The sequence below is a fragment of the Kribbella sp. NPDC104740 genome, assembly GCF_055583505.1.
In genome coordinates this window covers 1-112,075 of sequence record NZ_JBVJNV010000003.1, presented here as the reverse complement: position 1 = coordinate 112,075, position 112,075 = coordinate 1, and the positions used below count along the sequence as shown (strand labels likewise).

The following is a 112,075-nucleotide window of genomic DNA, read 5'->3' as shown; positions in this document are numbered from 1 at the left end:
ACCCGAACCTGGTCAAGAAGCTGTTCGCGCTGGAGGTGCCGGAGATCGCCGACGGCACCGTCGAGATCACCGCGATCGCCCGCGAGGCCGGCCACCGGACCAAGATCGCGGTCCGGACGCTGAACCCGTCGGTGAACGGCAAGGGTGCCTGCATCGGCCCGATGGGCCAGCGGGTGCGCAACATCATGCACGAGCTGCACGGTGAGAAGATCGACATCATCGACCACAGCGACGACCCGGCGACCTTTGTCGGGAATGCGCTCTCTCCGGCGCAGGTTTCGTCGGTGGAGGTCGTGGACGCCGCCGCACGCGCCGCGCGGGTCGTCGTACCGGACTACCAGCTGTCGCTGGCGATCGGCAAGGAGGGGCAGAACGCCCGTCTGGCCGCCCGCCTGACCGGGTGGCGGATCGACATCCGGCCGGATACTGATGTGACTCGTGGGGACGAGAAGGTAGACTGATCTCTCGGTCGGTCGACTGAGTCGCAACCACACCCTGAGGAACTGTGCCAAGAACTGCAGACGCGCGCCCTGAGAAGGTTCGGGAGCGCACCTGTATCGGGTGCCGGAAGCGGGACAGTCCGACCGGTCTGCTGCGGATGACGGTGTCCGGAGGACTTGTCCTCCCGGACCCCGCGCATCGAGCACCCGGCCGTGGGGCGCACTTGCACCCGGTGACCGGGTGCCTCGACCTCGCCGAGCGGCGCAAGGCGTTTCCACGGGCCTTCCGGGTCCCGGGACCGCTTGACCTGACCCTCGTGCGGGCACAGGTCGGGGAGCAGTGAGAAAATGAGCACCACCAAGTGCGGCCGCCCGGCCGCCCACGGCACCAGCTGTGAAGTATCGGTTATTTGGCATGAAGGCGGGTCATCGACTCATGACCACTCGATGAGTGTCGAACGATGAGTGCAATGCGATGAGCACGTACGTCAACTAACGGTCCGCGCCCCAGGCTCGGACCAGAGGGAGAGTAGTGGCAAAGGTCCGGGTCTACGAGCTCGCGAAAGAGCTCGGAGTTACCAGCAAGGTCGTCCTGACCAGGCTGAACGACATGGGAGAGTTCGTCCGATCGGCGTCTTCGACGATCGAGGCACCCGTAGTCCGTAGGTTGGCGGAGGAGTTCGAGAAGAACCCGCCGAAGAAGCGCGCGGCCAAGAAGGCCGCCGCCAGCACGTCCGCTGCGCCGCAGGCGACCGCTCCGGTCACCCCGGCGGAGCCCAGCAACGGGCAGGCCGCACCGGCTGCTCCGGCCGACCGTCCGGCCCCGGCCGCACCGGCCGAGCGTCAGGCGCCTGCCGCCGAGTCACCGGCTGAGCGCACCGCGCCCGCCCCGGCCGCACCGAAGGCTCCCGAGGTCTCCGCCCCCGCGGCGCAGGCTCCGGCCGCTCCGGTCACCGAGGCTCCGGCCCCGGCCGCCGCCCGTGCGGGTGGCGACAGCGCTGCCGCCGCGCCCGCTCCGGGCACGTCGGCTCGCCCCGGTCCTCGTCCGGGCCCGCGGCCCGGTCCGCGGACCGAGAGCGCTCCGGCCGCCGGCCGGGACGACTCCGGCGACGCCGGGCGGGGCAGCTCGGCCGCTCCCGCGTTCGAGGCTCCGGCCGCGAGCGCAGCGCCGGTGGCGGCGACCGAGCAGGCAGCCACCAGCCGGCCGTCGGCCGGTCAGGCGGCTGCCGGGCAGCCGACCCAGGAGTCGGCCGCCGAGGCTCCGGCCGCTCGTGCACCGCGCGACGACTCCCGTCCGGCTCCGCGTCCCGGTACGCCGGGCGCCGGTCCGCGTCCGGGGTCGGCTCCGCGTCCGGGTGGTTCCGACCGTCCGGGCTCGAGCTCCGCGCCGCGTCCCGGTGGTGCCCCCCGTCCGGGAGGCGCTCCGCGTCCCGGTGGCGGGCGTCCGGGTGGACCCGCGGCCGGTGGCCCCGGTGGTCCCCGTCCGGGTGCTCCGCGTCCTGGCAACAACCCGTTCAGCTCGACCCAGGGCATGCAGCGCGGTGGCGCCCGTCCGGGTCAGGGCGGTGGCGGTTCGCAGGCACCGGCGGGCGCGAGCCCGGCCGGTATGCCCCCGCGCCCGCCGCAGGCCCGTAGCGGCGGTAACGACCGCCCGCGTCCGGGCGGCGTACCGGGTGCTCCTCGCCCGAACCCGGCGATGATGCCGAAGTCCTCGGCCGGAACGTTCACCGGTCGCCCGTCCGCTCCGGCGGGTGGCGGCGGCGGTGGCCGTGGCCGCCCCGGTGGCGGCGGCCCGGGTGGACCGGGTGCCGGTCCGCGCGGTGGCGGCGGTGGCGGTGGCGGCGGTTTCCGTCCCGGTGGTGGCCCGAGCGGTCCCCCCGGTGGTGGCGGCGGTCGTCCGGGCCCGGGCAACCGGGGCCGGGGCGGGACGCAGGGTGCCTTCGGGCGTCCGGGCGGTCCGGCCCGTCGTGGTCGCAAGTCCAAGCGCGCGAAGCGCCAGGAGTTCGACAACATGCAGGCTCCGGCCGTCGGCGGCGTTCGCGTCCGGCACGGTAACGGCGAGGTCGTCAAGCTCGCCCGCGGTGCCTCGCTGACGGACTTCGCCGAGAAGGTCGGCGCGGATCCGGCGTCGCTGGTGCAGGTGCTGTTCCACCTCGGTGAGATGGTGACCGCGACCCAGTCGGTCAACGAGGAGACCCTGCAGCTGCTCGGCACCGAGCTCGAGTACGACGTGCAGATCGTGTCCCCGGAGGACGAGGACCGCGAGCTGCTGCAGTCGTTCGACATCGACTTCGGCACCAACGAGGGCGACGAGGGCGACCTGGTCAAGCGGCCGCCGGTGGTGACCGTGATGGGTCACGTCGACCACGGTAAGACCAAGCTGCTGGACGCGGTCCGCGAAGCCAACGTGGTCGCCAAGGAAGCCGGTGGCATCACCCAGCACATCGGTGCCTACCAGGTGACCACCGAGGTCGACGGCGTGCAGCGCGCGATCACCTTCGTCGACACCCCGGGTCACGAGGCGTTCACCGCCATGCGTGCCCGTGGTGCGCAGGCCACCGACATCGTCATCCTGGTGGTCGCGGCCGACGACGGCGTGATGCCGCAGACGATCGAGGCGCTGAACCACGCCCGCGCGGCCGGTGTGCCGATCGTGGTCGCGGTCAACAAGATCGACGTCCCGGCGGCGGACCCGACCAAGGTGCGCGGTCAGCTGACCGAGTACGGCCTGGTCCCCGAGGAGTACGGCGGCGACACGATGTTCGTCGACGTCTCGGCGAAGTCCCGGATCAACATCGACGGGCTGCTCGAGAGTGTCGTGCTGACCGCGGACGCGGCGCTCGACCTGCGGGCCAACCCGAACATGCCGGCCCAGGGCATCGCGATCGAGGCGAACCTCGACAAGGGCCGTGGTCCGGTGGCCACCGTGCTGGTGCAGCGCGGAACGCTGCGGGTCGGCGACTCGATGGTCGCGGGTCCGGCGTACGGACGGGTCCGGGCGATGCTGGACGAGCACGGCGACCCGGTCGAAGAGGCCACGCCGTCGCGTCCGGTCCTGGTCCTCGGTCTGACCGCGGTCCCGGGCGCCGGCGACAAGTTCCTGGTCGTCGACGACGACCGGATGGCTCGCCAGATCGCCGAGAAGCGGGAAGCCCGGGCTCGTGCCGCGGCCAACGCGAAGCGGCGCGCCCGTCGTACCCTCGAGGACTTCATGGCCTCGATGGAGAAGGGCGAGACGCAGGAGCTGCTGCTCATCCTGAAGGGCGACGTGTCCGGTTCGGTCGAGGCGCTGGAAGACGCGCTGGTCCGGATCGAGATCGACGACGAGGTCAACCTCCGGGTGATCGACCGCGGCGTCGGTGCGATCAACGAGAACGACGTCAACCTGGCGATGGCCTCGAACGCGGTCATCATCGGCTTCAACGTGCGGCCGGCGGGCAAGGCCGGCGACGTGGCCGAGCGCGAGGGTGTCGACATCCGGTACTACTCGGTGATCTACTCCGCGATCGACGACATCGAGGCGGCCCTGAAGGGCATGCTGAAGCCGATCTACGAGGAGGTCGTGCTCGGCCAGGCGGAGATCCGCGAGATCTTCCGCTCCTCGAAGGTCGGAAATATCGCCGGTTGCTGGGTGACCAGTGGCCTGGTTCGCCGCAACGCCAAGATGCGGTTGATCCGCGACGGTGCGGTGATCGTCGACAACGGCGAGCTGTCGTCGCTGAAGAGGTTCAAGGACGACGCGTCCGAGGTCCGCGAGGGCTTCGAGTGCGGTCTGACGGTGAACAACTTCAACGACATCAAGATCGGCGACATCGTCGAGTCGTTCGAGCTGCGCGAGAAGCCGCGCAACTGACACTGAGCGGTCCGCCGGGATCCATCGGTCCCGGCGGACGGCTCGCGGAGTAACGTCCGGAGCGGCGGCCACGCGTCGCCGCTCCGGACGTTACGCATGAATGAGGGAGTGAGCCCGGATGGGTGAAGCAAGGGCGAAGCAGCTGGCCGACCGGATCCAGGTCCTGGTCGCGGAACTGCTCGAGCGCCGGGTCAAGGACCCGCGGCTGGGCTTCGTGACCGTGACGGACGCCAAGCTGACCGCCGACCTCGGCGAGGCCAGCGTCTTCTACACGGTGTACGGCGACGAGCAGGAGCGGGCCTCGACGGCGGCCGCGCTGGAGTCGGCCCGCGGGCTGATCCGCAGCGAGGTCGGCAAGGCGCTCGGTCTGCGCCGCGCGCCGAGCGTCGCGTTCTACCTGGACGCCGTCCCCGAGACGGCCGGTCAGATCGAGGAACTGCTGGCCAAGGCCCGCGAGGCCGACGCCGAGGTGGCCAAGGCCGCCGCGGGCGCCAAGCCGGCCGGTGAAGCCGACCCGTACAAGCGCCGCGAGGACGATGACGACGACGAGTGAACCGATCGTTGCCGACGGCATCGTTGTCGTCGACAAGCCGGCCGGGCTGACCTCGCACACCGTGGTCGCCCGGGTCCGGCGGCTGGCCGGCACCCGCAAGGTCGGGCACGCCGGAACGCTCGACCCGATGGCCACCGGCGTTCTGGTGGTCGGGGTGAACCGGGCGACCCGGTTGCTCGGTCACCTGCAGCTCGCCGACAAGTCGTACGACGCGACGATGCTGCTCGGCGCCACCACCACGACCGACGACGCCGAGGGCGAGCTGCTCACGCAGGCCTCGCCCGAGGCGCTCGCGGCGGTGACCGAGGCGGCGATCGAGGCCGAGCTGCCGGCCTTCCGGGGCGAGATCTCGCAGGTGCCGTCGAAGGTGTCGGCGATCAAGGTCGACGGCAAGCGCGCGTACGAACGCGTCCGGGCCGGCGAGGAGATCGAGCTCAAACCGCGCAGCGTGACGATCAGCCGGTACGACGTACTGGCGGTCCGCCGGGGCGGGCAGGGCGTCGAGGTGGACATCTCGGTGGACTGCTCCAGTGGGACCTACATCCGGGCGCTCGCGCGGGACCTCGGCGCTCTGCTGGGCGTCGGCGGACATCTGACGGCGCTGCGGCGGACGCGGGTCGGTGGGTTCGGGCTGACGGCGGCGCACACGCTGGAGGAGCTCGGGGAGCAGTTCGCGCTGCTGCCGATCGCTGATGTGGCGGCGGAGACGTTCCCGCGGTTCGACGCGGATGCGGAGCAAGAGGCGGCGATCCGGACCGGGCGGCCGCTGGCCGGGTTGAAGCTGTCGGCGGGGGAGACGGCGATGTTCGCGCCGGACGGGACGTTCCTGGCGCTGTACACCGCGCAGGGGCCGCTGGCCAAGCCCAGCGCCGTGTTCGTCGGCTAGCCGACTGTCGTGGTCTTGGTCGGCTAGCTGACTGTCGCGGTGCTCGTCGGGCGACTGACCGTTCCGGCCGTGCCGTCGACGGTGGTTCGTTCGCCGTCGGTGAGCTCGGTCGTCGCGTCGGCGACGCCGAGTACCGCGGGGATGTGCTGCTCGCGGGCGACGATCGCAGCGTGCGAGAGGCGGCCGCCGACCTCGGTGACCACCGCGGCGACAACGCTGAACAGCGGGGTCCAGGCCGGGTCGGTGAAGCGGCAGACCAGCACGTCGCCGCGGCGGACGCGGTGGAAGTCGCCGGGGCCGTGGACGATCCGGGCCGGGCCGGTCGCCGTACCGGCGCTGCCCGGGGTACCTCTCAGCATGGGCATCCTTTCAACAGAATGTTGACAACGATCTGTTGATGATGGACTGTTCGGGGGTGCAAAGCAACGATCACGAGCAGGCCGGGCGGGAGACGCTGGCCCGGCAGACGCTGCTCGACAAGGGTGCGGACGGGCTCGACCGGCGGCCGTGGCAGCCTGCGCCGATTCCGCCGTCGGCGGTCGACCTGATCCAGTTCTTCCTGTGGAAGGGCGACGAGAAGGAGGCGGCGCTGGCCGCGCTGCAGCTGCTGCCGGCGGCGCGGGCGGAGATCGATCAGCTGGAGACCGGGCTGCTGTTCGCGGCACGGGGGCTGGGGCTGACGTGGGCGCAGATGGCGCAGGCGCTCGGGTTGAACTCGCCGCAGGCGTCGCAGCAGCGGCTGGACCGGCTGCTGAGCCGCACGGACAAGCCGGCGGAGGAGACGGAATGAACCGCGTCTCTTCGCCCGAGTTGTTGGTGCTGCACGCCGTACGGCTGAAAGGGATGGCCGACGACCAGACCGTGGCGGCTCGGTTTCTGCTCGACCAGGCGGTGGCCAGCGAGCTGCTGCTGGACTACCAGGCGTACGGCTGGGTGTCGTGGAGCGAGTTCGCCGGGACGCGTGGCTGGTCGCTCAGCCCCGCCGGGCGGGCGGAGAACGAGCGGCAGCTCGCCGCCGAGCGCGGCGACGCGAGTGTGCTGCGCGAGGTCTACCAGGAGTTCCTGCCGCTCAACGCGCGCCTCCAGCAGGCCTGTACGGAGTGGCAGCTGCGGCCGTCCGACGACGACCCGATGGCGTTCAACGACCACACCGACCCGGCGTGGGACGCGCGCGTGGTGAAGGCGCTGACGGCGCTCAGCCTGCGGCTCGACGAGCTGGTGCAGCGGTTGTCCGGCGTACTGGATCGGATGGGTGGGTACGACCTGCGCTTCGCGGCGGCGCTCGGCAAGGTCCCGCGCGACCACTCCTGGGTCGACGGCAGCGGCAAGGACTCCTGCCACACGGTCTGGTTCGAGCTGCACGAGGACCTGATCGCGACCCTCGGGGTCGAACGCGGTCAGTAGGCTGGAGGTGTGCGCTCCCGACCTACGTTGAGCTGGACTCCCGGTCCTGAGGTGCTCGCGCTTGCCCCCGGTACGGCGGACCTCGCGCCGGTGATCGACGCGGTCGCCGCCGGGGGAGTCGTCGTCCTGTCCGGCGCGGGGATCTCGACCGAGTCGGGCATCCCCGACTACCGGGGAGCGACCGGGAGCCTGCGGACGCACACCCCGATGACGTACGGCGACTTCGTCGGCAGCGAAGCGGGTCGTCAGCGGTACTGGGCGCGCAGTCACCTGGGCTGGCGGACCATCGCGCGCGCCGACCCGAACGCCGGGCACCAGGCGGTCGCCACCCTGCAGGCGCGCGGGTACGTGAGCGGCGTGATCACCCAGAACGTCGACGGCCTGCACCAGGCCGCCGGCGCCCGCGACGTGATCGAGCTGCACGGGAACCTGGACCGCGTGATCTGCCTGGACTGCGGCGACACCAGCCCGCGTGAGGAGCTGGACCGCCGGTTCCGGGCGGCGAACCCGGACTTCGAGGGCGAGGCGCTGCGGATCAACCCCGACGGTGACGTCGACCTGCCGGAGGAGACGGTCCGCGAGTTCCGGCTGGTGCCGTGCCGCAACTGCGGATCGGCGCTGCTCAAGCCGGACGTGGTGTTCTTCGGGGAGAACGTGCCGAAGCCGCGGGTCGACCGCTGCTACCGGCTGATCGACGCGGCCGAGTCGATGCTGGTGCTCGGCTCGTCGTTGACCGTGATGTCGGGCTTCCGCTTCGTCCGGTACGCCGCCAAGGCGGGCAAGCCGGTGCTGATCGTGAACCACGGCATCACCCGGGGAGACCCGCTGGCCACCCACCGGATCGATCTGCCGCTGGGTGCCGCGTTGACCGATCTCGCCAACGCGTTGGGCTGAAACAAAGCGCCGGGCCGGCTCACGCGTGAAGTGAGCCGGCCCGGCGTCCGCCGTACGGATTGGAAAGGGTCAGCGTTGCGCGCCGGTCCGTAGGCGGTTCAGGTGGGCCTGGTAGCCCTCCGGCAGGCTGGTCTTCGCGGCCTTGCTGCTCAGCTCGCGCGCCTGCCGCGCGAACCCGGCCTGTTCGTCCGCGCTCACCGTCTCCGGTGCGCCGGACAGCTTCTTGTAGGTCAGCGACGCGACGCCGGCCTGACCCTCGAACCGCGGGTGGTAGTTGAAGGCGCGGAGCAGGTTCACGTCCTTGCCCTGGATCCAGGCCTGGCCGTCGGGAGCGCAGGCGTCGTGCCCGGTGGACGGCCCGAAGGTGTCCAGGTACTGCGCGCCGGCCGCCTTGGCCGCGTTCGCGACCGCCTTGTTCAGCTCCTGCTCGATCGCGTACAGGTAGCCGTAGTCGCCGTCGGCGAACGGCAGGATGTCGGGGCAGGTGCCCTTCTCCGGCGCGATCTTCGGGTACCCGATCAGTACCACGGTGGCCTTCGGTGACTTCACCTTGATCGCCTTGGCGACCTCGGTGATCCGGCCCTGGGTCTTGGCGATGTCGGCCTTCAGGGTGTCGACGCCGTCGACGGTGAAGTGGGCCTTGCAGGGCGCGCCCTTGCTGTCGCTGTCGCGCAACTTCGGGCAGGTGTCGATGATCCGGCCGAAGACGCCGAAGTCGTTGCCGCCGATCCCGAGCGTGACCAGGTCGGTGTCCTTGGTCAGCGCGTTGAACTGCGGGGCCGCGACGCCGAGCGGGGTGCTCTGCGACTGGGTCATGTTGGTGGTGTCGGCGCCGCCGCAGCTGACGTCGGTGACGTTCCAGATGTGCAGCATCCCGGCGAGCAGCTTCGGGTAGTTGCTGGTCGAGCGCAGGCAGCCCAGCGAGAGCAGCTCCGGCAGCGGGACCAGGGGAGCGGAGGTGTAGGAGTCACCGAGCGCGACGTACTTGGTGTACGCCGCCTTCGGCGGGGCCGGCGGCCGGTCCGGTGCGGCGGCCTCGGCGGGTCCGGTGACGGACAGCGCGCCGAGGGTGGCCAGCGCGGTGAACGCGGCGACTGCACGGAAATGCTTCACATGACCTCCGGGACTCTGCTTCCGGGGAAGGGGCAGTGCGGCCCACAGTAAGTTGAGTGACGGGGCGATTACAAGGGGTGACCGGGGACCTGGTGCAACGGCCCGCGGGGATTCGTGGAATCCTTGCGCCTATGCGTGTCTGGCACGGTTTGGACGAGGTGGGCCCTGACTACGGTCCGTCGGTCGTCACCATCGGCAACTTCGACGGCGTGCACCGCGGCCACCAGGAGGTGCTGGCGCACGCGCGAGCGCGGGCCGAGCGGCTCGGTGGGCTGCCGGTGGTCGCCCTGACCTTCAACCCGCACCCGATGGCGGTGCTGCGGCCCGACAAGGCGCCCGCGACGATCAGCGACCCCGAGGAGCGGGCCAAGCTGCTCGGCGCCGCGGGTGCCGACGCGGTGCTGATCCTGCCGTTCGACAAGGAGACGTCGAACTGGTCGCCGCAGGAATTCATCGACCGGGTCCTGGTCGGGACGCTGCACGTGAAGGCGGTGGTGGTCGGCGAGAACTTCCGCTTCGGCCACAAGGCCGCCGGGCACGTCGACACCCTGGTCGAGGCCGGCGCGACCGCCGGGTTCGAGGTCGAGGGGCTGCAGCTGCGCGGCGACGAGCAGCCGTGGTCGTCGACGTACATCCGCGGGCTGATCGCGGCCGGTGACGTCGAGCAGGCCGCGGTCGCGCTCGGCCGCCCGCTGCGCGTCACCGGCACCGTGGTCGAGGGCGACAAGCGCGGCCGCGAGCTCGGCTACCCGACGGCGAACATCCCGGCCGAGGCCGGCTACGCGATCCCGCTCGACGGCGTGTACGCCGGGTGGCTGCGGGTGCTCGAGCCGGCGCCCGGCGCCCCGGCGTACGAGCAGCCCTTTCCGGCCGCGATCAGCGTCGGCAGCAACCCGACCTTCGACGGGATCGACCGGCGGGTGGAGTCCTACGTGCTCGACCGCGACGACCTGGAGCTGTACGGGTCCCGGATCGCGGTCGACTTCGTGGCCCGGCTGCGCGGCTCGCAGATCCGCTTCGACACCATCGAGGCGCTGCTGGTCCAGATGAAGACCGACGTCGACCAGGCCCGGCAGCTGCTCAGCGGTGACACCCCGGAGCAGGGCTGATTCGCACCCGTTGTCCACAGGCTGATACTCTGGGCGCTGCCGTCTGAACGGCCGCGGATCGAGAGTGCCCGGGTGACAAAAGCCCCGGTGCGCCGCGCAACGGACATCGAGAGGATCAATAGTGTCGTCTGCCAATCCTGAGGCGAAGAAGAAGATCATCGGCGAGTACGCCCTGACCGAGGGCGACACCGGTTCCCCCGAGGTCCAGGTCGCGCTGCTCACGCACCGCATCGCCGACCTGACCGAGCACCTGAAGGAGCACAAGCACGACCACCACAGCCGTCGTGGTCTGCTCCTCCTGGTCGGTCAGCGCCGCCGGCTGCTGAACTACCTGGCGAAGAAGGACATCAACCGTTACCGCTCCCTGATCGAGCGGCTCGGTCTGCGCCGATGACGTCGTGAGAAGCGGCCACCGCACTCCGGTGGCCGCTTCTCGCGTATCCGTGCCCGGGACCCGGGCCCGGCACAACTGAACAGCTAAACGACAACGAGACGACGCGACCCGCGTACCGGGACGACGACCGGTCCTCGGTAGTGGCCTTCGGGAGCGAAAACCCCCGCGGGCCTCGATCGAAGACCGGCACACCCCCGGAGCCCGCGCCTCACGTCGTCTCAGAGTGAGAGAGGGGTATCCCGTGACGGGATCCACCACCGCGCCCATGGAGGGCGCTCAGTACGCCGAAGCCGTGATCGACAACGGCAGCTTCGGCACCCGCACCATCCGCTTCGAGACGGGCCGCCTGGCCCAGCAGGCCGCCGGCTCGGCCGCCGCCTACCTCGACGGCGACACGATGGTGCTCTCGGCCACCACGGCCAGCAAGAAGCCCAAGGACCAGTTCGACTTCTTCCCGCTGACGGTGGACGTCGAGGAGCGGATGTACGCCGCCGGCCGCATCCCGGGCTCGTTCTTCCGTCGTGAGGGTCGCCCCTCCGAGGAAGCCATCCTGACCTGCCGGCTGATCGACCGCCCGCTGCGGCCGTCGTTCGTCTCCGGCCTGCGCAACGAGATCCAGGTCGTCATCACCGTCCTGGCGCTGAACCCGGACAAGCTGTACGACGTGCTGGCGATCAACGCCGCGTCGATGTCCACCCAGATCGCCGGCCTGCCGTTCTCGGGCCCGATCGGCGCCACCCGCGTCGCGCTGATCGACAAGCAGTGGGTGGCCTTCCCGACCCACACCGAGCTCGAGGACGCCGTCTTCGACATGGTGGTGGCCGGCCGGGTGACCGACTCCGGTGACGTCGCGATCATGATGGTCGAGGCCGAGTCCACCCCGGGCACCTTCGACGCCGTTGCCGCCGGCAAGCAGGCGCCGACCGAGGAGATCGTGGCCGAGGGCCTCGAGGCCTCGAAGGGCTTCATCAAGACCCTGGTCGAGGCGCAGGCCGCGCTGGCCGCCGCCGCGTCCAAGCCGACCGGTGAGTTCCCGGTCTTCCCGGACTACCAGGACGACGCCTTCGCCGCCGTCGAGGCCGCCGCCACCGACGAGCTGTCGCAGGCGCTGACCATCGCCGGCAAGCACGACCGCGAGGAGGCCACCGACGCCGTCAAGGCCGCCGTGGTCGACAAGCTGGCCGCCGACTTCGAGGGCCGCGAGAAGGAGCTGTCCGCGGCCTTCCGCTCGCTGACCAAGAAGCTGGTCCGGCAGCGCGTGCTCAAGGACAAGATCCGGATCGACGGCCGCGGGCTGGCCGACATCCGGCCGCTCAAGGCGCAGGTCAAGGTGCTCCCGCGGGTGCACGGCTCGGCGCTGTTCGAGCGCGGCGAGACCCAGATCATGGGGGTCACCACGCTGAACATGCTCCGGATGGAGCAGCAGCTGGACACGCTCTCCCCGGAGACGCGCAAGCGCTACATGCACAACTACAACTTCCCGCCGTACTCGACCGGTGAGACCGGCCGGGTCGGTTCGCCGAAGCGTCGCGAGATCGGCCACGGTGCGCTCGCCGAGCGCGCGCTGGTTCCGGTGCTGCCGTCGCGCGAGGACTTCCCGTACGCGCTGCGTCAGGTCTCCGAGGCGCTGGGCTCGAACGGCTCCACCTCGATGGGTTCGGTCTGCGCCTCGACGCTGTCGCTGCTGTCGGCCGGTGTGCCGCTGAAGGCGCCGGTCGCGGGCATCGCGATGGGCCTCATCTCCGGTGAGGTCAACGGCGAGACCGAGTACGTCGCGCTGACCGACATCCTGGGCGCGGAGGACGCGTTCGGCGACATGGACTTCAAGGTCGCCGGCACCAAGGACTTCGTCACCGCCCTGCAGCTGGACACCAAGCTGGACGGCATCCCGGCCAGCGTCCTGGCCGGTGCGCTGACCCAGGCCAAGGAAGCCCGCCTGACCATCCTGGACGTGATGTCGAAGGCCATCGACGCTCCGGGTGAGATGAGCGAGTTCGCGCCGCGGGTCATCTCGGTGAAGGTCCCGGTGGACAAGATCGGAGAGGTCATCGGCCCGAAGGGCAAGATGATCAACCAGATCACCGACGAGACCGGTGCCGACATCTCCATCGAGGACGACGGCACGGTGTACATCGGTGCGACGGACGGCCCCTCGGCCGACGCGGCGCGCGCGATGATCAACGCGATCGCCAACCCGACCATGCCGGAGAAGGGCGAGCGCTACCTGGGCACGGTCGTGAAGACGACCAACTTCGGGGCGTTCATCAGCCTGCTGCCGGGCAAGGACGGTCTGCTGCACATCTCGAAGCTGCGGCCGCTGGCCGGTGGCAAGCGGGTCGAGGCCGTCGAGGACATCCTCTCGGTCGGCCAGAAGCTGCAGGTCGAGATCGCCGAGATCGACGACCGGGGCAAGCTGTCGCTGATCCCGGTGATCGAGGGCGAGGACGGCGACAAGGCCGACGAGAAGGCCGATGACGCAGAGGTCGCTCCCGCCGAGTGACACGTGCCATCACCAGCACGCTGCTGAGCCCGGAGGAGGGCGGTCCGGTCAAACGGACCGTCCTGCCCTCCGGGCTCCGCGTGCTCTCCCAGTCCGTACCGGGCTTCCGCTCGGTCACCTTCGGCGTCTGGGTCGGGGTCGGTTCGCGCGACGAACCGGTGCAGCTGTCCGGCGCCACGCACTTCCTCGAGCACCTGCTGTTCAAGGGCACCGAACGCCGCGACGCGCTGGAGATCTCCGCGTCGCTGGACGCCGTCGGCGGGGAGATGAACGCCTTCACCGGCAAGGAGTACACCTGCTACTACGCGCGGGTGCTGGACTCCGACCTCCCGCTGGCCGTCGACGTGATCTGCGACATGATCACCTCGGCGACGCTGACGCCGGAGGACGTGGAGTCCGAGCGTGACGTGATCGACGAGGAGATCGCGATGCACGCCGACGAGACCTCCGACCACATCCACGACCTGTTCGCCGAGCAGCTGTGGGGCCCGACCCCGCTCGGCCGCTCCATCACCGGTACGCCGGAGTCGGTGGCCGGGCTGACCCGCCGTCAGGTGATCGGCTGGTACCGGCGCCGCTACCGCCCGGAGAACATCGTCGTCTCGGTGGCCGGCAACGTGGAGCACGCGGACGTGGTTCGCCTGGTCCGCAAGGCGTTCGAGCGGCACTGGGTCACCGGCGAGGCCGAGCCCGCGCCGGTGCGCAAGGGGTCGGGGCGCCGGCTTCCGACGTACGGGGGAGTGCAGGTGCACCACCGGGACGTCGAGCAGGCGCACCTGGTGCTCGGCATGCCCGGCCTGGTCCGCAACGACGACCGGCGCTACGTCGCCGGTGTCCTGCACGGGATCGTCGGCGGCGGCATGTCGTCGCGGCTGTTCCAGGAGGTCCGCGAGAAGCGCGGCCTGGCGTACTCGGTGTTCACCTTCGGTTCGGCGTACGCCGACTCCGGCATGGTCGGCGTGTACGCCGGCTGCCTGCCGAAGAAGGCGCCCGAGGTCCTGGACGTGATCCGGGGCGAGCTGGAGACGATCGCCGCCGGCGGCATCACGCCCGACGAGCTGCTCCGCGGCAAGGGCCAGATGCGCGGCTCGGTGGTGATGGGCATGGAGGACACCGGCGCCAAGATGACCCGGATCGCGAAGGCCGAGCTCGTCTACGGCGAGCTCCCGACCGTCGACGAGATCCTGGACCGGATCGACGCCGTCACCCTCGACGACGTGCACCAGCTGGCCACCGAGCTGTACGCCGGGACGCCGGCCCTGACCGTGATGGGCCCGTTCGACGAGTCCACCACGGCGTTCGACCTCTGATCAGGTGATCGGCGGCAGGTCTCGCACGACTGCCGCGTACTCCGGGCCCTTCTTGATCAGGCCGCTGTCCAGGTGGAACTTCAGCGCGATGTCGTACGGCCCCCGCTCGACCGCGGGGGACGCCGGCACCTCCTTGGCCAGGATCGGCACCAGTGCGTCGAGCGCGGCCGGGTTGCTGTCCTTGAGGTAGGCGCCGAGCAGCGCCCGGGCTTTCTTCGGGTCGCCGTGGATGTCGTCGAGCGCCCGCTGCATCGCGCGCTGGAACCCGGCCAGCTCGTCGTGCTTGCGGTCGAGCAGCTTCTTGGTGCTGAAGACGACACCGTGCAGCGCGCCGCGCAGACTCGGGACGTCGCCGCGGGCCGGCGAGATGTACACGCTGCCGACCTTGGCCGCGGCCGCCTGCTGCGCGATCGGCTGGAAGAACGCGAGCGCGTCCACCCGGCGCGACTTCAGCGCACCGATCGCCGACGTGGTCGCGCTGCCCAGGTTCACCAGCGTCGAGTCGGTGCTCGCGTTCCGCCCGATGCTGCGGAACAGGTAGGTGACCAGCGCCTCGGTCCCACTCGCCGGTCCGGTGATCCCGATCGACTTGCCGACCAGCGCGGCGATCTTCTGCTCGATCGGCGCGGAGTCGGCCGGGCCGCGGAACCACGGCGGCACCACGATGTCGACGTAGTACTCGGTGACCAGGCTGGAGACGATCCGCATCCCCTCGTCGATCTTGCCCAGGTTGAAGGCGTCGGTGATGACCCCCGCGCCGAGGTCGACGCTGCCGGACTTGAGCGCTGCCGCGACCTTCGCGCCGGTGCCCAGCCGCGGCCGGTCGCCGAGGGTGATGCCCTCCTGGGTGAAGTAGCCGTTCTTCTCGGCGACGAACAGCGGCAGGAACGCGACCGAGTTGCTGATCTGGCCGATGTTCAGCACGCCGGGCGGTGTGGTCGAGTGGCGTTGGGCGCAGCCGCCCGCAGCCAGCACGACCGGTACGGCGGCCAGCCCCTTGAGGACGCTCCGGCGTCCGAGCCGCTCAGTCATCGATCGGCTTCCAGCGGTTGACGCGCTTGCCGACCAGCCCGACCAGGACGTTCAGCACGCCGGCGATGACGCTCAGCACCACCAGCGTCGCGAACACGCCCGCGGTGTCGAACTGCGACGCGGCGTCGTTGATCAGGTAGCCCAGGCCGCGGTTCGACGCGACCAGCTCACCGATCACCGCGCCGATCAGCGCGTACGGGATGGCGACCTTGAGCCCGGTCAGGACCCCGGTCATCGACGACGGCAGGACCACCCGGCGGGCGACGTCCCAGCGGGTGCCGCCCATCAGCCGGACCGCGTCGATCAGGCCGCGGTCGACGTCGCGGACACCGGCCGCGGTGTTCAGGAAGACCAGGAAGAACACGGTCGCCGCGGCCAGCAGCACCTTCATGTGCATCCCGATGCCGAACCAGACGATGAACAGCGGCGCCAGCGCGACCTTCGGGATCGAGTACAGCGCCATCACGAACGGGTCGAGCACCCGGTACACGAAGCTCAGCGGGGCGAGCACGAACCCGGCCAGCGCACCGGCCGCAGCGCCGAGCAGGAAGCCGTAGACGATCTCCTGGATCGTGATCCACGAGTTCGACCAGAGCGTGCCGTCACCGCTCCACTCGCCGAGGCGCTGCACGATGTCGCTCGGCCGGCTGATGAAGGTGATGTCGATCCACCGGTCGGCCGCGAGCTCCCACAGCACGAGCACGGCGACGACGATGGCCACCCGGACGAGCCAGACGGTCGTGGTGATGCCGTGCCGCTGCCACCAGGTCCGCGGGACGGCGATCCGGACCGGGCCGTGGCCCACGTCCTCAACTGGTACGACGCTCATCGCGTCCCCTCCTTCAGCGCCGCGGCCAGCTCGGCGTGCAGCGCGACGAACCGCGGATCGACGCGCACCTCGACGACCGGCCGCGGTCGGTCCAGGTCGACGGGCCGGTCGAGCAGGATGCGGCCGAGGCGACCGAGCACGATCACCCGGTCGCCGAGCAGCAGCGCCTCCTCGATGTCGTGCGTCACGAACACCACCGTCTGGCCGCTGCCCTGCCAGAGCGTGAGCAGCTCCTCCTGCAGCTCGGTCCGGAGCTGCGCGTCGAGCGCGCCGAAGGGCTCGTCGAGCAGCAGCGTCTCGGGTGAACCGGCGAGCATCCGGGCGAGGCTGGCTCGGCGCCGCATGCCGCCGGACAGCTCGCGTGGGTAGTGCTTCTCGAAGCCGGCCAGGCCGACCCGGCGTACGAGCTCGCTCGCGACCTGCTTGCGCTTCGCGGCCGGGACGCCCTGGATCTCCAGCGGCATCTCGACGTTGCGCAGCACGTCGCGCCACGGCATCAACGTGTCGGACTGCGTGAGGTAGCCGATCTCGACGTCCGGCCCGTCGAGCAGCTTGTCGCGGTACCGGACGCCGCCCTGGCTCGGCCGGGTCAGTCCGGCCAGCAGGTTGAGCATCGTCGACTTGCCGCAGCCGCTGCGACCGAGCACGGAGACGAAGCTGCCCGCCTCGATGCTCAGCGAGAAGTCCCGCAGCGCGACGACGGCCTCGTCGTCCTTCTGGAACTGCTTACCCAGCCCGTCTGCCTGCAGTACGGCGGTCATGCCCGCGCCTCGTCCTCGGCACGTAGTCCGTAGGCGTCGTAGCTCAGCTCACCGGCGGCCCAGCGCCGGCGCAGCCCGTCCTCCTTGGCCAGCCGCTCGCGGACCGCCACCAGCAGGCTGTCCACATCAGCTGCCGCGACCACGGTCGCGCCGTCGTCGTCCAGGACGACGATGTCGCCCGGGTTGATGACCGTGCCGCCGATCGGCACCGGTACGTCGATGCTGCCGCGCTCGTTCTTCGTCGCGCCCCGCGACCGCCGCCAGCGCGCCCACACCGGTACGTCGAACGTCGCCAGGTCGGCGCTGTCCCGCACCGACGCGTCAACCAGTACGCCGGCCGCCTGGCGGGCCACCGCCTGCGTCGCCAGCAGGTCGCCGACGAGCGCGACCGGCGCCGCCTCGGGCATCGTCGCGACCAGGATCTCCCCGGCCTGCAGGTGAGCCATCGCCTCGTGCACCGCGCGGTTGTCGTCCTGCCCGCACAGCGCGATCCGCGCCGGACCGGCCGCGCTGCGACCGGGTGCGATCGGGATCCAGTCGACGTCGAGCAACCCGCGCCGCCCGTACGCCTCGTACACGGTGGCCACTCCGGCCTCGGCCAGCTCCTGACAGACCTTGCCGTCGACGCTCACAGCGCCCCCACCACGTTCGGGACCAGGCGCTGGAACGCCTCGGCCTGGCGGATCGCGGAGTTGCCGGTCACCTTGCGGGCGTGGTTCCCGCGGTGCTCGGCGCGCTGCGCGTAGTACTCCTGCAGGTACTGCTGAGCGGCCATGTGCTGCATCGCCTCGACCTTCTGGCCGAAGACGGCCGTGATGTCCACGAAGACGCTGGGGACGAACCCGCACAGCTCCGGCTGGTGCGGCTCGAAGGCCAGGAACTCGGTCGGCGGCGCGGTCTTGAAACCGCTGGCGACGCCGGCGCCCGACGTGAGCAGGCGGGCTCGCGCGACGGCGGCGTGCGCGGCCGGGTGATCGGGGTTGAACGGGTCCTTGTCCGGGTGGGTCAGTACGACGTGCGGCGCGAAGTCGCGGAGCAGCTCGACCAGCCGGTCGTTCGCCTCCGGGCCGACCTCCAGCGGGTAGTCGCCGAGGTCGAGCGCGTGGAAGTCGGCGCCGACCGCGGCGGCGGCCTTGGTGGCCTCCTCGTGCCGGATCCGCTTCACGTTCGCCTCGGTCTGGCCCTCGGTCTTCCACAGCTCACCGGACTCGCCACGTTCGCCGTACGAGAGCGCGACGACCAGCGCCGAACCTCCGGCCGTGGTGTGCGCGGCGACCGCGCCCGCCGAGCGCCAGACGAAGTCCGCGCTGTGCGCGCCGACCACGAGCATCCTTCGTTCGTTCATCCTCGGGAACCTGCCGTCAGGTCGGAGGCCGCCGCACTGGCGGACCTGTGGTGGGAAGGGGCGTCCGGCAACGGTGGCGCGCCGACCAGCCAGCGGCTGTTGTGGACGGCCATCGTGCGGATCTCGTCGTCGCTGAAACCGGCGGCCAGCAGCTTGTCCGCGCAGAGCGCGAGACCGTGCTCGACCGGTGGGTTGAAGGGCTGGCCCAGGTCGCTGGACAGCACGGAGTTCTCCGGGCCGGCGTCGCGGATGTTGCCGAACCACAGGTCCCAGGCGACCTTGCCGGTGTACGGCGTGGTCAGGCAGCGCTCGAGCAGCGCGCCCTTCGCGGCCAGGTCCCGCTGGCGGTCCAGGCCGATTCGCTGCGAGGTGAACTCGGGATGCGTGATGACGATCCGCCGGACCCCCTCCTCGACGGCGGCGTCGACCACCCGGATCGACTCGTCCTGGTGCAGGTGCCCGGTGGCCAGCGCCATGTCGTGCTTCGCGATCAGCCGCAGCACCTGGCGCATCGGCCGGTTGACCGTGCCGTCGGGGTCGAGGACCTCGACGGGTTCGGCGGCCATCCCGGCCGCGCGCAGGTCGTCCTGCAGCTGCGCCCACATCGGGGGAGTGGCGCCCTCGGGCTCGGTCGCCTGGCAGTGCCGCTGGTTCGAGCTGTCCACGGTCGGCAGCCAGACCACCTTCGCGCCGCCGCGGCCGGCGATCTCGACGGCGATCGGGTTCAGACCGCCGACCGACGCGTTCAGCGTGATCGCGCCGACCGCGTCGATCCCGGGGTGCGCCCGGCGGACGACGGCCGCGCGCTCGGTGGTCGGCACGTAGTGGGACTTCAGCACGAACCCGGCCAGTCCCTCGGCGGCGAACCGGTCGGCCAGCGTGACGTCGTCGATCAGCCGGCGCATCACGTCCGGGGCCACGTGGATGTGCACGTCGTACGCGCCGCGGACCAGCAGCCGGGCATGGTCGGACGGACGCGGATGCTCGCTCATGTCGCTCCTTTGCAGCCAGGATCTTCGCCTAAATTGTTAACAATTTTGGCAACAAGCGTCAAGGACTACTTTGAGCTACCGCGATCTCTGAACAAATTGTTGCTTAGGGCAAGGAGTGCGGCCCGGTGCCGGCCTGGTCGACCTCACGCAGGGCGGCGATCACGCTGCGCAGGTGAGCGCGCGCGGCCTCCTCCGCAGCGACCGGGTCGTGCGTGCAGATCCCCTCGATGATCGCCAGGTGCTCCGGCAGCGACACGTTCGGCCTGCCCGGATGCATCGCGAGCTTGAACTGGTGCCGCACGCTCTGTGCCCGCAAGCGCTCGAGGACGTGGAGCGCGGTCTCCTGTCCGCTGAGCTCCCGCACCCGCCGGTGCAGGTTCTGGTTCAGCTGCGAGTACCCGAGCAGGTCCCCGCCGGCGACCGCCTTGCGCATCGCCTTGCCGATCGCCTTCAGTTCCTTGATCTCCTCCGCGGTGACCAGCTCAGCCGCCTTCGCCGCGCACAGCCCTTCGAGCGCCATCCGGACCTCAGAGATCTCGATCGCCTCGTCGAGCGACACCGCGCGAACCCGGGCGCCGCGGTTCTGCACCCGCTCGACCAGGCCCTCGTTGGTCAGCTCGAGAAGCGCCGAACGCACGGCGGCCCGGCTGATCGCGAACTGCTCGGACAAGTCGGCCTCGACCAGCCGCTGGTTCGGCACGAACTGCCCGCCCACGATCGCCGCCCGGATGGCGGCCACCGCCGGTGGTGCGTCACTCCGCTCGCCGCGGCCCACTGTCACGTCCGGCTCCTTCCATCTCACAAACCAAAATTGTCGCCAATATTGGCGGGGTTTTAGTGTAGCGTCCGATCGTCGAGAGGAGACCCGGATGGCGCAGCACGTTCCGGTGACCGTAGCGGTGCTGGGGTTCGGCGAGGCCGGCAGCGCGATCGCGCTCGATCTCGTGGCAGCCGGCGCCGTCGTCCGCGGCTACGACCCAGCCGTTTCCGCACCTCCTGGTGTCGTCGACACCAGCGACGAAGCAGCTGCCGCGACCGGCGCCGACTTGGTGCTCAGCGTGAACAGCTCGAAGGTCGCTCTCGACGCGCTGCGAGTCGGCCTGCCTGGCTGCACAGGGATCTGGGCCGACCTCAACACAGCCTCGCCCGCCCTGAAGCGCGAACTGGCCGCAGTCGCGGGAGAGGCCGGCGTACCGTTCGCCGACGTCTCCATCATGGCTCCCGTACCAGGCCGAGGACTGCGGACCCCCTTGCTGACCAGCGGCGTAGCCGCCGCCCAAGTCGCCGAACTCCTCCGACCCCTCGGCGCGTCCGTCGACGTACTCGAAGGAGAAGCCGGCCTCGCCGCCGAGCGCAAACTCCTCCGCAGCGTCTTCTTCAAAGGCTGGGCCGCCGCCGTCGTCGAGGCCCTCGAAGCCGCCCGCGCCGCCGGCCTGGAGGACTGGCTGCGCGCCAACATCACCGAGGAACTCACCCGCGCCGACGCCGCCACGGTCGACCGCCTGGTCGAAGGAACGCACCAGCACGCCGTACGCCGAGCCGACGAGATGGCCGCGGCCACAGAAATGCTCCGCGAGCTCGGCGTCACCCCCGCGGTGGCCGCAGCCAGCCGAGACCTGCTGACCCGGCTGGCGCAGCGCTCCTCCTAGACCCGGGGCATCGCCGGGGTGCACAAGTCGCTCAGGTGCGGAAGAATCAGCAGCGGCGACACCGCCGTACGTTATCTGCCTCTGGATTCGCTGATCAGAATCACATCGCACTTAGCGGCCCAACGTGTCCCGCCGGTCCACCGGCTGGGACTTCGGCCTGCGATGAAAGAGGACCTGTATGTCCAGCCTGTCGACCCGTGACGCCCTCCGGGACTCCGTTCGTACCGCCACCGAATCGCTGAGCGACGCCGCGCGCTGGGCACGCGGCTGGCTCGCCGTGTCGGCGGTTCTCCTCCTGGTGCAGGCCGCGTTGCCCGCGGCGCAGGTGGTGTTTCTGGAACGACTGGTCGACGGGCTATCGGCCGGTCAGCGCTCGTGGGGCTCGTTGCTCGGCCTGACGGGGGTCGTCGGCGCGATGTACCCGCTCGGGCAGATCGGGCTCGCGGCGACGCAGCGCCTGGGGCTACGGCTCCGGCTGCGGTACCGCGTGGACCTGGCCCACGCCGCCGCCCGGCTGGCGCCGAGCCGGTTGGCCCGGGCCGACGTGACGACCGATCTGGAAGCCGGCCAGGCGGCGACCGCGGTGATGGATGCCGTGGCGGGCAAGACGCTCCAGGTGCTCGGGGCCGGCGTGACCTCGGTGGTGCTGTGTGCCGTGGTGGGGGAGATCAACCCGGTGTCCGGCATCCTGATCCTCGCCGCGCTCGCACCGACGGTGCTCGCGTTCACGGGCATCTCACGGATGGAAGCGCGCGGCTGGCCGGCGGTCGCCGCGGCGGACCGGCGGGCGGCGTACGCGACCGAGCAGCTTGTCCAGCAACGCTCGGGGACCGAACTGGCGGTTCTGGGCACCGGCAGGAAGGTCGCGGAGTTGATCGCCGGTCGACGCGCCGAGGCGGCCAAGGTGCTGGACCGGATGATCGGCACGGCGATGCGGTGGGAGTTCGCGGCCGCACTGGCGACCGCCGCGCTCTTCGGTGGAGCCCTCGTCGCGCTGGTCCAGGGCGACGCCTCCGGGGCCGGTACGGCGGCCGCCGTCGCCGGAACGATCTCGGGGCTGAACGCGATTCGCCTGTGTGGATACGCGTTGGGCACGATCATCACCGCGTCACCGCAGGCGCGGACTTATCGCCGCTTCGTCGCCTCGGTCCCACCCGCCGATCCGCAGGTGGTCGTGCGTTCGGTGCGGTCGGTCGAGCTCGATGCCGTCTCCTACAGCTATCCCGGCGCGGACCGCGCCGCGCTGCACAACGTGTCCATCCGCGCCGAACGCGGCGAGATGATCGCCTTGGTCGGAGTCAACGGTGCCGGAAAGACAACGGCGGTCAACGCCCTCGTCGGCACCCTGACGCCGTCCAGCGGCCGCGTTCTGCTCGACGGCCGCGACGCAGCAGCCCTCACCGAGTCGGAGCGGCTCGGCCACTTCGGCCTGCTGGTCCAGGAGTTCGGCAAGTTCGAGTTCAGCCTGCGCGACGTGGTCGCGCTCGGAGCGCCGGCCCCGGTCACCGACGACGCCGTACGCCGTGCGCTGGTCTCGGCCGAGGCGCAGGCTTTCACCGGCCGGATGCCGTCCGGCCTCGACACCCAGCTCGGGCAGCAGTGGGCCGGAACCGGCGTCTCCGGCGGCCAGTGGCAACGCCTCGCCCTCGCCCGGATCTACCTGCGCGGAGCCGGGGTCTGGATCCTCGACGAGCCGACGTCGGCGATCGACGCCGAAGCGGAGCGGGAGATCTTCTCCGAGCTGCGCCGGACCCGGCACGAGCGGATCACCGTCGTGGTGTCGCACCGGGCCTGGACGCTGCGCGAGATGGACCGGATCTACGTGCTCGACGACGGCGTGGTGGTGCAGGTCGGGCGGTACGGCGAACTGCTCGATCGCCAGGGCGGGCGGTTCGCTCAGCTCTTCGCCGATCAGGCGAAGAGCTGAGCTTTGGTCTGATGACTTCGGCCTGCGGATGGGTTTATGGTCGAGGCGGACGCCTGTGGCTTCTCCAGGTGCTCTGAGGTCTAGGCCTGTTCTTCCTCCGCGTAACTTCCTTGTTACGGCAGGCTTTTTTGTCACTGACAACGTTGACATGCGCAGTAACGACCAGCCACGATGGCGACCACATTCCGCCCGCCCAAGGGAAAGTTGGTTCGACCGTGCGACGTGTGACTGGTCTAGTGGGGATGTCGCTGGGGCTGGCCCTGGTGCTCGGCGCCTGTGGTGACAGCGGCAGTGGCAGCGGTGACGGTAGCTCCGGGAGTGGGGCGAAGAGCGCGGTGATCGCGATCGCCGCCGACCCGCTGGAGTACATCAACCCGCTGAACGAGAACGGCAGCCCGGGGATCCAGATCGCCCAGGCCGTCTTCGCGCCGCTGGTCGCCACCGACCCGAACACCGGGAAGACCGTCAACGTGCTCGCCGACTCGGTGACGCCGGACAAGACCAGCCAGACCTGGACGATCAAGCTCAAGCCGGGCAACACGTTCCAGAACGGCCAGAAGCTGACCGCCAAGGACTACGTCGACAGCTGGAACCTGACCGCGCAGGGCTCGACCGCCTGGAAGAACAACGGGTTCTTCTCCAAGGTCGAGGGCTACGAGGCGCTGAACCCGCCGACGCCGGACGGCGCGACGCCGAAGCCGACCTCGGTCAAGGCGCTCAGCGGGCTGAAGCAGATCGACGACCTGACCTTCTCGATCAAGCTCAAGGTTCCGTTCTCGCAGTTCGGGCTGACCCTTCAGTACCTCGGCCTGGCGCCGCTGCCGGAGGAGGTCCGCAAGGACCCCGACGCCTACAAGCGCAAGCCGATCGGCAACGGCCCGTTCAAGCTCGACGGTGCCTGGAACCCCGGTGACGACATCAAGCTGGTCAAGTGGGACGGCTACAAGGGCCCGAACGCACCCGAGGCGACGGCGCTCACGTACCGGTTCATCCCGAACGCCGACACGGCGTACAACGAGTTCCTGGCCGGCAGCGTCGACTTCGTCGACGTCCCGCCGACCAAGGTGAAGACCTTCAAGACCGACGCGCCCGACGGCTGGGTGACGGCGGAGCCCTCCGGCGCCAACTACCTGACGCTGCCCGCCTGGGACGCCCGGTTCAAGAACCCCAAGCTGCGGCACGCGTTCTCGATGGCGATCGACCGCAAGGCGATGGCCGACCTGGTCGGCCTGTCGAGCCCGGCCACCGGCCTGATCGCGCCGGACATCAACGGCTACCGCGCCGACGCCTGCAAGTACTGCGCCTTCGACGCGACCGCCGCCAAGCAACTGCTCCAGGAGGCCGGCGGCTACTCCGGCCCGCTGAACATCAACTACAGCACCACGTCGGCGACCGGCCAGATCTTCGCCGAGGCGATCGGCAACATGCTCCGCCAGAACCTCGGCCTCGAGGTCAAGTACACCGGCAAGCAGGCCTCGGAGATCACCACGCTGGCCGACACCCGCAAGCTCGACGGCCTGCGGTTCTCCGGCTGGGGCCACGACTACCCGTCGATCGAGGACTACCTGACGCCGATGTTCAAGTCGTCCGGCGACGCGAACTTCGCCGGCTACGCCAACCCCGCACTGGACGCCGTCCTGGCCAAGGGCGACTCCGAGCCCGACCCGGACAAGGCGATCAAGCTCTACCAGCAGGCCGAGGACATCGCGCTCGAGGACATGCCGCTGATCCCGCTCTACACCAAGCAGAACGCCTACCTGCACTCGGCCAAGATCGAGCCGCGGGTGTCGAAGTACACCGGCGTCCAGGCGCTCTACTCCACGTTCAAGTGACCCGCTTCGTTCTCCGCCGGATTCTGACGGCGGTTCCGATCGGGCTGATCGTCACGCTCGGGGTCTTCGCGCTCGTGTTCGCGATGCCCGGGGACCCCCTGCGTGAGTTGGCCGGTGACAAGCCGATCCCGGCTGCGGTGCTGGCTGCCAAGCGGGCGCAGTTCCATCTCGACGAGCCGTTCGTCGTCCAGTACCTGCTGTCGATGAAGGACATCTTCACCGGCCACTTCGGGACGACGTTCGCCGGTGCCGACATCGCCGGTCAGCTCAAGCTGCGGATCCCCGTCACGCTCAAGCTCGCCACGATGAGTCTCGCGCTGCAGTGGATCGCGGGTCTCCTGTTCGGCCTGTACGCCGGCTTCCGGCGCAACGGGCTGGTCGACCGGATGCTGCTGCTGTCCACGCTGGTGGTGCTCGCCGTACCGGGGCTTGTCCTGTACTTCGCGGGGCAGTACGTGTTCGGCGTCGAGCTGAAATGGCTCCCGGTCTCCGGTACGGCGGACGGCTGGCCGCTCGCGTACCTGTTGCCCGCGGTCTGCATCGCGATCAGCGGATTCGCCGGGATGGCGCGGCTGACCCGGACCTCGATCGTCGACACCGCGAACGCCGACTTCGTGAAGACCGCCCGGGCCAAGGGTCTGGGGGAGCAGCGGATCCTGTGGCGGCACGTGATGCCGAACGCGCTGCTGCCGGTCGTCACGCTGATGGGGATCGATTTCGCCGGGATCTTCGCCGGCGCGGTGCTGGCCGAGTCGATCTTCAACCTGCCGGGGCTCGGGCAGTTCATGTTCTCGGCGATCCGGTTCAAGGAGGGTGGTGTGGTGGTGCTGCTGTCCACGCTGGCCTTCGTGATGTTCATCGTGATCAACCTGGTCGTCGACATCGTCTACGGCGCGATCGATCCGAGGGTGCGCAATGTCTGAGGCCCAGCAGGTCTTCGGGACCGAGACGGCCGACCTCGAAGGCCGGACGCTGTCCAACACCGAGCTGCTCCGCGCGCTGCTGCGCAAACCGCAGTTCGTGCTCTGCACGGTGCTGGTGCTGACCTTCTTCGTGATGGCAGCGTTTCCGAAGTTGTTCACGTCGGTGGACCCGCGGTTCTGCGAGCTGGCCAAGACCCAGCACGGCCGCGAGCCCGGGCACCCGTTCGGCTTCGACATCCAGGGCTGCGACTACTTCGCGAACGTCATCTACGGCGCCCGCCCGTCGGTGCTGGTCAGCCTGGTCGCCGGGATCGGCGGGTTCCTGGTGGCCGGGATCCTCGGGTTGCTGGCCGGGTACTTCCCGGGCGCGGTCGACACGGTGATCTCGCGGGTGGCCGACGTACTGTTCGCGCTGCCCGGGCTGATCGCGCTGATCGTGATCCTGAACTCGGTGCCGAACCGGAGCATCTGGATCATCGTCGCGGTCATCCTGCTCACCTGGTGGCCGCAGGGCATGCGGGTGATGCGCTCGACGGTGTTCTCGGTGCGCAACCGCGAGTACGTGCTCGCGGCGCGTTCGGTCGGCGTACCGCCGCTGCGGATCCTGCGCAAGCACGTGTTCCCGAACGCGATGGCGCCGCTGCTCGCGATGACCACGCTCGGCATCGGCGGGCTGGTCGGGCTGGAGGCGGTGCTCACCTTCCTCGGTGTCGGCCTGCAACCGCCGTCGATCTCCTGGGGCTCGCAGTTCGGCGTCGCGGCGGCGTACCGCGACACCCCGCACCTGTTCCTCTGGCCGGCGCTGTTCATCTCGACGATGACGATCTCGTTCATGATCATCGGCGACTCGATCCGCGACGCCCTCGACCCGAAGTTGATGAAATGAACGAAATCTTGTTGCAGGTCGAGGATCTGAGTGTCGAGTTCGACACTCCGCACGGGACCGTACGGGCGGTCGACGGTGTCTCCTGGCAGGTGCGGGCGGGCGAGACGCTCGCGATCCTGGGGGAGTCCGGGTCCGGAAAATCGGTGTCGACGCAGGCGCTGACCGGGATCCTGGAGATGCCGCCAGGACGGATCGTCTCCGGTACGGCGAAGTACCGCGGCGACGACCTGATCGCGATGTCGGTGAAGGAACGCCGGCGGATCGTCGGGGACCGAATCACGATGGTCTTCCAGGACTCGCTGTCGGCGCTGAACCCGGTGCAGTCGGTCGGGAAGCAGATCGCCGAGTGCTACCGGGTGCACCGCGGGATGTCCAAGGCCGACGCGATGAAACGGGCCGCGGAGATGCTCGACCGGGTGCGGATCCCGGCCGCGGCCAAGCGGGTCAACGACTACCCGCACGAGTTCTCCGGCGGGATGCGGCAGCGCGTGATGCTCGCGATGGCGCTCGCCCTCGACCCCGACGTACTGATCGCGGACGAGCCGACGACGGCGCTCGACGTCACCGTGCAGGCGCAGATTTTGGAGCTGATCGCCGAGCTGCAGGCCGAGCGGGACATGGGCGTCGTGCTGATCACCCACGACCTCGGCGTCGTCGCCGACGTCGCCGACAACGTCGTCGTGATGTACGCCGGCCACGTGGTCGAGCGCGCCTCGACCGCGGCCGCGCTGGAGCAGCCGATGCACCCGTACACCGAGGGCCTGCTCGGCTCGATGCCGTCGGCGGACCTGAAGGGTCAGGAGCTGCCGACCATCCCCGGTACGCCGCCGTCGCTGCGGGCGATCCCGTCCGGCTGCGCGTTCCGGACCCGCTGCAAGCTCGCGATCGCCGAGTGCGCCCACGAGGTCCCACCGCTGCTGACCGTCGCGCCCGGCCGCGACGCGGCTTGCATCCGCCGTACAAGTGCTGACCTGAGGGAGGTCGGATGACCGACGAGTTGCTGGTGGCAACGAACCTGGTGAAGCACTACGACATCAGCCCGGCGCTGTCGTTCGGGACCAGGACTCTGGTCCGGGCCGTCGACGGCGTGGATCTCGTCCTGCGCAAGGGTGAGTCGCTCGGGATCGTCGGCGAGTCCGGCTGCGGGAAGTCGACGCTGGTCCGGCTGCTCGCCGCGCTGGAGAAGCCGACCGACGGCTCGCTGCTGTACGACGGTGCCGACGTCGCGAAGCTGAAGGGCCGCGAGCTGCGGCGCTGGCGGCGCAACGTCCAGGTCGTCTTCCAGGACCCGTACTCGAGCCTGAACCCGCGGATGCGCGTCGGCGAGATCGTGGCCGAGCCGCTGGAGGTCCACCCGGACGTCTCGAAGGGCATGGACATCCGGAAGCGGGTCCGTGAGCTGCTGGAGCTGGTCGGCCTGCGCGCCGAGGACGAGACGAAGTTCCCGCACCAGTTCTCCGGTGGCCAGCGGCAACGAATCGGGATCGCGCGGGCCATCGCGCTCAACCCGGACGTGCTGCTCTGCGACGAACCGGTGTCGGCGCTCGACCTCTCCGTCCAGGCCCAGGTGGTCAACCTGCTGATGCGGCTGCAGCGCGAGCTCGGTCTGAGCATCATCTTCGTCGCCCATGACCTGTCGGTGGTCCGGCACGTCTCCGACCGGGTCGCGGTCATGTACCTCGGCAAGGTCGCCGAGCTCGGCCGCCACCACGAGGTGTACGACGTACCGGCGCACCCTTACACCCAAGCGCTGCTGTCCGCCGAGCCCGGACTCGCGCGGGCCGGCGGGCGGCGCCGGATCATCCTCGCGGGCGATCCGCCGTCGCCGGTCTCGCCGCCGTCGGGCTGCCGCTTCCACACCCGTTGCCTGCAGGCCGAGGCGAAGTGTTCGGTCGACGTACCGGAGCTGCGGGTGCTGGAATCCGGGCAGCAGGTGGCCTGTCACTTCGCCGAGAAAGCACAGGCGAGTTACACCACCGGCGTGGCATCCTGACCGCGTGCAGACCCGAGTACTGATCGAGCCGCGGCCCCGGGACGACCTCGGGCTGGTGCTGCTGCTCGACCTGGCACTGAAGGAACTGTTCACCCGCTACCCGGCCACCTCCTCGCACCCGGTGGATCCGGCGACGTCGTTCCTGGTCGCCGATCACCGCGGTGACGCGGTCGGCTGCATCGGCCTGATGCCCGTGGTCGAAGGCGTCGGCGAGATCAAGCGGATGTACGTGCGACCGGACCAGCGTGGGCAGGGGATCGCGCGCCGGCTGATCGGTTCGGCCGAGGCGCTGGCCCGGCACCGCGGTGCGACGTCGCTGCGACTCGCGACGGGGAGCCGGCAGCCCGAGGCGATCGCGCTGTACGAGTCGCTGGACTACCGGCCGGCGCCGCCGTACGGGAAGTACGTCGATCAGCCGGCGGCGCTGTGCTACACCAAGTCGCTGAACTGATCCGGCCCGGCGAATGAGATCCTTGCCCGGGACGACTGGTGTGGAAAGGGTGCGGATGATCAAGGTCGGGGTGTTGGGTGCCAAGGGCAAGATGGGCGCCGAGACGTGTCTGGCGGTCGAGGACGCGGACGGGCTGGAGCTGGTCGCCCGGCTCGACCAGGGCGACGAGCTGGCCGAGCTGGCCAAGGCCGGCGCCCAGGTGGTGGTCGACTTCACCCGGCCCGAGGTCGTGATGGGCAACCTCGCCTGGTGCATCGAGAACGGCGTCAGCGCGGTCGTCGGCACCACCGGTTTCGACGACGAGCGGCTCGACGTGCTGCGCGGGCAGTTGGACAAGAGCCCCGGCACCGGTGTGCTGATCGCCGCGAACTTCTCGATCGGCGCGGTGCTGATGATGCAGTTCGCCGCCCGGGCCGCCAAGTACTACGAGTCGGTCGAGATCATCGAGCTGCACCACCCGGACAAGGTCGACGCGCCGTCGGGGACGGCTCGCCGGACGGCGGAGCTGATCGCCGCGGCCCGGCGCGCGGCGCACTCGGGGCCGATCCCGGACGCGACCACGACCGGCCTGGACGGCGCTCGCGGCGCCGAGTTCGACGGGATCCGCGTGCACGGCATCCGGCTGCGCGGTCTGGTCGCGCACCAGGAGGTGCTGTTCGGCGGTGTCGGCGAGACGCTGACGATCCGGCACGACTCGATGCACCGGGAGTCGTTCATGGCCGGCGTCGTGCTCGGCGTCCGCCGGATCGTGGACACGCCCGGCCTGACCGTCGGCCTCGAGCACTTCCTCGACCTCGACTGAGCCGCCGCCGATGACACCTCGACCGGAGCTGCCGCGATGACCGCCAAGCGCGCGGTGATCGTGATCGCGGTCGTCTTCGTCGCGTACGCCGTCCTGGTCGGCTGGCGCGGCGTCCTCCTGATCGGCACCGGCGACCCGGTCGCCGTCGGCCTCGGCGCCGCCGTCCTGGTGATCCCGCTGGTCGGCCTCTACCTGGTCTGGCGCGAGCTCCAGTTCGGCCGCCGCACCGAAGCCCTCGCCCAGGAGCTCGACCACGAAGGCGGCCTCCCCGTCGACGACCTCCCGCGCCGCCCGTCCGGCCGCATCGACCGCACCGCCGCTGACGCTGCATTTGCGCGGTACCAAGCCGAAGTGGAGGCCGCGCCGGAGGACTGGCGAGCGTGGTTCCGCTTGTCGACGGCGTACGACGCCGCCGGTGATCGCCGCCGGGCCCGAGCGGCGATGCGCACGGCGATCGCCCATCACCATGGGTAATCAACTGAGTGTTTGAACTGGCTGGTACCTGGCAGTTCGCTGGGAACTCCGCGTAGCGGGCGACAACCTGGGGCGGTTGACGATACTTTTTGGGGGTGCGCGGCGACCGCCGCGTACGGGTCGGAGACTGGGTGGAGCCGTCCTGTGCCGTCTGACGGGTCTCGCCGCGGCTCGGACGACGTTCGGACAACGGGTTTCGGTGATCTGCTGCGCCGGCACCGGCGAGAGGCCGGGCTGTCGCAGGAGGGGCTGGCGGAGCTCGCGGGGCTGAGCGTCGATGCGATCGCGGCCCTCGAACGAGGTCGTCGCCGGGCGCCCAGGCCGCACACGCTCAGGCAGCTCGGAGACGCTCTCCAGCTCGGCGCGCCCGATCGCGCTCAGCTCGCGGCGGCCGCCCGCCGCGACGGCGACAGCCCGCGGACCGCGCTGCGGCCCCCGCCGGTCCCGGCGAACCAGCTGATCGGCCGCTCCGACGACCTGACCGAGACCGGCCGCCTGGTCGGCGAGCAGGTCACGCGCCTGCTCACGCTCAGCGGTCCGGGCGGCGTCGGCAAGACGCAGCTCGCGCTCGCGCTGACCGGCGGTATCGGGCGCCGGTTCGAGGACGGCGTCTGCTGGGTGCCGCTGGCGCCGATCGCCGACCCGGCCGCGGTCGCCTCGGCGCTCGCGACGGCGACCGGCCTGCACCCGCTCGACGGCGCGCGCCTGGTCGACGAGATCGCCGAGCAGGTCGGCCGGCGCAAGATCCTGCTGGTGCTGGACAACTGCGAGCACGTGGTCGCGACGGCGGCACAGATCTCCGGCGTACTGCTGGAGTCGTGCCCGAACCTGTCGATCCTGACCACCAGCCGCGAGCTGCTCCGGGTCCCGGGCGAGAGCGTGTACGTCGTACCGCCGCTCGCGCTGCCCGAGCTGGAGCAGCAGCCCGACGCGTCCCCGGCCGTCCGGCTGTTCGTCGACCGCGCGACCGCCCGCGGCAACGCGCCGCGCGAGCAGATCGAGCAGGTCGCCCGCGTGGTCCGTCGCCTGGAGGGCATGCCGCTGGCGATCGAGCTGGCCGCCGCGCGGACGAACGTGCTGACCGTCGAGGAGCTGGCGACGGAGCTGGAGACGTCGTTCGGCATCCTCGCCGGCGGAGCCAGTACGGCGGGCCCGCGGCAGCAGTCACTGGAGGGCGCGATCGGCTGGAGCTACGAGCTGCTGACGGCGCCGGAGCGCGAGCTGTTCGCCGAGCTGTCGGTGTTCGTCGGCGGCTGGACGCTCAACGCGGCCGCCGCCGTCCTGACCGGTTCGACGACGCCCGGTCCACGGGAGCGCGCCGAGACGCTGGACCTGATCGGCCGGCTGGTCGACAAGTCGCTGATCCGGGTCAGCCGCGAGGGCGGGATCGGGCGGTATGACATGCTTGCGGTGATCCGCGAGTTCGCCGCCGACCGGCTCGCGGAGAGCGGCCGGGCCGCGGAGGTCACGCGCAACCACGCGGCGTTCTACCTGAGCCTGGCCGAGGAGGCCGAGACGCATCTGCGCGGCGCGAACCAGGCGTCCTGGCTCGACCGCCTCGAAGGTGAGCTGGACAATCTGCGCGCCGCGATGAACTGGTCGCTGCGCACGGAGGCGAGCGCCGAAGCGATCCGGCTGGCCGGTGGGCTGTGGCTGTTCTGCTACCTGCGCGGGCACTACGCCGAGGGCGGCGACTGGCTCGAGCGGGCGCTCACGCTCGTCGACGGCCGGGCCGATCTGACCGCGGCGAAGGCGAAGGCGCAACTCGGCGCGGGGATGCTCGCGTTCCTCCAGTGCGAGTACGACGTCGCGACCGCGCGGCTGGAGTCGGCGCTCGCGCAGTACAAGGAGCTGGACGACGTCGCCGGGACGGCACTGGTGATGCAGCGGCTCGGCAGTGTCGCGCGGGAGCGCGGGGACTACCGGACGGCCGAGAACCTGCACTGTCAGAGCTACGACCTGTTCGAGAGTCTCGGCGATCGCGCGGGGATGGCGTGGGCGCACAATCAGCTCGGCTTCGTCGCGTGGTTGCGGGGTGATCTGGAGATCGCGACGCGGCGCTGCAAGCGGGCGCGGGATAGCTTCCGGACCGTCGGCGACGGTGAGGGGCTGGCGTGGTCGTTGATCAGCCTCGGCACGATCGCGCAGTACGGCGGGGAGCTGGCCGAGGCGGAGGAGCTGCTGCAGGAGAGCTTGGCGCTGTCGCAGCGGCTCGGGTATCGCGAGGGTGTGGCGTGGTCGCTCAACCAGTTGGGGATCGTCGAGCGGAGGCGCGGGCTGACTGAGCGCGCGGTGCATTTGCTGGACGAGAGCCTGGCGGAGCATCGGGATCTGGGGGACCGGTGGCGGTCGGCGAGCGTGCTGGAGGAGCTGGCGACGGTCGCCCAGCAGCGGAACCGGACGGAGTACGCGGCGTTCCTGCTGGGCGCGGCGGACGGGATCCGCGAGGTGATCGGTGCGCCGATCCCGGAGATCGAGAAGGCGGATCGGGCGCAGACGAGGCGAGCGATCGAGCAGACGCTGGATCGGCGGGCGTTCCGGGCTGCTTGGTCGGCGGGAAGAGCAACCCCGCTGTCAGCGGTCGCCGACGGCTACCCCGGCCCGGCAGCCGCCCCGGATCGTTCTACGCGCCTCTGAAATCTCAAGTAGTTCCACCTGGCGGGAATTTGTTCCCAATCCATCGGTAAGCGCTTGCCAAGGCTCTGTGACTGACCTCAGACTGTGCCTCCTGATCCGCCCATCAGGAAGGTGTTCGATGACGAGACAGTTCAGCCGGCGTACGGTGCTCGGTGCCGGAGGTGCCATCGTCGGGGGAGTGGCCTTGGGGACTCGCAGTGCCGAGGCGACCGGACTCTGGCAGTCCGAGCTGGTCCGGTACGACGCGCGCTACCGCCTCGTCTACCGCGAGGACGCCGAAGGCAATCGGATCCCCGACTTCAGCCACGCCGGGTACCACCACGGCGACCGCCCGATCCCGCACGTCCCGACGGTGAAGACCGTCAGGCCTGTTGAAGGCGACAACACCGCGCACCTGCAGGCCGCCCTGGACGAGGTCGGCGCCCGCCCGGCCGCCCGCCGGGGCGCCGTACTGCTTGCTCCAGGCAACTACGCGGTGGCCGGCACGCTCCGCGTCCGCCAGTCCGGGGTGGTGCTGCGCGGCTCCGGCGACGGCGCCGACCCACGCCGGGACACGATCATCCAGGCGACCGGCAACACGCCCGTCTCCCGCGACGTCGTCGTACTGGGTGCGGACGGCCCGGCGACCAGTTGGCGCGGTGAGGTGCCCGGCACCCGCACCGACATCACCTCCGACTGGGTGAAGGTCGGCGCTCGCTCGTTCGACGTCGCCGACGCGAGCGGCCTGCGGCGCGGCGACAACATCATCATGATCCACCCGTGCACCGAGGCCTGGCTGGCTACGGTCGACCACGGCGGTACGGCGACCGACGCGGGCTGGACGGTCGACAGCCAGCCGATCACCTACAACCGCCGCATCACCGGCATCCGCGGCAACACGGTCACCGTCGACGTACCGGTCTTCGAGCACCTGCGCCGCTCGCTCGCGCAGTCGTACCTGTACGTCTGGGACCGGGCCGGGCTGGTCACCGAGGTCGGTGTCGAGCGGCTGCGGATCGACATCCAGTTCGCCGGCGACCCCGATGTCGACGAGGCGCACGCCTTCGTCGCCGTGAAGGTCCGGCGGGTGGAGGACGCGTGGGTGCGGGACAGCACGTTCCTGCACTTCGCGAAGGCAGGCGTCGAGACGACCGAGGCGACGCGGGTGACCGTCCGGGACTGCAACGCGCTCGATCCGGCGTCGGTGGTGACCGGCGGGCTGCGCTACAACTTCAACTGCGAGGCGTTCTCGCAGCAGGTGCTGTTCGTCGACTGTCACGCGACGAAGGCGCGGCACGCCTTCATCTCCAACGGCGCCAGCAGCGCGTCGGGGATCGTCTTCCTGCGCGGTACGTCGGTCGGCGCGCTCGCCTCGAGCGAGGGGCACCGGCGCTGGAGCCAGGGGCTGCTCTGGGACAACTTCGTCGATCGTGAGCCGAAGGTCGACCTGGTGCTCGGGATCTACAACCGCGGCGACTACGGCACCGGGCACGGCTGGGCGACCTCGCACTCGGTCGGGTGGAACTGCGACACCGGCGCGGCGAAGCTGGTGGTGCAGAAGCCGCCGACGGCGCAGAACTACGCGATCGGGTGCAAGGGCGTGATCACCGGTGACGGGCCGTTCGAGCAGCCGGCCGGGTACATCGAGGGTGCGAACCGGTCGGGGCTGTTCCCGCAGTCGCTGTACCAGGCGCAGTATCTGGATCGACGCCGCTGAGCAGGCCGGCTGTCCGGCGTACCGGGCCCTGGAAAGCACCGGGGCCCGGCTGGTGCGTCCACCAGGGCGCACCACCCGGGCCGGTGGATCGGAGACGACCGCCCCGCCGTCTCCGACACCTGGCCTCGCGAGGCACCACGACCTGGGGGATCGAAGGTACCCCGCGAGGGATCAAAGCCGGGACGGACGTGCGGCGACGGGTCCCGGCCGGCTGTGTCTCTGTCTGACCCCCCAGGCAGTCCCCCCACCCCACAGCCGGCCGAAGCCTCGTCGGCGATGTCCCCCGTCCGTCGAGCCCTCCCGGTCGACGTTCGGTTCTCCCGCGCTGACTCAAGGTTGTCCTGGTCACGCTGCGTCGCACAGGGACGCAACCCTGACATCGCCCTGACAAACCGGAACTGACAACGAAAGACCGGCCCGGATTTCGCGGATTGTGACGGAAACCTGGCGGTCAGTACCGGGAATTACCGCATATTCATCGGCCTGTGATTCAGTGCAGGTACCCGGAAACTTCCCGGGTGAATCCTGCCACCCGGCGCAGCGGCGTACCGTCGCCGTCCTCCGGCGGTGGCGTCATCTCCGGACCGGGCAGGCCCTCACCCTGGCAGGTGGTGTCCTTGGCCGGCGCGCGGCCGGTGCTGAGGAACGCGTCGACGAGCTTGTCGGCGCACTTGTTCACGCCGCCGTAGATGCCGTGGTCGCCCTCGCCGGCGATCGTGATCAGCCGCGAGCCGGCGTACCGGCGGTGGGCGGACTGGGCCAGTGACAGGTTCGTCGCGGGGTCGTGCACGGACTGCACCATCAGGGTCGTCGGCAGCCCGGCGCCGGTCGGCGTCGGCAGCGTGCGCTGCGGGCGATCCCAGGCCAGGCAGGGGTTCTCGTTCATCGCCCAGCCGAGCAGCGGGTAGTGCGGGCCGAGCCGCGCCGACAGCACGTCGCCGTACTCGCGGCCCTGCGGCCAGGCGCTGTCGTTGCAGCTGACCGCGGTGAACGTCGCCTGCTGCGCGTCGTCCGCGAACGGCCGGCCGAGCGGGCTCAGGCCGAGCGCGGGCTTGGTCGCGCGTTGCACGAGCCGGCGCTGCCGGTCGACCGACAGTGCGTCGACCTTGCGCTGCGCGGCCCGCGGGCCACCGGAGCTCTGCGCTTTCGCGAGATCGCGGAGAAATGCGAGATCGGTGGCCAGGCTGAAGAAGTCGGCTTTGGTATACAGATCGCCGACGACAATGTTGTCGAGGGTGTTCTGGTCGTAGCTGATCTTCACCGAACCGTCGAGGTATTCCTCGACCGCCGGGCGTTTCTTCAGGTCCGCGCGCAGCCGCTCGTAGGTGCGGATCACCAGTCGCGGAGTGTTACCGAGCTTCAGCTCGCTGTCGTACTTCGCCGCCCACGGCGCGAAGTCCTCGCGGAAGCGGCGCTCGAAGGCCTGCGGCTGGGCCTCGAAGGTGTCGATCCAGGGCCGGGTGAAGTCGGTGTTCGAGTCGAGCACGAACCGGCCGACGTGCTCGGGGAAGAAGGTCTGGTAGTACGCGCCGAGCCAGGTCCCGGCCGAGTAGCCGACGTAGTCGATCTTGGCGAAGCCGAGCAGGTGCCGGATCAGGTCCATGTCCTGCACGGTCTGCGCGGTGTCGACGTACGGGAGCAGGCCGCGGGACTGGCGGTCGCAGTACGGGTGGTTGAGCTCGTTGGCCTCGGCGATCAGGTCGAGGTTGGCGGGGTCGCGGTCGCGGGCGTCCATCGTGTAGCCGGGGGCGCCCTCGCAGCTGACGTTCGCGCTGTCGCCGGTGCCACGCGGGTCGAAGCCGACCGCCAGGCTCTTGGCGAGCGCGGCGCGGCTCGCGAGGAACGGCGCCATCCCGAGCCCGGCGGCGCCGGGGCCGCCCGGGTTGCCGAAGACGACGCGGCTCGGCTTCCCGGACTTCGGTGCGACCTTGCTGACCGCGAGCTGGATGTCGTCGGCCTTGTCGCCCTGGTGCCACCAGTCCCGCGGCGCGGTGATCTTCGCGCACGACACCCGGAACGACGGGTCGCCGCAGGTCTTCCAGACCGGCTTCTGGTCCAGGTAGCGGTTGGCGACGTACGCCGGTCTCTTCAGCACCGGCGCCGGTTCGACGGCCGCGGTGGCGCCGGAACCGGGAACGACGAGCAGGGCGGGAAGGCTGATACCGAGGCCGACGGCGGCCAGGGTACGGAACTTCATACATCCTCCAGAACGTGACGGGACCGTCGCAATCTGTCACGTCAGCGGTCGCCGGTCGAACACCACCCCCGGGTCGGCGACGGAAGTCCTTCTGCTAGGCGCAGAGCTGCGGTGCGAGGACGTCGTGGGCCCAGGCGGCGAAGCGCTCGGAAGTCCAGCCCCGGTTGGCGACGAGCAGCAGGTAGAGCTCGGTGCTGAGTACGGCGTACAGGATGTCGGTGGCGTCCTCGGCGGTGACGTCCTGGCGGGCGCCGGACTTGCCGAGCAGGCTCTGCGCCGCCTCGGTCTGGACGATGAGCCGCGGGTCGTTGTCCGGCCAGAGCCCGGCGATCGCGGCATCCGCGGCAGCGGCCGCTTCGAGCATCTTCATGATCGGCGCGACCCGGGCGAGCACCTGCGTGGTGCCGGCGACGTGGGCACGGAGCTGCTGCTGGGCGGTCTCGGCGGCGAGGGCTTGGGTGAACCACGGCCGGTCGAGGGTGGCGACCGGCTCGTCGTCGCCGGCGATCGTGCGGTCGACGACCTCCTTCAGCACGGTCTGCTTGTTGCCGAAGCTGTAGTAGATCGTCTGGACGGCGACCCCGGCCGCTGCCGCGATGTCCTGCAGCGCGGTCGCGCCGTACCCGTCGCGGACGAACAGCTCCGCGGCCGCGTCGAGCACCTTGGCCCGGGTGATCCGCGACTTCTCGGCTCTGCCGTCGACCTTCTTGACCTGGCTCATGTTTGTAGTCTATCTCTAGAGTCAATCACTAGAGTTCAACTACAAGGAGTTTGTCATGAGTGTGCTGCGACTGACCCGGCTGACCGTCGACGCCGACCGGACCGACGAGATGCTGGCCCTCCGGGCCGACCTGATCGCGGCTGTCCGGCGGACGACCGACGGCCTGACCGACACCCGGCTGGCCCGGGTCGACGAGGAGACCTGGCTCGACGTGTGGCGCTGGGAGTCCGGCGAGGCCCTCGACCAGGTGTCCGCCGCGGCGCCCGAGCTTCCGGAGGCCAAGGCGGCGTTCGCCGTCGTCCGGGACGCGCAGGTCGAGCGGTACGACCTGGTGGATGAGCGGTAGGCCTGATTGGGTGGTTCGCCATGGCGGATGACTTGGTGGAGCGCGCGCGGCCGGTGGTCGAGGCGTTGGAGCGGGACGACGTCGAGGCGGTCGCCGCCGCGCGCTCCGCGCGGCTGATGGACTGGGAGCCCGGTCCGTGGATGCGCGAGTTCTGGGCGCCGCGGATGGAGGCGGCGGCTGGTTCCGGACGTCGTGTCGTCGAGGGATGGCGGGTGCGGGACGGGATGGCTCGCTTCCGGCTCGAAGGCGACGGTGGCGAGGCGTTCGTGACCGTGCTGATGGCGGCGGGCGGGTTGTACGGGCTGGACGTCGCGGCCGAGGTCCGGGACTGGCGGTTCGCGGTCTGCATCGGGTGCGCCAAGGGGCAGCACGACGAGCTGCGCGCGTTCTGGAAGCGGTTGGTCGACACGCCGCTCAACTTCGGCGACGGGTACGGGCGGGCGCCGCGGTGGCCGGATCCGGCGTACCCGCAGCAGTTGCACCTCGACGTCGTCGTACCGGATCTGGAGGCCGCGGAGGCCGACGTACTGGCTGGTGGCGCGACGAAGCTGCGGGACTCGGGGGCGTTCCGCGTGTACGCCGATCCGGCCGGGCATCCCTTCTGCCTGTACGCCGGCGAGACGCGGGAGCTGGCGCGGGTCGTGATCGACTGCCCGGATCCCGCGGTGCTGGCGGACTTCTGGGGAGGGCTGCTGGAGATGCCGGAGCGGGTCGAGGCGACCGCCGATCGGATCGTGATCGCTCGCTCGGACGGGCGGCTGCCGATGATCGCGCTGCAGCGGGTGGAGGACTACCAAGCGCCGCGGTGGCCGGATCCGGACTATCCGTCGCAGCTGCATCTCGACGTGTTCTCCGACGACCGGGTGGAACGCGAGCAGGTCGCCTTGCAGTTGGGTGCGACGAAGGTGCCGCCGCAGGGCGGCGGATGCCCGGTGTACGCCGATCCGGCGGGGCATCCGTTCTGCCTGTGCTTCACGGGGGAGTAGTTCTGTCGGTGCTGGGCTCTAGGGTCGGCGTATGGGTGAACTGCTGATCGGCCAGCTCGAGTTCTACTGGGATGTCCACTTCCGCCCGCGCCTCGACGGGCTGACGGACGAGGAGTACCTGTGGGAGCCCGCGCAACCGGCCTGGACGGTACGGCGCGCGGCTGACGGGCGGGTGGTTTCCGATCTCGAGAACCCGGCGCCGGAGCCGCCCCCGATCACGACGATCGCCTGGCGCCTGGTCCACATCGGCGTCGGCTGCTTCGCGATCCGCGCCAACACGTTCTTCAACGACGGCACCACACCGGCCGACGCCGACATGTTCGACCCGCGCCAGGAGCCGACGGACCTTCCGCTCACCGCGGCGGACGCGCTGGAGTTCCTCGACCACTGGTACGCCCGCTGGCACGACGGCATCCGCTCCCTCGACGAGGAAGCGCTGGCCCGCCCGCTGGGCCCGAAGGGCGGCCCGTTCGCCGACGACTCGATGCTCGCGCTGATCACCCACATCAACCGCGAAACCATCCACCACGGCGCCGAGATCTCGCTGCTCCGAGACCTCTACCGCGCCCGCACCTGACGCCCGACCTCAGCCGACGTGGACCTGCCCGTGCTGCTCACCCGCGCGTACGCCGTGGGCCGCGGCGACCACCGCCGCTGAGCTCCGCGAGGATCTCCCGCTGCACGGTGTCCGAGGGATCGTGCCCGCCGGCGTACTCGTGGGCCGTCGCGCCGGGGACGTTCGCCAGCAACCAGCGCGTGTGCTCGATCGAGCTGTTGGCGTCATCCGCGCCGTACCAGACCGACACCGGCGCCTGGATCGCGCCGAGGACGAAGCCCCAGGGGCGAACCAGCGCGAGGTAGTCGTCGATCCATCCGTCGATCCCGTCGATCAGGCTCGCCCGCAATCGCACGCCGCGCCCACCGTCGTCTTCGCCGTTGCTGCCGCCCAGCCGGCTGTCTCCGTGCGGCTGTGGGCCGAGCAGTTCGGCGGCTCGGCGGCCGAGGCGCTCGCGTAAGTGCTCCTCGCCCTTCCGGGCGTCCGCCCACCAGTCCAGCTCGAGCGGCCCGATCCCCGCGACCGTGCTGCAGAACGTCACCCGGTCCGGCAGCAGCGCCGCACACGCCAGCGCGTGCGGCGCTCCACCCGAGAAGCCCGTGACGGCGAACCGCTCCCATCCCTCAGCGTCAGCCACCGCCCGTACGTCGTCCGCGACGTCGGCCACCGACCGCCCGGCCCGCCGCGCCGACCCGTAGCCGGGCCGCCCGGGGACGACCACCCGCAGCCCGGCATCGTTGATCGCGGCAACAACATCCGGCCGTTCCCAGCGCGTCCCGGGAGTCCCGTGCAGCGAGACCACCCGCACCGCGTCCTCCTGGGCCCACCCCGCTTCGCCGTACCGGCAGTACTGGACGACACGGTCGCCGACGGCGACCTCATGGGTCTCGGGCGGGCTCCAGGTCACGGCTCCATTGTCAGGCCGGTGTGGGTCTTGATGTGGTCCGGGATCGGCTCGTGCCGGTCGCCGGTGGTCGGGATGCCGGCCGGCTCGATCACGACGATCGACGCGCCGCCGTCGGAGAACGGGCGGTGCTCGACGCCGCGCGGGACGACGAAGACCGAGCCGGGGGAGAGGAGGACGGTGCGCTCGCCGGGGTCGCGGATTCCGATGCCCAGTTCGCCGTCGAGGACCAGGAACAGCTCGTCGGTCGTCTCGTGCAGGTGCCAGATGTACTCGCCGGCCACCTTCGTCACCCGGACGTCGTAGTCGTTCAGGCGGGCGGCGATCCGCGGGCTCCAGAGGTCGTCGAAGGTCTTCAGGACGGCGTGCAGGTCGACTGGTTCGTTCATGTCCCGAGCCTGACCGGTGCGCCGGACGCAGCGTGAGTGCTAGAAATGGCGAGTGCCGAAAGAATCCTCGCACCGGGTCGTGGTGATCGTCGACGCCGGCTCCAACCCGTTCGAGCTCGGCGTCGCGACCGAGCTGTTCGGGCTGCGCCGCCCGGAGCTCGGCGTGCCGTGGTACGAGCTCGCGCTCTGTACGCCGGCGCCCGAGGTGCCGATGCATCTCGGTTTCTTCACGCTGAGCGGCGTCGGCGACCTCAGCGAGGTCGACACCGCCGACACCGTGATCGTCCCGAACCGGCCCGACCCCGAGGAGCCGGTCAGCCCCGCCGTCCTCGACGCCGTACGCCGGGCCGCCGCGCGCGGCGCCCGGCTCGTCAGCTTCTGCACCGGCGCCTTCACCCTGGCCGCGGCCGGTGTCCTGGACGGGCGCCGAGCGACCACGCACTGGCGCTGGGCCGCGGCCTTCGAGCGGATGTTCCCCACGGTGGAGCTCCAGCCCGACGTCCTGTTCATTGCTGACAGCAACATCTACACCGCGGCCGGCAGCGCCGCCGCGCTCGATCTCGGCCTGCACCTGATCCGCACCGACCATGGCGCCGAGATCGCGAACGCGGTCAGCCGCCGCCTGGTTTTCACCGCCCACCGCGAGGGCGGCCAGCGCCAGTTCATCGACCAGCCGCTGCCCGCCGTACCGGACACGTCGCTGGCACCGCTGCTCGACTGGGCCCGCTCCCAACTCGCCGAGCCGCTCACCGTCACCGACCTCGCCGACCACGCAGCAGTCAGCGCCGCGACACTGCACCGCCGCTTCCAGTCCGAACTGGGCACCACACCGCTCGCCTGGCTGACGACCGAACGCGTAGCCCTGGCCTGCCGCCTCCTCGAACGCGGCGAACCCGCCTTGGAGAAGATCGCCCGTCAGTCCGGCCTGGGAACAGCCACCAACCTGAGGCTCCAGCTCAAACGCACAACCGGCCTGACCCCAACGACGTACCGCCGCCGCTTCGCGCTGACCTGATCAGTCGTCGCTGCCCGGCGCCGCGTGCAGCCGGATCTGCTTGATGCGGACCGAGGCGTCGCCGTACAGGTCGAGCTCGCGGTGGGCGCCGTCCGGCGCCCACCCAGACTCGGTGTAGAAGGCGCGCAGGATGTCGTCGGTCGAGTTCACCCAGACCGTCACCCGGGTGAACCCATCGGCGCGAACGGTGTCGACGACCGCGTTCAGCAGGCGCGAGCCGTGGCCGGCGCGGGTCGCTTCGGGGTTGACCGCGAGCTCGGCGATGAGTGCGTCGTGCCGGGGGTCGCCGTCGGGGTCGTCTGACGGCGTGATCGCCGCGAAGCCGACCAGGTCGCGGCCGTCGAGGGCGACCATCACGCGGTTGCGCGCTTCGCCGGGGGACAGCAGCGCGGCGCGCCACTGCGCGGCGAACTGCGCCGGGTTGAGATCGAGCAGTACGTCCGCCGGCAGCAGCCCCTCGTACGCGCGCCGCCAGGCGGCCACCTGCACCTCGCCGATCGCGTTCGCCTCGGCCGGAAGCGCCAACCGCACACTGGTCTCCGCGATCGGGGACTCCCCGTGCATCGCGGCCAGGCTCTCAGGTTCCGGTACGCCGAACTCGTCGCTCATGGCTCCATCCTCGCAAAGCGCATGACAAACGGCCCGGCCGGGGAGGGCCGGGCCGAGCCGTCTGTCGGTTGGAGGGGTCAGCGGTTGTAGACGAGGCGGCGGAGGAGGGTTTCGGCCGGGCCGCGGTAGTTGCGGTGCTGCATGGCGTTGGCAGCGAGGACCGAGACGATCCAGATGGCGATCGCGGCGGCCGCCGCGGTGAAGGCGGTGTTGCCGAGGTCGAGGTTCAGGCCGTACGGCGCCAGCAGGATCGTCCAGGCGACCGACTGGAACAGGTAGCCGCTCAGCGAGCGCTGGCCCAGGGCGGAGATGGCGGTCAGCGGCCGGCCGAGCTGGGGGCGGCGGAGCAGCTTGGCGACGATCAGGCCGAACAGGGCGACGTACCCGGGTCCACCGAACTGCCCGCTGATCTGGGCCAGGAACTCGAACGAGCTGACGGCGTTGGAGTCGACGTGGAGCCAGCCGGCGCCGACCAGGCCGAGCGGCAGGCCGCCCAGGACGGTGATGCTGAGGCAGAGGACGGCGACGCGGGTCAGCAGGGTCTTGTGCTGCGCGGGGTTCTCCAGGATCTGGCGACGCGCGGCCCACATGCCCAGCCAGACGACGACGATCAGACCGAGGACGAAGGCGGTGTGCGCCGGGTACTCGTGCAGCCGGTCGACCAGGCTCTGCCCGTACGACGTGGCCGCCAGCGACGGGTTCGGGCTGTTGGTGATCGTCGCGGCCGGGCCGGTCGAGTTGAGCGCGGCGATCAGCGCCAGCACGCCGGTGCCCACGGCGTACAGGACCTGGAGGGCCCAGATCACGATGATGAGGCGGTGGAACTTGTCGCTGCGGTTGAGCAGCAGCAAGGTGCAGAGCACGCCGATCAGGCCGTAGGCGCCGAGGAAGTCGCCGAAGTACAGCAGGGTCGCGTGGACCAGGCCGAAGCCGATCATCCACAGGTGCCGCTTCAGCAGGATCGAACGCACGGCACCCACCGAGCTGCCGGAGTTCCGCTGCCGCCGGGCGAGCTGGACCAGCCCGTACCCGAACATCAGGCCGAAGACCGGGTAGGCCCGGGCGTCGACCAGGGTCAGCTTGAGCAGGTTGAAGACCCGCTCGAGCCCGTGCGGTGTGCCGTTGACGCCGGGGGCGCCGGCGAAGCCGAAGTTGGCGGCGTTGGCCAGGGCGATCAGCAGCAGCATCGCGCCGCGGATCAGGTCCGGGGCGAGCGCGCGCTCCCGGCGGGTGACGGGGCCGCGGTGCTCGACGGCCGGGGGAGTCGCTGTGTGTGCCACGGCGGTTCGTCCTTCCAGGAAACTGTGCAGGCTTTGAACTGTTACCTGAATCCTGCCGCCGCGCGGCGGGCCCTCCCAGCGGTCTGACACCCCTGCTGGGGTGGTGCTACCACCACCCCGTCCGCTCTTGTGACACCTTTCGCTCGAAGTGGCGATGAAGTGTCACAACTGGGCTATGCTGACGACCATGGACAGCTTCCAGGCCACCATCGACGCCGACGGCCGGATCGAGCCGCGGGACGCGATGCCGGAGGGGTACCGCAAGACCCTGATCCGGCAGATCGCGCAGCACGCGCACTCCGAGATCATCGGCATGCAGCCCGAGGGCAACTGGATCAGCCGCGCGCCCTCGCTGCGCCGCAAGGCGATCCTGATGGCCAAGGTCCAGGACGAGGCCGGCCACGGCCTCTACCTGTACGCCGCCGCCGAGACCCTCGGCGTCGACCGGGCCGAGCTGCTCGACCTGCTGCACAGCGGCCGGCAGAAGTACTCCAGCATCTTCAACTACCCGACGCTGACCTGGGCCGACATCGGCGCGATCGGCTGGCTGGTCGACGGCGCCGCGATCGTCAACCAGGTCCCGCTGTGCCGCTGCTCGTACGGGCCGTACGCGCGAGCGATGGTCCGGGTCTGCAAGGAGGAGTCGTTCCATCAGCGGCAGGGGTTCGAGATCCTGCACACGCTGTGCAACGGGACCGACGGGCAGAAGGCGATGGCGCAGGACGCCCTGGACCGCTGGTGGTGGCCGTCGCTGATGATGTTCGGCCCGCCGGACGCGTCGTCGACGCACTCCGAGCAGTCGATGGCCTGGGGCATCAAGCGGCACAGCAACGACGAGCTGCGGCAGCGGTTCGTCGACATGACGGTGCCGCAGGCCGACGTACTGGGGTTGCGGGTGCCCGACGACGGGCTGCGGCTGAACGAGGAGACCGGGCACTACAGCTTCACCGAGCCCGACTTCGCCGAGCTGTACGAGGTCGTCAAGGGCAACGGCCCGTGCAACCAGCAGCGGCTGGCGCACCGGGTGAAGGCGCACGAGGACGGTGCCTGGGTCCGCGAGGCGGCCTCGGCGTACGCCGCCAAGCAGGCCGACAAGAAGGAGAGCGCGGCATGATCGAGCCGCTGTGGGAGGTCTTCGTCCGGTCGCGCCGCGGCCTGTCGCACACGCACGTCGGCAGCCTGCACGCGCCGGACGCGACGATGGCCCTGCGCAACGCCCGCGACGTCTACACCCGCCGCCAGGAGGGTGTCTCGATCTGGGTCGTGCCGGCCGCCGACATCACCGCGTCCAGCCCGGACGAGAAGGACGAGTTCTTCGACCCGGCCGGCGACAAGGTCTACCGGCACCCGACCTTCTACACCGTCCCGGAAGGCGTCGACCACCTGTGAGCGACCTGTTCAGCTACGCGTTGCGGCTCGGCGACGACGCGCTGATCGCGGCGCAGCGCACCGCCGAGTGGATCGCGGCCGCCCCGCAGCTCGAGGAAGACGTTGCTCTGGGCAACATCGGGCTGGACCAGCTCGGCCAGGCCCGGTCGCTGCTCCAGTACGCCGCCGAGGTCGAGGGTGCCGGCCGCACCGAGGACGACCTCGCCTACTTCCGCGACGAGCGCGACTTCCTGAACGTCCAGCTGTGTGAGCTCCCGAACGGCGACTTCGGCCACGCGATGGCGCGGCTGCTGTACTTCGCGACGTACCAGCATCTCCTGTACGACGTACTGCGCGGCAGTGCCGACGAGACGCTCGCGGGCGTCGCCGGCAAGGCCGTGAAGGAGGTCGCGTACCACGTCGACCACGCGACCCAGTGGGTGCTCCGGCTCGGCGACGGCACCGAGGAGAGCCACCGGCGGATGCAGGCCGGGCTCGACGCGCTGTGGCCGTACACGGCCGAGCTGTTCGCGACCGACTCGCTGGTCCAGCGGCTCGACGTCGCGGTGGACCCGGCCGGGCTCGAGGAGGAGTGGCTGCGCCGCGTCCACGCGGTGATCGACGAGTCGACCTGTGAGCGGCCGGCTTCGGCGTACCAGCACGGTGGTGGTCGCGAGGGCAAGCACACCGAGCACCTGGGCTACCTGCTCGCCGAGCTGCAGCACGTCGCGCGGTCGCACCCGGGGGCGACATGGTGACCGACACCGCGATCTGGGAGGCCGTCGGCGAGGTCGCGGACCCGGAGGTGCCGGTGCTGACGATCGCGGACCTCGGCGTACTGCGGGCGGTCCGGCACGAGGGCGACGAGGTCGTGGTCACCATCACGCCGACGTACTCGGGCTGTCCGGCGATGGACCTGATCCGGCACGAGGTCGAGCTGACGCTGGACTCGCTGCACCTCAAGGGGCGCGTCGAGACCGTGCTGTCGCCGGCCTGGACGACGGAGTGGATGAGCGAGTCGGGCAAGGCGAAGCTGACCGAGTACGGGATCGCGCCGCCGACCGGGACGCGGGCTGTCGGTGGACCGGTGTCTGTGTCGCTGACACTGCGGTGCCCGCTGTGCGGGTCGCCGGACACGAGCGAGCTGAGCCGGTTCGGGTCGACGTCGTGCAAGTCGCTGTGGCGGTGCAATTCCTGCCGCGAACCCTTCGACCATTTCAAGGCGATCTAGATGAGTGTTCTGCCGAAGCGCCGGGCGACCTTTCACGCGCTGACCGTGAAGGCCGTCGACGCGATCACCGATGACTCGGTCGCGATCACGTTCGACGTGCCGGCCGCGCTGGCCGGCGAGTACGAGTTCGCTGCGGGCCAGCATTTGACCGTACGGCGTAGTGGTGAGGACGTGCGGCGGAGCTACTCGATCTGCTCGCCCGCCGGGTCGGGCGTGCTGCGGATCGGGGTGAAGAAGATCCCCGGCGGCGACTTCTCGTCGTACGCCGCGAACGTGCTGAAGCCCGGCGACACCATCGAGGTGATGACGCCGCTCGGCCGGTTCGGGACGACGCTCGACCCGCAGCACGACAAGCACTACGCGTTCGTCGCCGCGGGCAGCGGGATCACGCCGGTGCTGTCGCTGGTCGCGACGATCCTGCAGGTCGAGCCGCTGAGCCGCGTCACGCTGCTCTACGGGAACCGGACCGCGGGGTCGGTGATGTTCGCCGACGAGCTGGCCGATCTGAAGGACCGGTACGCCGAACGACTGCATCTTGTGCACGTGTTGTCGCGGGAGTCGACCGAGGTCGAGCTGTTCAACGGGCGGATCGACAGCGAGCGGCTGCAGCGGATGCTGGGGACGATCCTGCCGGTGAAGACTGTTGACGAGTGGTTCTTGTGCGGGCCTTACGCGATGGTCGTCGGCGCGCAGGAGTTGCTGCTCGGCGAGGGGGTTGCGCGGGAGCAGGTGCATGCCGAGCTGTTCCATGTCGGCGATGAGGCGCCGGTCGCGCGGGTCGAGGAGACGGCGGTCGATGAGGACGCGGCCGAGGTGACGGTGATCCTCGACGGGCGGCGGTCGACGTTTCCGCTGGGGGAGCACGCGAAGGCGGTGCTCGACGCGACGCTGGCTGTGCGGTCGGATGCGCCGTTCGCTTGTAAGGGCGGGGTGTGCGGGACGTGCCGGGCGAAGGTCGTGGACGGGTCGGTCCGGATGGACACGAACTGGGCGCTGGAGCCGGACGAGATCCGCGCTGGGTACGTGCTGACGTGTCAGTCGCACCCGACGTCGGCGAAGGTCACACTCGACTTCGACGCCTAGCCCGGCGCTCAGCACCACCACGTCGGGCTGGAGACCGAGCCGCGCCTCTGCACGGCCGACGGGCCGACCCTGTCCCCCTGGCGGGTAGAGCCCGCGGGTCGGCGGGTTTGTGACGCGGGAGACTGCGTTGCGCTGCTGGGTTCTGTCGGTGGGCGCTGAAACAATCGGCGCTTCACGACAGATGGGGGTGGGGCGCCGTGATGGGGCGTTCGCATGCGTTGTCCGGCTGGTGCGCGGGGCTGGCGGTCGCGCCGTTGGTGGGGCTGACGACGGTCGCCGAAGTGGTGCCGTTCGCGGCCGCGACGGCGGGCTACGCGCTGCTGCCCGACCTCGACCACCCGGGCGCGTCCGCGTCCCGGCTGCTCGGGCCGCTGACGGGCTTCGTCTCGAACGTGATCCGCGCGTTCTCCGCGCTGCTCTACTCCCTGACCAAGGGGCCCCGCGACGAGGACAGCACGGGTCAGCACCGGCACTTCAGCCACACCGTCGTCGCCGCCGTCCTGCTCGGCTTCGCCACCTCGAGCGCCGGCGCGGCCGGCGGCTGGCGGACGGTCCTCGCGATCGCCCTGCTCGGCCTGATCCTCGCGGCCGACGTACTGGGTGACTGGATCCTGCTGGTGGTGATCGCCGCCGGCGGCTGGACGATCATCGGCGGCTGGCTCCCCGGCACGTCGGCGGTCGAAGCCCTCCGCGGCGGCCTCGACGGCATCGGCAGCTGGATCGGCGTGGCCGTTGCCCTCGGCATGTTCGTCCACTGCCTAGGCGACAGCCTCACCCGCTCCGGCTGCCCCTGGCTCTGGCCACTGCCCATCCGCGGCGAGACCTGGTACGAGATCCGCCTCCCCAAGCTGCTCCGCTTCCGCACCAACGGCCCGGTCGAAAACCTCCTGATCGCCCCCGCCCTCATCCTCGGCAGCGTCCTCCTGCTCCCCGGCGCCTTCGCGATCGCGGCCGACCTCGCCACCAGACTCTGGTCCACGACGTCGGTCTGGATCGCCGGCGGATGACCCGCACCCTCAACCTCGGCGCCACGGATCTCACCGAGGTCCCACCGCTGTCAGCCGGCCTGCGTGAGCTCACCAGCTGACGACGCCGCCCGACTCGTACGGCGACCTCGCGTCCCTGCGCGAGCTGCATCTCGACGGGAATCCGCTAGGGAAGATTCCGGAGACGTTCGACCAGCTCACCGAGCTACGCGTGCTGAGCCTGCGTGGGGCGGCGCTGACGGGCTTCCCGGTGGCGGTCGCGAGGTTGCCGCGGTTGCGGCACCTGGATCTGCGGGCCAACCGGATCACCTGGCTGCCTGACCTCGGGCCTGATGCGTTTCCCGCGCTGGAGAAGCTCGATCTGCGCTGGCTGGATCTGCCGGTGGTGCCCGAGTGGGTGCATCAGCTCGAGCGCCGGGGCTGCCTGGTCTACCGGACTGCCGCCTAGTCCTGCGGCCGGGTGAAGTCCTGCGGGCGACCCAGCAGGTACGACGGAACCCCGCGGGCCTCCAATGACGCGGCGAAGCGTTGCTGGTTGCGGCGGGAGGGGAGCACCTCGTACGCGACCAGCGGGATGGCGAGGACGGCACCGACCAGCACGACCCAGTAACTGTTCACCACGAAGGCGATCGGGATCGACAGCAGGAAGACCGCCTCGCAGATCGCGAAGCGGACGAAGGTGGAGGCGGTGAAGCGGCGCCAGGCTTCGGACTCGATGTCGGCGGGGCGGCCGCCGTGCTCGAGGGGGACGGCGCGGAAGCCGATCAATTCGGCGAGTGCGTACGCCGCGGCCGCGGCGGCGACCACGACGGCCGGTGCCCAGAGTGCGGGGAACGGGCCCAGGCCGTCGGTCACCAGTACGAAGTACAGGACGATCGTGATCAGCGGGATCGCCATCAGCATCGTGCGGACGACCAGCGTCAGCGACGCCGCGGCGGCGGGAGGGGCTGCGTTCAGCGGGTTGGACACGGCAGAACGGTAGCGGCTCGTGGTGCCTCCCCGGGGAGGCACGAAGCACGCCGAACGCTGGCGCGGCTCGTGGCGCGTCCTTGGGGTGACGCACCACGAGCCGCCGTACTCGCGGGTGACCGCTCGTGGGGAAAGGGGGTCAGCCACCTGCGAGGGATCAGGCCGCGGCGGGGACCGCCGGGGCGTCGGGGGCGACGAGCGTGGCCAGCGCGGCGTCGAAGCGGCCGATGAAGCTCCAGCTCGGCATGATCTTCTTCTGGTTGCGGGCGTCGGTGGCCAGGTCGGCACCCCACTCGCTGGACCGCAGCCGCTGGTTCGGGGTGCCGTGGTGGCCGGGGGCGTCGAAGCCGCAGTCACCGATGTTGTACGACATCTCGGCGAACAGCTTGAGCTGCTTGCGGTTCAGGTTCGCGCCCTTGGCGTGGGCCAGGAAGTAGCCGCTGAACGCGTCGGCCATCAGCTCGATCCGCCGGGTCGCCTCCGGAGTCGTCAGCGACGACTCGTCCAGGAAGCGCTTGTACTGCACCTGGTGGCCGTACTCGTGGGCCAGCACCGCCTGCGGTGCGACCTTGCCCAGCTGAAGCCAGTCGAAGCCTTGCAGCACCCCGTCGCCCATGATGATCATGTACGGCAGTGCGGCCAGCGCCGGGTTCGGGTCGCCCTTGGGGCTGAAGGCGAACGCGTTCGCGCTGATCAGCGGGATGTTCCGGCCGAACTGCTTGACCAAACCCTCGTACCAGGTCGCGTACGTGTTGGCGAAGCCGGCGGCTTCGGCCGGGGTCCGGCGGCCGATCTGTTCGTACACCTTCACCAGCGCCGCGCGGTCGCCCATGATCGAGCTGTGCATCGGCACCATCTTGATTGCGCTGCCGTTGATGTCCCAGAAACCCTTCAGACCCTGCAGGGTGCTGGTCAGCTTCTTGGTGTACTCACCGTTGATCCCGAACGACGGCCGCGCCGGGACGTTGATCATGGCCGCGAAGCTGGTGATGTTGCTGAGGATCGAGGCGGCCAGGTACAGCTTCTGCTCGTTGGACCAGCCGGTCAGCTGCCCGGCCAGCCAGTTGGTGAACGGCGTCGTACCGCAGACGAACTCACCGGGGTTGATCGCGCCGAGGACCGCGGACTGGTAATGCGTCGTCTCGAGCGCATCGGACGCCTTCAGCATCTCGGGTCCGACAAGTGTTGTGACCGCTTCGAGCGTGACCGGGTTGCCGGCCTGCGGAGCGGCGTCGGCGGGCAGCACCGACACGGTGGCGGCCGCGAGGCCGAGGGTGGCGGCCAGGGCGGGCAGCCTCACAAACTTCTTCATGACACTCCTCAGGAGTACGCCGGGCGGAACCGGCTCCAGCGGGACTGGCCTCAGACTGGCACCCGGTGCGGCCGGGCGTCGTCGGCTCGGCGCTGGCGGAATCCGGCATGGCAGAAAACTGACGCTGACATGGCTGTGCCGTTTCCGGGCCGTTCCCGGTTGCTTTTGGCCCCGAAATCAGCTGCGGAGAGTGAAATCGATCGACGCAGCGTTCCGACAGAAACTTTTTCTGACTTTTTCCCCGAAAGCTGTAACGACTCCTGGGCCGCACCCGATAGGACGAGTGAGCCTGGTGGCTGCCCGGACCCCCGAGCGGACAGCCACCAGGCCTACTCATTTCCTGAGGCGTTCGGAGCGGTAACCTGACCCCCATGTCCTCAAGCCCGACGTCGCCGCCTTTCGGCCGACTCACCACCGCGATGATCACCCCGTTCCGGCCGGACGGCTCGCTCGATGTAGACGCTGCGCAGAAGGTCGCCGGGTACCTGGCCGACCAGGGCAACGACGCACTGATCGTGAACGGCACCACGGGTGAAGCACCGACCACCAGCGACGCCGAGAAGGACCAGCTGGTCCGCGCCGTCGTCGAGGCCGTCGGCGACCGCGCGCAGGTGATCGCCGGCGTCGGCACCAACGACACCGCGCACACCATCGAGCTGGCCAAGGCCGCCGAGGCCGCGGGGGCGCACGGGCTGCTCGTCGTCACTCCGTACTACAACAAGCCGCCGCAGGAAGGGCTGATCGCGCACTTCACCGCGGTCGCCGACGCGACCGGCCTGCCGAACCTGCTGTACGACATCCCCGGCCGCGCCGGGGTCGAGATCAGGACCGAGACGCTGATCGCGCTGGCCGAGCACCCGCGCGTCGTCGCGGTCAAGGACGCCAAGGGTGACATCGCCGCCGCGACCAAGGTGATGGCGAACACCGACCTGGCCTACTACTGCGGCGCCGACGAGCTGAACCTCGCCTGGCTGTCGATCGGTGCCGTCGGCATCGCCAGCGTCGTGGCGCACGCCGCCAGTCCGCAGTACCGGCAGCTGATCGACGCCGCCGTCGCCCAGGACCTGGTCGCCGCGCGCGAGATCGACCGGCGGCTGATCCCGGCCGTCGAGGCGATCATGACCCGGACCCAGGGCGCGATCATGGTGAAGGCCGCGCTGAAGCTGCTCGGGGTGATCGAGCACGCGACGGTCCGGCTCCCGCTGGTCGAGGCGACCACCGCCCAGACCGCCGCACTGACCACAGACCTCAAGACGTCAGGACTGGTTGCATGAGCCATCCCCACCCCGACCTGTCCGCCCCACCACCACTGGCCCCCGGCGCCCTGCGGGTGATCCCGCTCGGCGGCCTCGGCGAGGTCGGTCGCAACATGACCGTCTTCGAGTACGACGGCAAGCTGCTGATCGTCGACTGCGGCGTACTCTTCCCGGACGAGAACCAGCCCGGTGTCGACCTGATCCTCCCGGACTTCGAGCCGATCCGGGAGCGTTTGGACGACATCGTGGCGGTCGTCCTGACGCACGGGCACGAGGACCACATCGGTGGTCTGCCGTACCTGCTGCGCGAGCGCGGCGACATCCCGGTGGTCGGCTCGCAGCTGACGCTGGCGCTGCTCGAGGGCAAGCTGCGCGAGCACCGGCACCGCAACGTGCCGCAGCAGACCGTCGTCGAGGGCGAGACGATCCAGCTCGGCCCGTTCGGCTGCGAGTTCGTCGCGGTCAACCACTCGATCCCGGACGCGCTCGCGGTGGCGATCCGGACCCCGGCCGGCCTGGTGCTGCACACCGGCGACTTCAAGATGGACCAGCTGCCGCTGGACGGCCGGATCACCGACCTGAACGCGTTCGCGCGACTCGGCGACGAGGGCGTGGACCTGTTCTGCGTCGACTCGACCAACTCCGAGGTGCCCGGGTTCACCACCCACGAGCGCGACATCGCGCCGGTGCTGGACCGGGTCTTCACCGCCGCGAAGAGCCAGCGCATCATCGTGGCCTGCTTCGCCAGCCACGTGCACCGCGTCCAGCAGGTGATGGACGCGGCCGTGAAGCACCGCCGCAAGGTCGCGTACGTCGGCCGCTCGATGGTCCGCAACATGGCCGTCGCCCGGGACCTGGGCTTCCTGAAGGTCCCCGGGGACACGCTGATCGACATGCGCGAGCTCGACGACTACCCGCCGGAGCAGGTGGTGCTGGTCTCGACCGGTTCGCAGGGCGAGCCGATGTCGGCGCTGTCGCGGATCGCGGCCAACGACCACCACGTCGTGCACATCCAGCCCGGCGACACCGTCGTACTGGCCTCGTCGCTGATCCCCGGCAACGAGAACTCGGTCTACCGGGTGATCAACGGGCTGACCCGGCACGGCGCGAACGTGATCCACAAGGGCAACGCGCTGGTGCACGTGTCCGGTCACGCGTCGGCCGGCGAGCTGCTCTACTGCTACAACATCGTCAAGCCGCGCAACGTGATGCCGGTGCACGGCGAGATCCGGCACCTGCACGCGAACGCGGAGCTGGCGCGGCAGACCGGCGTACCGGCCGCGAACGTGGTGGTCGTCGAGGACGGTGTGGTGGTCGACCTGGTCGAGGGCCGCGCGGTCGTCGCCGGCAAGGTCGAGTGCGGGTACGTGTTCGTCGACGGCTCCACGGTCGGCGACATCACCGAGACCTCGCTGAAGGACCGGCGGATCCTCGGCGACGAGGGTTTCATCTCGGTGATCGCCGTGATGGACTCCGTGACCGGCAAACTGACGGCCGGGCCGGAGATCCAGGCCCGCGGGTTCGCCGAGGACGACACCGTCTTCGACGACCTGAAGCCGAAGATCGAGGCGGAGATCGAGAAGGCGATCGGGAGCGGGGTGGACGACATGTACCAGTTGCAGCAGGTGATCCGCCGCGTGGTCGGCAAGTGGGTCAGCGACACGCACCGTCGCCGGCCGATGATCATCCCGGTCGTCGTGGAAAGCTAAGGGCTTCTTCTAGGGGAGGGGTGGGCCGTGAGTATCACCGGTGTCAACGGAGCGGGGCAGCGCCGGCCCACCATGAAGGAGGTCGCGGCCCGGGCCGGGGTCGCGCTGAAGACGGTCTCCCGGGTGGTGAACGAGGAGCCGAACGTGAGCCCGGAGCTGACCGCGAAGGTCCAGGCCGCGATCAAGGAGCTGAACTACACGCCGAACGAGTCGGCCCGGATGCTGCGCCGCGGCCGGACCGGCACGATCGCCGTGGTGATCCGCGACATCGGCGACCCGTTCTTCGCCTCGCTGGGCCGCGCGGTCGAGCTGTGGGCGCGCTCCAGCGGCTCGGTGGTGATGATCGGCCTGACCGACGAGGACCCGGAGCGTGAGCGCGACGTCTGCCTGGAGTTCGTGGCCCGGCGGCCGGACGCGCTGATCATGGCGCCGATCGGGGAGACCCAGGAGTACCTGGCCCCGCACGTCGACGCCGGGATGGCCGTCGTCACGATCGACCGGCCGGCGCACGGCATCGAGGCGGACGCCGTACTGGCGGACAATGCCGGCGGTATCGACCAGGCGATCGACCACCTGGTCCGCCAGGGGCACCGCCGGATCGCGTACCTCGGCGACGACGAGCGGATCTTCACCGCGCGCGAACGCGTGGTGGCCTACCGGGCGGCGATGGCGCGGCACCGGATCGAGGTCGACGAGGACCTGGTGCACCTGTCCGAGCCGACCACCGAGGGCATCGGGATCACGCTGTCCGCCGTACTGGACCGGCCGGAGCCGGCCACCGCGCTGCTGTCGGCGAACAACATGACGACCGCGGAGGTGCTGCGCGGGATGGCCGGCCGGCGGGACCAGGTCGCCCTGGTCTCCTTCGACGACCTGGCGCTGGGCGATCTGCTGAGCCCGGGGCTGACCGCTGTGGCGCAGTCGGCCGACGTGATGGCGCGGACGGCGATCCAGCTGATGACCGAGCGGCTGCCCGAGCCGCATCGACCGGGACGCACGGTGCGCGTCCCGGTCAAGCTCACGATCCGTGGCTCAGGGGAGATCCCCCCGGCCTAGGTGGCTGTCCGGTACTGCGCGGTCAGCGGGCACTGGAACGGGTCGCGGGCGCGCAGCCCGACGTTGTTCAGGTAGTCGATGACGATCCCGTAGGACTCGAACAGCCCGACCTCGGTGTACTTCACCTTGTGCTTGGCGCAGTACTCGCGCACGATCGGCTGCACCCGGCGCAGGTTCGGCCGCGGCATGCTCGGGAACAGGTGGTGCTCGACCTGGTAGTTCAGGCCGCCCATCAGGAAGTCGACGACGACGCCGCCGCGGATGTTGCGCGACATCAGCACCTGGCGGCGCAGGAAGTCGATCTTCATCGTCTTGGGGACCAGCGGCATGCCCTTGTGGTTCGGGGCGAACGACGCGCCGAGGAAGACGCCGAACAGTGCGAGCTGCAGGCCGAGGAAGGCCGCGGCCTTGCCGGGCGGGAGCAGCAGGAACAGCACGGTGACGTAGCCGCCGAGGCGGGACACGACGACCGCGGCCTCGATCCGCTCAGCGCGCGAGGCGCCCTTGCGGAGCTGGTGCTGCAGGCTCGACACGTGCAGGCTGATGCCCTCCAGCGTCAGCAGCGGGAAGAACAGCCAGCCCTGGCGGTCGGTGAACCACTTCGCGAAGCCGGTCCGGACCTCGGCGAGCTCCGGGACGTAGGCGAGCACACCGGGGCCGATGTCGGGGTCCTTGGTGACCTGGTTCGGGGCGTTGTGGTGCTTGCTGTGCTTGGTGCGCCACCAGCTGATGCTGACGCCGGCGATGCCGCCGGCGAGGACGCGCGCGGTCCAGTCGTTCCAGGCGGCGGAGTCGAAGATCTGCCGGTGCGCGCTGTCGTGGCTCAGGAACGCGACCTGGGTCAGCACCATGGCCAGCGCGGCGGCCATCAGCAGCTGGTACCAGGAGTTGCCGAGCAGGACGAAGCCGGTGACGATCCCGGCCAGCGACAGCAGGACGAACCCGATCCGGGTCCAGTAGTAGGTGTACCGGCGCCGGAGCAGACCGAGGTCGCGCACGGTGTGCAACAGGTCGCTGTAGAGGCTGGTGTAGCGCTGCTGGGGTGTCTGATCGTCAAGGACGGTCTGTGACAAGGAAAACGCCTCGTTCCCTGGAGTGCATCGGTCGATGCGCTACCGGGGTCCAGGGCAGCGCCACGAGTATGTGGCTTGACGACGACAACCGAACCATGCCGGGACGCGACACGCAACTAGCGAGCCAGCAGGACAGACGTCCTGAGTGATCCTTCCAACACTCCCTGTGCGACCGCGGTCAGGCCCTGGCTGTGGCCGCGGGCGTACGAGCGCATCGCGGTGAAGGCGTCGGACAGGCTCAGGCCGGCGCGTTCGGCGAGCATGCCCTTGGCCTGCTCGATCTGGACCCGGCTGTCGAGCGCGTGCCGCAGCTGGGCGGTCAGTTCGACGTACCCGCGCATCTCGCGCTCGTGCAGGATGCCGATCGTGGCCATGTCGGCCAGCGCCTGGCCGAGCTCGGCGTCGTCGGGGCGTAGCGGCGCGGGGTCGCAGCGGTAGAGGTTCATCACGCCGATCACCTGCCCGCGCAGCCGCAGCGGCAGCGCGTGCGCCGACAGGTAGGCGCCGGAGTTGGCGATCTCGGGCCAGCGGCTGATGTCCGCGTCGAGCACTGGCTGACCGGTCCGGAAGCACTCCAGACAGGGCCCGTCCTCGTGCTGCTGCTCGACCAGCTCGAGGATCTCGGCCTGGTCGTCCGAGGACGCCATCACGTGCAGTACGCCGTGGTCGTCGGCGAGCATCAGCCCGGCCGCGTCGACGGCCAGCAGCTCGACGCTGACCTCGGCGAGCACGCCCAGGAAGTCGACCAGGTCGAACTCGTCGACCAGGGTGTCGGCGAGGAGGACGAAGACCTGCGCGAGGCGGCGTTCCCTGCTCATGCGCTGATCGTCCCTTCCTCGGTCACACCCTCAATCATCGGGCCTGCCACAAGCTCCGGACCAGCGTGGCTGAGTTGTCAGTCAGTTCGCCTCAGGGTCACGCGGCAGTCACTCACGAGGAGCACCTTCGGGACATGAACCTGAGCCGCCGCCAGCTCTTGGCCGCATCCTCCGTGGCGGGCGCTTCGCTCGCCGTACCGGGTGTCGCTTCCGCTGCTGTCCCATCCGTCGTCCGCCGCGACCGCCCGGCCCTCCCGTCGGGCCTGATGAGCGGGGACGTCACCGAGAACTCCGCCGTCGTCTGGTCGCGCACCGACCGCCGCTCGCGGCTGGTCGTCGACCTGACCAGCACCGGCCGCTTCGACCGCGCGATCCGCCTCCGCGGCCCGGTCACCGGTCCCGACGACGACTTCACCGCGCAGCTGCCGCTGAAGGGCCTGCGCCCGGGCCAGCGCTACGACTACCGGGTGTCGTTCGAGGACGCGTACGGCCGCCGCGGTGAGAGCCTCGAGGGCTCGTTCAGCACGCCCGGCCGCAACCGCGGGATCAGCTTCGTCTGGACCGGCGACACCGTCGGCCAGGGCTGGGGGATCAACCCCGACTTCGGCGGCATGGTCGCCTATCGCGCGATGCACCGCACGAACCCGGACTTCTTCCTGCACTCCGGCGACAACATCTACGCCGACGGCCCGATCGAGGCGGCGGTGACGCTGCCCGACGGCACGGTCTGGAAGAACGTGGTGACCGAGGAGGTCGCGAAGGTCGCGGAGACGCTGGCCGAGTACCGCGGCCGGTACAAGTACAACCTGATGGACCACAACGTCCGCGACCTGTACGCCGACGTACCGATCGTCAGCCAGTGGGACGACCACGAGACGCTGAACAACTGGTACCCCGGCGAGATCCTCACCGACGACCGCTACACCGAGAAGCGCGTGAACGTGCTGGCGTCGCGGGCGAAGAAGGCGTTCCTGGAGTACCTGCCGATCGCGCACCAGGGCGGCCGGGAGCGGATCTACCGCAAGGTCAGCTACGGCCCGCTGCTCGACGTGTTCTGCCTCGACATGCGCACCTACCGCGGCGCCAACCCGACGCCGGGCACGGCCGGCCCGGTCGCGATGCTGGGCGCCGAGCAGGCCGCCTGGCTGGTCCGCGAGGTCGCGGCGTCGAAGGCGGCCTGGAAGGTGATCGCCAGCGACATGCCGCTCGGCGTACTGGTGCCGGACGGCGACCTGATCGAGGCCGTCGCGAACGGCGTCGCCGGTGCGCCCGGTGGCCGTGAGCACGAGATCGCCTGGGTGCTCAGCCAGTTCAAGCGGCGCAAGGTGAAGAACACGGTCTGGCTGACCGCGGACGTGCACTACTGCGCCGCGCACCGCTACGACCCGGCGAAGGCGACGTTCACCGACTTCGACCCGTTCTGGGAGATCGTCGCCGGGCCGGTCAACGCCGGGACGTTCGGCCCGAACGCGCTCGACCCGACGTTCGGGCCGCAGCTGGAGTTCGTGAAGGCGGCGGATTACCCGAACCAGCCGCCGAGCGGGGGCAACCAGTTCTTCGGGCACGTCGAGATCGACCCGCGGTCGGAGGTCTTCACGGTCTCGCTGCGGGACCTGTACGGGAAGGTGCTCTGGCGCAAGGATCTGCCGCCGGCGCGTCGCCACTAGAGCCACTCTCTGGGGACGTTCCACCCGGTCCGGGGCCGGCGCCTGTGCGGGATGCCGCCAGCCGGAGGCCCGGGCCGGGTGGGACGGTTGCTGGTCGGTAGGGAAATCCGTCGGCGTTCGGCGCCGGCGTCGGGCTAGGTTTGACCGCATGACCTCCGAGTTCCCCCTGAGCCGCCGTGACGATGTCGTCGACACGCTGCACGGACGTGAGATCGCCGACCCTTACCGCTGGCTGGAGGACCCCGACTCCGACGGCACGAAGGACTGGGTGACGCGGCAGAACGCGTTCACCGAGGCCGAGCTCTCGTCGTACGGCGAACGGGCGTGGTTCCAGGAGACGATGAGCGCGATCCTGGCGCGGCCGCGGGCCGGCGTACCGGTGCGCAAGTCCGGCTGGTACTTCGTCGGCCGCAACGACGGGACCCAGGCGCAGGACGTCGTGTACGTCGCGGAGTCGCTCGACGAGCTGCTCGCCGGCGGCCGGGTGCTGATCGACCCGAACACGCTGTCCGAGGGCGGCACGGACTCGCTCGGCAGCTTCACGGTCAGTCCGGACGGCAAGTACTTCGCGTACGGGATCAACGAGAGCGGCAGCGACTGGATCACGTTCCGGCTGCTCGACATCGCCACCGGGTCGCCGGTGGACGACGTGGTCGGCGAGGCGAAGTTCAGCGAGGCGACGTGGCTGCCGGACTCGTCGGCGTACCTGTACGTGCACTACCCGTCGGGTGGGCGCTCCGAGGGCACGGAGACGCGGGCGCTCGGGGCGGGCGAGCTGAAGCTGCACCGGGTCGGGACGCCGCAGAGCGAGGACGAGCTGGTCCTGCGCCTCCCGAACGAGCGCCTCTACTTCGACGTCACCGTCACCGAGGACGACCGGTACGTCGTACTGCACATCTTCGAGGGCACCGACCCGCGGACCCGGCTGTGGGTGTATCCGCTGGTCGACGGCGGGCTCGGCGAGCCGGTGAAGGTGATCGACGAGTTCGCGTACGAGGCGCTGTTCGTGCGGATGGACGGCGACCGGCTGCTCCTGCGGACCGACCGTGACGCTCCGCGCGGGCGGGTGGTCTCCAGCGATTTGTCCGGGGAATTCGTGGATGTGATCCCAGAGAGCTCGGCGACGCTGCTGGAGGTCCACGGGACCGAGGGCGGCCTGGTGACGGTGTCGCTGGCCGACGCGCAGCCGGTGCTGACGCTGTACGACGTCGACGGTGGCAATGCCCAGGTCGTCCCGGCCGGATCCGGTGGACTGGTCGGGGTGAACTCTTCGATGAAGTCTCCTGAGGTGTTCGTCGGCTTCTCGACGACCGTCGATCCAACCGTCGCCTACGTGATCACCGACGGCACGGCCCGCGCCCTTCCGGAACTGGTTCCGCCACTGACCTCCTACACACCTCCCGGTGTGGTGGTCGAGCGTCGAGTCGACCCCGCTCGTGAGGTGCCGTACTACCTGATCAGCCGGAGTGATCTCGGCTTCGACGTGCCGCGGCCGACGCTGCAGTGGGGGTACGGCGGCTTCCGCATCCCCGTCTTCGCCGACTACCGGCCGGGCTGGCCGGCGTGGCTCGCCGCTGGGGGAGTGCTGGTCGTCACCAACCTGCGGGGCGGCGGTGAGTTCGGGAGCGAGTGGCACGACGCTGGGCGGCTGGCGAACAAGCAGGCTGTGTTCGACGACTTCATCGCGGTGGCCGAGCACCTGGTCGCTACTGGAGTGACGACGCCTGGGCAGCTGGCGATCCATGGGCGCAGCAACGGCGGCCTGCTCGTCGGAGCCGTGATGACGCAGCGGCCTGACCTGTTCGCCGTCGCCCTGCCCGGCGTCGGCGTACTGGACATGCTGCGCTTCCACCTGTTCACCGTGGGCGCGGGCTGGGCGTCGGACTACGGTCTGCCCGACGACCCGGCCCAGTTCGAGGACCTGCTCGCCTACTCGCCGCTGCACAACCTGCACGACGGTACGGCGTACCCGGCGACGCTCGTGGTCACCGGTGACCACGACGACCGGGTGGTGCCGCTGCACAGCCACAAGTTCATCGCCGCGCTGCAGCACGCGCAGGCGGGGGAGGCGCCGGTGCTGGCCAGGATCGAGGTCGACACCGGTCACGGGTTCGGGAAGCCCGCGGCCATGGTCGCTTCGGAGTGGGCCGACCTGCTGGCGTTCGCCGCTCACCACACAGGTCTTTCGGTGCCGTCTTCGCTCTAGCGCTTGCTGCCGCCGGAGCTGCAGCACTCACCAACCTCGCCCTCGGGCGATCTCGCAGGCCTCGCCGAGCGGTGGCTCGGCCTGGTTCAGCAGGTTGGTGAGTGCTGGGTGTTCACCAGATCTGCGGAGCGTCCAGGTCCCGCGGGTCGTCGGCCGGCTGGCAGCCGTGCGCCGACTCCTCGTACTGCCGCGTGAGGCCCTTGGTCGCCAGCGTGCGCACCGCTCCGACCAGCCGGTCGACGTGCTCGCGCGTCGTGCCGAGCCCGAGACTCGCCCGCACCGCCGTACCGGAGTCCTGCAGCAGGTGACCGACCAGCAGGTGCGCGCAGAACTTCCCGTCCCGTACGCCGATCCCGTACTCCGCCGACAGCGCCGCCGACACCAGCGTCGAGTTGAGTCCGTCGATCGTGAAGCAGACCGTCCCCACCCGATCGGCGTCGGCACCGAAGATGTCATAGGTCTCGACACCCTCGATCTGCGCCAGACCGGTCCGCAGCCGCGCGAGCAGGTTGCGCTCGTGCTGCTCGATCGCCTCGCGGTGCTGGGCGATCGCCGCGCACGCGGCGGCCAGGGCGATCGCGCCGATCACGTTGGGGGAGCCGCCCTCATGCCGCGCCGGGCCCTCGTTCCAGACCGTCGTGTCGGTGGTGACAGCGGCGGTCGCGCCGCCGCCGTACAGGTACGGGTCGGCGGCGTTCAGCCAGTCGGAGCGTCCGATCAGCGCGCCGGCGCCGTACGGCGCGTAGAGCTTGTGCCCGGACAGCGCGACCCAGTCGACGTCCAGCTGCTCGATGTCGACCTCGCGATGCGGAGCGAGCTGCGCGGCGTCCAGACAGATCCGCGCACCGTGCGCCCGGGCGACGGCGGCGAGCTCGGCGACGGGGAAGATCTCACCGGTCACGTTGCTCGCGCCGGTCACGACGACCAGCCGCGGGCCCTCGGGCGCCTGACGCAGCGCGTCGGCGACCGCGCTGACCGCCCCTGCGGTGGTGGTCGGCGCAGGGAGCCGGACGGTCCGCTCAGCCGGCCAGGGGAGCAGCGCCGCGTGGTGCTCCGACTCGAACACGATCACCGTCGCGTCGGCCGGCAGCGCCTTGGCGAGCAAGTTCAGTGCGTCGGTGGTCTGCCGAGTGAAGATCACCTGGTCGTCCTCGCGAGCGCCGACGAACGCGTGCACCTCTCGGCGAGCGCGCTCGTACCACTGCGTGGTGATCCGCGACGCGTACCCGTTGCCGCGGTGCACCGACGCGTACGACGGCAGCGCCGCCTCGACAGCCCGGCGTACGGACTCCAGACACGGCGCACTCGCCCCGTGGTCGAAGTTCGCGTAGTCGGTGACCCGGCCGTCGGCCAGCGGCACCAGCAGGTCCGCGCCGACCGTGGCCGGGATGCTGCCGGTGGTGAGCCGGGCGACCGCCTGCCGCGTGCTGGTGGCGTTGGCCGGCTCGAGAATGGAGAGGATGGACATGCTGCTGCTCCCGGAAGTCCGCACTTGCCGAACGGGGTGTCCGCACGGCCTGGTCCTCACCCGGGGCACCCCACCGCGGTGGAGGGTTGCCGTCCAGCTAGCCGGGGCTTGTCGCTGGCTCTCATGACCTGCCGAAGACGTTAGCCGGGGGAGTGGTGGGTGCGCCAGCAGCTATCTCGCTGTGTGAGACCTCGTACCGCATTATGAGATGGGGACCGCGTGCCCACGACCTCGGCCGATCAGCCAGCGGTTGACCGGAACGCGGTGACCAGTGTCATGCCCCGGCGGGGTGCCGGCCCGCTCCCGCCCCCTCTCCTCACCCCCGCCTTGTTCACGGCCCCGACGGGGAACCCGGCGGACGGTTCACAGCATCTGAGTCGGAGAGAGGTGATGACCATGCCGTGGTGGAGCCAACCGAAGTGCCCGGTGCGACCCGAAGAACGAACCTGGATCGAGGAATCCCTCGACTGGTTCGTCACGACCTTCGGCGACGAGCCGCTCCACCGCCCGGTAGTGCTCCCGGCCGCGGAGTTCTTTCCTTCGTCCTACACCGGCGCCGAGGCTGATGTCCGTGCGGTCTTCGCGACCGTCGCCCACCTCGTCGACGTACCGGTGGACCGCATCGACCTCGACCTGGAACCCGACGACGCCTTCGACGACCTCGTCGACGGACTCCCGATGGAGATGAGCTCCCGCGGCGCAGCCGCGCACTGGCGGCGCCGCAACGGTCGCTCGGTGATCACCGTCGAGATGGCGAAAGCTCGCCAGCCGGTCGCACTCGTCGCCGCCATCGCCCACGAGCTAGGCCACGAACGCCTCATCGGCGAAGGCCGCAGCGACCCCGACCGCCGCGACGACGAGCCCCTGACCGACCTCTTCACGGTCTTCTTCGGCTTCGGCGTCTTCACCGCGAACGCCGCCTTCGAATACAGCCGCTCGCAGACCGGCTGGCGCACGAGCCGCCTCGGCTACCTCACGGAGGCGATGTTCGGCTACGCGCTAGCCCGCTACGCCTGGCTCCGCGACGAGCCCGACCCGCTGTGGGCCGCAGCACTCGACACGAACCCGCGCACCTACCTGAAGCAGGGCCTGAAATACCTGAGCGCGAACTGAGCCCCTGCCGGGGGGGATGCGGGAGATGTGGGAGATGTGGGGCTGCGACGCGTTCCTGCCCGGCGGCGACAGCGCGGGCAGCCGCCCGGCGACCGGGGCCGCGGGGATGTAGGGCTGCGGGGACGCGGCGCTGCGAGGACGCGGGATACCGGGATGCGGGCTGAGCCCTCGCCGGGGGAGGATGCCGGGATGACTTGGACCGCCCCCGCCGTCGAGCGCCCGACCGGCTCGCTCGTCGCCCCCGAGCGCGAACTGCTCGCCGGCTACCTGGACTTCTACCGCCAGACCCTGCTCCACAAGTGCGCGGGCCTGACCCCGGAGCAGCTCGCCCAGCGCAGCGCCCCGCCGTCCACCCTGTCGCTGCTCGGCCTGATCCGGCACGCGCGCAAGGTCGAGCGGATCTGGTTCCGGATCCACTTCGCCGACGTACCGGCCGAGCCGGTCTTCGACCCAGCGCTCGGCAAGGACGCGGACTTCGAGCTGATCGACGCGGCCGACGCGCAGGCGTCGTACGAGGCACTGATCGAGGAGTGGAAGCTCTCCGACGAGGCCGTCGTCGGCCGCTCGCTCGATGACCGCTTCACGTTCTCCGGCGAGGAGTCGTCGCTGCGGATGATCTACATCCACCTGATCGGCGAGTACGCCCGCCACAGCGGCCACGCCGACCTCCTCCGCGAACACCTGGACGGCGTCACCGGCGCCTGACGCGGCTCCTTGCCCAACGCAGCCCACGCCCCGGCGCCCGCTTCGTCATCCCCGGTGGCCCGTGCAGTACGCCGCCGGTGCCGTGGTTCTCGTCCCCGCCACGGTCCGTCGCGCCGTTGGCAGCCCTCACCTCTCGTTCTGTTGCTGTGAGCCCCTAATCCCGTACGCTGCGGCGGTGCCTTTCCCGTTGGCCCACCCGGCCGCCGTCCTCCCGCTGATCCGGAAGCCGTTCGTCGCGTCCGCGCTGGTCGCGGGCGCTCTGGCTCCCGATCTGCTGTACGTCGGCCCGCTCTACACGTTCGCGACCCGGTACATCAACGGCAACCTGACGCTGACCCTCACCCACGACTTCACGTCAGCACTCTGGCTCGACCCGCTCCTCGCGCTGCTCGCGTTCCTGGTCTTCCACCTGCTGGTGAAGCGACCCCTGATCGCGTTGGCCCCAGCAGCCCTGGCCGGCCGGCTCCCAGCACCCCAATGCCCGAGCGTGCTCTGGACCGTCGTCTCGCTCTACCTGGGCGGCTTCACCCACGTCCTCTGGGACTCCTTCACCCACGGCGACGGCTACTTCGTCGACCGCTGGTCCTTCCTGACCACCGCGATCACCCCGACCTGGGACGTGAACCGCGTCCTCCAGTACGTCAGCAGCGTCGGCGGCATCGCGCTGATCGCCATCTACCTGTACCTGTGGTGGCGCCGCACCACCCCGACACCGGTCGAGTCCGGCCTCGCCCCGACCACCCGGTACGCCGTACTGGCCGCTGCCGCCGTCCTCGCGATCATCGCGGCCGTGATCGAGGTCCGCCGCGCCGCCCAGGACTCCGAGCTGGTCGGCGAAGCCGCAGTCCGCTTCGCTCTCACCGGCCTGGCCTCAGGAGCCGTAGCCGCGCTGGTCTTCTACGTGGTCGCCTGGCAACTCCTCAGACTCCGCCGCACCTGACCGCGGTCGCACTGACCTCCGCCGCACCGACCTCCGCCGCACCGGACCACGGTCGAGACAACCCACGATCGCTCAGCCCAGAGGATTTCTCAGATCCGAGGGTTTCTCAGACCCGAGCGCCCAGCAACTGCACGTTGTTTCGCCCGTACCGATCCGGTGCCAGCGCGAGCTCACACGTCCCGTCCGCGATGCTGCACCGAATGATCCCCACCGGAGTGTTCTCGCCCGTGTCGACCACCATCAACAAGTGGTCGTCGTCCTCAGCCACAGCCATCACGAACTGAACCCCGACCCACTGCCGCCGAACGTGCCCGGTCACAGCATCCAGCGCCGCAGTGAACCGCTCAGCCCCACCGCCCCGAAAGCCCTCGCTGGCCACAACAGTCCGGTCATCCGGCGTGAACCCGTCCAGCGAGTACTGGCAGGTCGTGAAGTTGCGCTTCCCGCTGGGCAACTCAGCCACCGAACTGCAGAACGTCTGAGCCGCCCCGCTCACGAACTCGGCAACCGCAGTCCCGCCGCTGTTGACCCCCTCGATCGTCCGCACCCCAGTGATCGCATTGACCTGCCCCGACTTCGAGTCCCACCGGTAGTACTTCTCCGGCGCCGGATACCCCTTGCCCTCGGCCCCGAAATACACCACGTCCCCACGCACCGCCAGCACGTTCGTCCGCCCGTACTCGGCCCGCTTCAACGACCGCTGCACCAACTCGGTGTCCCGCGAGTCCGCCCAGTACACGGCGCTCTGATCCTGCACCGCGTACGCCGCCAGGTCCTCCTCCGGCGACGTGACCAGACTCGTCACCCCGGCGACCCGCCCAGCGCTGAACGCTTCCGCGTACGGCTCGACCCTCCTCAGCTCGGTCGTGAAGTCACCCGTCGACACCACCACGAGCACCCCACCCCCGAACCGAACAACCTGCTCGATCGGCTCTTTCCCCGGCACCTCGACCACCGGCCCGGTCCCGCCCCGCACGACCCGATCAACCAGAAACGCCATCTGAGGCCCCTGCCCCACCGGAAGCTTCGCCAGAGCCACCTTCACCTCAACCGGCTTCCCATCAGCCGTCCCCGCCGAAGTCTTCCCACCCGCCCCCGCCAACGGCCCCGCCGCATCCACCCGCTCCCGAGGCACCTGCCGAAACGCCACAGTCCCACCCACCACAGCCGCCGCCACGGTCAGCCCGGCCACCAACACCGTCAACCGAACCCGCAATCCCGTCACCTCGACCCGCCACCTTCACCTCGACCACCCGGTCGGATGCCCCCAACCCCCATTTAGTTGGCCACCCCACCAAACCGTCACAAACCCACCCCCGAAACTACACCCCGTAACCACCCACTCCGCCGCGGCGAAACCCCCGCCCCGCCCGGCCCACCGACCCACACCGCCCCCGCCGCGCCGCATCACCCCGCGCGGCGCGCCGTGCGACGACCCACGCCGCCCCCCGACACCCCCGCGGCACCAACCCCACCGCCCCGCACCGCTTTCCGACCACACCACCCCCGCGCGCCGCGCCGCTCACCAACTCATGCCGGCCACCGCGCGCCGCTCGCCAACCCGCCGCCCCCGCGCCGCTACTCGACCCACACCGCCCGGCGTAGCTCACTAGCTCACCGCCCGGCGCCGTCTTCCGACCCGCCCCCGCGCGCCGCGCGATGACCCACCGCCCCCGCACCGCTCACCAACCGACGCTTTGGGGCCGCTCTCCGACCCATTCCCGGCCCCGCGTGGCTCACCGGCCCGCCGCCCCCACGCCGCTCTCCGACCCACACCGCTCACCACCCCGCCGCCCTCGCACTGCTCACCGACCCACATCACCTCCGCTCCGCGCGCTTCGCGACGACTCACCGCCGCCGCGTGACGAACCCGCCCCCGCCGCTCACCGACCTACTCCGCCACCCCGGCGGCGCCTTGCTGGCTCGGCTGTTTCCCAAGCCCGGCGGACACTCGCCAGGTCGGCGACTTCACACCCGCTCAAGATCCGGCGATCTTCCACCCGCATCAGGTCCGGCGCCTTCGAACAGCGTCAGGTCCGCCGGATCCTGCATCCGCGTCAGGTCCGGCGACCTTCCCGCGCGAGGCCCGGCAACTGTCCGCGCCAAGCCCGGCAGCCTCCCGGACTCGCCAGGCCCTGCGACGTCCCACGCGCGCCAGGCCCGGCGGCCTCCCGGCCTCGCCAGATCCGGCCGCCGACGGATCGCGCAAGCGGCGGTCCTGCGCGATCTCGCTCGCCCTCCGAAGTACGTCGCCCCGCGCAACACGCCGTGTGCGCACCACCAGAACTCGCGCCGCACCCCACCCCGTCTCAGCGCGCAGCGGTGGCCTGTGACGGGACGGATGGGGTGGTGTGATCGGCGTGTGACACGTGTGGCTCGAGTGGTCGGCGGGGTAGCCTGGGCAGCATGGCGACCCGCACGTCTTCCCCGGCGCGGGCGCAGAAGTCGGCAGCAGGTCGCCCGAGTTCGGCGCGATCGGCGGCCGGTGGACGCTCCCGTCCGTCTGGCGCCCAGAAGCGTGGGCAGAGCGCGAAGCGCGGTGGTAGCACCGCCGCGCGGACCAGCACGCCCAAATCCGGCGCGAGCGGGGGAGCGGGACCGTTCGCGGCCGCGATGATCGCGATCGGCCGCGGCCTGGTGAAGCTGTGGCTCGGCTTCGCGCACCTGCTCGGCAGCATCGTCCGCGGCGTCGGCAACGGCGCCCGCGACCTCGACCCTGCGCACCGCCGCGACGGCGCCGGCCTCGGCCTGATCGGGCTGGCCGTGATCGTCGCGGCCGCGATCTGGTGGACGCTGCCCGGCGCGGTCGGCAACGCGATCCGCACCGTGGTCAGCGGCAGTGTCGGCATGCTCGGCTGGGCCGTGCCGCTGATGCTCCTGTTCATCGCGCTGCGCACCCTGCGGCACCCGGACCGCAACGGCCCGGCCGGACGCCAGGTGATCGGCTGGACGTCGATCTCGCTCGGCATCCTCGGACTGGTCCACATCGCGCACGGCATCCCGCGCCCGAGCGAAGCCGGCGACCCGCCGCTGCAGGACGCCGGCGGCGCGATCGGGTACGTCGTCTCCTCGCTCCTGTCCGACCTGCTCACGACGTACGTCGCCTCGCCGCTCTTGGTGCTGCTGACGATCTTCGGCGCGCTGGTCGTCACCGGTACGCCGATCTACGCGATCCCGGTCCGGGTCCGCGCCGCGTTCGACGTACTGCTCGGCCGGACCGAGATCCCCGCGGACGCGCCGTCCGCGCAGCCGAGCACCGACGACACCGTGCGGCTCACCCGCAAGGAGCGTCGCGCCAAGGCAGCGCTCGACGACGACGGCGACCCGACGGTCAGGCCGTACGACTCGCCGGTCCTCGAGGGCCGCGAGATCTCCAAGCGGGGCCGCAAGACCAAGCCGCCGGTCGACGAGGACCCGTACGACGTCGACGGCGACGCCGACACCACCGATCTCGCCGCATCGGGTTCCGGCCCGGCCAGCACGGGCGGCAGCTCGAAGGCTGCCAAGGCCGAGTCCGCCCCGGAGCCGCCGCCGCACACGCCGCTGCCGCAGCGCGTCGAGCAGCTCAGCCTGTCCGGCGACATCACCTACACGCTTCCCGACGGCAACACGCTGAAGCCGGGTTCGGTCCACAAGGCCCGGACGAAGGCTTCGGACGCTGTCGTCGACCGGCTGACCGAGGTGTTCGACCAGTTCGGCATCGACGCTCAGGTCACCGGCTACACCCGTGGCCCGACGGTCACCCGGTACGAGGTCGAGCTCGGTTCGGCGGTGAAGGTCGAGAAGGTGACCGCGCTGTCGAAGAACATCGCGTACGCCGTGGCCTCGGCCGACGTCCGGATCCTGTCCCCGATCCCGGGCAAGTCCGCGATCGGTATCGAGATCCCGAACACCGACAAGGAGATCGTCAGCCTCGGCGACGTGATCCGTTCGGCGACCGCCCGCAACGACCACCACCCGATGGTGGCCGGCCTGGGCAAGGACGTCGAGGGCGGGTTCGTGGTCGCGAACATGGCGAAGATGCCGCACCTGCTGGTCGCGGGTGCGACCGGTTCGGGTAAGTCGTCGTTCGTGAACTCGCTGATCACCTCGATCCTGATGCGGGCCACCCCGGACGAGGTGCGGATGATCCTGGTCGACCCCAAGCGGGTCGAGCTGAACAACTACGAGGGCATTCCGCACCTGATCACCCCGATCATCACGAACGCCAAGAAGGCGGCCGAGGCGCTGCAGTGGGTCGTCCGTGAGATGGACATGCGGTACGACGATCTCGCGGCGTTCGGCTTCCGGCACGTGGACGACTTCAACAAGGCGGTCCGCGGCGGCAAGGTGAAGCCGCCGCCGGGCAGCGAGCGCGTGCTCACGCCGTACCCGTACCTTCTGGTGATCGTCGACGAGCTCGCCGACCTGATGATGGTCGCGCCGCGCGACGTCGAGGACTCGATCGTCCGGATCACGCAGCTGGCCCGTGCGGCCGGTATCCACCTGGTGCTGGCGACCCAGCGGCCGTCGGTGGACGTGGTGACCGGTCTGATCAAGGCCAACGTGCCGTCCCGGCTGGCGTTCGCGACCTCGTCGCTGGCGGACAGCCGGGTCATCCTGGACCAGCCCGGCGCGGAGAAGCTGGTCGGCCAGGGCGACGGCCTGTTCCTGCCGATGGGCGCGAGCAAGCCGATGCGGATCCAGGGCGCCTGGGTCACCGAGAACGAGATCCGCTCGGTCGTCGAGCACTGTAAGGAGCAGCTGCAGCCGACGTATCGCGAGGACGTCACGGCGGCCGCCGGTCCGAGCAAGGATCTCGACGACGAGATCGGCGACGACCTCGACCTGGTCGTCCAGGCCGCGGAATTGATCGTCTCCACCCAGTTCGGTTCCACGTCGATGTTGCAGCGCAAGCTCCGGGTCGGTTTCGCGAAGGCGGGCCGGCTGATGGACATCCTGGAGAGCCGGGGAGTGGTCGGGCCGAGCGAGGGTTCCAAGGCCCGGGACGTCCTGGTCAAACCCGACGACCTAGAGGACTTCGTCGCCACCCTGCGAGGAGAGTGACTGTGCCGGCCCCCACCAAGATCCCCCGTGAGCCGTCCGACCCCACCACCCCCGCCGCCCCGGAATCCACCATGCCGCAGCCCAAGCAGCGCAGCGCCCAGCCCATCCCGCAGGCGCCCGCGCCACGCCCCTCCGCACCCGAAGCGGAGCAGACCGGCCCCTCCGGCCGCGCGCTCCGCCAGACAGCGCCCACCCGCGGCGCGCAACCACTGTCTTCCCCAACCGGCAACCGCCCAGCTCCACAGCCCGCGGCGCCTGATGGCACCCGCGCCGCGGTGCAGTCGCCCCAGAGCGCCCGGCCCGCCGCGCAGCCGTCCCAGGACGCCGACCCGACGCCGCAGACGTCCGAAGACGCCGACCCGGCGCCTCAGGGCGTCCGTCCGGTCCCGCAGACGTCGACGCGTGAGGGCGCTCGTCCGATGCCGCAGACATCGACTTCCCGCGCGCCGCGCGCAACCGCGTCCGAGGGGGCCCACCCGGCGGCCCGTCAGGTTCCGTCGGCTCGGCAGAAGCAACAGTCCGCCGTGCGGAGCATCGCGCAGGAACGCCGCGAGAAGGAGGGGCCCACCAGTTTCCCAGCTGACGTGGCGCCTGGGCTGGCTCTGGTCGGCGCGCAGGCCTCCGTCGGTGCGCAGGTGGGTGGTCCTGTGCGGGTCCGCAACGAGACCCCCGTCGAGGCGCGCAGTGGGGCGTCGACGCGGGACGAACGACTGAACGGTCCGGGCGGCGACGTCCCGGCGTACGAGGGTGAGGCACCGGTGTACGACGCCCAGTTCGACGTCGCGGAGTTCGACGTCGAACCCGACGAGCTGGAGCAGGAGTTCACCGTGCGCTCCTCCCAGAAGGTGCACGGTGCCCTCGCGGTCGGCGCCGGGCTGGTCGCGATCGGTTTCGCGACCTCGGCATCGACCTCGCCGACCGGCGTGCTCCGCTGGTTCGCCGCGGCCGCCTTTGCGACCCTGGCCGTCATCTGCGCACGCGCCCTGACCGTCGGGGACATGCTGGTCGCCGACCGCGTCGGGATCCGGCTGCGGATCAACGACGAGTGGATCGGCACCCGCTGGGAAGAGATCGAGGAGGTCAGCGTCCTGCGCCGCCGGCACCCCCTCGACGACGGCCGGATCGCCGTTCACCTGCTTGACCCAGGACCGGTGCTGGCCACGATGCCGGCCGCGACGCGCAGGACCACGGACGCCAACCGTCGCCTCACCGGAACCTCTCTCGCGGTACCGTTCGGGTTGACGGCACGTCCGTCGAACGGGGAAGTGGTACAGGCTTTGCACATGCTGGCGGACGCGAGATGTCCGGTCAGGGAACAAATCTGACTCTGCCGTGACCCCGCCGGGCCAAGGCCGTTGACTTGATGTCGGCGGATCGGTGAAGCACACGGGTGGTGGAGAGGCGGTGGGATCGTGACCATCGGCAGTGAGCTCACGGCGGCCCGCGAACGGGCGGACCTGTCGATCGAGCAGCTCAGCGCGGCCACCCGGATCAGAACCGGTCTGCTGGTCGCGATGGAGGCCGACGACTTCTCCCGCTGTGGTGGCAACTTCTACGCTCGCGGCCACATCCGCTCGATCGCCCGTGTGGTCAAGGCCGACCCGGCGCCGCTGCTGGCGGCGTTCGACGAGGCGTACCCACCCAGCGAACCCGACCGCGCCCGCCGCGACGAACGCATCGAGCCGCGTAAACCGCGTCTGCACCCGGTTCGCCCGCGGTGGGCGGTTGTCGTCGGCGCGATTCTCGTCGGTCTGATGGGCTGGGGCATGGTTCGCCTGTTCACGCTGCCGAGCGACGTCGAGGCCAACGCGTCTCGTACCGCGAGCCCGACTCCCGCCGTCACGACCCCGGTCAAGCCGACGGCCACCAAGCCAGCGCCGCCGAAGCCGTCCACGCCCGTGAAGCCGAAGCCGCCCTCGAAGGTCGTCGTGGTGCTCAAGTCCACCGGAGAAGGCACCTACGTGACCCTCCGGAACTACTACGGCGAGAAGCTCTTCCAGGGCCTCCTCGGCACCGGTTCCACGCAGACCGTCACGTACCCGGGCTCGATCCGCGTCCAGGTCGGCGCGCTCAAGAACCTCACGATCACCATCAACGGCAAGAAGGCGACGCCCGCCAGCAAGCGTTTCCTCATCACCCCGACCGGCGCGATCCAGAAGACGCCCTGATCTCCCGAGGGGCACGTGGGGGAGGCGGACGCCGTGATGAGTGACTCCCGCAGACCCACTTCCGAAGCCGAGGGAGATTCCGCGGCGTCTCGTAGGCCCACGCCGGCTGATCTCGCACGGGACTACCGCCTGACCGTCTCGGAGTTGGTGGCACACGCCGGCGGGTTCGAGAGCGAAGGCTGGGTTGCCGACGGCACCTGGTTCGTGAAGGTGTGGCGTGTCGGGATCACTCCGGAGCCGAGCTCGCTCGAGGTCCTTCACGAACTGCAGAACCTCGGTCTCCCCGTCGCCGCTCCGATCTCCACCACGTCCGGCGCCGTCCAGGCGACCTGGAACGACCGCTCGTACGCTGTGTTCCCAGCCGTACAAGGCCGTCCGGCAGTAGACAGCGACTGGCGCCAATGGGCGCGCGCCCTCCGGCAGGTCCACGAACGCCCGTCCGATCCCGGCCGCGCTCACAGTCGCCCGTACCGACGATTCGTACGCGCGTCTCCTGCTCGACCGGCTGGACCACCCCTGGATCGCGCCACGCGGCAACGAGTTGGTCGCCGCCATCGACCGCCTCGGCAACGTCGTACACCGCGCGCGTCAGAGCCCAGCCCCTGAAGTGATCTGTCACACGGATCTCATCGCGCAAAACCTGCTCATCGACGGCGACAACCAGATCGCCGCGATCCTCGACTGGGACCAGACAGCGATCGCCCCTCGGGAGCACGACCTCTGGATCGCCGCGGAGACCCGGCACCTGGAGGACTTCCTCACCGAGTACGGCGCCCGCGACCTGAGCCTCGTTCACCTGGAGTACGCGCTCCTTTCGCGGGCCCTCGGCGACCTGACCGCGCGGATCCTGGACGAGGTGGACCGCCCGGGCGTCCAGACCTGGGGCTTCGACCGCCTGGCCAGGCTCGACCAGGACCTGTCCCGGTTCCGGCCGTTCTGCGCTGGCTAGTACTCGTCGCCCGGCACCTGCGTTCCGCCTGGGTGGAGGTGACTGGTTAGGGCCGTTGGGGTCGCAGCAGTCATACTCGGGGTGATGACTACGAACCCCACGACTGTCGCCCTGGTCACGCTGGGCTGTGCTCGTAATGATGTGGACTCCGAGGAACTGGCCGGCCGGCTGGAGGCCGGCGGGTTCCGGTTGGTGGAGGACGCGTCCGAGGCGGACACCGTGGTGGTGAACACCTGCGGATTCGTCGAGGCCGCCAAGAAGGACTCGGTCGACACGTTGCTGGCCGCCTCCGACTACAAGGACTCGGGCCGCACCCAGGCCGTCGTCGCCGTCGGCTGCCTTGCCGAGCGGTACGGCGAGCAGTTGGCCGACGCGCTGCCGGAGACCGACGCGGTGCTCGGCTTCGACGACTACGCGGACATCTCCGACAAGCTGCGCTCGATCCTGGCCGGGACCAAGCACCAGTCGCACGTACCGCGCGACCGCCGCAAGCTGCTCCCGCTCGCCCCGGCCGACCGGGCCGGCGCTCACGGCGTCGCAGTCCCTGGCCACGGCGACACCCCCACCGACCTCGGCTCCGCACACGCGGGCAAGGACAAGGCGGGAAGCGACGCCGACTCTGCGCAGGGCCGCACGGCGTCTGCAGCGGGTGGCGCGGTGTCCGCGCACGTGGCTGCTGGTGCGCACGGTTCTCACATCCCCTCTTCGTTGAAGCCCACGAACGGTTCCGCGGACGTTGACGCGCTCGCCGCCGGTGCGACGGCCGAGTTCAAGGGCCGTGCGGTCAAGCCGAGCGACCCCTCCGAGCTGAAGATCGACGCGCCGGACCTCGCGAGCGCACCGGCGAGCGGGCCGCGCGTGATGCGGCGGCGGCTGGACGGCGGGCCGATGGCGCCGCTGAAGCTGGCCTCCGGCTGCGACCGGCGCTGCGCGTTCTGCGCGATCCCGGCCTTCCGCGGCGCGTTCGTGTCGCGGCGCCCGACCGAGGTGCTCGGCGAGGCGCACTGGCTGGCCGAGCACGGTGTACGCGAGGTCTTCCTCGTCTCCGAGAACTCGACCTCGTACGGTAAGGACCTGGGCGACCTGCGGCTGCTGGAGACCCTGGTCGGCGAGATCGCTGCCGTGCCGGGCCTGACCCGCGTTCGCGTCTCGTACCTGCAGCCCGCTGAGATGCGCCCGACGCTGCTCACGGCGATGACTTCGACGCCTGGCGTCGTCCCGTACTTCGACCTGTCGTTCCAGCACGCGTCCGGTCCGCTGCTGCGGCGGATGCGCCGGTTCGGTGACGCGGAGCGGTTCCTCGAGCTGATCGAGCAGGTCCGCGCCCAGGCGCCGACCGCCGGCATCCGGAGCAACGTGATCGTCGGGTTCCCGGGCGAGACCGAGGAGGACGTGGACATTCTCTGCGACTTCCTTTCCCGCGCCGGGCTCGACGCGATCGGGGTGTTCGGGTACTCCGACGAGGACGGCACCGAGGCCGAGACCTACGACGGCAAGCTGGACGAGGACACCATCGCGGCCCGGCTGGACCGGGTGACGCGGCTGGCCGAGGATCTGACGTCGGCCCGGGCCGAGGCTCGGGCCGGCGAGACGGTCGAGGTGCTGGTCGAGTCCCTGGACGGCGACACCGCCGAAGGCCGCGCTGCGCACCAGGGTCCGGAGGTCGACGGTTCCACCACGCTCACCGGACTTCCCGACGGTCTGGCGCTCGGCGATCTCGTCGTCGCCACCGTGGTGGCGAGCGAGGGCGTCGACCTCGTCGCGGAGTACGCCGCGCACGTGCAGCCCCAGGAACTCGTCCAGGCAGCTAACCTGACCGCGTGACGAACCCGCCGACGAATCCGGTGCCGCACGCGGGCACCGGTCCGATCAGCGCGCCGAGCGCCTGGAACGTGGCCAACGCGCTGACGGTGCTGCGGCTCGTCCTGGTGCCGTTGTTCGTCTGGCTGCTGCTGCGTGACGGCGGTGCCGACGACGGGAACCGGCTGCTCGCGACCGCCGCCTTCGTGGTCGCGATCGTCACCGACCGGTTCGACGGTGACATCGCGCGCCGCTGGAACATGGTCACCAACTTCGGGAAGATCGCCGACCCGATCGCCGACAAGGCGCTCACCGGTGCCGCGTTCATCGGGCTGTCGCTGCTCGGCGACCTGCCGTGGTGGGTCACCATCGTCGTGATGGTCCGCGAGTGGGGGGTGACCGCGCTCCGGTTCTGGGTGATCCGGCACGGCGTGATGCCGGCCAGCCGTGGCGGCAAGCTGAAGACGGTCCTGCAGGCGATCGCACTCGGTCTCTACCTCCTTCCCTGGCACTCGGTGGCAGTCCTGCACTGGACCGCCGTGGCTTTCATGGCCGCTGCCGTGATCGTGACGATCGCGACCGGCCTCGACTACGTCGGCCGCGCGCTCCGCCTGCGCGCCGCCGCCAAACGTCCGCTCCCATGACCGCCGGCGACACGCCCGGAGCAGATGGCACGAACACGCCGACCTCCGACGGCACCGGACGGCACAGCGCGTCACGCGACCGAACTGCTGCGACGCGCCAGGACGGCCTGGACGCGGCGCTCGCGGGCTTCGTCGAGCTGCTGAAGGAGCGCGAAGCCACCGTCGCCACCGCCGAGTCGCTGACCGGCGGCCTGGTCGGTGCCACGCTGACCGACGTCCCGGGCGTCTCGGCGGTCTACCGCGGCGGTGTGATCGTCTACGCCACCGACCTGAAGGCGACCCTCGCGGGTGTCCCCGAGGACCTGCTGGCCGCTGTCGGGCCCGTGCACGCCGATACGGCCCACGCGCTGGCGGCGGGCGTCCGGGAGCGGCTGGGGGCCACCTACGGCCTCGCCACGACCGGTGTGGCCGGACCGGATCCGCAAGCGGGCATCGAGGCCGGCACCGTGTACGTCGCGGCAGCGGGCCCCTCCAAGGTCGAGGTCCGGAAGCTGTCGCTGAGCGGAGACCGCGCCACCATTCGCTGGGAGAGTGTCGAAGCGGTTCTGCGGCTCGGAGCCGAGTTGATGACGGAAGATCCGGGCTGATCGGGGTGTTGAGACCAGCATGGGCAGAGGTAGGGCAGACTGGAGCGGCGCACCGAAGCTGGACGTTGCGAACAGTAGTGACCCGGCAACGGGTACCGTTGGTTCCCACGGTCGAGCTACGGTGCGAGTAGATTCGGTCCGACAGGCGGAAGGGAGAAACCTCATGGTGCTGGTTCGTGGCCTGCTGGGCGACGTACTGCGGCGTAAGCGGCTGCGCCAGGGGCGCACTCTGCGCGAGGTGTCCGCCGAGGCCCGGGTGAGCCTGGGCTACCTCTCCGAGGTGGAGCGCGGTCAGAAGGAAGCCTCGAGCGAGCTGCTGGCAGCGATCTGCACGGCCCTCGACGTCCCGCTCTCGATGATCTTCGCCGAGGTGAGCGAGGACCTGGCCCGTGAAGAGGCCCTGGTGCTGGCGCACACGACGATCGAGCCCGAGGTCGTCGCGGCCTGATCCGGTCGTCATCACGCGTCCCCTACCGGCAGCGCCGGCTGGGGGAGCGGCGTGCGGAAGTCGAACGTCGCCTCGACGCGCGGCGGCCTCTCGACGTTCGACGGCTCCCAGAGCAGATCGGTCCGGAGTAGGACGAACGCGGGGATCGGCGCTGTGCCCTCGCGGCGGAACAGCTTGTTCGCCGTGGGTAGGTACGGCGCGGTGGTCAGCAAGTGGACCAGGATGATCTGCTCCGGGCCCGGGCGGAGGCGGGTCAGGTCGGTGCTCCCGTGAAACTGCTGACCGTCCTCGACCGCTAGGGCCATCGGCTCCAGCAGCCGGAACCCCTCCAGTGCGTCGCAGCCGAGCACTACGAACTCCGGATGCCCGCGCCGGCACAGGCCCACAGTCGAAGTGACCGGTGTCCGTCGGTCGAGATGCTCGACGACCCAGCCCTGGTCGTTGATCAGGTCCCGCACCTGCTGGGCGTAGTCGGCGCCCGGTCGCTCGCGGCAGATCGTGGTCATCACCTTCTCCTCTCCGAGTCGAACACACGTTCGATCTCGTCTCGTCAGAGAAGGTATCCGTTTTTGTCCTAGGTGCCGGGGTTGTCCACAGCCCAGTTCTCGGGCTGGCACCGCGGGCACCAGTAGCTGACCCGCGCCCGCGGTGCTTCACCGATCGGAGCCGTCAGGATCGTCGTACGGCATCGTCGGCAGGGCTTTCCGGGCCGCTCGAAGACCCAGCTGCGTTGGCCTGGCCGGTCCACGCCGGTCGTGACCTGCGCGGCGTGCACCAGGTTCGCCTTCATCAGCCGCCGGCTCAGGTCAACCGCGGCGCCGAGATCGACTGTCGAGACCGGGCGCCAGGGATGCAGCCCGAGCAGGAAACAGACTTCTGTGCGATAGAAGTTCCCGATGCCGGCCAGGTTCCGTTGATCGAGCAGGGCTTCGCTGATCGTCCGCCCGGGCTCGGCCGCCAAGTTGTCGAGGGCAACCGTCCGGTCGAACGACGGTGACAGCAGATCGGGCCCGAGATGCCCGACCACGCTCTCCTCGTCGGAAGTCGCGACGAGTTCCAGGACCGGCAGCCGATAGCCCACCGCCGTCCACGACTCTGTCGACAGCACCGCCCGAACCTGATGGTCGGGCCCACCTCTCCACCGCTCACCAGGACGGTACAGGTGCCAGCTGCCGTCCATCCGGAAGTGGCTGTGGATCGTCGTACCGCCGGACAGGCGCATCAGCAGGTGCTTGCCCCGCGGCACGACCTCGACGACCGTCTGGCCGCTGAGGTCTGTCGTGGCCAGCGTCGGTACGCGGAAGTCGGTCTTCAGCAGCACCTTCCCGCCGAGCGCCTGGTCGAGGCGCTTGGTCGCGCGCCAGACGGTATCTCCTTCAGGCATGCCGGCCGCCTCAGACGCGCAGCCGCAGCCCGCGCGGCGTCGCGTGGAAGCCCGCCTTCGCGAGCGCGTCGCCGAACGCCGTGTGCCGCACCTGCTCGCCGTCCGCGGTCTCGACGCTCAGCTTGCCGAGGTGCCCGTCCCTGATCGCGAGCGCGAGCGCGTCGACGCCCGGCTGCAGCATCTCCGGATCCTCGGTGAAGCTCAGCACCGTCCGCCCGCCACGCTCGACGTACACGATCAGCTTCCCGTCGACGAGCACGACCAGCGCGCCCGCCTTCCGCCCGGGCCGATGCCCGCCCGCGTTCTCCCGCTCGGGCCACGGCAGCGCAGCGCCGTACGGGTTCGCAGGATCCGAAGCAGCCAGTACGACGGCGCGCGCCGCCGAGTCCTCGCGTCCGCCGCCCGGCGCGCCGTCAGCGAGCGCCCGTAGTCGATCGACAGCGCCAGGAAGCGCGAACTGCGCCGCTCCCAGCCCAGCCACGAAGTACCCACGCCGGCAACGCCCCGACTCCTCGAAGGCGCTCAGAACCTTGTAGACGGCCGCGAACCCACCAGGCGTCCGCTCGGTGATCACCGAGCCGCGCGTGACGATCCCGTACCGATCGAGCAGCGTCTCGGCCGCCGCGTGCGCCCGACGGGTCGCGTCCTCGCTGCGCTCCGGCAGCAGCGACCAGCGCCCACCAGCCGTCGGCGGACCACTCCGCGCCGGCATCGACGGACGCCCCGGCCGTGGCGCGCGCCCGGGCCGGGCACGTGGCGTCGCCCGTCGCGTCTTGTGACTCCCGCGACCTCCGCTCACCAACGCACGCACCGGCGCCAACGTGTCGTTGGTCAGATGCCCGGCCCACACGAGATCCCACAGGATCCCGACCATCGTCTCGTCATCCACCACTCCGTTCGCAGCGCCGACTGCATCGCTGAGCTGACGGAAGAAGAACGCGCCACCACCCGACAACGCATCCAGCACCGCCTGATGCGTCTCGCCGAGCTCGAGCGATGGATCCGGATCAGGCAGCGTCAGATCGCAGTTGTCCGCCAGATGCAGCGAGACCCAGCCATCAGTCCCCGGCAGCGAACCCGACCCCGCCCAGATCACCTCACCCGTCGCGGTCAGCTCGTCGAGCATCGACGGCTGATATCCAGGCACGCGCGCTGGCAGCACGATCGACTCCAGCGCCGATCCTGGCACAGCACATCCTGCCAACTGCTCGATCGCGCCGAGCAGTACGTCGTACCCGCGACCGCGACTGCTCGTGATCCCTTGCCAGGCAGGCAGGAACCGCGCCAGCGCAGCAGGCTCGACCGGCTCGACCTCCTTGCGCAGCGTGGCCAGCGACCGCCGCCGCAGCAGCCGGAGGATCTCGCTGTCGCACCACTCCATCGCGATGCCACCCGGCAGGAACTCTCCCTCGACCACCCGGCCGGCAGCACCGAGCCGCCGCAGCGCATCCGTCACCACCGCGACGCCGATGCCGAGATGAGTCGCCAGATCCACCGCCCGGAACGGTCCGTGCGTCCGCGCATAGCGCGAGACGAGATCACCTAGAGGATCAGCAACCGATTCGGCATGGGCCTCGGCCACGCCAGGAGGCACCGGTACGCCGAGCGCATCGCGCAGCCGTGCAACGTCCTCGACGACAGCCCACCGATGCTCGCCCGCGATCCGAACCCGAACCACCCGCCGAGCCGCCGCCAGCTCCGTCAGCCACGCCTCCGCATCCGACCCGTCAACGCACCGCTGACCGGCTTCGTGCACCGACAACGGCCCGACCAGTCGCAGTACGTCGAACAGTCCCTCCGCGTTGCGCGCCCGACGATCCTCGGCCAGCCGCTGCAGCTCGGCCTCGGTCCGCAGTACGACCTCGGCGTCGAGCAGCTCCCGCAGCTCCGTCCGGCCCAGCAGCTCGGCCAGCAAGCTCTGATCGAGCGCCAGCGCGGCCGCTCGCTTCTCGGCCAGCGGCGCGTCGCCCTCGTACATGAAGGCGCCCACGTACCCGAAGAGCAGCGACTTCGCGAACGGCGACGCCTCCGGGGTCTCCACCTCGACGACCGAGATCCGGCGCTCACCGATCCCGGTCAGCAGATCCTTCAGCGCGCTCAAGTCGTAGACGTCCTGCAGCACCTCGCGCAGCGTCTCCAGCACGATCGGGAACGACCCGTACTTGCTGGCAACGCTCAGCAGCTGCGCCGACCGCTGCCGCTGTTGCCACAACGGCGACCGCTTGCCCGGATTGCGCCGCGGCAGCAGCAACGCCCGCGCGGCACACTCGCGGAAACGTGCCGCGAACAGCGCGGACCCGCCGACCTCCGCGGTCACCAGATCCTCGATCTCGGTCGGGTCGAACAGCACGAGATCCGCGCCCGGCGGCGGCTCGTCGGTCTCCGGCAACCGGAGCACGATCCCGTCGTCACCCGAAACCGACTGGGCGTCCATCCCGTACCGCTCGCGCAGCCGGGCGGCGATCGCCAGCGCCCACGGGCCGTGCACCTGCCCGCCGTACGGCGAATGGATGCAGACCCGCCAGTCGCCCAGCTCGTCGCGGAACCGCTCGACCACGATCGTCACGTCGTCGGGCACCCGGCTGGTCGCCTCGCGCTGCTCGCCGAGGTACGCCACCAGGTTGTTCGCCGCGTACTCGTCGAGCCCCGCGTCGCGCGCCCGTTTGATCGCCTTGGCGGGCGAGAGCGACGCCATCGTCCGCACGAACGCGCCGGTCGCCGCACCGAGCTCGGCCGGCCGGCCCACCGCGTCGCCCTTCCAGAACGGCAACCGCCCGGGCTGGCCAGGCGCGGGGGAGACCAGCACCCGGTCGTGGGTGATGTCCTCGATCCGCCAGCTGGACGCGCCGAGCGTGAACACGTCGCCGACCCGCGACTCGTAGACCATCTCCTCGTCCAGCTCGCCGACCCGATGGTTCGTCGACTCGCCGACCAGGAAGACGCCGAACAGCCCGCGGTCCGGGATCGTGCCGCCGCTGGTCACCGCGAGCCGCTGCGCGCCTGGGCGACCGGAGATCTCGCCGCTGACCCGGTCGAACACGATCCTCGGCCGGAGCTCGGCGAACTCGTCCGACGGGTAGCGCCCCGACAACATGTCGAGCACGCCGTCGTACGCCGAACGCGGCAGCGTCGCGAACGGGGCGCACCGGCGTACGAGGTTGTACAGCTCGTCGACGTCGATCGTGTCGAGCGCGACGATGGAGACGATCTGCTGCGCCAGCACGTCGAGCGGGTTGGCTGGGATGTGCAGGCTCTCGATCAGTCCGTCGCGCATCCGCTGCACCACGACGGCCGTGTCGACCAGGTCGCCACGGAACTTCGGGAACAGCACGCCGCGCGACGTCGCACCCACCTGGTGACCGGCGCGCCCGACCCGCTGCAACCCACTCGCGACCGACGGCGGCGCCTCGACCTGGATCACCAGGTCGACCGCGCCCATGTCGATGCCCAGCTCGAGACTGCTCGTCGCGACCACGCACGGCAGCCGCCCGGACTTCAGATCGGCCTCGATCAGCGCCCGCTGCTCCTTGCTCACCGAGCCGTGGTGCGCCCGCGCGATCAGCGGTGGCGCGGCCAGGGAGGCCCCCGACTGCGCCATCACCTGCGCCGGTGAACCCGCCTCGGCGAGCTCCAGCTCGGCCCGCTCGGCGGCGATCTCGTTGAGCCGCGCGGTGAGCCGCTCGGCCAGGCGGCGTGAGTTCGAGAAGACGATCGTCGAGCGGTGCGTGGAGATCAGGTCGAAGACGTGCTCCTCGACGTGCGGCCAGATCGACGCGTGCTGCGGTGGACCGGCGGCCGAACCCGACGTCTCGATCTCCGTGCTCGCCAGCTCGGCCATGTCCTCGACCGGTACGACGACGCTCAGGTCCCACTGCTTGGTGAACTTGGGCTGGACCACGGTCACCGGCCGCTCGCCGCCGAGGAACCGGGCGATCTCCTCGACCGGCCGGACCGTTGCCGACAGCCCGATCCGCTGGGCGGGCTTGGGCAGCAGCGCGTCGAGCCGCTCGAGCGTCAGCGCCATGTGCGCGCCGCGCTTGGTCCCGGCGACCGCGTGCACCTCGTCGACGATCACCGTCTCGACTCCGCGCAGCGACTCCCGCGCCTGCGACGTCATCATCAGGAACAGCGACTCCGGCGTGGTGATCAGTACGTCGGACGGCCGCCGCGCGAACCGCTGCCGTTCGCTCGCGGGCGTGTCCCCGGACCGCACCGCGACCTCGACGTCGCCCGGCGCCTCACCCAGCCGGCGCGCGGTCTCACGGATCCCGATCAGCGGGGCGCGCAGGTTCCGCTCGACGTCGACCGCGAGCGCCTTCAGCGGCGAGACGTAGAGCACCCGGCAGCGCAGCTTGGGGTCGTCGGGCGGGGGAGTGCTGGCCAGCCGGTCCAGCGCCCACAGGAACGCCGCCAGCGTCTTGCCCGAACCGGTCGGCGCGACCACCAGCGCGTCCCGGCCCGCGGTGATCGCGTCCCACGCCTCGAGCTGGGCCGGGGTGGCCGCTTCGAAGACGTCGCCGAACCACGCCCGGGTCGCGGGCGAGAAGCGGCTCAACGCGGTGGACTTCTGCACGTTCACCATCTTGCCGGGTCCCTCCGACAGTTTCCGGTCAGACGCCTCAGGTACCCGCCCGGACACGTTCTGTCCCCCTGGTCTGGAATGATCGGTGTCATGAAGAACCGCTTGCGCATGGCGCTCGTGCTCGGGGCGTGCCTGGTCGGGCTGACCGGGTGCGTGAACCTCGACGCCGACCTGAAGGTGAACTCCGACGAGACCGTCTCGGGGTCCATGAAGATCGGTGTCGACAAGAAGCTGGTCGAGTCCAGCGGCCAGTCGCTGGACGCCATCCGCAAGCAGGTCGACGAGCAGATCAAGAAGACGGCGACCGCCGGCGTCACCTGCAAGCCGTACGAGGACGACAGCTACGTCGGCTCGGACTGCAGCTTCGACAACGTCCCGTTCAGCGACATGGGGTCGTCGACGGCCGGCGGGGTCGGCTTCCGCAAGGACGGCGACAAGTTCGTCGTCAGCGTCAAGGACGCGAACCTGGGCGGCCAGATCCCGTCGAGCGTCCAGCCGGTGGTCAAGTTCAAGATCACGATGCCGGGCAAGATCCTCGAGCACGACGACGGCGCGCAGATCAGCGGCCGGACGGCGACGTACGACAGCCTGGACAAGCTCGGCAAGGTCTCGCTGACCTCCGAGGCCGGCAGCGCGTTCCCGATCTGGGCGATCGTGCTGATCGCCGTGCTGGTGCTCCTGGCCGTGGCCGCGGTGGTGTTCTTCGTCCTGCGTGGCAAGAAGAAGCAGCAGCAGTACCCAGGCGGTGGGCAGTACGGGCAGTACCCGGGTCAGCCGCAGCCGGGTCAGTGGGGCCCGCAGGGTCCCGGTCAGTACGGCGGCCCGCAGGGCGGTCCTGGTCAGTACGGGCAGCAGCCGGGGCCGTACGGTCAGCCTGGTCCGCAATACGGGCCTCCTGGCGGTCCGCAGTACCCGGGCCAGCCGCAGTACCCCGGACAGCCTCAGCAGGGTCAGCCCGGCCAGTGGGGCGGGCAGCAGCAGCCGCCGCCTCAGCAGGGCGGGCAGGGCTGGGGTCAGCCGCCGCACCAGCAGCAGCCTCCGCAGCAGGGTGGCTGGGGTCAGCCCCCGCAGCAGGGCCAGCAGCCGCCGCCCCAGCAGGGTCAGCCTCCTCAGCAGGGTCAGCCGCCGCAGCAGGGGCAGCAGCCTGGATGGGGCCGCCCGCCGCAGGATGACGGGCGGGCATGAGGCTCACCGAGTTCTGGGAACGGATGGACCACGCGCTCGGCGCGTCGTACTCGAGGACCTGGGCCGAGACCCAGGTGATCAGCGGTCTCGGCGGGCGTACGGTCGCCGAGGCGCTGGCCGAGGGCGAGCACGCCAAGACGGTCTGGCGGGCCGTCTGGTCGCACCTCCAGCTACCACCCAGCGAGCGCTGACACGTGTGGCGAGCAGCAGAACCTAGCTGCTCGCCAGAGTCGTCTCCGGCTCGCGCACCGACGTCTCCGGTTCGGGATCACGCTTCTGAGCGAGCTTGCTCGGCCACCATAGGTGCCGGCCGATGTCCAGGTTCAGCGCGGTCACCAGCACCGACCGGACCACGATCGTGTCCAGCAGCACGCCCAGTGCCACAGCGATCCCGATCTCGGCGAACGCCACCAGCGGCAGCGTCGCCAGTACGGCGAACGTCCCCGCCAGCACCAGTCCCGCCGACGTGATCACCCCGCCGGTCGCCGCGACCCCGATGAGCGCACCGCGCCGGGTGCCGTGCTGCTTGGCCTCCTCGTGCACACGGGTCATCAGGAAGATGTTGTAGTCGATGCCCAGCGCCACCAGGAACACGAAGACGAACAGAGGCAGCGACGTGTCCGCTCCCTCGAACCCGAGCACGTGGTGGAAGACCAGCGAGCTGATGCCGAGCGCGGCCCCGAACGACAGCACGACGGTCGCCACGAGCAGCACAGGTGCCAGCAGCGACCGCAGCAGCAGCGCCAGGATCAGCAGCACCACAGCCAGTACGACGGGGATGATCACCTTGTTGTCGTGGGCAGCAGCCCGCTGAGTGTCCAGCAGGATCGCCGTACCGCCGCCGACGAGTGCGTCCGCACCAGGTACGGCGTGGACGGCTGCGCGCGCCCGGTCGACGGTGTCCTTCGCCGCCTGGCTGTCTGCTGGGTCCTGCAGCGTCCCCTCGATGTAGGCGACCCCCTCCGCCGACTGCGGCTCAGCGACGGCAGCAACGCCCGGTGTCGACCTGAGGGCAGCACTGACGCTAGCGGCCTGGTCCGCGTTGCTGACGACGACCAGCGGGTTGCCAGCGCCGGCAGGGAAGTGTGCGGCGACGATGCGCTCGCCGATGACGGAGTCCGGCGTACCGGTGAAGGACTCCTCGTTCGAGAGCCCGTCCGGGTTCAGGGACAGCATGCCGAGTGCTGCTGCGCCCAGCAGGACAGTGGTCGTCACCCACGTCAGCCGCGGCCGCACAGCAATCCGGCGACCGATGCGACCCCAGACGCTCGTCTCGGTGTGGTCCTCCGACCCGTACGCCGGCCGGAGCGGCCAGAAGACCCAGCGGCCGCAGATGACGAGCAGCGCGGGCAGCAGCGTCAGCATGGCCAGCAGGGCAACGACGATGCCGACTGCCGCGACCGGACCGAGCCCGCTGGTCGAGTTCATCGAGGCCAGCAGCAAACAGAGCATCCCGGCGACCACTGTGGAGCCAGAGGCAACGATGGCCGGGCCGGAGCGATGCAGCGCGAACGCCATGGCCTCGTGGCGGTCCTGATGTCGACGGAGCTCTTCCCGGTAGCGCGCGACGAGCAGCAGGGCGTAGTCCGTACCGGCGCCGAACACCAGCACAGTAAGGATTCCTGCGCTCTGTGCGTTGACCGTCAGGTCGGCTCTGGTCGCCAGGAGGTAGACCACGGCCTGTGCTGCGAACAGGGCGGTGCCCGCTGAGATCAGCGGGAGCAGCCAGAGCACCGGGCTGCGGTAGGTCAGCAGCAGGATCACGATGACCACCGCGCCCGCCGAATAGAGCAGCTTGCCGTCGATCCCCTCGAACGCTTTCTGAGAGTCGGCAGCTGTCCCGCCGGGCCCGGTGATGTGGAAGCTCAGCCCGTCAGGGCGATCAGCGGCGATCTCCCGGAGCTCAGCAGCGCGCTCACCGAGCACCTCCCAGCCGCCGGAGCCAGCGTTGATCGGCACGAGCACCTGCAGCGCCTGACCGTCCTCCGACGGGATCGGGCCGACTACCTCTCTGTCTACGCCCTCCAGTTCGCCGTACGCCGTGACGTGCGCTGCAACGGCCTGCTGGTCAGCAGGAGTCAGCCCGGATGAGCGCTCGTACACCAGCACGGCCGGGATCTCGTCCGGTGAGGAGAACCGGGCCGTTGCCTGCAGCACCTCGGTGGACTCCGCGTTGCCGGGCAGCCACGACACGGCGTCGTTGTCCTGAGCCCCTGTCAGCTTGCCGGCCGGACCGAAGGACACCGCGATCGCGGCGATCCACAGCACCAGCACGACCCACTTGGACACCTTGCCGCACGGCAGCGCCGCCAGCCGGCCGGTTCCGCTCATCCGAGATCACGCCCCCTGGGGGCAACCGCCCGCCCGCCGTACGTCGGGTCAACGACGGCGGCACCCCCGAATTCAGCGTCCCTGCTGCCGTAGGGGGCGTCAACGAGCCCGGAGTAGTACTGCGATCACGCTACGGCGTCCAGCCAGTCCGGGCCGCCCACTCCTCGGCCGGGAGGTAGATCAGGTCGCAGACCGGGTCCTTGAGGTCGGCGTAGTCGCCCACGTTGTCGAACGGCAGCGCCGCGGCGCGCTGCTTGAACGCGCCGTACGCCGCTGCTGTGTCGGGGTGCGCTCGCAGGTAGTCGCGGAAGAGCAGTGCGTACCGCTGGTTCGCGTGGCCCTCGACGCGGATGTGCAGGTTCACCCGGCGGCGGTACATGGGCTCGACGACGAGGCGCTTGACCCACTGCAGCTCCTCGGGCGGCAGCCCGGGCACCGGGTGGTCGCGGCGTGGCGGCCTGAGCTCCCAGTCGGCGCCGACGAGCAGCTCGGCGGCGTCGTCGAGCTGCGGCTCGCCCGCGACCGTCGCCTGGATGTCGAGCACGTCCTTGGACGCCAGGCCGGGGACGGCGGTCGACCCGATGTGGTCGACGCGGATCACGGTGTCGCCGACGATCCGGCGGACGGCGTCGGCCGTCTTCTCGAACTGCGCGGCCCAGGTGGGGTCCGGGCGGACGATGGTGATCGACGAGCTCATGTCCTGATCATTCCAGGGCGGACACGGCTCGGACAGGCGTTCAGACCGGTTTGACGCGGAAGGAGCTGTTGGTCAGCAGGTCCGCGGCGGCGTACGCGGCCTTCTTGATGCCCTTGCGCTCGTCGAAGAAGCCGCCGACCACGCCGACCGCCGGGAGCTTGCCGATGGCCCGGGCGCCCAGGCTGCCGCGCGGGCGGTCCTCGAAGACCTCGCCGAGGCCGCCGAGCAGCTTGGAGATCCGCCAGACCAGCCGCACGCCCTGGCGCAGGCCGCGCTCCTCCGACTCGTCGCCGAGCCCCAGCTGCTTGGCGACGTCCTGGCCGGCCTCGGTCGGGTCGTCGTACCGGAGTACGTCGTCCGGTGTGATCGGCCGGTTGGTCAGGACGCGCGCGATGATCGCCGTACGGTCGGCATGCGCTTCTACGCCGTACTCGCGGCAGACGGCGCCGATCACCATGGCCTGTACGGCGGCGCCGAGGGTGTCCTTGATCGGGAGCGCGTCGGCGGCCGCGCCGCTGAGCCGGGGGAGCCCGGCGACCACTGCGGCGAACCCGCCGAGCCGGTCGACCCACCAGTCGCAGCGCTTGGCCAGCGGGAGCGTCGGCCACTCCGCGTGGCCGGGTACCTTCATCTGGAGCAGGCGGTCGATGGCCACGATCAGCGCCTTCTCGGCCAGGTTCGGCTGCTCCTGGGCGGAGTACTCGGCCAGGGTGGTGCGGATGCCGAAGGGGTCCTGCGTGCGGAGCGCGTCGAGCACCGAGTCGATGCCGAACTCGACCCGGCTGAGCGCGAGGACGACGGCGGAGTCGGGGACGTCGGGACGGTCGGTCACGCTGGTCAGCGTAGGCGCCGGCGGGTTCTCGGGAGTTGTCGGCGTGTCAGTTGTGGTTCGAACACGTGTTCGGGTTATTTTGTGCCGTACGGGATTCGCTGGACGAGGCCCGGGTTGTCCACAGATTCAGGACGGCTCCGGAAATTGTCGGTGCGAACCCATACCTTCTCTGACGACAACGAAATTCCTCCGGGCGGCTGGGACAGCGGCCCGAAACGACTAGATGGGTCAGGTGGCAGTCAGATGGCTGGTGCAGCAGCGAGTGCGGAGCGGGCCGCGGCGGATCGCGAGAAGGCGCTGGCGACCGCGCTGACGCAGATCGAGCGGCAGTGCGGCAAGGGCTCCGTGATGCGGCTGGGTGAGCAGGGCAAGGCGCCGATCGAGGTCATCCCGACCGGGTCGATCGCGCTCGACATCGCGCTCGGGATCGGTGGTCTGCCGCGCGGTCGCGTGGTGGAGATCTACGGTCCGGAGTCCTCGGGTAAGACGACCGTCGCGCTGCACGCCGTCGCCAACGCCCAGCGGGCCGGCGGCATCGCCGCCTTCATCGACGCCGAGCACGCGCTCGACCCCGACTACGCCCGCAAGCTCGGCGTGGACACCGACGCCCTGCTGGTCTCCCAGCCGGATTCCGGTGAGCAGGCGCTGGAGATCGCCGACATGCTGATCCGCTCCGGCGCGATCGACATCGTCGTGATCGACTCGGTGGCCGCGCTGGTGCCGCGCGCCGAGATCGAGGGCGAGATGGGTGACAGCCACGTCGGTCTGCAGGCCCGGCTGATGAGCCAGGCGCTGCGGAAGATGACCGGTGCGGTCAGCGGGACCAACACGACCGCGATCTTCATCAACCAGCTGCGCGAGAAGATCGGCGTGATGTTCGGCTCCCCGGAGACCACGACCGGTGGTAAGGCGCTGAAGTTCTACGCCTCGGTGCGGCTGGACGTCCGCCGGATCGAGTCGCTGAAGGACGGTACCGACTTCGTCGGCAACCGGACCCGGGTCAAGGTCGTGAAGAACAAGGTGGCCCCGCCGTTCAAGCAGGCCGAGTTCGACATCATCTACGGCCAGGGCATCAGCCGCGAAGGCAGCCTGCTGGACCTTGGCGTCGACCAGGGCTTCGTCCGCAAGGCCGGCGCCTGGTTCACCTACGAGAGCGACCAGCTCGGCCAGGGCCGCGAGAACGCGCGCAACTTCCTGCGCGACAACCCCGACCTGGCCAACGAGCTGGAGAAGAAGATCAAGGAGAAGATGGGCATCGGCCAGGGCGGCGACGCCGCGGCCGACGCCACGCCGCCGGTCGAGGTCGATGTCGACTTCTGACCCCCAGCCCGCCACCGGCCTCACCCAGGCCGAGCGACTGGCGTTGGCCCGCCGGCTCCTAGCCAACGGGCCAACGGGCTCCACCCTCTGGGATCCCGAGAATGCGCGGGACTCCAGCTCGCCTACCGCTGGGTCGGCGTCTTCGGACGCCGACCGGGCGGAGGGTTCTACATCGGGCGCCGCCGGGCGGCCTGCGGCTGGCGCTCGTTCATCGGCGACTCAAGGCGCCGATGCGGCGGGCCTGTCGAGTGCGCCCTCCGAGTACGGCGGTGCGCAGGCGGTCGGCTCTGGAGACGCAGCGGCCGGTGGGGCTAGCGCTCTATCTGCTGCCGAGCCAGGTGCCGACTCGGTCGCCGAGCCAGGTGCCGACTCGGTCGCCGAGCCAGATGCCGGTTCGGTCGCCGAGCCTGGTGCGGGATCGGTTGTCGGGGCTGACGCCGGATCAGCCGCCGCGTCCGGTGCCACACCGGCCGCCGAGGCTGGTGTCGTACCGCCCGTCGAGGGGCGCGCTGCGTCGCGCCGTACGTCATCGCGAGAGGCGGCGTCGGAGAGCGCCCGCCGTACACCACGCAAATCTTCGGCACGCCGACTCGCCAACGATGACGACGACGGCTGGCCAACCAGCGAACGCCGCTCCGGGGCGGTCTCCGGCATTCGCGCGTCTGCGCCCGAGCTCCCCGATCCGTGGGACACGCTCGAAGAAGAAGCTCGCAAGAAGAAGTCCCGCCGTGCGTCCGCTCAGGAAGAGCCCGACCCGTGGGACTCCTTGGTGCCTCCGACGTCCGGCACCCAGACCCCGGCCTCCGACGAGCCGGACCCGTGGGACTCGCTGACCTCGAACACCTCCAAGCGCCAGGCGCCGGCCGACGAGGCTGACCCATGGGACGACCTCGAACCCAAGCCCGCGAAGGCTCGCAGCGGCCTGCGGGGCGCGCGTACATCGGGCGACGGCGTCGTACAGCCGACTGATGACGCGCATGATGCGGACGCCTTCTCCCGCGCCAACGCTGCGGATACCTTCTCCCGCGGTGATGTGCCGCCGTCTGAAGAGTCGTCCGATGCAGCTTCGTCGCAGGCATCGACTTCATCCCGGGCATCGGCGCGAAGCGGGAACACCGGCCGTGCCTCGGCGAGCCGCGGAGGCGCTGAGCGAACCGCGGCAGCTCGTGGGCGCGGTGAGCGTGCTGCGCGCGGGATTGATGACAGCGCCGCGGCGAGTCGTAGTGGCGAAGGGCGAGGCTCGGCGGGAGGTGCAGATGCCGGGCGTGGTGGTGCGCCGGGTACTGGTGAGAGCGCGGCGGCGAGTCGTAGTGGCGACGGTCGTGGCTCCGCGGGGCGTGTAGATGCTGAGCTTGCGTCACGGGATTCTCTGCGGGGCGCAGGTGCGGCGGTGGGGCGCGGTGGTGACGAGCAGGCTTCGGTGGAACGCTCGGGTGCTGGGCGTGGTTCGGCGGCGAGTGCGAGCGGTGGCAGCAGGAACACGGGACGTGCAGGTGCCGAGCGCGCGTCAGAGGATCTCCTCGGTGGCGCGGGTGCGACGGCGGGACGCGATGATGCTGAGCAGGTCTCGGTGGAACGCTTGGGTGCTGGGCGTGGTTCGGCGGCGCGTGGGAGTGGTGAGGCTGCGCGTGCGAGAGGTGAGGCTGCGACGACTGGCCGGTCGGGGAGTGAATCCGCGGGTGGTTCGGGGCGGAGTGGGCGGTCTGGGCGGCGGCCGACTCGGGGGTTTGGTGGGCGGTCGCGGCGGGGAGGTCGCGATGGGGCCGAGCCGGGTACGCCGGCGGATCCGGCGTTGGATCGGGAGGCCGATCCGTATCAGGTGGCGCGGACGATTCTGCTCGACAAGCTGACGGGGCAGCCGCGGACTCGGGCTGAGCTGGCCGACGTACTGGCTGATCGGGAGATCGCTGACGAGGTCGCGGATGAGGTGCTTGATCGGTTCACTGAGGTTGGGCTGATCAATGATGCTGCGTTTGCGACGGCGTGGGTTGAGTCGAGGCATCGTGGGCGGGGGCTTGGCAAGCGGGCGTTGGCTCAGGAGCTTCGGCGTCGCGGGGTGGACGATGAGCTGGCTCGTGATGCGTTGGAAGAGCTTGACTCGTCTCAGGAAGAGGAGACTGCGCGGGCTTTGGTTCGCAAGAAGTTGCGGTCGATGCGGAATCTGGATCGGCAGGTGGCTATGCGTCGGCTCATCGGAATGCTTGCTCGCAAGGGGTACCCGGGTGGGTTGGCGATGACTGTGGTGAAGCAGGAGCTGGCTGCGTCGGACGAAGAGCTGCCGCTCCTCAACGACTCGGGGCTTGAAGCGGAGTAGATCCGAACGTGCGCGATGGTGGTCGCCTACGCGGGGCGCTGCTCTTGCTGTTCGGGTTGTCTGCGCTGTGTCGCATTGCGGGTATGGCGTCGACTTGTGGCTCGCAGCCTGCTGCAGCGTCGGGGTGTACGGCGCGTGTGAGTTCCGCGCAGCTCGGCGCCCAGACGCGACGCCCTGCGCCTTGCCGTCGGGACGTCGAACGTGAGCGTGATCGACGACGGCATCAGCATCATCATCTTCGGTTATGGCTGCTGCCTTGTGCGGCTTCAGTTCCGAGGCGGCACTTGATGGCGAAGCGGGCGCGCGCCGGCTGGCAGGGCAGGGCACGCTCAACCTGGTGCAGGCATGACGACGTGCGACGTCGGGCACCTTGGGCTGCTATCGCACCCCGGCGCTGCGGAGAAGGCGGCGGCGAAGACGGGGCAGGCGTTGTCGACGCGGATCTTTCGCCGAGATGCTCGCGTCCGAGGTTGTCTCCGAGGCGCATTCTGTCTGCTGTGTCATCTCTATCCACGCCTGTGACCACGTGACCTCGCTTGGCGTGGTGGCGGACGGCGTGGCCAGGTCGGTGGTGCGGCCGTGTGGCAGAAGGCGCGGTGTGGGTCGGTGGTGCGGCTTGGTGGCGGAAGGCGTGTGGATCGGTGGTGCGGCCGTGGTGATGGCAGCGGCGGGTGGGTGCGAGAGAGGTAGCCGAGGTCGTCCGTGCCCGGGCTCTGGGCGGTGGGGCGTGCGTTGGGGTGGCGGTGCGGGTGAGGGAGCACCTTGGGGTCGGCGGTACGGGTCGGGTGAGCTGTGTAGGTGAGGGAGCGCATCCGGGGTCGGCAGTGCGGGTGGGCGCGAGGGGAGTCGGTGCGGTGGTCGGCCGGGCGGTGCGCGTGTTGGGCTGGGAGATGGCGGTGGCTGAGGGCAACTGGTGGTGGTCGTGGCTCAGAGCAACGGGCTCGGGGTGGGCGGGATAGGTGGGCGGACGGAGCTAGATCGGGTGGACGGGGCGGTCGGCAGACTGGGGGGATGGGATATGTCGGGTCTTACCTGTGGAAGTTGCGGGAGCGGGTGGGGAGTGAGCTCCTGTTGATGCCGGGGGCTCAGGTGGTGGTGGTCGGGGAGGGGGCGCGGGTTTTGTTTCAGCGGCGGCGGGATTCGGGGTTGTGGGAGGTGCCGGCGGGGGCTGCGGAGCCGGGGTTGAGTTTTCGGGGGACTGCGGTGCGGGAGGTGTTCGAGGAGGCGGGGTTGCGGGTTCGGGAGGGGGATCTGGTGCCGTTCGGGTCGTTGTCGGAGCCTGAGGTGCACGAGATCACGTATCCGAACGGGGATCGGGTGCATTGCTTTGCGTTGCTGTTCGAGGCTCGGGTTTGGGAGGGGGAGGTTCGGGTGGGGGTGGATGAGGTGACCGAGGCTGGGTTCTTCGCTGTGGACGATCCGCCGGGGGAGTTGCAGGGGCAGACGGAGGTGGTGCTGGGGCTTTATCGGGAGTACTTGCGGAGTGGGGTGTTTCAGGGGCGGTGAGGGGGATTTTCCGCGGTTCGGGGCGGGAAAGTGGGGGCTCGGGTGGGGTGGTGGGGCGGGTTGCAATGCGTGGGGTGGACGGCGAGGGATGTTGACGGGTGTCGGGTACGGGTGTGTCATCCGAAGGAGAGACCGGCTTGGCGTCGGTCGTAGGCTGGGATTTTCGTTGAGATCCGCCCCTGACACCTCTTTGGAGGGTGCAATGAACGATTTCCAGGAACAGGCGAAGAACTGGCTCCGGAACGTCGTCAAGCAGAACCCGGACAAGATCAAGGCAGGTGTGGAGAAGGCCGGCGACCTGATCGACAAGCAGACCGGGGGCAAGTACGCGGAGAAGGTCGACTCGGTGCAGCAGAAGGTCGGCAACTATGTCGACTCGCAGGCCGGGGAGCAGACCGAGGGGAAGCCGCCGACCGGGCCCGATGACGGGGCACCGGATGCAGGGTCGCAGGCCCCAGGTGCTGGGGACAGCGGTCCCGGGGCGGTCGTCGGGGGCGAGGCGCCGGATGTGAGTGAGAGTGACGCCAGTTCGGCCGGGTCGCGGACCGAAGGTGCTGAGACCGGTGGTACGGCGACCGGTACGTCGGACGGTGGGCTGCCGGGGCCTCGCTAACCAGAGGTACCGAGAGTAAGGCCGCACCCCGGTCCGTGGATGGCGTTCGCGCCTCCGGGCCGGGGTGCCGGCGTTGCAGGGACGGCGTAGCAGGATCGGTGCGAGCGGCAGTGTGTCCGTCTTGACCGTGTGGGGAGGCGCGCTTAGCCTCGGAATCAGTAAGGGGACTGTCCACCCGGACGGTTGATGACATAGCAGAGATCGGCCGGTTGGCCGGAGGCCGGGGTGCGCGCAGGCGTGGTCCGGGGATACGAGACCAGAGCTCTTGCGAGCTTGTCGGCGGTGGGCGTGCAGCCCGGCGCCGAATAGGAACGGACCCGGCGTCCACCGGGGGACGAAGGCCATCGGCGACGGCGGCGAGATCCCGGTGGCGCGTTCCGGCGTACCGTCTGCTGGACGACTCCTCCGACGGTGTGGCCGCGGCCGCTTCTGGAACCGCTGTGTGGTGATCCCTTCGACCAGAGCTGGTCACGCCGGAGGCGTGGCTCGATGAGGGGAGACGCCGGTGCCGCAGTTTTCGGCCGGGCCGTACGCCGTGATCTCGTACGCCGCACCGCTGACGGCGACGTCCGTCGGGCTGGTGGTCGTCGGTCTCCTGGTGGTCGGGTTGCTGGCCTGGATCGGGTTGACGCTGACCCGGCGCAAGGGCGCCGAGGTGGCCGCCGCGGAGGCGAACGCGAAGCTGGAGGCCGCGACCGCGGTCGCCGAGGCGAAGTCGGTCGGGGACCGGATCCGGCGCGAGGCCGAGGACGAGGCGACGCTGCTCAGGACCCGCGTGAAGGAGTCCGAGCAGCAGGCCGAGCTGGTCAAGCGCGAGGCGGAGCAGCGGGCCGAGGAGCTGCGGCGGCAGGCCGAGTCGCGCGCGAAGGAGATCGAGCAGCGCGCCGACGAGGTGCGGCGCCAGTCCGAGGACCGGGCCTCGGAGGTACGGCGTGAGGCCGAGCAGCGCGCGTCCGACGTACGGCGGGACGCCGAGACCGAGGCGCAGTCGATCCGCGACGACCTGCGCGAGCAGCGGCTGGAGATGGAGCGCCGCGAGCACCGGCTGACCGAGCGCGAGGAGCGGCTCGACGAACAGCTGCGCGGGATCGAGGAGCGCCAGAACGAGCTCACCGGCCAGCTCGCCGAGCTCGACCGGCAGCGCGCGGAGATCCGCGACCTGGAGGGCGAACGGCGCCGGATCCTCGAAGGGGTCGCGAACCTGACCAGCGAGCAGGCGAAGGCCGAGCTGGTCGCCGCGCTGGAGACCGAGGCCAAGCGGCACGCGCACACGATCGTCCGCGACATCGAGCGCCAGGCCCAGGACGAGGGCGAGATCAAGGCCCGCAAGATCATCACCGGCGCCGTCCAGCGGCTCGCGTCGGAGCAGACCAGCGAGTCGGTCGTGTCGGTCGTGCACCTGCCGAGCGACGACATGAAGGGCCGGATCATCGGCCGCGAGGGCCGCAACATCAGGTCCTTCGAGCAGACCACCGGCGTCAACCTGATCATCGACGACACCCCCGAAGCGGTGCTGCTGTCCTGCTTCGACCCCGTACGCCGGGAGACCGCGCGGCTGACGCTGGACTCGCTGGTCCTCGACGGCCGGATCCACCCGAGCCGGATCGAGGAGATCTACGAGCGCAGCAAGGGCGAGGTCGCCGAGCTGTGCGAGCGCGCGGCCGAGGACGCGATGGCCGAGGTCGGGATCACCGACCTGCACCCGGAGCTGGTGCGGACGATGGGGCTGCTGCGCTACCGGACGTCGTACGGGCAGAACGTGCTCAAGCACCTGGTCGAGTCGGCGCACATCGCCTCGATGATGGCGGCCGAGCTCGGGCTGGACCCGAAGCTGTGCAAGCGCGGCGCGTTCCTGCACGACATCGGCAAGGCGCTGACGCACGAGTCGGAGGGCAGTCACGCGATCGTCGGGGCCGACCTGGCCCGCAAGTACGGCGAGAACGACGACGTCGTGCACTGCATCGAGGCGCATCACAACGAGGTCGAGGTGCGCACCGTCGAGGCGGTGCTGACCCAGGCGGCGGACGCGGTGAGCGGCGGCCGGCCGGGGGCGCGGCGCGAGTCGCTGGAGGCGTACGTGCAGCGGCTCGAGCGGCTCGAGGAGATCGCGATGCACCACGACGGTGTGGAGAAGGTGTTCGCGATGCAGGCCGGGCGTGAGATCCGGGTGATGGTACTGCCGGACGCCGTCGACGACATCGCCGCGCAGGTGATGGCGCGCGACATCGCCAAGCAGGTCGAGGAGGAGCTGACCTACCCGGGGCAGATCCGGGTCACGGTGGTCCGCGAATCCCGCGCGACCGAGGTCGCCAAGTAGCTGGTGGATCGCGCCGTAATCGGGCTGCGGCTGGGCGGAGAGTTGGCTACGGTCGAAGCGTGCTCGAGATCAGGCCCGCCACCCGCCCCGACGTCGACCGGTTGCTCGCGATCGCCAAGTCACCGGCCCGGCGCGCGCACCTGACGAGTCGCTGGACCGACCACGAGAGCGGCGCCGCCGCGTTCCTGCTCGCGCACGACGGCGGCGAGATCGTCGGGCAGACGAGCCTGCTGGCGACCTCGAAGTACGCCGAGGTCGCCGCGACGTACGGGCCGACCGAGATCAACGGGCTGCACGCGTTCGTGCAGGGTGCGGGGATCGGTTCGGCGCTGATCGCGGCGTCCGAGGAGCTCGCGAGAACGTGGCGGCGGGACACGATCGGGCTCGGTGTCGAGCTGAACAACGCCGGCGCCAAGCGGCTGTACGCGCGGCTCGGCTATCAGCCGCTCGACCTGCAGGTGATCGACGAGTGGACCGAGGTCGATGCCGACGGCACCGTTCTGGTCACGCACGCTGATCCTTGCGAGTACCTGCTGAAGCGCTTCTAACTCGTGTACGGCGCCCGCCAGGCCGGCGGGTCGAACGGCGAGCCGTAGATCCGCGTCTCGCGCGCGATCTGCCCGTCGCGGAACTCGACGACGTTCGCGACGTAGTAGATGTCGCCGCCGTAGTCCGAGCGCCCGAGCACCACGAAGTGGTCGCCCTCGCCGTCGATGCGCTGGATCTCGATCGACGGCGGGTTCGGGTACGCCGACTGCAGCGCGCGCATCGTGTCGCGGCCGACCAGGCGCTCTCCCGACTGTGGCATCTCCAGCACGTAGTCCTCGGCGCGCAGCGCGTGCTCGTCCTCGGCCGACAGCGCCAGGACGCCGTCGGTGGGCCAGAGACGTTCCAGCACCTCACGGTTCGGATCGGTCATCGCGATCACCCCTCCCAGGCTCAGCATGCGCCCGCCGGGAGGGGATCGGGTAGGTCAGCGGTGCTCGTCCTTGTACTCCGTCGGGGTCACGTCGATCTCGTGGTCGAGCGGGTACGCGTGCGGCTCGGTGCTGTACTGCTCCTCGACGCGCGGCTTGATGATGCCGGCCTCGTCGTGCTCGGGGTGGGTGCGGTTGGCGACCCGGTAGGACAGCCACATGCCGGCGATCCCGGCGAGCATGATGACGACGCCGACCACGGTGAAGTCGATCGGGCCCGAGGTGTCGCGGACGGCGAACGCGATGATCGCGCCCGCGGTGACCAGAGCGATTCCGACGCCGATACGCATCCTGTGCCTCCGTTTCCTGGCCGCGCGCGGCCGATCACCTGGGCGGGGGATGGGGTGACGTTGGGTGAGTGGTGCTCACTCCCAGTACCCATCTAGTCCAGTTGGCATGCACAACCAACCAGGCCGGGTTCAGCGGAAAGCGGCCTGCCCGGTCAGCGCCTGGCCGATCACCAGCTGGTGCACCTCCGACGTGCCCTCGTAGGTGAGCACCGACTCGAGGTTGTTCGCGTGCCGGAGCACCGGGTACTCCCCGCTGATGCCGTTCGCGGCCAGGATCGTGCGGCACTCCCGCGCGATCGCGATCGCCTCGCGCACGTTGTTGAGCTTGCCGACGCTGACCTGCTCGGGCCGCAGCGCGCCCTGCTCCTTCAGGCGGCCGAGATGCACGGCGAGCAGAACGCCCTTGTTCAGCTCGACGGCCATGTCGGCGAGCTTCGCCTGCGTCAACTGGTACCCCGAGAGCGGTTTGTCGAACACCTGCCGCTCACCGGCGTACGCCACGGCGGTCTCCAGGCAGTCGCGGGCGGCGCCCATCGCGCCGAAGATGATCCCGAACCGCGCCTCGTTCAGGCAGCCGAGCGGGCCCGACAGCCCGCGCGCCTCCGGCAGCATCGCCGAGCCGGGCAGCCGGACGTCCTCCAGGATCAGCTCGGACGTCACCGAGGCCCGCAGCGACAGCTTGCGGGTGATCTCCGGAGCCGAGAATCCCGGTGTCGACGTCGGTACGACGAAACCGCGCACGCCGTCGTCGGTCCGCGCCCAGACCACCGCGACGTCGGCCACCGAACCGTTGGTGATCCACATCTTCGACCCGTTCAGCACCCAGTCGTCGCCGTCGCGCCGCGCGTTCGTCCGCATCCCGGCCGGGTTCGAGCCGAAGTCGGGCTCGGTCAGCCCGAAGCAGCCGATCGCCTCGCCGGCCGCCATCCGCGGCAGCCACTCGGTCTTCTGGTCCTCGCTGCCGTACTTCCAGATCGAGTACATCGCGAGCGAGCCCTGGACCGAGACCAGCGACCGCATGCCCGAGTCGGCCGCCTCGATCTCCAGGCAGGCCAGCCCGTACGCGACTGGGCCGAGGCCGGCGCACCCGTACCCCGTCAGGTGCATACCGAGCAGCCCGAGCGCGCCGAGCTCCTTGGCCAGCTCACGCGCCGGGATCGACGCTGTCTCGAACCATTCGGGCAGCGCTGGGCGCAGGCGCTCGTCGGCGAACCGGCGAGTGGTCGCGCGGATGGCGACCTCCTCCTCGGTGAGCAGGGAGTCGACGTCGACGAGATCCAGCGAAACGGTCATGAAGTCAAACTATCCGCAACGACGCCCGCCGGGCTCGGGGTCATCCACAGACCCGGCTGTGGAACTCCTCACTTGCTGTAGAACGGCCACCACCAACGCCGCTTGCGCGGGTGCCGCACGGTGACCGAGCTCCACTTCGCCTGCCCACTGATGATCAGCCGTACGCCGTCCCGCCCGGCTGGGCCGGTCTTGTTGTTGGTCGAGCTGCCGGTGACGTCGATCTCGTCGATGTTCACCACCCAGCCCGGCGGCACGATCACGGTCATCGAGCTGTGCTTCAGCTGTGCGTCGACGTGCACTTCGGGCCGGCGGACGACCGCGTCGGTGAAGTCGAGCTTCATGCTCGAGTGCTCGGCCAGCGCGACGACGCGTGCCGGGACCTGCCAGGCGCCTTCCCGCTTCTGCGAGCTGTGCTTGGCCCGGATCGTCAGGTCGGTCCCGGTGGCTGGCTCGGCGGGGACCAGGTCGGCGGTCGCTGCCCGCAGCTCGATCTCGGTCTTGGCGGCGTACACCTGGGTCAGCCGCTGGTCCAGCTCCTCGAAATCGAGACGCCCGTCGCCGTGGGCTTCCTGGACGACCGACGCGGCCTCTTCCCGGTCGCGGTCGGAGGCACGGCGGGCGGGCGGGGGCTGCTCCAGACTCATGGGTCAAAGGTATCGCCGACACCCGGTCGAAAGCGCTGTCCACAGCCCGTCGAAGGACGAATCGCTGCGCCGGGGCCGGACCTGAAACAATGGCCTGGTGAATCCGCGTACCGTCGTCATTCTCGGCTCGACCGGCTCCATCGGCACCCAGGCCCTGGAGCTGATCGGGCGGAACCGCGACCGGTTCCGCGTCACCGCACTGTCGGCGGGCGGCGGCAACGTCGAGCTGCTGGCGCGGCAGGCGCTGGAGTTCGAGGTCGAGGTGGTCGCGGTCGCCAAGGCGACGACGGCCCAGGACCTCCAGCTCGCCTTCTACGCCGAGGCGCAGAAGCAGGGGTACGCCCAGGGCGAGTTCCGGATCCCGAAGATCCTGACCGGGCCGGACGCTTCCAGCGAGCTGGCGGCGCTGCCGTGCGACGTCGTACTGAACGGCATCACCGGGTCGCTCGGGCTGCAGCCGACGCTGGCCGCGCTCGACGCGGGCAACACGCTGGCGCTGGCCAACAAGGAGTCCCTCGTCATCGGCGGACCGCTGGTCACCCGGCGGGTCAAACCCGGCCAGATCGTGCCGGTCGACTCCGAGCACAGCGCGATCGCTCAGTGCCTGCGCGGCGGCAGCGGTGACGAGGTGCGCAAGCTGCTGCTGACCGCGAGCGGCGGGCCGTTCCTGGGCCGTCCCCGCTCAGAGCTGGCCGAGGTGACCGTCGAGCAGGCGCTCGCGCACCCGAACTTCGCGATGGGCCCGGTCGTCACGATCAACTCCGCGACCCTGGTCAACAAGGGGCTGGAGCTGATCGAGGCGCACCTGCTGTTCGGCGTACCGATCGACCGGGTGGACGTCGTGGTGCACCCGCAGCAGGCGGTGCACTCGATGGTCGAGTTCCACGACGGCGCCACCATCGCCCAGGTCGGGCTGCCGACGATGACGCTGCCGATCGCGCTCGGGCTGGGCTGGCCCGACCGGATACCGGACGCGTCGCCGCCGTGGGACTTCGCCGAGGCGAGCACCTGGCAGTTCCTGCCGCTCGACGGCGAGGCGTTCCCGTCGGTCCAGCTGGCCCGCGAGGCCGGGACCAGGGGCGGTACGGCGCCGGCAGTGTTCAACGCGGCGAACGAGGTCTGCGTGCAGGCGTTCCGGGACGGCAGGCTGCCGTTCCTGGGGATCGTCGACACCGTCGCCCGGGTGGTGACCGAGCACGACGTACCCTCGTACGAGGAACTGTCCATCGACGACGTGCTCGCCGCGGACGCCTGGGCGCGGACCCGGGCCCGTGAGCTGACCGGCGGCGGCAATGACAACGGCCAGGAGACCACACCGGCATGACCGCACTACTGACCCTCATCGGCGTCGTTCTGTTCGTCGTGGGCATCCTCGTCTCGGTGGGCCTGCACGAGGTCGGTCACATGGTCCCGGCCAAGCTGTTCGGGATGAAGGTGACCCAGTTCTTCGTCGGGTTCGGCCGGACCGTCTGGTCGGTCAAGCGCGGCGAGACCGAGTACGGCATCAAGCTGATCCCGGCCGGCGGGTTCGTCCGGATCATCGGGATGCTGCCGCCGGCCAAGGGCCAGGACCCGACCAAGGTCCGCAAGGCCAACACCGGCCCGATCCAGTCGATGGTCGAGAACGCCCGCTCCGCGGAGTACGAGACGATCGACCCGGCCGACGACGGCCGGCTGTTCTACCAGAAGGTCTGGTGGAAGAAGCTGATCGTGATGGCGTCGGGCCCGCTGGTCAACGTCGTGATCGCGTTCGTCCTGTTCGCCGGGCTGTTCATGATCTACGGCACGGGGGTGGCGCAGACCACGGTCGCGACCGTGACCGACTGCGTGATCCCGGCCTCGCAGGCCTCGGCCGACCGCAAGTGCCAGACGGGTGACAAGGACTCGCCGGCCAAGACCGCCGGCTTCCAGGTCGGCGACAAGATCGTCTCCTTCAACGGTACGGCGATCGAGAGCTGGGACCAGCTCACGCCGCTGATCCGGGCCAACACCGACAAGCCGGCCACCATCGTGGTCGAGCGCAACGGCGCCCAGCAGACGCTGACCACGAGCACGATCGTGAACCAGGTCCGCGAGGACGCGAACTCCGACAAGTTCGTCTCGGTCGGCTTCCTCGGCGTCTCGCCGGAGCAGAAGATCGAGCGCCAGGACTTCGGCTTCGTGGTCGACAAGATGGGCGAGCTGACCGTCGCCACGGTCAAGGCCCTCGGCAACTTCCCCGAGAAGCTGGTCGGGGTGGCCAAGTCGATCGTCGGCGGCGACCGCGACCAGGACAGCCCGATGAGCGTCGTCGGCGCCAGCCGGGTGGCCGGCGAGGTGGCCTCGAACAACGACCTGACCGGCGCGGCCCGGATCGCCTTCCTGGTCTCGCTGCTCGCCTCGCTGAACCTGTTCCTCGCCCTGTTCAACTTCATCCCGCTGCTGCCGCTGGACGGCGGCCACATGGTGGGCGCGATCTGGGAGGGCATCAAGCGCGGCTTCGCCAAGCTGCTCGGCCGGCCCGACCCGGGTTACGTCGACACCGCCAAGCTGCTGCCGATCGCCTACGCGGCGGCGAGTGTGATCGTGGTGATGGGCGTGCTGCTCGTCATCGCCGACATCGTCAACCCGATCCGGCTGTTCAACGGATAACCCTCCTCAACGGTTAAAGGAAAAATGAGCATCTCCCTGGGCATGCCCGCGCTGCCTCCGCCGACCCTCGCCCCGCGCCGCAAGACCCGCCAGATCAAGGTGGGCAAGGTGCTGGTCGGCGGCGACGCGCCGGTGTCGGTGCAGTCGATGACGACGACGCTGACGTCGGACGTCAACACCACGCTGCAGCAGATCGCGGAACTGACCGCGGCCGGCTGCGACATCGTCCGGGTCGCCTGCCCTTCGCAGGACGACGCCGACGCGCTCCCGGAGATCGCCCGGCACTCGCAGATCCCGGTGATCGCCGACATCCACTTCCAGCCCAAGTACGTGTTCGCCGCGATCGAGGCCGGTTGCGCGGCGGTCCGGGTGAACCCGGGCAACATCCGCAAGTTCGACGACCAGGTCAAGGAGATCGCGGCGGCCGCCAAGGACCACGGCACCTCGATCCGGATCGGCGTCAACGCCGGCTCGCTGGACCCGCGGCTGCTGCAGAAGTACGGCAAAGCCACGCCTGAGGCGCTGGTCGAGTCCGCGGTCTGGGAGGCGTCGCTGTTCGAGGAGCACGACTTCCACGACTTCAAGATCTCGGTCAAGCACAACGACCCGGTCGTGATGGTGAAGGCCTACGAGCTGCTGTCCGAGCGCGGAGACTGGCCGCTGCACCTCGGTGTCACCGAGGCCGGGCCGGCGTTCCAGGGCACGATCAAGTCCGCGGTCGCCTTCGGGGCGCTGCTGTCCAAGGGCATCGGCGACACGATCCGGGTCTCGCTGTCCGCGCCGCCGGTCGAGGAGGTCAAGGTCGGCCTGCAGATCCTGCAGTCGCTGAACCTGCGCGAGCGCAAGCTCGAGATCGTCTCCTGCCCGTCCTGCGGGCGCGCCCAGGTCGACGTCTACACGCTGGCCGAGCAGGTGACCGCCGGGCTGGAGGGGATGGAGGTCCCGCTGCGGGTCGCCGTGATGGGCTGCGTCGTGAACGGTCCGGGCGAGGCCCGCGAGGCCGACCTCGGTGTTGCTTCCGGCAACGGCAAGGGCCAGATCTTCGTCAAGGGCGAGGTGATCAAGACGGTGCCGGAGTCGCAGATCGTCGAGACCCTGATCGAGGAAGCGATGCGGATCGCCGAGGAGATGGGCGAGTCCGTCGAGGGCGGCGAGCCGACGGTGACCGTCGGCTGACCGAACAGGTGCGGCGAGGCCGTGCCGGGTTCGGGATGTGTCGTGAAGGTGCCACGGTTCCGGCCGGGGCACCTTTCGCGTTCCGGGGCGCCGGTAGGATTCGGCCGTGACTCGGTACCTGGTGGTCAGCGCCGTCGCCGGCGAGGCGAAATACGTTCCGGACGCGATCCCGGTGGTGCTGACCGGGGTGGGCAAGACCGCCGCCGCGGTCGCCACCGCGAAGGCGCTTGCGGGGATGGACACGACCGATCTCGTCGTACTGAACGTCGGTACGACGGGTGCGTTGAAGGACGGGCTCGCGGGGTTGTACTTGCCGAGTCAGGTGCTCAACCACGACGTGAACGCCGACGCGCTGCGCGGGATGGGCCTGCCGATGGCGGACATCCTGCCGATCGAGGGCGGCGACGGGACGGTGCTGGCGTCGGGAGACGTGTTCGTCGCCGATCCCGTCCTGCGTGACCGGCTGGCCGAGCGGGCCGATCTGGTCGACATGGAGGCGTACGGCGTGGTGTACGCGTGCCGGGAGTTCGGCGTCCGGGTGCGGTTGGTGAAGCACGTGTCGGACTCGGCGGACGACTCGGCGCTGGACTGGCCGGCTCAGGTGGACGCCAGTGCGAAGGTGCTGGCCGAGTGGGTGCGGCAGGAGACCGGGATCAGCTAGACCGGCATCAGCTGGACCCCGGCATCAGCTGGACCCGGGATCGGCTAGTCGGCCTGGCTGGTGATGGCCTGGCCGGTGGTGGTCTGCCAGTAGAGGACCTGGCGGCCGGAGCGGCGGCGGTGGAGCAGCCCGGCGTCCGACAGGACGCGAAGGTGGTCGGCGACGCTGGCCAGGGACAGGCCGGTGGTTGCCACGAGCGCCGTCGTACTGACCGGGGCGGCGGCTTCGACGAGGATGCGGGCGCGGTTGCGGCCGAGCAGGCGGACCAGGGGGTCGGCGAGCGGCTGGACGGTGGCGAAGATGCCGGTGACCGGGTAGGTGATCGCGAACTGGCTGGGCAGGCGCCAGGTCACGCTCGAGCGGAGGCTGTGGGTCGCGATGAACATCAGGTCGTGGCCGCGGACGTCGGTCGGCGGGAAGTCGGTGCGGTTCACCTGCAGCCGGCCGTCGCCGAGCCAGCGGATGTCGGGACCGAGCCCGGCCAGTACGCCGGACCAGCCGCGGGCGCTGAGGCTCGACGTCCGGGAGACGATGTCGGCCTGGAGGACGCGGTAGCGGCGGGGCCAGTCGGGCTCGACGGTGGTGGTCCAGATCCAGCGCAGCAGCTCGACGACGGCGGCGGCGAGGTCGTGGCTGTCGGCAACGACCGTGGGGAGGGCGCGGAGGTCGTCGGGGGAGAACGCTGGAGGAGCGGGCCGCGCGCGAGTGTCCGGGGAGAAGGCGTGGGGAGCGGGCTGCGGGGAATCGCCGGAGGAGAAGGCGGGCGGAGCGGGCTGCGAGGGATCGCCGGGGGAAGCGGCCGGCCGGGGCTTGGTGCCGGCGAAGGACGCCTTCGACGGCGAGCGGGTCACCAGCAGGTCGGCCCGGATGCGGTCGTCGGTGAGGGCGGCGAGGGAGGCGATCTCCTCGGCGAACGTCAGGTCGGGGGCGAGCGGCGGGACGGTGAGGAAGTCGGCGGTCCAGCGCGGGCCGAAGGCGGCGTCGAGAATGGCGGCGCCCAGCGGGTGGGCGGACAGCTGCGACTGCCAACCCGGGAGGTGCTGGGCGCGCCAGGCGCGGTACCAGGGCTGCGAAGGCTGGCGGAGCATCTTCAGCGCCGAGACGGTCTCGGTCAGCTGGGAGGTGCCGAAGCGGGCGTTGACCAGCACGTCGGCGTCGACGAGGAACTCGGACACACTCCCACCTCCAACGAGGGGACGGACTCCAGCTGAGCGCGACGACGTTTCGGCTCCAGACGAAACTGTAGGCGGCTGCCCGCCGTACGGCGAGGGTTTGAGCATGAGCACCTACCGCGAGATCTTCCGCCGCTCCGAGTTCCGCAGCCTGTGGCTCAGCAGCGCGCTCGGCAACGCCTCGTCGACCATGACCAGCCTGACGCTCGCGATCGTCGTGAACGAGCAGACCGGCTCCGCGCTGCTCTCGGCGTTCGTGATGTTCGGGCCGTCGCTGGCGCAGGTCGTGGGCGCGTCGACGTTGATGTCCGCGGCGGACACGGCGCGGCCGCGGCGGATTCTGGTGCTGCTGGCGGTGCTGTCGACGATCGCTGTCGGGGTGCAGGCGGCGGTGGAGTTACCGTCGGCCGCGCGGGTGTTGCTGACGCTCGTCGTCGCGTACGGGCTGAGTATCGGCGCGGGGGTGCGGTGGGGACTGCTCAACGAGGTGGTGGCGCCCGATCAGTTCGTGCTCGGGCGGTCGGCGATGAATCTGTCCGTCGGCGCAATGCAGATCGCAGGCTTCGGTGCGGCCGGGCTGCTGCTGCAGGTGCTCACACCGCAACAGGTCTTCTGGCTCGCCACCCTTTTCGCCGGTCTGGCGGTCCCGGTGCTCCGCTTCGGCCTCCAGAACCGCCCGCCCCGCCGCCTCGCCGGCACGAGTCTGCGCGAGACCTGGCGCGGCAACAAGGCGCTGCTCGCTCGCCCGAGCACCCGCCCGCTCCTGCTCGCCCTCTGCATCCCCAACGGACTGATCGTCGGCTGCGAGGCCCTCTTCGTCCCGTACGCCGGTACCGGCGCGGGCCTGCTCCTCGCCACCGGCGCCGCCGGCATGATGGCTGGCGACCTGGTCATCGGCCGCTTCCTGAGCCGCGAGGGCCGCCGCCGCGTCAGCGCGTACCTACGGTTCTTGCTCGCGGCGCCGTTCCTCGGCTTCGCCTTCGACCTGCCGCTCGGCGTACTGGCCGGGTTGGTTGCCCTGGGCACCATCGGGTACGGCGCTTCGCTGGCGCAGCAGGAGCTGCTCACCGACGCGACCCCGATCGAGCTGCGCGGTCAGGTCCTCGGCCTGGAGTCGGCGCTGCGGATGACGACCTTCGGCGTCACGGCCGTCATCGCGGGCGCGGCGGCGGATCTCGTCGGCCCCGCTGCGGCGATCACCGCGCTCGCTGTCCTGTCGCTGCTCGCGTCGGCCGCGCTCACCCGCCCGCTGGCGCGGGTCGCTCGGCAGTCAGCAGGTGCTCCAGCACCTTCGTCTCCCGTACCAGCCACCGCATGACGCCGGTGCCGCGTTCCTGCACGGCCTGGTTGGCGCGCAGGGCATCGTCGACGGTGATCCAGGTGGGGGTCAGCTCCAGCTCGGCCTCGTAGCCTTCGAGGATCTGGTCGCCGAGCGATCCGTCGGAGGAGCAGAAGTAGTAGTGCGAGGTCATCTTGAAGACCCGGTACTCCGGCTCGATCGGGCGCAGGTACTCGACCGTGCTGCCGAACGATAGGCCGACCTCGACGCCGCCGAGGCCGCACTCCTCCAGGTACTCCCGCTGGAGCGCGGCCGACTGGTCCTCACCGGACTCGACGCCGCCGCCGGGGAACTTGTAGTCGCCGTGCCGCGAGCTGAGCATCAGCAGCTGGTCGCCGCGGAAGAGCGCACCCCGTACGGCGGTGCGCTGGAGCGTGCGGCCGGTGAGGTCGAGGTCCGGGTCGTGCCGGAAGCTGCCGAGCATCATGCGGGCCATTCTCGCGCGTCGCCGGTCTCCGGCAGCCCGGCGGTGTCGATCCCGCGCTCTACGCTTGACCTTGCCCCCAGGGGCAAGGTTTACGGTCGGGGACGAGGAGGCAGGGATGCAGATCGGGGACCTGGCGGCCGAGGCCGGTGTGACGGTCAAGGCGGTGCGTTACTACGAGGCGCAGGGGCTGCTGAAGCCCGAGCGGGAGCCGAACGGCTACCGGCGCTACCGCGCTGAGGACGTCGTGATCGTCCGCGAGGTGAAGGCGCTGCTGAGCCTCGGGCTGACCGCGGAGCAGACCTACCCATTCATCGAGTGCCTGCGGGCCGGCAACGACCGGGCCGACGTGTGCCCGGCGTCGCTGACGGCGTACCGGCTGCGGATCGCGGAGGTGGACCGGCGGATCGCCGAGCTCACCGACCTGCGCGGCAAGCTCACCGGCCTCCTCGCCGATGCCGAGAGCTGGAGAAGGAGAAGGACCGATGCAGATCGTTGACCAAGGCAACTTCGACGAGGTCGTCCTGCGGGCCGACAAGCCCGTGCTGGTGGACTTCTGGGCGCAGTGGTGCCCGCCGTGCCACCAGATCGTCCCGGTCCTGGAGCAGATCGCGACCGAGCGCGCGGACCGGATGAGCATCGTCAAGCTCAACGCCGACGAGAACCCGGAGATCCCGGCCCGCTACCGGGTGATGGCGATGCCGACGCTGATGCTGTTCCACCGCGGCGAGCTGATCTGGTCGGTCGTCGGCGCCCGGCCGAAGGCCTGGCTGCTGAAGAACCTCGACGACGCACTGGTCGCCGCGGCCGTCTGAAATGCACGGGTCACCCGTGCATGTGACAGATCTCCACCAGTACGCCGTGCGGCCCGGCGACGTACGCGCTCGTGCTGCCCCAGTCGGTCTCCATCGGCTCCAGCACGACCTTCCCGCCGCGCCCGCGGATCGCCTCGATGTCGCCGTGCACGTCCTCGGTCTCGAACTGCAGCAGCGTTCCGCCGAGCGGTCCGTAGTCGTCGATCAGCGCGCCGCGGTGCAGCGAGACCACGATGTCGCCGGCGTCGATCTCGGCGTACCCCTCACCGGCGTTGCCGCGGACCGGCAGGCCGAGGACCTGGCCGAAGAAGTCCGCGATCTCCTGGTTCTTCGCGTCGGTGTCGGTCAGCAGACTCAGGTGGTTCAAGCGCATTGCCGTCCTCCTTGGTAGCTTGCTAGCATCCTAACCATGACCGAAGAGGCTGCCAAGAAGGCGCAGTTCAACGTCTACCTGCCGCCCGACCTGATCCGCCGGGTCAAGCACAAGGCGATCGACGAGGGCGCGAGCCTGTCCGCCCTGGTCGAGCAGGCGATGACGGAGTACCTGGACAAGCACGGGGAGGCGCGAGGATGAACCACGTGGTGATCCGGCCGTTGCGGTTCACGGCCGACGTCGCGGCGATGCGCGGGTTCCTGGAGACGCTCGGTCTGGCGCCGCGCGTCGAGGGGGCGCAAGGTGGCTGGGTGGATCTCTTGGCGGGGAGCGGGATGGTCGCGCTGCACGACGCGGCGTCGTCGTCGACCGGTGGCAAGCACGGCGACACCCGGCTGTCCTTCGAGGCCGACGCGATCGACGAGCTGCGGGACCGGCTGGTTGCCGCGGGCTACGACGACGCGACGACCTTCGACGAGGCGTACGGACGGGTGCTGTCGGTCACCGGGCCGGGCGGCGTGGTGATCTGGATCGATGAGCGCTCCGACGACCTGTACGGGTACGAGCTGCACGAGTCGAAGCCTGACGAGCGGCTCGTGGTCAGGCCGCGGCTGCTCGGTGCGGCGGAAGCGGAGTGGACGCCGTTCCTGGACATCCTCGGCGTCCGGGACGCGGTGACCTTCGGCGCGTCGGCCGGGGAGTTCGACGTACGGCTCGAGCTGTGGACGAGCCAGCCGTTGGCCGAGATCGCCGAGCGTCTCGACGGCGCCGAGCTTCAGGCTCGGACCGTCACCATCACCGACCCGGACGGTCAGCCGGTGCAGGTCAACGCGTGACCGCCGGTACGCCGGTCCGCCTGCGCGACGACCCCGACTTCCGCCGGTACTGGCTCGGCCGGGTGCTGTCGACGGCCGGCTCGATGGTGACGGCGATCGCGTTGCCGGTGCTCGTCTACCGGCTCAGTGGGTCGACGTTGCTGACGGCCCTGGTCACGGCGCTCGAGGCAGCGCCGTACCTGCTCGCGGGCTTGTTCGCCGGAGCGCTGGCCGATCGCTGGAACCGGCAGCGGGTGATGGTCGCGGCCGACCTCGTCAACGCCGCGCTGATCAGCTCGGTGCCGATCGCCTACTGGCTCGACGCGCTGACCGTCGCGCAGGTGCTCGTCGTCGCGTTCCTGGTCCAAGGCGTCGCGACCTTCTTCGACGGCGCCAACTTCGGCGCCCTGCCGGTCCTGGTCGGCCGCGCCCAGGTCGCGCAAGCGAACGCCGCGGTCTGGACCGCGTCGAGCCTGGTCGAGCTGTTCGTCCCGGCGCTGGCCGGGCTCGCCCTCGCGGTGATCAACCCGGCGACGCTGCTCGCGCTCGACGCGTTGAGCTTCGCCGCGTCGGCGCTGGCGATCCGCGGCATCCTGCGCGCGATGTCGGAGCAGCGCGCCGGACGTGCGCCGCTGCGACCGCGCGTCGTGTTCGCCGACATCGCCGAAGGTGTGCGGTACCTGATCGGGCACGCCGGCGTCCGCACGATGACGATCGTCGGCAGCATCCAGTCCTTCGCCGGCGGCGGCTTCATGGCGCTGATGGTGGTCTGGACCGACCGCGTTCTGCACATCGGTACGTCGGGACTGCGCTTCGGTCTCGTGTACGGCGCCTGGGGGATCGGCGCGCTCGCGGCGGCGGCCGGTCTGCCGCGGCTGCTGCGCCGCCTGCAACCCGCGGCCATCACGCTGTACGCGCTGCCGATGTCGGCCGCGCTCGGCGTCGTGACGCCGCTGATGCCGACCTGGCCGCTGGCCGCGATCGCCTTGCTGGTCTGGGGTTCGGCGTACGTGCTGGTGATCGTCAACTCGATCTCGTACCGGCAGCAGGTCACGCCCGAGCACCTGCTCGGCCGGGTCAACACGGCCGGCCGGATGCTGTCCTGGGGAGTCGGCTGGACACTCGGCTCGGTGGCCGGGGGACTGCTCGGCAGCCACCTCGGTGTGCGCACCGGAATGGTGGTGCTCGGGGTGTTCGCGTTCACCGGCGTACTGGTCGCGTGGACCTCGCCGCTGCGCCGGCTGGCGGGTGAAACCGACCCGGTGCAAGCCTGAAGCGACCCGCTACGCGCCAGAACGCGTGCGATCGGCTAGGTTCTCCGCGTGGGCGTACGGGTTCTGGGTCCTCGCGACCTCTCAGCGGCGAGGGCCGTCATCGCCCGCGACCCTGTCGTGAACGTGTTCGTGGACAGTCTCGTGCAGGCGTCCGGGCTCGATCCGCGCCGCGGCGCGGAGGTCTGGGGGTACGTCGAGAAGGGTGTGCTCGAGTCGCTGTGCCATGCCGGCGGCAACATGGTGCCGGTCGGCGCGGGCGAGGCGGCGCTGCGCGCGTTCGCGGCGTACGCACTGCGCCGGGGCCGGACCTGCTTCCAGATCCTCGGGCCCGCGGTCGCCGTCGACCAGCTGTGGACGGCGCTCGAACCGCACTGGGGACCGGCCCGCGAGATCCGCGGCGAGCAGCCGTTCATGGTGATCGACGGACCGCCCGAGGTCGAGCCCGATCCGCTGGTCCGCCCGGTCGAACCGGTCGACCTCGGCATCCTCTACCCGGCCTGCGTCGCGATGTACACCGAGGAGGTCGGTGTCCCGCCGCAGACCGGGCCCGACGGCACCTTCTACCGGTCCCGGGTCGCCGAGCTGATCCGCGCCGGGCGCGCGTTCGCGCGGATCGAGGACGGCAAGGTCGTGTTCAAGGCCGAGGTCGGTTCGGTCGGGACCGGCGTCTGCCAGATCCAGGGCGTCTGGGTCGATCCGGAGCGGCGCGGTCAGGGGCTGGCCGCGCCCGGTATGGCCGCGGTGGTCGAGCTGGCGCGGCAGATCGCGCCGGTGGTGACGCTGTACGTGAACGCGTTCAACACGCCCGCGCGGGCGGCGTACGAGCGGGTGGGTTTCCGGACCGTCGAGACGTTCGCGACCATCCTGTTCTGAGGCTGAGCGCTCGCTGTGATGGTACGGCGACCGCGGGTGAGGTTTGCTGTTCCGAACCGCCCCGCCCCGCGGAAGGAACCCCATGCGGAAAATCGCTGTCCCCCTGGCCTGTCTGGCCCTCGCCGCCGCAGCCGTCGTCGTCGCCCCCAGCGGCAACGCCGCGCCACCGATCGCCGCACCTGAACCGGCGTACTACTCGCTCAAGCTCCCGGCCGGTACGACGGTCGCCGGGCTGATCCGCGACGGGTACGACATCAGCCACGGCCACGGGTCGCGGCCGGTCGTCGTCGCGACTCCTGACGAGGTCGCGTCGCTGCGCGAGCGCGGAGTCGAGCTCGGGAAGATCGGGGACGTGTACCAACCGCTGCCGCGCGGTGCCGCCGCGGTCGGGACGTTCTATGGCGGCTACCACACGTCGACCGGGCACGAGGAGCACAACGCGGCGGTCGCGGCCGCGCACCCGGACCTGGTGAAGCTGTACGACATCGGCGACTCGTGGAAGAAGACGAAGGGCCAGGGTGGGCACGACATCCAGGCGCTCTGCATCACCAAGCTCGCGGCGGGCGACTGCACGCTGAGCAGCACCGGGAAGAAGCCGAAGTTCGTGCTGCACGCGCAGATCCACGCGCGTGAGCTGTCAACCGGCGAGCTGGCGTACCGCTGGATCGACCTGCTGGTGTCGTCGTACGGGAAGGACGCGGCGATCACCTCGCTGATGGACAGCCGCGAGCTGTGGGTGGTGCCGATGGCGAACCCGGACGGCGTCGACGTGGTCGCGTCGTCACCGAACCGGCCGGTGATGCAGCGCAAGAACGTGAACAACGCTGCGGGTGGATGCCCGGCCGCGTCGGCCGGGATCGATCTGAACCGGAACTCGAGCTTCCAGTGGGACCCGCAGGAGGGTGGTCCGTGCGACGAGACGTACCCGGGCGTCAAGGCGGTCTCCGAGCCGGAGACCATTGCTGTTCAGGGGCTGCTGGACAAGCTGTTCCGGGACACCAAGGGTGATGTCGGGTCGCCGGCTTCTGCTGACACGACCGGGGTGTTCCTGACGTTGCACAGTTACGGGAACGACATTCTGGCGCCTTACGGGTACACGAACACGGCCGCGCCGAACCGGGCCGCTTTGGTTGCTCTGGGCAAGAAGATGGGGGCCTTCAACGGGTACCCGGTGTCGACCGGGGACGGCGGGGTCGGGTATTTCGCGCCGGGCGCGACCGACGACTGGCTGTACGGGACGCGCGGCGTGCCGTCGTACACGTTCGAGGTCGGCGCCGGGTCGGGGGCGTGCAGCGGGTTCTTCCCGGCGTACTCGTGCATGGACTCGACGTTCTGGCCGAAGAACAAGGGCGCGTTCCTGTACGCCGCGAAGGCGGCGGCCACGCCGTACGGGACGCTGCCGTGATTACTCGTAGGTAATAAGGTGGGCTTCATGAGTCGACGGAGCAAGAGCACGACCGGTCTGGCGGTGCTGTTCGCCGTGTCGGGTGTGCTGCATTTCGCCCAGCCGAAGCCGTACGAACGGATCGTCCCGAAGGCGCTGCCGGCCAAGCGTGAGCTGGTCTACGCCTCCGGGGTGGCCGAGCTGGCCTGCGCCGCGGGGTTGCTCCACCCGCGGACGCGGCGCCTCGCCGGACTGGCCAGTGCGGGGCTGCTGGCGGTCGTTTTCCCGGCGAACGTGCAGATGGCCGCGGACGTGAACCGGAAGGGATCGCCGCGCGCGAAGGCGATCGCGTTCGGGCGGCTGCCGCTGCAGATCCCGCTGATCCGCGCGGCGCTGAAGGCCTCGCGCGAGGTGTAGCCACCGGGTCGGTCAGGCCCCCCGGACTCCTCGCCTCTTCCCACCCGCCGTGGGGGGGGGGGGGGGGGGGGGGGGGGGGGGGGGGGGGGGGGGGGGGGGGGGGGGGGGGGGGGAGGCGGGAGGAGGAACCTCCCCCTTTTGTCCTA

106 protein-coding genes and 1 riboswitch (1 of these 107 cut by a window edge) are annotated in these 112,075 nt (G+C 70.3%); of the genes, 72 read left to right on the top strand and 34 right to left on the bottom strand.

Going from position 1 to position 112,075, the window contains the following annotated elements; all coding sequences use genetic code 11:
- The 5 genes from nusA to truB form a co-directional block, all read left to right on the top strand.
- Nucleotides 1-461, top strand: partial view of a transcription termination factor NusA gene (nusA, locus tag ACZ6Z4_RS16620; protein ID WP_465564104.1) — the 3' portion only. Its footprint begins 532 nt before the window's first position; the window shows 461 of its 993 coding nt (coding positions 533-993); the start codon falls outside the window, past its left edge; it ends in the stop codon at nt 459-461.
- Between the two features lie 44 nt (nt 462-505).
- On the top strand, nt 506-784 hold the full coding sequence (locus ACZ6Z4_RS16615; protein WP_465564101.1) for a YlxR family protein: 279 nt from the start codon (nt 506-508) through the stop codon (nt 782-784).
- Nucleotides 785-972: 188 nt separating this feature from the next.
- Entirely contained in the window at nt 973-4,293 is a 3,321-nt protein-coding gene (infB, locus tag ACZ6Z4_RS16610) for a translation initiation factor IF-2 (protein WP_465564098.1), read from the top strand.
- A 118-nt stretch (nt 4,294-4,411) separates the two neighbouring features.
- The gene (rbfA, locus tag ACZ6Z4_RS16605; RefSeq protein ID WP_363670804.1) at nt 4,412-4,846 is read left to right on the top strand and encodes a 30S ribosome-binding factor RbfA; all 435 of its coding nucleotides are present in this window, start codon (nt 4,412-4,414) and stop codon (nt 4,844-4,846) included.
- Complete coding sequence (gene truB / locus ACZ6Z4_RS16600; protein WP_465564093.1) at nt 4,830-5,732, top strand: tRNA pseudouridine(55) synthase TruB; 903 nt, start codon at nt 4,830-4,832, stop codon at nt 5,730-5,732. The genes rbfA and truB overlap by 17 nt, the downstream gene beginning before the upstream one ends.
- Nucleotides 5,733-5,755: 23 nt before the next feature.
- On the opposite strand, the gene ACZ6Z4_RS16595 is transcribed toward truB, so the two are convergent.
- Nucleotides 5,756-6,091, bottom strand: a complete 336-nt coding sequence (locus ACZ6Z4_RS16595; protein ID WP_465564090.1) for a PEP-utilizing enzyme — start codon at nt 6,089-6,091, stop codon at nt 5,756-5,758.
- 56 nt (nt 6,092-6,147) lie between these two features.
- On the opposite strand from ACZ6Z4_RS16595, the gene ACZ6Z4_RS16590 reads away from it, so the two are divergent.
- The 3 genes from ACZ6Z4_RS16590 to ACZ6Z4_RS16580 are packed head-to-tail and all read left to right on the top strand — an operon-like array spanning nt 6,148 to nt 8,030.
- A complete protein-coding gene (locus ACZ6Z4_RS16590; protein ID WP_465564087.1) occupies nt 6,148-6,522 on the top strand; it encodes a hypothetical protein in 375 nt (124 codons plus the stop codon).
- A complete protein-coding gene (locus ACZ6Z4_RS16585) occupies nt 6,519-7,136 on the top strand; it encodes a transcriptional regulator (RefSeq protein ID WP_465564084.1) in 618 nt (205 codons plus the stop codon). The genes ACZ6Z4_RS16590 and ACZ6Z4_RS16585 overlap by 4 nt, the downstream gene beginning before the upstream one ends.
- A 9-nt stretch (nt 7,137-7,145) precedes the next feature.
- Complete coding sequence (locus tag ACZ6Z4_RS16580) at nt 7,146-8,030, top strand: NAD-dependent protein deacetylase (RefSeq protein WP_465564081.1); 885 nt, start codon at nt 7,146-7,148, stop codon at nt 8,028-8,030.
- A 69-nt stretch (nt 8,031-8,099) separates the two neighbouring features.
- On the opposite strand, the gene ACZ6Z4_RS16575 is transcribed toward ACZ6Z4_RS16580, so the two are convergent.
- Nucleotides 8,100-9,143: an SGNH/GDSL hydrolase family protein gene (locus tag ACZ6Z4_RS16575; protein ID WP_465564077.1), complete on the bottom strand. Its 1,044-nt coding sequence runs from the start codon at nt 9,141-9,143 to the stop codon at nt 8,100-8,102.
- Nucleotides 9,144-9,274: 131 nt separating this feature from the next.
- Between ACZ6Z4_RS16575 and ACZ6Z4_RS16570 the strand changes: the two genes are divergently transcribed.
- The 4 genes from ACZ6Z4_RS16570 (at nt 9,275) to ACZ6Z4_RS16555 (ending at nt 14,456) form a co-directional block, all read left to right on the top strand.
- Nucleotides 9,275-10,252 carry a bifunctional riboflavin kinase/FAD synthetase gene (locus tag ACZ6Z4_RS16570; RefSeq protein ID WP_465564074.1) on the top strand — a complete coding sequence of 326 codons (978 nt, stop codon included), beginning with the start codon at nt 9,275-9,277 and terminating at the stop codon, nt 10,250-10,252.
- Nucleotides 10,253-10,373: 121 nt separating this feature from the next.
- Nucleotides 10,374-10,646 (top strand): 30S ribosomal protein S15, encoded by a 273-nt coding sequence (gene rpsO / locus ACZ6Z4_RS16565; RefSeq protein WP_012920573.1) that lies wholly within the window; start codon nt 10,374-10,376, stop codon nt 10,644-10,646.
- 265 nt (nt 10,647-10,911) lie between these two features.
- Nucleotides 10,912-13,146 (top strand): polyribonucleotide nucleotidyltransferase, encoded by a 2,235-nt coding sequence (locus tag ACZ6Z4_RS16560; RefSeq protein WP_465566741.1) that lies wholly within the window; start codon nt 10,912-10,914, stop codon nt 13,144-13,146.
- Nucleotides 13,143-14,456, top strand: a complete 1,314-nt coding sequence (locus ACZ6Z4_RS16555) for a M16 family metallopeptidase (protein WP_465564070.1) — start codon at nt 13,143-13,145, stop codon at nt 14,454-14,456. Before ACZ6Z4_RS16560 ends, ACZ6Z4_RS16555 begins: the two co-directional genes overlap by 4 nt.
- On the opposite strand, the gene ACZ6Z4_RS16550 is transcribed toward ACZ6Z4_RS16555, so the two are convergent.
- From ACZ6Z4_RS16550 to ACZ6Z4_RS16520, 7 genes are all read right to left on the bottom strand, one after another.
- Complete coding sequence (locus ACZ6Z4_RS16550) at nt 14,457-15,488, bottom strand: ABC transporter substrate-binding protein (RefSeq protein ID WP_465564067.1); 1,032 nt, start codon at nt 15,486-15,488, stop codon at nt 14,457-14,459. It abuts the gene before it with no gap.
- Nucleotides 15,481-16,317 (bottom strand): ABC transporter permease, encoded by an 837-nt coding sequence (locus tag ACZ6Z4_RS16545; protein ID WP_465564064.1) that lies wholly within the window; start codon nt 16,315-16,317, stop codon nt 15,481-15,483. The genes ACZ6Z4_RS16550 and ACZ6Z4_RS16545 overlap by 8 nt, the downstream gene beginning before the upstream one ends.
- Nucleotides 16,314-17,078: an ABC transporter ATP-binding protein gene (locus tag ACZ6Z4_RS16540; RefSeq protein WP_465564061.1), complete on the bottom strand. Its 765-nt coding sequence runs from the start codon at nt 17,076-17,078 to the stop codon at nt 16,314-16,316. Before ACZ6Z4_RS16540 ends, ACZ6Z4_RS16545 begins: the two co-directional genes overlap by 4 nt.
- Nucleotides 17,075-17,710 carry an RraA family protein gene (locus ACZ6Z4_RS16535; RefSeq protein ID WP_465564058.1) on the bottom strand — a complete coding sequence of 212 codons (636 nt, stop codon included), beginning with the start codon at nt 17,708-17,710 and terminating at the stop codon, nt 17,075-17,077. The genes ACZ6Z4_RS16540 and ACZ6Z4_RS16535 overlap by 4 nt, the downstream gene beginning before the upstream one ends.
- A complete protein-coding gene (locus ACZ6Z4_RS16530) occupies nt 17,707-18,423 on the bottom strand; it encodes a PIG-L deacetylase family protein (protein ID WP_363670777.1) in 717 nt (238 codons plus the stop codon). Before ACZ6Z4_RS16530 ends, ACZ6Z4_RS16535 begins: the two co-directional genes overlap by 4 nt.
- Entirely contained in the window at nt 18,420-19,415 is a 996-nt protein-coding gene (locus ACZ6Z4_RS16525) for a DUF6282 family protein (RefSeq protein ID WP_465564055.1), read from the bottom strand. The genes ACZ6Z4_RS16530 and ACZ6Z4_RS16525 overlap by 4 nt, the downstream gene beginning before the upstream one ends.
- Before the next feature lie 103 nt (nt 19,416-19,518).
- A complete protein-coding gene (locus ACZ6Z4_RS16520) occupies nt 19,519-20,196 on the bottom strand; it encodes a GntR family transcriptional regulator (RefSeq protein WP_465564052.1) in 678 nt (225 codons plus the stop codon).
- Nucleotides 20,197-20,284: 88 nt separating this feature from the next.
- Here ACZ6Z4_RS16520 and ACZ6Z4_RS16515 point away from each other — a divergent pair, with 88 nt between their 5' ends.
- The 12 genes from ACZ6Z4_RS16515 to ACZ6Z4_RS16460 all read left to right on the top strand — a co-directional run bounded on the left by ACZ6Z4_RS16515 (nt 20,285) and on the right by ACZ6Z4_RS16460 (nt 34,685).
- Complete coding sequence (locus ACZ6Z4_RS16515; RefSeq protein ID WP_465564049.1) at nt 20,285-21,064, top strand: NAD(P)-dependent oxidoreductase; 780 nt, start codon at nt 20,285-20,287, stop codon at nt 21,062-21,064.
- A 178-nt stretch (nt 21,065-21,242) separates the two neighbouring features.
- Nucleotides 21,243-22,991 (top strand): ATP-binding cassette domain-containing protein, encoded by a 1,749-nt coding sequence (locus ACZ6Z4_RS16510; RefSeq protein WP_465564046.1) that lies wholly within the window; start codon nt 21,243-21,245, stop codon nt 22,989-22,991.
- A 224-nt stretch (nt 22,992-23,215) separates the two neighbouring features.
- Nucleotides 23,216-24,823, top strand: coding sequence for a peptide ABC transporter substrate-binding protein (locus ACZ6Z4_RS16505; RefSeq protein ID WP_465564043.1), 1,608 nt, complete (start codon nt 23,216-23,218; stop codon nt 24,821-24,823).
- Nucleotides 24,820-25,746 (top strand): ABC transporter permease, encoded by a 927-nt coding sequence (locus ACZ6Z4_RS16500; protein WP_363670765.1) that lies wholly within the window; start codon nt 24,820-24,822, stop codon nt 25,744-25,746. The genes ACZ6Z4_RS16505 and ACZ6Z4_RS16500 overlap by 4 nt, the downstream gene beginning before the upstream one ends.
- Entirely contained in the window at nt 25,739-26,632 is an 894-nt protein-coding gene (locus ACZ6Z4_RS16495) for an ABC transporter permease (protein WP_363670763.1), read from the top strand. Before ACZ6Z4_RS16500 ends, ACZ6Z4_RS16495 begins: the two co-directional genes overlap by 8 nt.
- Entirely contained in the window at nt 26,629-27,621 is a 993-nt protein-coding gene (locus ACZ6Z4_RS16490; RefSeq protein WP_465564039.1) for an ABC transporter ATP-binding protein, read from the top strand. Before ACZ6Z4_RS16495 ends, ACZ6Z4_RS16490 begins: the two co-directional genes overlap by 4 nt.
- On the top strand, nt 27,618-28,625 hold the full coding sequence (locus tag ACZ6Z4_RS16485) for an ABC transporter ATP-binding protein (RefSeq protein WP_363670759.1): 1,008 nt from the start codon (nt 27,618-27,620) through the stop codon (nt 28,623-28,625). Before ACZ6Z4_RS16490 ends, ACZ6Z4_RS16485 begins: the two co-directional genes overlap by 4 nt.
- A 4-nt stretch (nt 28,626-28,629) precedes the next feature.
- Complete coding sequence (locus tag ACZ6Z4_RS16480) at nt 28,630-29,076, top strand: GNAT family N-acetyltransferase (RefSeq protein WP_465564035.1); 447 nt, start codon at nt 28,630-28,632, stop codon at nt 29,074-29,076.
- A 55-nt stretch (nt 29,077-29,131) separates the two neighbouring features.
- Nucleotides 29,132-29,878 (top strand): 4-hydroxy-tetrahydrodipicolinate reductase, encoded by a 747-nt coding sequence (dapB, locus tag ACZ6Z4_RS16475; protein WP_465564032.1) that lies wholly within the window; start codon nt 29,132-29,134, stop codon nt 29,876-29,878.
- 36 nt (nt 29,879-29,914) lie between these two features.
- Nucleotides 29,915-30,352, top strand: coding sequence for a hypothetical protein (locus tag ACZ6Z4_RS16470; protein WP_465564029.1), 438 nt, complete (start codon nt 29,915-29,917; stop codon nt 30,350-30,352).
- Nucleotides 30,353-30,496: 144 nt separating this feature from the next.
- Nucleotides 30,497-32,989 carry an ATP-binding protein gene (locus ACZ6Z4_RS16465; RefSeq protein ID WP_465564026.1) on the top strand — a complete coding sequence of 831 codons (2,493 nt, stop codon included), beginning with the start codon at nt 30,497-30,499 and terminating at the stop codon, nt 32,987-32,989.
- 118 nt (nt 32,990-33,107) lie between these two features.
- The gene (locus tag ACZ6Z4_RS16460) at nt 33,108-34,685 is read left to right on the top strand and encodes a hypothetical protein (protein WP_465564023.1); all 1,578 of its coding nucleotides are present in this window, start codon (nt 33,108-33,110) and stop codon (nt 34,683-34,685) included.
- 490 nt (nt 34,686-35,175) lie between these two features.
- On the opposite strand, the gene ACZ6Z4_RS16455 is transcribed toward ACZ6Z4_RS16460, so the two are convergent.
- Nucleotides 35,176-36,882 carry an alpha/beta hydrolase gene (locus tag ACZ6Z4_RS16455; RefSeq protein WP_465564020.1) on the bottom strand — a complete coding sequence of 569 codons (1,707 nt, stop codon included), beginning with the start codon at nt 36,880-36,882 and terminating at the stop codon, nt 35,176-35,178.
- Nucleotides 36,883-36,976: 94 nt separating this feature from the next.
- Nucleotides 36,977-37,603, bottom strand: coding sequence for a TetR/AcrR family transcriptional regulator (locus tag ACZ6Z4_RS16450; RefSeq protein ID WP_465564017.1), 627 nt, complete (start codon nt 37,601-37,603; stop codon nt 36,977-36,979).
- A gap of 55 nt (nt 37,604-37,658) precedes the next feature.
- On the opposite strand from ACZ6Z4_RS16450, the gene ACZ6Z4_RS16445 reads away from it, so the two are divergent.
- The 3 genes from ACZ6Z4_RS16445 to ACZ6Z4_RS16435 are packed head-to-tail and all read left to right on the top strand — an operon-like array spanning nt 37,659 to nt 39,512.
- Nucleotides 37,659-37,949: a hypothetical protein gene (locus ACZ6Z4_RS16445; protein WP_465564014.1), complete on the top strand. Its 291-nt coding sequence runs from the start codon at nt 37,659-37,661 to the stop codon at nt 37,947-37,949.
- 20 nt (nt 37,950-37,969) lie between these two features.
- Complete coding sequence (locus ACZ6Z4_RS16440) at nt 37,970-38,935, top strand: VOC family protein (RefSeq protein WP_465564011.1); 966 nt, start codon at nt 37,970-37,972, stop codon at nt 38,933-38,935.
- Between the two features lie 31 nt (nt 38,936-38,966).
- Nucleotides 38,967-39,512: a DinB family protein gene (locus tag ACZ6Z4_RS16435; protein WP_465564008.1), complete on the top strand. Its 546-nt coding sequence runs from the start codon at nt 38,967-38,969 to the stop codon at nt 39,510-39,512.
- Between the two features lie 37 nt (nt 39,513-39,549).
- On the opposite strand, the gene ACZ6Z4_RS16430 is transcribed toward ACZ6Z4_RS16435, so the two are convergent.
- Nucleotides 39,550-40,398, bottom strand: coding sequence for an alpha/beta fold hydrolase (locus ACZ6Z4_RS16430; protein WP_465564006.1), 849 nt, complete (start codon nt 40,396-40,398; stop codon nt 39,550-39,552).
- Nucleotides 40,395-40,784 (bottom strand): cupin domain-containing protein, encoded by a 390-nt coding sequence (locus tag ACZ6Z4_RS16425; protein WP_465564003.1) that lies wholly within the window; start codon nt 40,782-40,784, stop codon nt 40,395-40,397. The genes ACZ6Z4_RS16430 and ACZ6Z4_RS16425 overlap by 4 nt, the downstream gene beginning before the upstream one ends.
- Before the next feature lie 52 nt (nt 40,785-40,836).
- On the opposite strand from ACZ6Z4_RS16425, the gene ACZ6Z4_RS16420 reads away from it, so the two are divergent.
- The gene (locus ACZ6Z4_RS16420) at nt 40,837-41,799 is read left to right on the top strand and encodes a GlxA family transcriptional regulator (RefSeq protein WP_465564000.1); all 963 of its coding nucleotides are present in this window, start codon (nt 40,837-40,839) and stop codon (nt 41,797-41,799) included.
- On the opposite strand, the gene ACZ6Z4_RS16415 is transcribed toward ACZ6Z4_RS16420, so the two are convergent.
- On the bottom strand, nt 41,800-42,408 hold the full coding sequence (locus tag ACZ6Z4_RS16415) for a GNAT family N-acetyltransferase (protein WP_465563998.1): 609 nt from the start codon (nt 42,406-42,408) through the stop codon (nt 41,800-41,802).
- A gap of 77 nt (nt 42,409-42,485) precedes the next feature.
- Entirely contained in the window at nt 42,486-43,688 is a 1,203-nt protein-coding gene (locus tag ACZ6Z4_RS16410; RefSeq protein WP_465563995.1) for a DUF418 domain-containing protein, read from the bottom strand.
- A gap of 187 nt (nt 43,689-43,875) precedes the next feature.
- Between ACZ6Z4_RS16410 and paaA the strand changes: the two genes are divergently transcribed.
- From paaA to ACZ6Z4_RS16375, 7 genes are all read left to right on the top strand, one after another.
- On the top strand, nt 43,876-44,802 hold the full coding sequence (gene paaA / locus ACZ6Z4_RS16405; protein WP_465563992.1) for a 1,2-phenylacetyl-CoA epoxidase subunit PaaA: 927 nt from the start codon (nt 43,876-43,878) through the stop codon (nt 44,800-44,802).
- The gene (gene paaB, locus ACZ6Z4_RS16400) at nt 44,799-45,077 is read left to right on the top strand and encodes a 1,2-phenylacetyl-CoA epoxidase subunit PaaB (RefSeq protein ID WP_184794187.1); all 279 of its coding nucleotides are present in this window, start codon (nt 44,799-44,801) and stop codon (nt 45,075-45,077) included. Before paaA ends, paaB begins: the two co-directional genes overlap by 4 nt.
- Nucleotides 45,074-45,814, top strand: a complete 741-nt coding sequence (gene paaC / locus ACZ6Z4_RS16395; protein WP_465563988.1) for a 1,2-phenylacetyl-CoA epoxidase subunit PaaC — start codon at nt 45,074-45,076, stop codon at nt 45,812-45,814. The genes paaB and paaC overlap by 4 nt, the downstream gene beginning before the upstream one ends.
- Nucleotides 45,808-46,287 carry a 1,2-phenylacetyl-CoA epoxidase subunit PaaD gene (gene paaD, locus ACZ6Z4_RS16390; protein WP_465563985.1) on the top strand — a complete coding sequence of 160 codons (480 nt, stop codon included), beginning with the start codon at nt 45,808-45,810 and terminating at the stop codon, nt 46,285-46,287. The genes paaC and paaD overlap by 7 nt, the downstream gene beginning before the upstream one ends.
- Nucleotides 46,288-47,370 carry a 1,2-phenylacetyl-CoA epoxidase subunit PaaE gene (gene paaE, locus ACZ6Z4_RS16385; protein ID WP_465563982.1) on the top strand — a complete coding sequence of 361 codons (1,083 nt, stop codon included), beginning with the start codon at nt 46,288-46,290 and terminating at the stop codon, nt 47,368-47,370.
- A 200-nt stretch (nt 47,371-47,570) separates the two neighbouring features.
- Nucleotides 47,571-48,377 carry a metal-dependent hydrolase gene (locus tag ACZ6Z4_RS16380; RefSeq protein ID WP_465563979.1) on the top strand — a complete coding sequence of 269 codons (807 nt, stop codon included), beginning with the start codon at nt 47,571-47,573 and terminating at the stop codon, nt 48,375-48,377.
- A gap of 76 nt (nt 48,378-48,453) precedes the next feature.
- Nucleotides 48,454-48,804 carry a leucine-rich repeat domain-containing protein gene (locus ACZ6Z4_RS16375; protein WP_465566738.1) on the top strand — a complete coding sequence of 117 codons (351 nt, stop codon included), beginning with the start codon at nt 48,454-48,456 and terminating at the stop codon, nt 48,802-48,804.
- Here ACZ6Z4_RS16375 and ACZ6Z4_RS16370 read toward each other — a convergent pair.
- A complete protein-coding gene (locus ACZ6Z4_RS16370; RefSeq protein ID WP_465563975.1) occupies nt 48,801-49,325 on the bottom strand; it encodes a hypothetical protein in 525 nt (174 codons plus the stop codon). The two genes, ACZ6Z4_RS16375 and ACZ6Z4_RS16370, sit on opposite strands and share 4 nt — an antisense overlap.
- Before the next feature lie 157 nt (nt 49,326-49,482).
- Nucleotides 49,483-50,637 (bottom strand): hypothetical protein, encoded by a 1,155-nt coding sequence (locus ACZ6Z4_RS16365; RefSeq protein ID WP_465563970.1) that lies wholly within the window; start codon nt 50,635-50,637, stop codon nt 49,483-49,485.
- Nucleotides 50,638-51,008: 371 nt separating this feature from the next.
- Between ACZ6Z4_RS16365 and dapA the strand changes: the two genes are divergently transcribed.
- From dapA to ACZ6Z4_RS16350, 3 genes are read left to right on the top strand one after another with little or no spacing between them, the layout of a single operon-like run.
- Entirely contained in the window at nt 51,009-51,911 is a 903-nt protein-coding gene (dapA, locus tag ACZ6Z4_RS16360; RefSeq protein WP_465563967.1) for a 4-hydroxy-tetrahydrodipicolinate synthase, read from the top strand.
- Complete coding sequence (locus ACZ6Z4_RS16355; protein WP_465563964.1) at nt 51,908-53,602, top strand: ribonuclease J; 1,695 nt, start codon at nt 51,908-51,910, stop codon at nt 53,600-53,602. The genes dapA and ACZ6Z4_RS16355 overlap by 4 nt, the downstream gene beginning before the upstream one ends.
- Before the next feature lie 27 nt (nt 53,603-53,629).
- Complete coding sequence (locus ACZ6Z4_RS16350) at nt 53,630-54,658, top strand: LacI family DNA-binding transcriptional regulator (RefSeq protein WP_465563959.1); 1,029 nt, start codon at nt 53,630-53,632, stop codon at nt 54,656-54,658.
- Here ACZ6Z4_RS16350 and ACZ6Z4_RS16345 read toward each other — a convergent pair.
- Entirely contained in the window at nt 54,655-55,731 is a 1,077-nt protein-coding gene (locus ACZ6Z4_RS16345) for a fatty acid desaturase family protein (protein WP_465563956.1), read from the bottom strand. The genes ACZ6Z4_RS16350 and ACZ6Z4_RS16345 overlap by 4 nt on opposite strands.
- Nucleotides 55,732-55,847: 116 nt before the next feature.
- Nucleotides 55,848-56,549, bottom strand: coding sequence for a GAF domain-containing protein (locus ACZ6Z4_RS16340; RefSeq protein ID WP_465563953.1), 702 nt, complete (start codon nt 56,547-56,549; stop codon nt 55,848-55,850).
- A 134-nt stretch (nt 56,550-56,683) separates the two neighbouring features.
- Between ACZ6Z4_RS16340 and ACZ6Z4_RS16335 the strand changes: the two genes are divergently transcribed.
- Both ACZ6Z4_RS16335 and ACZ6Z4_RS16330 read left to right on the top strand, forming a co-directional pair.
- Nucleotides 56,684-58,216 (top strand): alkaline phosphatase D family protein, encoded by a 1,533-nt coding sequence (locus tag ACZ6Z4_RS16335; protein ID WP_465563950.1) that lies wholly within the window; start codon nt 56,684-56,686, stop codon nt 58,214-58,216.
- Nucleotides 58,217-58,364: 148 nt separating this feature from the next.
- A complete protein-coding gene (locus tag ACZ6Z4_RS16330; RefSeq protein ID WP_465563947.1) occupies nt 58,365-60,422 on the top strand; it encodes a prolyl oligopeptidase family serine peptidase in 2,058 nt (685 codons plus the stop codon).
- Between the two features lie 112 nt (nt 60,423-60,534).
- Here the strand turns inward: ACZ6Z4_RS16330 and ACZ6Z4_RS16325 are convergent, their stop codons facing one another.
- A complete protein-coding gene (locus tag ACZ6Z4_RS16325; RefSeq protein WP_465563944.1) occupies nt 60,535-61,890 on the bottom strand; it encodes an aminotransferase class V-fold PLP-dependent enzyme in 1,356 nt (451 codons plus the stop codon).
- Between the two features lie 15 nt (nt 61,891-61,905).
- Nucleotides 61,906-62,019: riboswitch (SAM riboswitch) on the bottom strand.
- A gap of 267 nt (nt 62,020-62,286) precedes the next feature.
- On the opposite strand from ACZ6Z4_RS16325, the gene ACZ6Z4_RS16320 reads away from it, so the two are divergent.
- From ACZ6Z4_RS16320 to ACZ6Z4_RS16310, 3 genes are all read left to right on the top strand, one after another.
- Nucleotides 62,287-63,003, top strand: a complete 717-nt coding sequence (locus ACZ6Z4_RS16320; protein WP_465563941.1) for a hypothetical protein — start codon at nt 62,287-62,289, stop codon at nt 63,001-63,003.
- A 189-nt stretch (nt 63,004-63,192) separates the two neighbouring features.
- Nucleotides 63,193-63,708: a DinB family protein gene (locus ACZ6Z4_RS16315; protein ID WP_465563938.1), complete on the top strand. Its 516-nt coding sequence runs from the start codon at nt 63,193-63,195 to the stop codon at nt 63,706-63,708.
- A 175-nt stretch (nt 63,709-63,883) separates the two neighbouring features.
- Nucleotides 63,884-64,648, top strand: a complete 765-nt coding sequence (locus ACZ6Z4_RS16310) for a DUF4184 family protein (protein WP_465563935.1) — start codon at nt 63,884-63,886, stop codon at nt 64,646-64,648.
- Between the two features lie 106 nt (nt 64,649-64,754).
- Here the strand turns inward: ACZ6Z4_RS16310 and ACZ6Z4_RS16305 are convergent, their stop codons facing one another.
- On the bottom strand, nt 64,755-65,648 hold the full coding sequence (locus tag ACZ6Z4_RS16305; protein WP_465563932.1) for a hypothetical protein: 894 nt from the start codon (nt 65,646-65,648) through the stop codon (nt 64,755-64,757).
- Nucleotides 65,649-67,054: 1,406 nt separating this feature from the next.
- Between ACZ6Z4_RS16305 and ACZ6Z4_RS16300 the strand changes: the two genes are divergently transcribed.
- From ACZ6Z4_RS16300 to ACZ6Z4_RS16265, 8 genes are all read left to right on the top strand, one after another.
- Nucleotides 67,055-69,694, top strand: coding sequence for an FtsK/SpoIIIE family DNA translocase (locus tag ACZ6Z4_RS16300; RefSeq protein WP_465563929.1), 2,640 nt, complete (start codon nt 67,055-67,057; stop codon nt 69,692-69,694).
- A 635-nt stretch (nt 69,695-70,329) separates the two neighbouring features.
- Nucleotides 70,330-71,019 carry a hypothetical protein gene (locus ACZ6Z4_RS16295; protein ID WP_465563923.1) on the top strand — a complete coding sequence of 230 codons (690 nt, stop codon included), beginning with the start codon at nt 70,330-70,332 and terminating at the stop codon, nt 71,017-71,019.
- An 87-nt stretch (nt 71,020-71,106) separates the two neighbouring features.
- Nucleotides 71,107-71,862: a RodZ domain-containing protein gene (locus tag ACZ6Z4_RS16290; protein WP_465563920.1), complete on the top strand. Its 756-nt coding sequence runs from the start codon at nt 71,107-71,109 to the stop codon at nt 71,860-71,862.
- A gap of 442 nt (nt 71,863-72,304) precedes the next feature.
- Nucleotides 72,305-72,811 carry a phosphotransferase gene (locus ACZ6Z4_RS16285; protein WP_465566733.1) on the top strand — a complete coding sequence of 169 codons (507 nt, stop codon included), beginning with the start codon at nt 72,305-72,307 and terminating at the stop codon, nt 72,809-72,811.
- Between the two features lie 84 nt (nt 72,812-72,895).
- Nucleotides 72,896-74,635: a MiaB/RimO family radical SAM methylthiotransferase gene (locus ACZ6Z4_RS16280; protein ID WP_465563917.1), complete on the top strand. Its 1,740-nt coding sequence runs from the start codon at nt 72,896-72,898 to the stop codon at nt 74,633-74,635.
- Nucleotides 74,632-75,255: a CDP-diacylglycerol--glycerol-3-phosphate 3-phosphatidyltransferase gene (gene pgsA / locus ACZ6Z4_RS16275; protein ID WP_363670678.1), complete on the top strand. Its 624-nt coding sequence runs from the start codon at nt 74,632-74,634 to the stop codon at nt 75,253-75,255. The genes ACZ6Z4_RS16280 and pgsA overlap by 4 nt, the downstream gene beginning before the upstream one ends.
- The gene (locus ACZ6Z4_RS16270; RefSeq protein ID WP_465563913.1) at nt 75,252-75,842 is read left to right on the top strand and encodes a CinA family protein; all 591 of its coding nucleotides are present in this window, start codon (nt 75,252-75,254) and stop codon (nt 75,840-75,842) included. The genes pgsA and ACZ6Z4_RS16270 overlap by 4 nt, the downstream gene beginning before the upstream one ends.
- 163 nt (nt 75,843-76,005) lie before the next feature.
- Entirely contained in the window at nt 76,006-76,290 is a 285-nt protein-coding gene (locus tag ACZ6Z4_RS16265) for a helix-turn-helix domain-containing protein (protein WP_184794210.1), read from the top strand.
- A gap of 11 nt (nt 76,291-76,301) precedes the next feature.
- Here the strand turns inward: ACZ6Z4_RS16265 and ACZ6Z4_RS16260 are convergent, their stop codons facing one another.
- The 3 genes from ACZ6Z4_RS16260 to ACZ6Z4_RS16250 all read right to left on the bottom strand — a co-directional run bounded on the left by ACZ6Z4_RS16260 (nt 76,302) and on the right by ACZ6Z4_RS16250 (nt 82,256).
- A complete protein-coding gene (locus ACZ6Z4_RS16260) occupies nt 76,302-76,796 on the bottom strand; it encodes a DUF4262 domain-containing protein (protein ID WP_465563909.1) in 495 nt (164 codons plus the stop codon).
- 68 nt (nt 76,797-76,864) lie between these two features.
- Nucleotides 76,865-77,674, bottom strand: a complete 810-nt coding sequence (locus tag ACZ6Z4_RS16255) for an Fpg/Nei family DNA glycosylase (RefSeq protein WP_465563906.1) — start codon at nt 77,672-77,674, stop codon at nt 76,865-76,867.
- A 10-nt stretch (nt 77,675-77,684) separates the two neighbouring features.
- Nucleotides 77,685-82,256 (bottom strand): ATP-dependent helicase, encoded by a 4,572-nt coding sequence (locus tag ACZ6Z4_RS16250; protein ID WP_465563903.1) that lies wholly within the window; start codon nt 82,254-82,256, stop codon nt 77,685-77,687.
- A gap of 90 nt (nt 82,257-82,346) precedes the next feature.
- Between ACZ6Z4_RS16250 and ACZ6Z4_RS16245 the strand changes: the two genes are divergently transcribed.
- Both ACZ6Z4_RS16245 and ACZ6Z4_RS16240 read left to right on the top strand, forming a co-directional pair.
- On the top strand, nt 82,347-83,441 hold the full coding sequence (locus tag ACZ6Z4_RS16245) for an LppM family (lipo)protein (protein ID WP_465563900.1): 1,095 nt from the start codon (nt 82,347-82,349) through the stop codon (nt 83,439-83,441).
- Nucleotides 83,438-83,632, top strand: coding sequence for a DUF3046 domain-containing protein (locus ACZ6Z4_RS16240; RefSeq protein ID WP_363670665.1), 195 nt, complete (start codon nt 83,438-83,440; stop codon nt 83,630-83,632). Before ACZ6Z4_RS16245 ends, ACZ6Z4_RS16240 begins: the two co-directional genes overlap by 4 nt.
- 22 nt (nt 83,633-83,654) lie before the next feature.
- Here ACZ6Z4_RS16240 and ACZ6Z4_RS16235 read toward each other — a convergent pair whose 3' ends face one another.
- The 3 genes from ACZ6Z4_RS16235 to ACZ6Z4_RS16225 all read right to left on the bottom strand — a co-directional run bounded on the left by ACZ6Z4_RS16235 (nt 83,655) and on the right by ACZ6Z4_RS16225 (nt 87,301).
- Nucleotides 83,655-85,772, bottom strand: coding sequence for an MMPL family transporter (locus ACZ6Z4_RS16235; RefSeq protein WP_465563895.1), 2,118 nt, complete (start codon nt 85,770-85,772; stop codon nt 83,655-83,657).
- A gap of 130 nt (nt 85,773-85,902) precedes the next feature.
- Nucleotides 85,903-86,469, bottom strand: a complete 567-nt coding sequence (locus tag ACZ6Z4_RS16230; protein ID WP_465563892.1) for a GrpB family protein — start codon at nt 86,467-86,469, stop codon at nt 85,903-85,905.
- Between the two features lie 40 nt (nt 86,470-86,509).
- Nucleotides 86,510-87,301 carry a hypothetical protein gene (locus ACZ6Z4_RS16225; RefSeq protein ID WP_465563889.1) on the bottom strand — a complete coding sequence of 264 codons (792 nt, stop codon included), beginning with the start codon at nt 87,299-87,301 and terminating at the stop codon, nt 86,510-86,512.
- 243 nt (nt 87,302-87,544) lie between these two features.
- On the opposite strand from ACZ6Z4_RS16225, the gene recA reads away from it, so the two are divergent.
- The 6 genes from recA to ACZ6Z4_RS16195 all read left to right on the top strand — a co-directional run bounded on the left by recA (nt 87,545) and on the right by ACZ6Z4_RS16195 (nt 95,919).
- Nucleotides 87,545-88,621 (top strand): recombinase RecA, encoded by a 1,077-nt coding sequence (recA, locus tag ACZ6Z4_RS16220; protein ID WP_465563886.1) that lies wholly within the window; start codon nt 87,545-87,547, stop codon nt 88,619-88,621.
- A gap of 1,792 nt (nt 88,622-90,413) precedes the next feature.
- Nucleotides 90,414-90,935, top strand: a complete 522-nt coding sequence (locus ACZ6Z4_RS16215; protein ID WP_363670655.1) for a regulatory protein RecX — start codon at nt 90,414-90,416, stop codon at nt 90,933-90,935.
- A 1,011-nt stretch (nt 90,936-91,946) separates the two neighbouring features.
- The gene (locus ACZ6Z4_RS16210; RefSeq protein WP_465563882.1) at nt 91,947-92,441 is read left to right on the top strand and encodes an NUDIX domain-containing protein; all 495 of its coding nucleotides are present in this window, start codon (nt 91,947-91,949) and stop codon (nt 92,439-92,441) included.
- Between the two features lie 202 nt (nt 92,442-92,643).
- Complete coding sequence (locus ACZ6Z4_RS16205) at nt 92,644-93,054, top strand: antitoxin (RefSeq protein WP_465563879.1); 411 nt, start codon at nt 92,644-92,646, stop codon at nt 93,052-93,054.
- Between the two features lie 505 nt (nt 93,055-93,559).
- The gene (gene rny, locus ACZ6Z4_RS16200) at nt 93,560-95,371 is read left to right on the top strand and encodes a ribonuclease Y (protein WP_465563876.1); all 1,812 of its coding nucleotides are present in this window, start codon (nt 93,560-93,562) and stop codon (nt 95,369-95,371) included.
- Between the two features lie 59 nt (nt 95,372-95,430).
- Complete coding sequence (locus ACZ6Z4_RS16195) at nt 95,431-95,919, top strand: GNAT family N-acetyltransferase (protein WP_465563873.1); 489 nt, start codon at nt 95,431-95,433, stop codon at nt 95,917-95,919.
- On the opposite strand, the gene ACZ6Z4_RS16190 is transcribed toward ACZ6Z4_RS16195, so the two are convergent.
- The 4 genes from ACZ6Z4_RS16190 to ACZ6Z4_RS16175 form a co-directional block, all read right to left on the bottom strand.
- Complete coding sequence (locus tag ACZ6Z4_RS16190; RefSeq protein WP_465563870.1) at nt 95,916-96,290, bottom strand: nuclear transport factor 2 family protein; 375 nt, start codon at nt 96,288-96,290, stop codon at nt 95,916-95,918. The two genes, ACZ6Z4_RS16195 and ACZ6Z4_RS16190, sit on opposite strands and share 4 nt — an antisense overlap.
- Nucleotides 96,291-96,344: 54 nt before the next feature.
- Nucleotides 96,345-96,638: a DUF6458 family protein gene (locus tag ACZ6Z4_RS16185; RefSeq protein ID WP_465563867.1), complete on the bottom strand. Its 294-nt coding sequence runs from the start codon at nt 96,636-96,638 to the stop codon at nt 96,345-96,347.
- A 129-nt stretch (nt 96,639-96,767) separates the two neighbouring features.
- The gene (locus ACZ6Z4_RS16180; protein WP_465563864.1) at nt 96,768-97,931 is read right to left on the bottom strand and encodes an acyl-CoA dehydrogenase family protein; all 1,164 of its coding nucleotides are present in this window, start codon (nt 97,929-97,931) and stop codon (nt 96,768-96,770) included.
- Nucleotides 97,932-97,999: 68 nt separating this feature from the next.
- Nucleotides 98,000-98,575 (bottom strand): DUF1707 SHOCT-like domain-containing protein, encoded by a 576-nt coding sequence (locus tag ACZ6Z4_RS16175; protein WP_465563860.1) that lies wholly within the window; start codon nt 98,573-98,575, stop codon nt 98,000-98,002.
- A gap of 97 nt (nt 98,576-98,672) precedes the next feature.
- Between ACZ6Z4_RS16175 and dxr the strand changes: the two genes are divergently transcribed.
- The 4 genes from dxr to ACZ6Z4_RS16155 all read left to right on the top strand — a co-directional run bounded on the left by dxr (nt 98,673) and on the right by ACZ6Z4_RS16155 (nt 103,043).
- Nucleotides 98,673-99,899, top strand: a complete 1,227-nt coding sequence (gene dxr / locus ACZ6Z4_RS16170) for a 1-deoxy-D-xylulose-5-phosphate reductoisomerase (protein WP_465563857.1) — start codon at nt 98,673-98,675, stop codon at nt 99,897-99,899.
- Nucleotides 99,896-101,206: a M50 family metallopeptidase gene (locus ACZ6Z4_RS16165; RefSeq protein ID WP_465563855.1), complete on the top strand. Its 1,311-nt coding sequence runs from the start codon at nt 99,896-99,898 to the stop codon at nt 101,204-101,206. The genes dxr and ACZ6Z4_RS16165 overlap by 4 nt, the downstream gene beginning before the upstream one ends.
- 24 nt (nt 101,207-101,230) lie before the next feature.
- Entirely contained in the window at nt 101,231-102,382 is a 1,152-nt protein-coding gene (ispG, locus tag ACZ6Z4_RS16160) for a flavodoxin-dependent (E)-4-hydroxy-3-methylbut-2-enyl-diphosphate synthase (protein ID WP_363670633.1), read from the top strand.
- 106 nt (nt 102,383-102,488) lie between these two features.
- Nucleotides 102,489-103,043, top strand: a complete 555-nt coding sequence (locus ACZ6Z4_RS16155) for a nucleosidase (protein WP_465563851.1) — start codon at nt 102,489-102,491, stop codon at nt 103,041-103,043.
- A 44-nt stretch (nt 103,044-103,087) separates the two neighbouring features.
- Here ACZ6Z4_RS16155 and ACZ6Z4_RS16150 read toward each other — a convergent pair whose 3' ends face one another.
- A complete protein-coding gene (locus tag ACZ6Z4_RS16150) occupies nt 103,088-104,218 on the bottom strand; it encodes an ArsR/SmtB family transcription factor (RefSeq protein ID WP_465563848.1) in 1,131 nt (376 codons plus the stop codon).
- Nucleotides 104,219-104,321: 103 nt separating this feature from the next.
- Between ACZ6Z4_RS16150 and ACZ6Z4_RS16145 the strand changes: the two genes are divergently transcribed.
- Nucleotides 104,322-105,533, top strand: a complete 1,212-nt coding sequence (locus ACZ6Z4_RS16145; RefSeq protein WP_465563845.1) for an MFS transporter — start codon at nt 104,322-104,324, stop codon at nt 105,531-105,533.
- Here the strand turns inward: ACZ6Z4_RS16145 and ACZ6Z4_RS16140 are convergent.
- Complete coding sequence (locus tag ACZ6Z4_RS16140) at nt 105,454-105,981, bottom strand: NUDIX domain-containing protein (protein WP_465563843.1); 528 nt, start codon at nt 105,979-105,981, stop codon at nt 105,454-105,456. The two genes, ACZ6Z4_RS16145 and ACZ6Z4_RS16140, sit on opposite strands and share 80 nt — an antisense overlap.
- A 115-nt stretch (nt 105,982-106,096) precedes the next feature.
- Between ACZ6Z4_RS16140 and ACZ6Z4_RS16135 the strand changes: the two genes are divergently transcribed.
- Both ACZ6Z4_RS16135 and trxA read left to right on the top strand, forming a co-directional pair.
- Complete coding sequence (locus tag ACZ6Z4_RS16135; RefSeq protein WP_465563840.1) at nt 106,097-106,477, top strand: MerR family transcriptional regulator; 381 nt, start codon at nt 106,097-106,099, stop codon at nt 106,475-106,477.
- A complete protein-coding gene (gene trxA / locus ACZ6Z4_RS16130) occupies nt 106,464-106,793 on the top strand; it encodes a thioredoxin (protein WP_465563836.1) in 330 nt (109 codons plus the stop codon). Before ACZ6Z4_RS16135 ends, trxA begins: the two co-directional genes overlap by 14 nt.
- Before the next feature lie 10 nt (nt 106,794-106,803).
- Here trxA and ACZ6Z4_RS16125 read toward each other — a convergent pair whose 3' ends face one another.
- Nucleotides 106,804-107,166, bottom strand: a complete 363-nt coding sequence (locus tag ACZ6Z4_RS16125; RefSeq protein ID WP_363670619.1) for a VOC family protein — start codon at nt 107,164-107,166, stop codon at nt 106,804-106,806.
- Between the two features lie 36 nt (nt 107,167-107,202).
- On the opposite strand from ACZ6Z4_RS16125, the gene ACZ6Z4_RS16120 reads away from it, so the two are divergent.
- The 6 genes from ACZ6Z4_RS16120 to ACZ6Z4_RS16095 all read left to right on the top strand — a co-directional run bounded on the left by ACZ6Z4_RS16120 (nt 107,203) and on the right by ACZ6Z4_RS16095 (nt 111,929).
- Entirely contained in the window at nt 107,203-107,367 is a 165-nt protein-coding gene (locus ACZ6Z4_RS16120; RefSeq protein ID WP_465563832.1) for a ribbon-helix-helix domain-containing protein, read from the top strand.
- A complete protein-coding gene (locus ACZ6Z4_RS16115; protein ID WP_465563829.1) occupies nt 107,364-108,002 on the top strand; it encodes a VOC family protein in 639 nt (212 codons plus the stop codon). Before ACZ6Z4_RS16120 ends, ACZ6Z4_RS16115 begins: the two co-directional genes overlap by 4 nt.
- Nucleotides 107,999-109,255 (top strand): MFS transporter, encoded by a 1,257-nt coding sequence (locus ACZ6Z4_RS16110; RefSeq protein ID WP_465563826.1) that lies wholly within the window; start codon nt 107,999-108,001, stop codon nt 109,253-109,255. Before ACZ6Z4_RS16115 ends, ACZ6Z4_RS16110 begins: the two co-directional genes overlap by 4 nt.
- Nucleotides 109,256-109,303: 48 nt before the next feature.
- Entirely contained in the window at nt 109,304-110,128 is an 825-nt protein-coding gene (locus ACZ6Z4_RS16105; RefSeq protein WP_363670611.1) for a GNAT family N-acetyltransferase, read from the top strand.
- An 82-nt stretch (nt 110,129-110,210) separates the two neighbouring features.
- The gene (locus tag ACZ6Z4_RS16100; RefSeq protein ID WP_465563823.1) at nt 110,211-111,533 is read left to right on the top strand and encodes a M14 family zinc carboxypeptidase; all 1,323 of its coding nucleotides are present in this window, start codon (nt 110,211-110,213) and stop codon (nt 111,531-111,533) included.
- Between the two features lie 27 nt (nt 111,534-111,560).
- A complete protein-coding gene (locus tag ACZ6Z4_RS16095; RefSeq protein ID WP_465563820.1) occupies nt 111,561-111,929 on the top strand; it encodes a DoxX family protein in 369 nt (122 codons plus the stop codon).
- Nucleotides 111,930-112,075: the final 146 nt, after the last annotated feature.

Coding starts and splice junctions, on each gene's coding strand:
- rbfA (WP_363670804.1), top strand. CDS start 4,412: ATGGGTGAAGCAAGGGCGAAGCAGCTGGCCGACCGGATCCAGGTCCTG.
- truB (WP_465564093.1), top strand. CDS start 4,830: ATGACGACGACGAGTGAACCGATCGTTGCCGACGGCATCGTTGTCGTC.
- ACZ6Z4_RS16595 (WP_465564090.1), bottom strand. CDS start 6,091: ATGCTGAGAGGTACCCCGGGCAGCGCCGGTACGGCGACCGGCCCGGCC.
- ACZ6Z4_RS16585 (WP_465564084.1), top strand. CDS start 6,519: ATGAACCGCGTCTCTTCGCCCGAGTTGTTGGTGCTGCACGCCGTACGG.
- ACZ6Z4_RS16570 (WP_465564074.1), top strand. CDS start 9,275: ATGCGTGTCTGGCACGGTTTGGACGAGGTGGGCCCTGACTACGGTCCG.
- ACZ6Z4_RS16560 (WP_465566741.1), top strand. CDS start 10,912: ATGGAGGGCGCTCAGTACGCCGAAGCCGTGATCGACAACGGCAGCTTC.
- ACZ6Z4_RS16550 (WP_465564067.1), bottom strand. CDS start 15,488: ATGACTGAGCGGCTCGGACGCCGGAGCGTCCTCAAGGGGCTGGCCGCC.
- ACZ6Z4_RS16545 (WP_465564064.1), bottom strand. CDS start 16,317: ATGAGCGTCGTACCAGTTGAGGACGTGGGCCACGGCCCGGTCCGGATC.
- ACZ6Z4_RS16540 (WP_465564061.1), bottom strand. CDS start 17,078: ATGACCGCCGTACTGCAGGCAGACGGGCTGGGTAAGCAGTTCCAGAAG.
- ACZ6Z4_RS16530 (WP_363670777.1), bottom strand. CDS start 18,423: ATGAACGAACGAAGGATGCTCGTGGTCGGCGCGCACAGCGCGGACTTC.
- ACZ6Z4_RS16525 (WP_465564055.1), bottom strand. CDS start 19,415: ATGAGCGAGCATCCGCGTCCGTCCGACCATGCCCGGCTGCTGGTCCGC.
- ACZ6Z4_RS16515 (WP_465564049.1), top strand. CDS start 20,285: ATGGCGCAGCACGTTCCGGTGACCGTAGCGGTGCTGGGGTTCGGCGAG.
- ACZ6Z4_RS16510 (WP_465564046.1), top strand. CDS start 21,243: ATGTCCAGCCTGTCGACCCGTGACGCCCTCCGGGACTCCGTTCGTACC.
- ACZ6Z4_RS16495 (WP_363670763.1), top strand. CDS start 25,739: ATGTCTGAGGCCCAGCAGGTCTTCGGGACCGAGACGGCCGACCTCGAA.
- ACZ6Z4_RS16490 (WP_465564039.1), top strand. CDS start 26,629: ATGAACGAAATCTTGTTGCAGGTCGAGGATCTGAGTGTCGAGTTCGAC.
- ACZ6Z4_RS16485 (WP_363670759.1), top strand. CDS start 27,618: ATGACCGACGAGTTGCTGGTGGCAACGAACCTGGTGAAGCACTACGAC.
- dapB (WP_465564032.1), top strand. CDS start 29,132: ATGATCAAGGTCGGGGTGTTGGGTGCCAAGGGCAAGATGGGCGCCGAG.
- ACZ6Z4_RS16470 (WP_465564029.1), top strand. CDS start 29,915: ATGACCGCCAAGCGCGCGGTGATCGTGATCGCGGTCGTCTTCGTCGCG.
- ACZ6Z4_RS16460 (WP_465564023.1), top strand. CDS start 33,108: ATGACGAGACAGTTCAGCCGGCGTACGGTGCTCGGTGCCGGAGGTGCC.
- ACZ6Z4_RS16455 (WP_465564020.1), bottom strand. CDS start 36,882: ATGAAGTTCCGTACCCTGGCCGCCGTCGGCCTCGGTATCAGCCTTCCC.
- ACZ6Z4_RS16450 (WP_465564017.1), bottom strand. CDS start 37,603: ATGAGCCAGGTCAAGAAGGTCGACGGCAGAGCCGAGAAGTCGCGGATC.
- ACZ6Z4_RS16445 (WP_465564014.1), top strand. CDS start 37,659: ATGAGTGTGCTGCGACTGACCCGGCTGACCGTCGACGCCGACCGGACC.
- ACZ6Z4_RS16440 (WP_465564011.1), top strand. CDS start 37,970: ATGGCGGATGACTTGGTGGAGCGCGCGCGGCCGGTGGTCGAGGCGTTG.
- ACZ6Z4_RS16435 (WP_465564008.1), top strand. CDS start 38,967: ATGGGTGAACTGCTGATCGGCCAGCTCGAGTTCTACTGGGATGTCCAC.
- ACZ6Z4_RS16425 (WP_465564003.1), bottom strand. CDS start 40,784: ATGAACGAACCAGTCGACCTGCACGCCGTCCTGAAGACCTTCGACGAC.
- ACZ6Z4_RS16415 (WP_465563998.1), bottom strand. CDS start 42,408: ATGAGCGACGAGTTCGGCGTACCGGAACCTGAGAGCCTGGCCGCGATG.
- paaA (WP_465563992.1), top strand. CDS start 43,876: ATGGACAGCTTCCAGGCCACCATCGACGCCGACGGCCGGATCGAGCCG.
- paaB (WP_184794187.1), top strand. CDS start 44,799: ATGATCGAGCCGCTGTGGGAGGTCTTCGTCCGGTCGCGCCGCGGCCTG.
- paaD (WP_465563985.1), top strand. CDS start 45,808: ATGGTGACCGACACCGCGATCTGGGAGGCCGTCGGCGAGGTCGCGGAC.
- paaE (WP_465563982.1), top strand. CDS start 46,288: ATGAGTGTTCTGCCGAAGCGCCGGGCGACCTTTCACGCGCTGACCGTG.
- ACZ6Z4_RS16380 (WP_465563979.1), top strand. CDS start 47,571: ATGGGGCGTTCGCATGCGTTGTCCGGCTGGTGCGCGGGGCTGGCGGTC.
- ACZ6Z4_RS16365 (WP_465563970.1), bottom strand. CDS start 50,637: ATGAAGAAGTTTGTGAGGCTGCCCGCCCTGGCCGCCACCCTCGGCCTC.
- dapA (WP_465563967.1), top strand. CDS start 51,009: ATGTCCTCAAGCCCGACGTCGCCGCCTTTCGGCCGACTCACCACCGCG.
- ACZ6Z4_RS16355 (WP_465563964.1), top strand. CDS start 51,908: ATGAGCCATCCCCACCCCGACCTGTCCGCCCCACCACCACTGGCCCCC.
- ACZ6Z4_RS16340 (WP_465563953.1), bottom strand. CDS start 56,549: ATGAGCAGGGAACGCCGCCTCGCGCAGGTCTTCGTCCTCCTCGCCGAC.
- ACZ6Z4_RS16335 (WP_465563950.1), top strand. CDS start 56,684: ATGAACCTGAGCCGCCGCCAGCTCTTGGCCGCATCCTCCGTGGCGGGC.
- ACZ6Z4_RS16330 (WP_465563947.1), top strand. CDS start 58,365: ATGACCTCCGAGTTCCCCCTGAGCCGCCGTGACGATGTCGTCGACACG.
- ACZ6Z4_RS16325 (WP_465563944.1), bottom strand. CDS start 61,890: ATGTCCATCCTCTCCATTCTCGAGCCGGCCAACGCCACCAGCACGCGG.
- ACZ6Z4_RS16320 (WP_465563941.1), top strand. CDS start 62,287: ATGCCGTGGTGGAGCCAACCGAAGTGCCCGGTGCGACCCGAAGAACGA.
- ACZ6Z4_RS16315 (WP_465563938.1), top strand. CDS start 63,193: ATGACTTGGACCGCCCCCGCCGTCGAGCGCCCGACCGGCTCGCTCGTC.
- ACZ6Z4_RS16305 (WP_465563932.1), bottom strand. CDS start 65,648: ATGGCGTTTCTGGTTGATCGGGTCGTGCGGGGCGGGACCGGGCCGGTG.
- ACZ6Z4_RS16300 (WP_465563929.1), top strand. CDS start 67,055: ATGGCGACCCGCACGTCTTCCCCGGCGCGGGCGCAGAAGTCGGCAGCA.
- ACZ6Z4_RS16280 (WP_465563917.1), top strand. CDS start 72,896: ATGACTACGAACCCCACGACTGTCGCCCTGGTCACGCTGGGCTGTGCT.
- ACZ6Z4_RS16270 (WP_465563913.1), top strand. CDS start 75,252: ATGACCGCCGGCGACACGCCCGGAGCAGATGGCACGAACACGCCGACC.
- ACZ6Z4_RS16265 (WP_184794210.1), top strand. CDS start 76,006: ATGGTGCTGGTTCGTGGCCTGCTGGGCGACGTACTGCGGCGTAAGCGG.
- ACZ6Z4_RS16260 (WP_465563909.1), bottom strand. CDS start 76,796: ATGACCACGATCTGCCGCGAGCGACCGGGCGCCGACTACGCCCAGCAG.
- ACZ6Z4_RS16255 (WP_465563906.1), bottom strand. CDS start 77,674: ATGCCTGAAGGAGATACCGTCTGGCGCGCGACCAAGCGCCTCGACCAG.
- ACZ6Z4_RS16250 (WP_465563903.1), bottom strand. CDS start 82,256: ATGGTGAACGTGCAGAAGTCCACCGCGTTGAGCCGCTTCTCGCCCGCG.
- ACZ6Z4_RS16245 (WP_465563900.1), top strand. CDS start 82,347: ATGAAGAACCGCTTGCGCATGGCGCTCGTGCTCGGGGCGTGCCTGGTC.
- ACZ6Z4_RS16240 (WP_363670665.1), top strand. CDS start 83,438: ATGAGGCTCACCGAGTTCTGGGAACGGATGGACCACGCGCTCGGCGCG.
- ACZ6Z4_RS16235 (WP_465563895.1), bottom strand. CDS start 85,772: ATGAGCGGAACCGGCCGGCTGGCGGCGCTGCCGTGCGGCAAGGTGTCC.
- ACZ6Z4_RS16230 (WP_465563892.1), bottom strand. CDS start 86,469: ATGAGCTCGTCGATCACCATCGTCCGCCCGGACCCCACCTGGGCCGCG.
- recA (WP_465563886.1), top strand. CDS start 87,545: ATGGCTGGTGCAGCAGCGAGTGCGGAGCGGGCCGCGGCGGATCGCGAG.
- ACZ6Z4_RS16210 (WP_465563882.1), top strand. CDS start 91,947: ATGGGATATGTCGGGTCTTACCTGTGGAAGTTGCGGGAGCGGGTGGGG.
- ACZ6Z4_RS16205 (WP_465563879.1), top strand. CDS start 92,644: ATGAACGATTTCCAGGAACAGGCGAAGAACTGGCTCCGGAACGTCGTC.
- ACZ6Z4_RS16190 (WP_465563870.1), bottom strand. CDS start 96,290: ATGACCGATCCGAACCGTGAGGTGCTGGAACGTCTCTGGCCCACCGAC.
- ACZ6Z4_RS16185 (WP_465563867.1), bottom strand. CDS start 96,638: ATGCGTATCGGCGTCGGAATCGCTCTGGTCACCGCGGGCGCGATCATC.
- ACZ6Z4_RS16180 (WP_465563864.1), bottom strand. CDS start 97,931: ATGACCGTTTCGCTGGATCTCGTCGACGTCGACTCCCTGCTCACCGAG.
- ACZ6Z4_RS16175 (WP_465563860.1), bottom strand. CDS start 98,575: ATGAGTCTGGAGCAGCCCCCGCCCGCCCGCCGTGCCTCCGACCGCGAC.
- ACZ6Z4_RS16165 (WP_465563855.1), top strand. CDS start 99,896: ATGACCGCACTACTGACCCTCATCGGCGTCGTTCTGTTCGTCGTGGGC.
- ispG (WP_363670633.1), top strand. CDS start 101,231: ATGAGCATCTCCCTGGGCATGCCCGCGCTGCCTCCGCCGACCCTCGCC.
- ACZ6Z4_RS16145 (WP_465563845.1), top strand. CDS start 104,322: ATGAGCACCTACCGCGAGATCTTCCGCCGCTCCGAGTTCCGCAGCCTG.
- ACZ6Z4_RS16140 (WP_465563843.1), bottom strand. CDS start 105,981: ATGATGCTCGGCAGCTTCCGGCACGACCCGGACCTCGACCTCACCGGC.
- ACZ6Z4_RS16135 (WP_465563840.1), top strand. CDS start 106,097: ATGCAGATCGGGGACCTGGCGGCCGAGGCCGGTGTGACGGTCAAGGCG.
- trxA (WP_465563836.1), top strand. CDS start 106,464: ATGCAGATCGTTGACCAAGGCAACTTCGACGAGGTCGTCCTGCGGGCC.
- ACZ6Z4_RS16125 (WP_363670619.1), bottom strand. CDS start 107,166: ATGCGCTTGAACCACCTGAGTCTGCTGACCGACACCGACGCGAAGAAC.
- ACZ6Z4_RS16120 (WP_465563832.1), top strand. CDS start 107,203: ATGACCGAAGAGGCTGCCAAGAAGGCGCAGTTCAACGTCTACCTGCCG.
- ACZ6Z4_RS16115 (WP_465563829.1), top strand. CDS start 107,364: ATGAACCACGTGGTGATCCGGCCGTTGCGGTTCACGGCCGACGTCGCG.
- ACZ6Z4_RS16100 (WP_465563823.1), top strand. CDS start 110,211: ATGCGGAAAATCGCTGTCCCCCTGGCCTGTCTGGCCCTCGCCGCCGCA.
- ACZ6Z4_RS16095 (WP_465563820.1), top strand. CDS start 111,561: ATGAGTCGACGGAGCAAGAGCACGACCGGTCTGGCGGTGCTGTTCGCC.